This window comes from Methyloversatilis sp. (assembly GCF_051861465.1).
In the GTDB taxonomy this organism is placed as follows: Bacteria; Pseudomonadota; Gammaproteobacteria; order Burkholderiales; family Rhodocyclaceae; genus Methyloversatilis.
This window is the reverse complement of the sequence record NZ_JBHYCQ010000008.1, coordinates 115,344-206,457: the sequence shown is the minus strand read 5'-3', so window position 1 is coordinate 206,457 and position 91,114 is coordinate 115,344. Positions and strand designations below refer to the sequence as shown.

The 91,114-nt window shown below is 66.0% G+C and carries 85 protein-coding genes (1 of these 85 running past the window's edge); 34 read left to right on the top strand and 51 right to left on the bottom strand.

The annotated features are described in order from the left end of the window. The first annotated feature begins 296 nt into the window (after positions 1 to 296). The gene (locus tag ACTIFF_RS13435; RefSeq protein ID WP_439537284.1) at positions 297 to 1,061 is read left to right on the top strand and encodes a TIGR01458 family HAD-type hydrolase; all 765 of its coding nucleotides are present in this window, start codon (positions 297 to 299) and stop codon (positions 1,059 to 1,061) included. Positions 1,062 to 1,092: 31 nt separating this feature from the next. Here the strand turns inward: ACTIFF_RS13435 and ACTIFF_RS13430 are convergent, their stop codons facing one another. The 4 genes from ACTIFF_RS13430 to ACTIFF_RS13415 form a co-directional block, all read right to left on the bottom strand. Then, positions 1,093 to 2,457 (bottom strand): replication-associated recombination protein A, encoded by a 1,365-nt coding sequence (locus ACTIFF_RS13430; protein ID WP_439537283.1) that lies wholly within the window; start codon positions 2,455 to 2,457, stop codon positions 1,093 to 1,095. Positions 2,458 to 2,481: 24 nt separating this feature from the next. Then, positions 2,482 to 3,120, bottom strand: coding sequence for an outer membrane lipoprotein chaperone LolA (gene lolA / locus ACTIFF_RS13425; RefSeq protein ID WP_439537282.1), 639 nt, complete (start codon positions 3,118 to 3,120; stop codon positions 2,482 to 2,484). Between the two features lie 2 nt (positions 3,121 to 3,122). Next, positions 3,123 to 5,351 (bottom strand): DNA translocase FtsK, encoded by a 2,229-nt coding sequence (locus ACTIFF_RS13420; RefSeq protein WP_439537281.1) that lies wholly within the window; start codon positions 5,349 to 5,351, stop codon positions 3,123 to 3,125. 143 nt (positions 5,352 to 5,494) lie between these two features. Beyond that, entirely contained in the window at positions 5,495 to 6,166 is a 672-nt protein-coding gene (locus tag ACTIFF_RS13415; RefSeq protein ID WP_439537280.1) for a Crp/Fnr family transcriptional regulator, read from the bottom strand. Positions 6,167 to 6,534: 368 nt separating this feature from the next. On the opposite strand from ACTIFF_RS13415, the gene trxB reads away from it, so the two are divergent. Together trxB and ACTIFF_RS13405 are read left to right on the top strand one after the other, a co-directional pair. Further along, positions 6,535 to 7,491, top strand: coding sequence for a thioredoxin-disulfide reductase (gene trxB / locus ACTIFF_RS13410; RefSeq protein ID WP_439537279.1), 957 nt, complete (start codon positions 6,535 to 6,537; stop codon positions 7,489 to 7,491). Positions 7,492 to 7,513: 22 nt separating this feature from the next. Beyond that, a complete protein-coding gene (locus ACTIFF_RS13405) occupies positions 7,514 to 8,092 on the top strand; it encodes a Smr/MutS family protein (protein WP_439537278.1) in 579 nt (192 codons plus the stop codon). A gap of 31 nt (positions 8,093 to 8,123) precedes the next feature. On the opposite strand, the gene ACTIFF_RS13400 is transcribed toward ACTIFF_RS13405, so the two are convergent. After that, a complete protein-coding gene (locus ACTIFF_RS13400; RefSeq protein WP_069039828.1) occupies positions 8,124 to 8,462 on the bottom strand; it encodes a P-II family nitrogen regulator in 339 nt (112 codons plus the stop codon). A 99-nt stretch (positions 8,463 to 8,561) separates the two neighbouring features. Between ACTIFF_RS13400 and ACTIFF_RS13395 the strand changes: the two genes are divergently transcribed. The 5 genes from ACTIFF_RS13395 (at position 8,562) to ACTIFF_RS13375 (ending at position 12,534) form a co-directional block, all read left to right on the top strand. Next, positions 8,562 to 9,110, top strand: coding sequence for a heme NO-binding domain-containing protein (locus tag ACTIFF_RS13395; protein ID WP_439537277.1), 549 nt, complete (start codon positions 8,562 to 8,564; stop codon positions 9,108 to 9,110). Further along, positions 9,107 to 10,444, top strand: a complete 1,338-nt coding sequence (locus tag ACTIFF_RS13390) for a response regulator (protein ID WP_439537276.1) — start codon at positions 9,107 to 9,109, stop codon at positions 10,442 to 10,444. The genes ACTIFF_RS13395 and ACTIFF_RS13390 overlap by 4 nt, the downstream gene beginning before the upstream one ends. Before the next feature lie 121 nt (positions 10,445 to 10,565). Then, positions 10,566 to 11,399 (top strand): hypothetical protein, encoded by an 834-nt coding sequence (locus ACTIFF_RS13385; RefSeq protein WP_439537275.1) that lies wholly within the window; start codon positions 10,566 to 10,568, stop codon positions 11,397 to 11,399. Further along, positions 11,396 to 11,944: an exosortase/archaeosortase family protein gene (locus ACTIFF_RS13380; RefSeq protein WP_439537274.1), complete on the top strand. Its 549-nt coding sequence runs from the start codon at positions 11,396 to 11,398 to the stop codon at positions 11,942 to 11,944. Before ACTIFF_RS13385 ends, ACTIFF_RS13380 begins: the two co-directional genes overlap by 4 nt. Further along, the gene (locus ACTIFF_RS13375) at positions 11,941 to 12,534 is read left to right on the top strand and encodes a hypothetical protein (protein WP_439537273.1); all 594 of its coding nucleotides are present in this window, start codon (positions 11,941 to 11,943) and stop codon (positions 12,532 to 12,534) included. The genes ACTIFF_RS13380 and ACTIFF_RS13375 overlap by 4 nt, the downstream gene beginning before the upstream one ends. A gap of 419 nt (positions 12,535 to 12,953) precedes the next feature. On the opposite strand, the gene ACTIFF_RS13370 is transcribed toward ACTIFF_RS13375, so the two are convergent. Together ACTIFF_RS13370 and orn are read right to left on the bottom strand one after the other, a co-directional pair. Beyond that, the gene (locus ACTIFF_RS13370; RefSeq protein WP_439537272.1) at positions 12,954 to 14,570 is read right to left on the bottom strand and encodes an NAD+ synthase; all 1,617 of its coding nucleotides are present in this window, start codon (positions 14,568 to 14,570) and stop codon (positions 12,954 to 12,956) included. A 4-nt stretch (positions 14,571 to 14,574) separates the two neighbouring features. Beyond that, a complete protein-coding gene (gene orn / locus ACTIFF_RS13365) occupies positions 14,575 to 15,123 on the bottom strand; it encodes an oligoribonuclease (RefSeq protein ID WP_439537271.1) in 549 nt (182 codons plus the stop codon). A 136-nt stretch (positions 15,124 to 15,259) separates the two neighbouring features. Between orn and ACTIFF_RS13360 the strand changes: the two genes are divergently transcribed. From ACTIFF_RS13360 to ACTIFF_RS13345, 4 genes are all read left to right on the top strand, one after another. Continuing rightward, entirely contained in the window at positions 15,260 to 16,492 is a 1,233-nt protein-coding gene (locus ACTIFF_RS13360; RefSeq protein ID WP_439537270.1) for a M48 family metallopeptidase, read from the top strand. A gap of 18 nt (positions 16,493 to 16,510) precedes the next feature. Continuing rightward, positions 16,511 to 16,846 carry a 4a-hydroxytetrahydrobiopterin dehydratase gene (locus ACTIFF_RS13355; RefSeq protein WP_439537269.1) on the top strand — a complete coding sequence of 112 codons (336 nt, stop codon included), beginning with the start codon at positions 16,511 to 16,513 and terminating at the stop codon, positions 16,844 to 16,846. A gap of 44 nt (positions 16,847 to 16,890) precedes the next feature. After that, on the top strand, positions 16,891 to 17,706 hold the full coding sequence (gene rsgA, locus ACTIFF_RS13350) for a ribosome small subunit-dependent GTPase A (RefSeq protein ID WP_439537310.1): 816 nt from the start codon (positions 16,891 to 16,893) through the stop codon (positions 17,704 to 17,706). 161 nt (positions 17,707 to 17,867) lie between these two features. Then, on the top strand, positions 17,868 to 18,779 hold the full coding sequence (locus tag ACTIFF_RS13345; protein WP_439537268.1) for a transglutaminase-like domain-containing protein: 912 nt from the start codon (positions 17,868 to 17,870) through the stop codon (positions 18,777 to 18,779). Positions 18,780 to 18,839: 60 nt separating this feature from the next. Here the strand turns inward: ACTIFF_RS13345 and pelG are convergent, their stop codons facing one another. From pelG to ACTIFF_RS13270, 15 genes are all read right to left on the bottom strand, one after another. Then, positions 18,840 to 20,210, bottom strand: a complete 1,371-nt coding sequence (gene pelG, locus ACTIFF_RS13340) for an exopolysaccharide Pel transporter PelG (RefSeq protein ID WP_439537267.1) — start codon at positions 20,208 to 20,210, stop codon at positions 18,840 to 18,842. Continuing rightward, positions 20,210 to 21,775 carry a GT4 family glycosyltransferase PelF gene (gene pelF, locus ACTIFF_RS13335; RefSeq protein ID WP_439537266.1) on the bottom strand — a complete coding sequence of 522 codons (1,566 nt, stop codon included), beginning with the start codon at positions 21,773 to 21,775 and terminating at the stop codon, positions 20,210 to 20,212. Before pelF ends, pelG begins: the two co-directional genes overlap by 1 nt. Next, positions 21,772 to 22,773: a hypothetical protein gene (locus ACTIFF_RS13330; protein WP_439537265.1), complete on the bottom strand. Its 1,002-nt coding sequence runs from the start codon at positions 22,771 to 22,773 to the stop codon at positions 21,772 to 21,774. Before ACTIFF_RS13330 ends, pelF begins: the two co-directional genes overlap by 4 nt. Continuing rightward, positions 22,763 to 24,154: a PelD GGDEF domain-containing protein gene (locus ACTIFF_RS13325; protein ID WP_439537264.1), complete on the bottom strand. Its 1,392-nt coding sequence runs from the start codon at positions 24,152 to 24,154 to the stop codon at positions 22,763 to 22,765. Before ACTIFF_RS13325 ends, ACTIFF_RS13330 begins: the two co-directional genes overlap by 11 nt. Continuing rightward, positions 24,155 to 24,682 (bottom strand): penicillin-binding protein activator LpoB, encoded by a 528-nt coding sequence (locus tag ACTIFF_RS13320; protein WP_439537263.1) that lies wholly within the window; start codon positions 24,680 to 24,682, stop codon positions 24,155 to 24,157. Positions 24,683 to 24,713: 31 nt separating this feature from the next. Beyond that, entirely contained in the window at positions 24,714 to 28,427 is a 3,714-nt protein-coding gene (locus tag ACTIFF_RS13315) for a tetratricopeptide repeat protein (RefSeq protein ID WP_439537262.1), read from the bottom strand. After that, a complete protein-coding gene (locus ACTIFF_RS13310; protein WP_439537261.1) occupies positions 28,390 to 31,131 on the bottom strand; it encodes a bifunctional glycoside hydrolase 114/ polysaccharide deacetylase family protein in 2,742 nt (913 codons plus the stop codon). The genes ACTIFF_RS13315 and ACTIFF_RS13310 overlap by 38 nt, the downstream gene beginning before the upstream one ends. A 285-nt stretch (positions 31,132 to 31,416) precedes the next feature. Then, on the bottom strand, positions 31,417 to 32,148 hold the full coding sequence (locus ACTIFF_RS13305) for a peptidase (protein WP_439537260.1): 732 nt from the start codon (positions 32,146 to 32,148) through the stop codon (positions 31,417 to 31,419). Between the two features lie 99 nt (positions 32,149 to 32,247). Beyond that, positions 32,248 to 33,060 carry a transglutaminase family protein gene (locus ACTIFF_RS13300; protein ID WP_257095544.1) on the bottom strand — a complete coding sequence of 271 codons (813 nt, stop codon included), beginning with the start codon at positions 33,058 to 33,060 and terminating at the stop codon, positions 32,248 to 32,250. Positions 33,061 to 33,166: 106 nt separating this feature from the next. After that, a complete protein-coding gene (locus ACTIFF_RS13295; protein ID WP_257095546.1) occupies positions 33,167 to 34,117 on the bottom strand; it encodes an alpha-E domain-containing protein in 951 nt (316 codons plus the stop codon). Between the two features lies 1 nt (position 34,118). Further along, on the bottom strand, positions 34,119 to 35,540 hold the full coding sequence (locus ACTIFF_RS13290) for a circularly permuted type 2 ATP-grasp protein (protein WP_439537309.1): 1,422 nt from the start codon (positions 35,538 to 35,540) through the stop codon (positions 34,119 to 34,121). Between the two features lie 222 nt (positions 35,541 to 35,762). After that, a complete protein-coding gene (gene bktB / locus ACTIFF_RS13285; protein ID WP_439537259.1) occupies positions 35,763 to 36,950 on the bottom strand; it encodes a beta-ketothiolase BktB in 1,188 nt (395 codons plus the stop codon). A 43-nt stretch (positions 36,951 to 36,993) separates the two neighbouring features. Next, positions 36,994 to 37,920: a CobD/CbiB family protein gene (locus ACTIFF_RS13280; RefSeq protein ID WP_439537258.1), complete on the bottom strand. Its 927-nt coding sequence runs from the start codon at positions 37,918 to 37,920 to the stop codon at positions 36,994 to 36,996. Between the two features lie 99 nt (positions 37,921 to 38,019). After that, on the bottom strand, positions 38,020 to 38,634 hold the full coding sequence (locus ACTIFF_RS13275) for a CoA pyrophosphatase (RefSeq protein ID WP_439537257.1): 615 nt from the start codon (positions 38,632 to 38,634) through the stop codon (positions 38,020 to 38,022). Further along, positions 38,634 to 39,251 carry a retropepsin-like aspartic protease family protein gene (locus ACTIFF_RS13270; RefSeq protein ID WP_439537256.1) on the bottom strand — a complete coding sequence of 206 codons (618 nt, stop codon included), beginning with the start codon at positions 39,249 to 39,251 and terminating at the stop codon, positions 38,634 to 38,636. Before ACTIFF_RS13270 ends, ACTIFF_RS13275 begins: the two co-directional genes overlap by 1 nt. 28 nt (positions 39,252 to 39,279) lie before the next feature. Between ACTIFF_RS13270 and ACTIFF_RS13265 the strand changes: the two genes are divergently transcribed. After that, the gene (locus ACTIFF_RS13265; protein WP_439537255.1) at positions 39,280 to 39,984 is read left to right on the top strand and encodes a type 1 glutamine amidotransferase; all 705 of its coding nucleotides are present in this window, start codon (positions 39,280 to 39,282) and stop codon (positions 39,982 to 39,984) included. A 36-nt stretch (positions 39,985 to 40,020) separates the two neighbouring features. Here the strand turns inward: ACTIFF_RS13265 and ACTIFF_RS13260 are convergent, their stop codons facing one another. The 6 genes from ACTIFF_RS13260 to ACTIFF_RS13235 all read right to left on the bottom strand — a co-directional run bounded on the left by ACTIFF_RS13260 (position 40,021) and on the right by ACTIFF_RS13235 (position 44,754). Beyond that, positions 40,021 to 40,506, bottom strand: coding sequence for a YajQ family cyclic di-GMP-binding protein (locus tag ACTIFF_RS13260; RefSeq protein WP_069039796.1), 486 nt, complete (start codon positions 40,504 to 40,506; stop codon positions 40,021 to 40,023). A 24-nt stretch (positions 40,507 to 40,530) separates the two neighbouring features. Beyond that, positions 40,531 to 40,845, bottom strand: a complete 315-nt coding sequence (locus tag ACTIFF_RS13255) for a pyrimidine/purine nucleoside phosphorylase (protein WP_257079962.1) — start codon at positions 40,843 to 40,845, stop codon at positions 40,531 to 40,533. A 36-nt stretch (positions 40,846 to 40,881) separates the two neighbouring features. Beyond that, on the bottom strand, positions 40,882 to 42,120 hold the full coding sequence (locus tag ACTIFF_RS13250; RefSeq protein ID WP_439537254.1) for an argininosuccinate synthase: 1,239 nt from the start codon (positions 42,118 to 42,120) through the stop codon (positions 40,882 to 40,884). A 48-nt stretch (positions 42,121 to 42,168) separates the two neighbouring features. Beyond that, positions 42,169 to 43,092: an ornithine carbamoyltransferase gene (gene argF / locus ACTIFF_RS13245; RefSeq protein WP_439537253.1), complete on the bottom strand. Its 924-nt coding sequence runs from the start codon at positions 43,090 to 43,092 to the stop codon at positions 42,169 to 42,171. Between the two features lie 2 nt (positions 43,093 to 43,094). Beyond that, positions 43,095 to 44,282: an aspartate aminotransferase family protein gene (locus tag ACTIFF_RS13240; protein WP_439537252.1), complete on the bottom strand. Its 1,188-nt coding sequence runs from the start codon at positions 44,280 to 44,282 to the stop codon at positions 43,095 to 43,097. 277 nt (positions 44,283 to 44,559) lie between these two features. Continuing rightward, positions 44,560 to 44,754, bottom strand: a complete 195-nt coding sequence (locus tag ACTIFF_RS13235; protein WP_439537251.1) for a hypothetical protein — start codon at positions 44,752 to 44,754, stop codon at positions 44,560 to 44,562. A 183-nt stretch (positions 44,755 to 44,937) separates the two neighbouring features. On the opposite strand from ACTIFF_RS13235, the gene ACTIFF_RS13230 reads away from it, so the two are divergent. After that, complete coding sequence (locus tag ACTIFF_RS13230; protein WP_439537250.1) at positions 44,938 to 45,333, top strand: DUF3579 domain-containing protein; 396 nt, start codon at positions 44,938 to 44,940, stop codon at positions 45,331 to 45,333. Positions 45,334 to 45,526: 193 nt separating this feature from the next. Here the strand turns inward: ACTIFF_RS13230 and rpsT are convergent, their stop codons facing one another. Next, positions 45,527 to 45,799 (bottom strand): 30S ribosomal protein S20, encoded by a 273-nt coding sequence (rpsT, locus tag ACTIFF_RS13225; RefSeq protein ID WP_257080127.1) that lies wholly within the window; start codon positions 45,797 to 45,799, stop codon positions 45,527 to 45,529. 141 nt (positions 45,800 to 45,940) lie between these two features. Here rpsT and murJ point away from each other — a divergent pair, with 141 nt between their 5' ends. Together murJ and ACTIFF_RS13215 are read left to right on the top strand one after the other, a co-directional pair. Further along, positions 45,941 to 47,479: a murein biosynthesis integral membrane protein MurJ gene (murJ, locus tag ACTIFF_RS13220; RefSeq protein WP_439537249.1), complete on the top strand. Its 1,539-nt coding sequence runs from the start codon at positions 45,941 to 45,943 to the stop codon at positions 47,477 to 47,479. A gap of 13 nt (positions 47,480 to 47,492) precedes the next feature. After that, positions 47,493 to 48,119 (top strand): YbhB/YbcL family Raf kinase inhibitor-like protein, encoded by a 627-nt coding sequence (locus ACTIFF_RS13215; RefSeq protein ID WP_439537248.1) that lies wholly within the window; start codon positions 47,493 to 47,495, stop codon positions 48,117 to 48,119. A 7-nt stretch (positions 48,120 to 48,126) separates the two neighbouring features. Here the strand turns inward: ACTIFF_RS13215 and aroC are convergent, their stop codons facing one another. Beyond that, positions 48,127 to 49,296: a chorismate synthase gene (aroC, locus tag ACTIFF_RS13210; protein WP_439537247.1), complete on the bottom strand. Its 1,170-nt coding sequence runs from the start codon at positions 49,294 to 49,296 to the stop codon at positions 48,127 to 48,129. Positions 49,297 to 49,390: 94 nt separating this feature from the next. Between aroC and ACTIFF_RS13205 the strand changes: the two genes are divergently transcribed. Further along, complete coding sequence (locus ACTIFF_RS13205) at positions 49,391 to 50,050, top strand: hypothetical protein (protein WP_439537246.1); 660 nt, start codon at positions 49,391 to 49,393, stop codon at positions 50,048 to 50,050. Between the two features lie 18 nt (positions 50,051 to 50,068). Here ACTIFF_RS13205 and ACTIFF_RS13200 read toward each other — a convergent pair whose 3' ends face one another. The 8 genes from ACTIFF_RS13200 to ACTIFF_RS13165 all read right to left on the bottom strand — a co-directional run bounded on the left by ACTIFF_RS13200 (position 50,069) and on the right by ACTIFF_RS13165 (position 57,091). Beyond that, on the bottom strand, positions 50,069 to 50,848 hold the full coding sequence (locus tag ACTIFF_RS13200; protein ID WP_439537245.1) for an SDR family NAD(P)-dependent oxidoreductase: 780 nt from the start codon (positions 50,846 to 50,848) through the stop codon (positions 50,069 to 50,071). Continuing rightward, on the bottom strand, positions 50,848 to 51,390 hold the full coding sequence (locus tag ACTIFF_RS13195) for a DUF3833 domain-containing protein (RefSeq protein ID WP_439537308.1): 543 nt from the start codon (positions 51,388 to 51,390) through the stop codon (positions 50,848 to 50,850). The genes ACTIFF_RS13200 and ACTIFF_RS13195 overlap by 1 nt, the downstream gene beginning before the upstream one ends. Before the next feature lie 5 nt (positions 51,391 to 51,395). Beyond that, positions 51,396 to 52,712, bottom strand: coding sequence for an MFS transporter (locus ACTIFF_RS13190; protein WP_439537244.1), 1,317 nt, complete (start codon positions 52,710 to 52,712; stop codon positions 51,396 to 51,398). Next, the gene (locus tag ACTIFF_RS13185; protein WP_439537243.1) at positions 52,709 to 53,233 is read right to left on the bottom strand and encodes a chalcone isomerase family protein; all 525 of its coding nucleotides are present in this window, start codon (positions 53,231 to 53,233) and stop codon (positions 52,709 to 52,711) included. The genes ACTIFF_RS13190 and ACTIFF_RS13185 overlap by 4 nt, the downstream gene beginning before the upstream one ends. Continuing rightward, positions 53,233 to 54,447: a class I SAM-dependent methyltransferase gene (locus ACTIFF_RS13180; protein WP_439537242.1), complete on the bottom strand. Its 1,215-nt coding sequence runs from the start codon at positions 54,445 to 54,447 to the stop codon at positions 53,233 to 53,235. The genes ACTIFF_RS13185 and ACTIFF_RS13180 overlap by 1 nt, the downstream gene beginning before the upstream one ends. Further along, on the bottom strand, positions 54,444 to 55,211 hold the full coding sequence (locus tag ACTIFF_RS13175; protein WP_439537241.1) for a DUF1365 domain-containing protein: 768 nt from the start codon (positions 55,209 to 55,211) through the stop codon (positions 54,444 to 54,446). Before ACTIFF_RS13175 ends, ACTIFF_RS13180 begins: the two co-directional genes overlap by 4 nt. Next, on the bottom strand, positions 55,211 to 56,479 hold the full coding sequence (locus tag ACTIFF_RS13170; RefSeq protein ID WP_439537240.1) for an NAD(P)/FAD-dependent oxidoreductase: 1,269 nt from the start codon (positions 56,477 to 56,479) through the stop codon (positions 55,211 to 55,213). The genes ACTIFF_RS13175 and ACTIFF_RS13170 overlap by 1 nt, the downstream gene beginning before the upstream one ends. Positions 56,480 to 56,599: 120 nt before the next feature. Beyond that, entirely contained in the window at positions 56,600 to 57,091 is a 492-nt protein-coding gene (locus ACTIFF_RS13165; protein WP_439537239.1) for a glutathione peroxidase, read from the bottom strand. Here ACTIFF_RS13165 and ACTIFF_RS13160 point away from each other — a divergent pair. The 6 genes from ACTIFF_RS13160 (at position 57,090) to ACTIFF_RS13135 (ending at position 62,120) form a co-directional block, all read left to right on the top strand. Next, the gene (locus ACTIFF_RS13160) at positions 57,090 to 57,413 is read left to right on the top strand and encodes a hypothetical protein (protein ID WP_439537238.1); all 324 of its coding nucleotides are present in this window, start codon (positions 57,090 to 57,092) and stop codon (positions 57,411 to 57,413) included. The genes ACTIFF_RS13165 and ACTIFF_RS13160 overlap by 2 nt on opposite strands. Positions 57,414 to 57,530: 117 nt before the next feature. Then, positions 57,531 to 58,451 (top strand): MerR family transcriptional regulator, encoded by a 921-nt coding sequence (locus ACTIFF_RS13155; RefSeq protein WP_439537237.1) that lies wholly within the window; start codon positions 57,531 to 57,533, stop codon positions 58,449 to 58,451. 216 nt (positions 58,452 to 58,667) lie between these two features. Continuing rightward, the gene (locus tag ACTIFF_RS13150; protein WP_439537236.1) at positions 58,668 to 59,498 is read left to right on the top strand and encodes a ferritin-like domain-containing protein; all 831 of its coding nucleotides are present in this window, start codon (positions 58,668 to 58,670) and stop codon (positions 59,496 to 59,498) included. After that, the gene (locus tag ACTIFF_RS13145; protein ID WP_439537235.1) at positions 59,498 to 59,986 is read left to right on the top strand and encodes an adenylyltransferase/cytidyltransferase family protein; all 489 of its coding nucleotides are present in this window, start codon (positions 59,498 to 59,500) and stop codon (positions 59,984 to 59,986) included. The genes ACTIFF_RS13150 and ACTIFF_RS13145 overlap by 1 nt, the downstream gene beginning before the upstream one ends. 104 nt (positions 59,987 to 60,090) lie before the next feature. Continuing rightward, positions 60,091 to 60,840, top strand: coding sequence for a c-type cytochrome (locus tag ACTIFF_RS13140; protein WP_439537234.1), 750 nt, complete (start codon positions 60,091 to 60,093; stop codon positions 60,838 to 60,840). Next, positions 60,837 to 62,120, top strand: coding sequence for a c-type cytochrome (locus ACTIFF_RS13135; protein WP_439537233.1), 1,284 nt, complete (start codon positions 60,837 to 60,839; stop codon positions 62,118 to 62,120). Before ACTIFF_RS13140 ends, ACTIFF_RS13135 begins: the two co-directional genes overlap by 4 nt. Positions 62,121 to 62,357: 237 nt before the next feature. On the opposite strand, the gene ACTIFF_RS13130 is transcribed toward ACTIFF_RS13135, so the two are convergent. From ACTIFF_RS13130 to ACTIFF_RS13115, 4 genes are all read right to left on the bottom strand, one after another. Next, on the bottom strand, positions 62,358 to 63,392 hold the full coding sequence (locus ACTIFF_RS13130) for an isocitrate/isopropylmalate dehydrogenase family protein (RefSeq protein WP_439537232.1): 1,035 nt from the start codon (positions 63,390 to 63,392) through the stop codon (positions 62,358 to 62,360). Between the two features lie 134 nt (positions 63,393 to 63,526). Then, positions 63,527 to 64,246 carry a DNA polymerase III subunit epsilon gene (dnaQ, locus tag ACTIFF_RS13125; protein WP_439537231.1) on the bottom strand — a complete coding sequence of 240 codons (720 nt, stop codon included), beginning with the start codon at positions 64,244 to 64,246 and terminating at the stop codon, positions 63,527 to 63,529. Positions 64,247 to 64,310: 64 nt separating this feature from the next. Then, the gene (gene rnhA / locus ACTIFF_RS13120; protein WP_257079984.1) at positions 64,311 to 64,748 is read right to left on the bottom strand and encodes a ribonuclease HI; all 438 of its coding nucleotides are present in this window, start codon (positions 64,746 to 64,748) and stop codon (positions 64,311 to 64,313) included. A 14-nt stretch (positions 64,749 to 64,762) separates the two neighbouring features. Further along, positions 64,763 to 65,509 carry a class I SAM-dependent methyltransferase gene (locus tag ACTIFF_RS13115; protein WP_439537230.1) on the bottom strand — a complete coding sequence of 249 codons (747 nt, stop codon included), beginning with the start codon at positions 65,507 to 65,509 and terminating at the stop codon, positions 64,763 to 64,765. A gap of 77 nt (positions 65,510 to 65,586) precedes the next feature. On the opposite strand from ACTIFF_RS13115, the gene gloB reads away from it, so the two are divergent. Then, positions 65,587 to 66,348 (top strand): hydroxyacylglutathione hydrolase, encoded by a 762-nt coding sequence (gene gloB, locus ACTIFF_RS13110; RefSeq protein WP_439537229.1) that lies wholly within the window; start codon positions 65,587 to 65,589, stop codon positions 66,346 to 66,348. A 158-nt stretch (positions 66,349 to 66,506) separates the two neighbouring features. Here gloB and ACTIFF_RS13105 read toward each other — a convergent pair whose 3' ends face one another. Together ACTIFF_RS13105 and ACTIFF_RS13100 are read right to left on the bottom strand one after the other, a co-directional pair. Beyond that, positions 66,507 to 68,378, bottom strand: coding sequence for a hypothetical protein (locus ACTIFF_RS13105; protein ID WP_439537228.1), 1,872 nt, complete (start codon positions 68,376 to 68,378; stop codon positions 66,507 to 66,509). Between the two features lie 272 nt (positions 68,379 to 68,650). Further along, the gene (locus ACTIFF_RS13100; protein WP_439537227.1) at positions 68,651 to 69,607 is read right to left on the bottom strand and encodes a GGDEF domain-containing response regulator; all 957 of its coding nucleotides are present in this window, start codon (positions 69,605 to 69,607) and stop codon (positions 68,651 to 68,653) included. A gap of 197 nt (positions 69,608 to 69,804) precedes the next feature. Between ACTIFF_RS13100 and ACTIFF_RS13095 the strand changes: the two genes are divergently transcribed. After that, a complete protein-coding gene (locus ACTIFF_RS13095) occupies positions 69,805 to 71,307 on the top strand; it encodes a transglycosylase SLT domain-containing protein (protein WP_439537226.1) in 1,503 nt (500 codons plus the stop codon). Positions 71,308 to 71,547: 240 nt separating this feature from the next. Here the strand turns inward: ACTIFF_RS13095 and ACTIFF_RS13090 are convergent, their stop codons facing one another. From ACTIFF_RS13090 to ACTIFF_RS13075, 4 genes are all read right to left on the bottom strand, one after another. After that, entirely contained in the window at positions 71,548 to 73,608 is a 2,061-nt protein-coding gene (locus tag ACTIFF_RS13090) for an ABC transporter ATP-binding protein (RefSeq protein WP_439537225.1), read from the bottom strand. Beyond that, positions 73,569 to 75,017 (bottom strand): ABC transporter permease, encoded by a 1,449-nt coding sequence (locus tag ACTIFF_RS13085; RefSeq protein ID WP_439537224.1) that lies wholly within the window; start codon positions 75,015 to 75,017, stop codon positions 73,569 to 73,571. The genes ACTIFF_RS13090 and ACTIFF_RS13085 overlap by 40 nt, the downstream gene beginning before the upstream one ends. Before the next feature lie 48 nt (positions 75,018 to 75,065). After that, complete coding sequence (locus ACTIFF_RS13080) at positions 75,066 to 76,043, bottom strand: ABC transporter permease (RefSeq protein ID WP_439537223.1); 978 nt, start codon at positions 76,041 to 76,043, stop codon at positions 75,066 to 75,068. Positions 76,044 to 76,500: 457 nt separating this feature from the next. Then, positions 76,501 to 78,681, bottom strand: coding sequence for an ABC transporter substrate-binding protein (locus ACTIFF_RS13075; RefSeq protein WP_439537222.1), 2,181 nt, complete (start codon positions 78,679 to 78,681; stop codon positions 76,501 to 76,503). A gap of 157 nt (positions 78,682 to 78,838) precedes the next feature. Here ACTIFF_RS13075 and ACTIFF_RS13070 point away from each other — a divergent pair, with 157 nt between their 5' ends. The 4 genes from ACTIFF_RS13070 (at position 78,839) to ACTIFF_RS13055 (ending at position 82,885) form a co-directional block, all read left to right on the top strand. Continuing rightward, on the top strand, positions 78,839 to 79,741 hold the full coding sequence (locus ACTIFF_RS13070; protein WP_439537221.1) for a DUF6279 family lipoprotein: 903 nt from the start codon (positions 78,839 to 78,841) through the stop codon (positions 79,739 to 79,741). Continuing rightward, positions 79,738 to 80,364, top strand: a complete 627-nt coding sequence (locus ACTIFF_RS13065; RefSeq protein WP_439537220.1) for an LON peptidase substrate-binding domain-containing protein — start codon at positions 79,738 to 79,740, stop codon at positions 80,362 to 80,364. The genes ACTIFF_RS13070 and ACTIFF_RS13065 overlap by 4 nt, the downstream gene beginning before the upstream one ends. 177 nt (positions 80,365 to 80,541) lie before the next feature. Continuing rightward, on the top strand, positions 80,542 to 81,681 hold the full coding sequence (locus tag ACTIFF_RS13060; protein WP_439537219.1) for a rhomboid family intramembrane serine protease: 1,140 nt from the start codon (positions 80,542 to 80,544) through the stop codon (positions 81,679 to 81,681). A gap of 10 nt (positions 81,682 to 81,691) precedes the next feature. Then, positions 81,692 to 82,885, top strand: a complete 1,194-nt coding sequence (locus tag ACTIFF_RS13055; protein ID WP_439537218.1) for a Y-family DNA polymerase — start codon at positions 81,692 to 81,694, stop codon at positions 82,883 to 82,885. 169 nt (positions 82,886 to 83,054) lie between these two features. Here ACTIFF_RS13055 and ACTIFF_RS13050 read toward each other — a convergent pair whose 3' ends face one another. Next, positions 83,055 to 83,669 carry a PEP-CTERM sorting domain-containing protein gene (locus tag ACTIFF_RS13050; RefSeq protein ID WP_439537217.1) on the bottom strand — a complete coding sequence of 205 codons (615 nt, stop codon included), beginning with the start codon at positions 83,667 to 83,669 and terminating at the stop codon, positions 83,055 to 83,057. 266 nt (positions 83,670 to 83,935) lie between these two features. Between ACTIFF_RS13050 and ACTIFF_RS13045 the strand changes: the two genes are divergently transcribed. Both ACTIFF_RS13045 and katG read left to right on the top strand, forming a co-directional pair. Next, positions 83,936 to 84,271, top strand: a complete 336-nt coding sequence (locus ACTIFF_RS13045; protein WP_439537216.1) for an HNH endonuclease — start codon at positions 83,936 to 83,938, stop codon at positions 84,269 to 84,271. 542 nt (positions 84,272 to 84,813) lie between these two features. Beyond that, entirely contained in the window at positions 84,814 to 86,985 is a 2,172-nt protein-coding gene (katG, locus tag ACTIFF_RS13040; protein WP_439537215.1) for a catalase/peroxidase HPI, read from the top strand. A 351-nt stretch (positions 86,986 to 87,336) separates the two neighbouring features. On the opposite strand, the gene ACTIFF_RS13035 is transcribed toward katG, so the two are convergent. Continuing rightward, positions 87,337 to 88,218 carry a LysR family transcriptional regulator gene (locus ACTIFF_RS13035; RefSeq protein ID WP_439537214.1) on the bottom strand — a complete coding sequence of 294 codons (882 nt, stop codon included), beginning with the start codon at positions 88,216 to 88,218 and terminating at the stop codon, positions 87,337 to 87,339. Positions 88,219 to 88,306: 88 nt separating this feature from the next. Here ACTIFF_RS13035 and ACTIFF_RS13030 point away from each other — a divergent pair, with 88 nt between their 5' ends. Next, positions 88,307 to 89,317, top strand: a complete 1,011-nt coding sequence (locus ACTIFF_RS13030; protein ID WP_439537213.1) for a sodium-dependent bicarbonate transport family permease — start codon at positions 88,307 to 88,309, stop codon at positions 89,315 to 89,317. Here the strand turns inward: ACTIFF_RS13030 and ACTIFF_RS13025 are convergent. After that, positions 89,314 to 89,766: a ribonuclease HI family protein gene (locus tag ACTIFF_RS13025; protein WP_439537212.1), complete on the bottom strand. Its 453-nt coding sequence runs from the start codon at positions 89,764 to 89,766 to the stop codon at positions 89,314 to 89,316. The two genes, ACTIFF_RS13030 and ACTIFF_RS13025, sit on opposite strands and share 4 nt — an antisense overlap. 152 nt (positions 89,767 to 89,918) lie before the next feature. Between ACTIFF_RS13025 and fabI the strand changes: the two genes are divergently transcribed. Then, entirely contained in the window at positions 89,919 to 90,704 is a 786-nt protein-coding gene (gene fabI, locus ACTIFF_RS13020; RefSeq protein WP_439537307.1) for an enoyl-ACP reductase FabI, read from the top strand. 234 nt (positions 90,705 to 90,938) lie between these two features. Next, positions 90,939 to 91,114, top strand: partial view of a LemA family protein gene (locus ACTIFF_RS13015; RefSeq protein ID WP_439537211.1) — the start only. It continues 448 nt past the right edge of the window; 176 of the gene's 624 nt are visible here — the first part of the coding sequence; it begins with the start codon at positions 90,939 to 90,941; the stop codon falls past the right edge of the window.

The window sequence follows — 91,114 nt, the reverse complement described above, 5'->3', positions numbered from 1 at the left end:
GCTGTCCCTGTGGGAGCTGTCCCTGTGGGAGCTGTCCCTGTGGGAGCTGTCCCTGTGGGAGCTGTCCCTGTGGGAGCTGTCCCTGTGGGAGCGGCGCCCTCGCCGCGATACGCACTCTGCACAACAATGGTCGCAGCACTGATCGCGGCGAGGCCGCCGCTCCCACAGGCCGTTGTTCCCACAGTCCGCCGCTCCAACAGTGGGGGGCGCTCCTTCAGGAGCCACTCCTTTGGCAGGCCGCAGCCCGGGGCTGTTCGCCTGTGCCCGCCATCACCGACTCATCCGGGAGACCTGCCATGCCACTGCCCGCCCATCCCAAGGCCCTGTTGATCGATCTGGCGGGCGTGCTGCATGTCGGCGACCAGATCATCCCCGGTTCGGTCGAAGCGCTGGCGCGGCTGCGCGCCGCCGGTCTGCCGCTGCTGTTCCTGACCAACACGACGCGCACGCCGCTGCGCACGCTGGTCGCGAAGATGAATGCGCTCGGTTTGGCCATGCAGGAGGACGAACTGGTGACCGCGCCGGGCGCGACCATGAATCTGGTGCGTTCGCGCGGGCTGCATCCGCACTGGGTCGTGCACCCCGACCTGCGCAGCGAGGTCGGGCCCGATGCCGCCGAGCCCGATGCGGTCGTGCTGGGCGATGCCGGCCCCTGCTTCGACTATGCAACCCTGAACATCGCCTTCCGCCTGATCCAGCGCGGACTGCCCTTCATCGCGATGGCACGCAACCGGACTTTCAAGGAGGAAGACGGCCTGTCGCTCGACATGGGCGCCTTCGTCGCTGCACTCGAGTACAGCACCGGCGTCACGGCGGAGATCGCCGGCAAACCTGCGGCGCCCTTTTTCCAGGCCGCGCTCGACCGCCTCGGCGTGGCGGCCGCCGACGCCCTCATGGTCGGCGACGACCTGCGCGACGACATCGGCGGTGCGCAGGCGCTGGGTATTGCCGGCGTGCTGGTGCGCACCGGCAAGTACTCACCCGCTGACGAAAATCACCCGGACATTCGCCCGGACGCCCTCCACGACGATTTCGCCCGCTTCGTCGCCTACCTTTCGTAGGCACGAACCCAAACCGCGATGCGTGCGTCGATCAGTCGCCGCGCGCCTTGCGGTCCCGCTCGCGCAGTGCGGCCAGTTTTTCAGCGATCTTCGCCTCCATGCCGCGATCGGTCGGCTGGTACCACTGCGGCTCAGGCATGCCGTCGGGCAGGTAGCGCTCGCCGGCCGCATAGCCGTCCTGCTCGCTGTGCGCATAGCGGTACTCGGCGCCGAAGCCCATGTTCTTCATCATCTTTGTCGGCGCGTTGCGCAGATGCATCGGCACCGGGCGCGAACCATCTTCGGCCACGAAGCGGCGGGCCGCGTTGTAGGCCATGTAGACCGCGTTCGACTTGGCGGCGCAGGCGAGAAAGATGACCGCCTGGGCGAGTGCGAGCTCGCCCTCGGGCGAACCGAGCCGCTCGTAGGTCTGACAGGCCTGCAGCGACAGTTCCAGCCCGCGCGGGTCGGCCAGACCGATGTCCTCGACCGCCATGCGCACGATGCGCCGGCCCAGGTAGAGCGGATCGGCACCGCCGTCGAGCATGCGCACGAACCAGTACAGCGCGGCATCGGGATTGGAGCCGCGCACCGACTTGTGCAGCGCTGAAATCTGGTCGTAGAAGGCGTCTCCACCCTTGTCGAAGCGGCGCAGATTGCGCGACAGCGTGCTGTCGACAAAGGCGGCGGTGACCGGATCGACTTTGGCGGTGCGCGCAGCGGTATCGAGCTGTTCCAGCAGATTCAGCAACTTGCGTGCGTCACCATCCGCGAAACCGATCAGTCGTGCCCGGGCGTCATCATCGAATGCGAGGCCCTTCAGGGCACCGGTGCGGGCGCGCTCGAACAGCGCCTGCAATTCGTCTTCGTTCAGGCTCTGCAATATGTATACCGCGGCGCGCGACAGCAGCGCGGAATTGACCTCGAAACTCGGGTTCTCGGTCGTCGCCCCGATGAAGGTGACGGTGCCCGATTCGACATACGGCAGGAAGGCGTCCTGCTGAGCCTTGTTGAAGCGATGCACCTCATCGACGAACAGGATGGTGCGACGACCGGTGCTGGCCGCGACCGCTTCGGCGCGCTGCATGGCTTCGCGGATGTCCTTCACGCCGGCAAACACCGCCGACAGCGCGGTGAACTCGGCGTCGAAGGCCGTCGCCATCAGGCGCGCCAGCGTGGTCTTGCCGACCCCCGGCGGGCCCCACAGGATCATCGAGTGCGGAATGCCGGATTCGAAGGCGAGGCGCAGCGGCTTGCCCGGCCCGAGCAGATGCTGCTGGCCGATGACCTCGTCCGGCGTGCCCGGGCGCAGCAGCTCGGCCAGCGGGGCATGGGCCGGACTTTTCGCTTCGCCCGGCGCAGCCGCTGCGCGCGCGGGCGGCACCGGCTCATCCGGCATACCGAAAAGATCAGCCATGCGCTCGGGTCACGACGGCAGGACTCACTTCTTCGCGTCGTCGCCGATCACATCGGCGCCGGCAGGTGGCGTGAAGCGGAACTGCGCGTCGTCGAGCTTCGGATTGCGTTCGAAGCTGTTGAAACGCAGCAAGGTGGTCTGACCGAAGCTGTCGCGCAGCACCATGCCGCGCAGCATGCCGTCGGCGAAGCCGATGCGTACCGATTCGAAACCGCCTTCGGCGGCATGGGGTTTGGCGTCCACCCAGGTCAGCCCGTCCTCGACGCCGCCTTCGCGCAGTTCGAAATTGCGTTCGAGTTCGTTGCGACCGGCCAGCAGTGCGGCGGGCGTCGACGCCAGGGCGTCGCCGAGTGTCTTCACGGTGACCTGATTGAGGTCGCGGTCATGCACCCACAGCTTGTCGCCGTCGCCCACCAGCAACTGGTAGTACGGCTTGTCATAGGTCCAGCGGAACTTGCCGGGGCGCGCAAACGCCATCGTGCCGCTCGCCTCCTGCGGCTTGCGACCGGACTTGGCGGTCACCCGCTGTTCGAAGCTCGCACGGCCCGACTGGGTCGCTTCGATGAACGACCGCAATTGCTCGATGCCGCTGGCGGCCGAAGCCGGCAACGACGCCAGCAGGCACAACGCGCCGACGACGGATGCCCTCCATGGATGCACCATGATCATTCCTCCCGCACCGGCGCCAGCACTTCGCGACCGCCGGTGGCATTCATGGGTGACACGAGCCCGGATTTCTCCATCTGCTCGATCAGGCGCGCGGCGCGGTTGTAGCCGATGCGCAGGTGACGCTGCACCAGCGAAATCGACGGCCGGCGCGTCTTGACGACCACTTCGACCGCCTGATCGTACAAAGGGTCCGCTTCGCCGCCGGCACCGCCACCCGCACCTTCGAGCTGCAGTTCGCCGCCGTCGTCGTCGGTCGCGCCGGTCAGCAGGCCTTCGATGTAATCGGGCGCGCCGGTGCTCTTCAGGTGGTCGACCACCTTGTGCACCTCGCCGTCGGCGACAAAGGCGCCGTGGACCCGCGTCGGCAGGCCGGTACCGGGCGCGAGGTAGAGCATGTCACCCTGGCCGAGCAGCGCCTCGGCGCCCATCTGGTCGAGGATGGTGCGCGAATCGATCTTGCTCGACACCTGGAAGGCGATGCGGGTCGGAATGTTCGCCTTGATCAGGCCGGTGATCACGTCGACGCTCGGCCGCTGCGTCGCGAGTATCAGGTGAATGCCGGCTGCGCGCGCCTTCTGCGCCAGCCGGGCGATCAGCTCTTCGATCTTCTTGCCGGCCACCATCATCAGGTCAGCCAGTTCGTCGATGACGACGACGATCATCGGCATCGTCTGCAGCGGTTCGGGCGTGTCCGGTGTGATCGAGAACGGATTGCTCAGCGGCACGCCGGCCTTCTCGGCTTCCAGCACGCGGGCGTTGAAGCCGGCCAGATTGCGCACGCCGAGCGTCGACATCAGCTTGTAGCGGCGGTCCATCTCGCCGACGCACCAGTTGAGCGCGTTTGCAGCATGGCGCATGTCGGTCACCACCGGCGCCAGCAGATGCGGAATGCCTTCGTAAACAGACAGTTCCAGCATTTTCGGGTCGATCATGATGAGCCGGATGCGGCTTGGGTCGGCCTTGTACAGCAGCGACAGGATCATCGCATTGATCGCCACCGACTTGCCCGAACCGGTCGTGCCGGCGACCAGCACGTGCGGCATGCGCGCCAGATCGGCCACCACAGGCAGGCCGCCGATGTCCTTGCCGAGCGCCATCGTCAGCGGGCTCGCCATGTCGTGATAGGCGACCGAACCGAGGATTTCCGACAGTCGCACGATCTGCCGGCGTGCGTTCGGAATTTCCAGCCCCATGCAGCTCTTGCCCGGAATGGTTTCGACCACGCGGATGCTGGTGACCGACAGCGCGCGCGCCAGATCCTTCACCAGACCGACGATCTGGCTGCCCTTGACGCCGGTCGCCGGCTCGATTTCGTAACGCGTGACGACCGGGCCCGGATAGGCCGCCAGCACCTTCACCTCGACATTGAAATCGGCCAGCTTGCGTTCGATCTGGCGCGAAATGAGTTCCAGCGTTTCCGGGCTGGGCGGTTCGATGTCCGGCTTCGCTTCGTCGAGCAGGGCCAGCGGCGGCAGCGAGCCGGGCAGGTTGGCGAACAGCGTCTGCTGGCGCTCCTGATTGACCCGTTCCGACTGCTGCACCTCGACTTCCGGCACTTCGATGCGGATCGGTTCGCGCCGGCGCGACGGCTTGCGCCGCTCGGCTTCGACCACCGCCTCGCGCTGTTCCGCCACCTGCTGGCCGACCCGGCGGTCGCGCCAGGTGGTGAAGGCGCGCACGCTGCCGAACCACACAAGTTCCAACGCCCTGCCGACCGCTTCGGCGGCACCGAGCCAGGTGACGCCGGTCATGCCGCTCAGACCGACGCCGAGCGACACCAGCAGCAGCAGCGTGCCGCCGGTGAAGCCGAAGCCGCTGCTCAGCAGTTGCCCGAGTTCGTTGCCCAGCATGCCGCCCGGCCCGACCGGCAGATCGGCGGACAGGCTGTGAAAGCGCACCGCTTCGAGCGCGCTGCTCGACAGCAGCACCAACAGGAAACCGCCGAGCGCGACGTAGAGCGGGCGGCGATCGAGCCGGCGCTCGCTCGCGCGCGACAGCCAGACGCAGCCGCCGATCAGCAGGGCCACCCACCACCAGGCCGACAGCCCGAACAGGAACAGCGCCAGATCGGCCAGCCAGGCACCGAAACGACCGGCCGGGTTGGCCAGGCCTTCGGACGCGGCGGCGTGTGACCAGCCCGGATCGGCGCGGTCGTAACCGCCCAGTGCCATGACGAGATAGAGCGCCAGCGCGGCAAGGACCAGCCAGCGGGCCTCGTGCAGCACGGCAGCGATGCGTTCGGGAAGGGGAAGTTGCTGAGCGTCTTTCGCCACAGGGGAGATGGCGCGGGGCCGGGGTTGAAACAGGCCCGATTATAAGACGCGGGCCGCATCAGCGGCCCGTGTCGGAAAGCGGCGACCTGGAAGCGTCAAACCGTTTCGAGGCGCTCGCGCAGGTGGATCTTGCCGTTGGCTTCTTCGATCAGGCCCTGCAGGTGCAGGTCCTTCATGACGCGCGACACCATCTCGCGCGACGCGCCGATCATCTTGGCGATGTCCTGCTTGGAAATCTTGCGGTTCACGACCTTCTGGCCATCCACCTCGTCGGCCATTTCGAGCAGCAGGCGCGCCACGCGGCCATAGACGTCCATCAGCGCGAGGCTTTCGATCTTGCGGTCGTCGGTACGCAGGCGCGCCACCAGATTGCGCATGATGAACATCGACACGTCGAAGTTCTCCTGCAGCACGCGCTTGAAGTCGCTCTTGGCGATGACGATCAGGTCACTCGGCACCACCGATACCACGGTGGCCGAACGCGGGTTGTCGTCCAGCACGCCCATCTCGCCGAACAACTCGCCCGGGCCGAGCATCGACAGGATGACTTCGCGGCCCTCCTCGTCGCTCACCAGCACCTTCAGGCTGCCCGACAGGATGAGGTAGACGAAGTCAGTCTTGTCACCGGCGCGGACAACAATGGAACCGCGCGGCACGCGCCGCATGTTGGACACCTTGGCGACCGGATCGAGCGAACTGTCGGGCAGCCCGCTGAACATCGAAAACGTGCGCAAAGCCGTAACTGAAACGGGGTGAGCCGTTACCATTTCAAGACCTCCTGATGCGAGCATGCCTGACAGGAACAGGCTGCGCCGCTTTGAATGGATCGTCGCGCCTGTGGTCATTCTCCGGGCCACTGCGTCGTCGCCGGAGGTGGGGTTGAGCCACAAACACTGATGCGGCCCTGATTATAGGGACTTTTCCACACTGGAAACAAATTGCCCCAATATCTGTCTTGTTTATCGGGCGGATGACACAAGAACTTGAGAGCGATTGTGTTCAGGCGCGATCGCTATAATCCGTCGCTTCCGCGTTCCGTCCATTCGGCAGCGCCCGGCCATTCCGGGCGCCAACGGTTGCCGGGCGCAGTCAGTTTTCAAGCTTCGTCGATCGTCCACCTCACCGGAATCAAGTCATGGCTTCACGGCACTCGCGTCTTCTCATTCTGGGCTCCGGCCCCGCCGGCTACACCGCTGCGGTGTATGCCGCGCGCGCCAATCTCAAACCCGTGCTGATCACCGGCATGGCCCAGGGCGGCCAGCTGATGACCACGACCGATGTCGACAACTGGCCGGCCGATGCCGAAGGCGTGCAGGGCCCGGACCTGATGGCGCGTTTCCAGCGCCACGCCGAACGCTTCGAAACCGAATTGCTGTTCGACCACATCCACACCGCCCACCTGACCGAAAAGCCGATCCGGCTGGTCGGCGACAACGGTGAGTACACCTGCGACGCGCTGATCATCGCGACCGGTGCGAGCGCCAAGTACCTCGGTCTGCCGTCAGAAGAGAAATTCGCCGGCAAGGGCGTGTCGGCCTGCGCGACCTGCGACGGCTTCTTCTACCGCAACCAGGATGTCGCGGTCATCGGCGGCGGCAACACCGCGGTCGAAGAGGCGCTGTACCTGTCCAACATCGCGCGCCACGTGACCGTGGTGCACCGTCGCGACAAGTTCAAGTCCGAGAAAATCCTGCAGGACAAGCTGTTCGACAAGCAGAAGCAGGGCAAGGTGACGATCCGCTGGCACAGTACGCTGGACGAGGTGCTGGGCGACAAGACCGGCGTGACCGGCATGCGCGTCAAATCGACGCTCGACGGCGCGACCGAAGACGTCCAGCTGTCCGGTGTATTCATCGCGATCGGCCACCAGCCGAACACCTCGCTGTTCGAAGGCCAGCTCGACATGGAAGGTGGCTACATCGTCACCAAGGCCGGCCGTCAGGGCGATTTCACGGCTACCAGCATCCCCGGCGTATTCGCCGCCGGCGACGTGCAGGACCACATCTACCGTCAGGCGGTCACCAGCGCCGGCACCGGCTGCATGGCTGCGCTCGATGCCGAGCGCTACCTCGACAGTCTCGGTCTGGCCTGATTCCGGTTGGACATGACGCGCGATGTCTTCGAACAAGAGGCGGCGCCACCCGGCGCCGGCGCTGCCCGACGCTGAAGACATCGCACTGTTCCGGCAGGCGGTGGAAGGCGTGCATCGTCTGCACACCGACCGCATCCTGCTCGAAACCCCGCCGCCGCGCGCCTGGCCGGTGCAGCGTGAAGCGGACGACCGGTCGGTGCTGGCCGAATCGATCCGCGGGCCGCTGTCGACCGACCTGCGGCTGGAGGGCGGCGAGGAGCCGTCTTTCCTGCGCGCCGGCCTGGGCAAGCAGGTGCTGCGCGACCTGAGACGCGGCCGCTGGGTGTCGCAGGGACAGATCGACCTGCACGGCGCCACGCGCGATGCCGCTCACGATCTGGTGGTCGGTTTCATGCACGACGCGCACCGGCGCGGCTTGCGCTGCGTGCGGGTGATCCACGGCAAGGGGCTGGGTTCGCCGGGGCGGGAACCGGTGCTGAAAGGATTGGTGCTGGGCTGGCTGATGCACCGCCAGGAGGTGTTGGCCTTTTGTCAGGCCCGGCCGCACGAAGGCGGCGCGGGGGCCCTGATGGTGTTGCTCAAGCCGATGTCCGGCCAGTAGGTCCGGAGTGCCCCGGACACCGGGCGCGCCATCAGATGGCTTCTTCGCCCGACTCGCCGGTCCGGATGCGGATGACCTGCTCGACCGACATGACGAAAATCTTGCCGTCACCGATCTTGCCCGTGCGGGCGGCCTTGATGATGGCCTCGACCGCGCGGTCGACGGTCTCGTCGGCCACGATGACTTCGATCTTGATCTTGGGCAGGAAATCGACGACGTACTCGGCGCCCCGGTACAGCTCGGTATGGCCCTTCTGCCGGCCGAAACCCTTCACTTCCGTCACCGTCAGACCGGTCACGCCCACTTCGGACAACCCTTCACGGACCTCGTCGAGCTTGAAGGGCTTGATGACGGCTTCGATTTTTTTCATGATGCGTTCTCCTCGCTAAGGCCGCGAAGTATAAAGGCTTCAGGCCTCACTGACAGCGCCGTTAACCGGGCATCGTCAGCGGTTGCGGGGAGATTCGACATGAAGGGCATGGTGTTCACCGAATTCATCGACATGGTCGAGGCGCGTTACTCGCCCGAACTGATGGATGAAGTCATCCAGGCGGCTGCGCCGCCGAATGGGGGCGCCTACACCGCCGTGGGTCAGTACGACCACCATGAGCTGGTGAAGATGGTGGCCGAACTGTCGGCACGCACCGGCAAGACCGTGCCCGAACTCGTGCGCACGTTCGGCGAATACCTGTTCGGCCGCTTCCACAAGGGCTATGGCCACCTGTTTTCCGGCATGGACGATGCATTCCACATGCTGTCGAGCATCGAATCCATCATTCACCCCGAAGTGCGCAAGCTCTATCCGGACGCGCGGCCACCGCGCTTCGACATCAGTGGCGACGGCATCAATACGCTGGAAATGACCTACCGCTCGGACCGCCATTTCGGCGACCTCGCCGAAGGCTTGATCACCGCCTGCATCGCGCACTTCAACGAGAACATCGGCATCCGCCGCGAAGACATTTCGGATGCGCCCGGCAGCGTCATCCGCTTCACGCTGACCCGCGGCACGGCATGAGCGAGCCGGGCAGCACCGCGCCGGACGACGGGCAGATCGCACTGTACGAGCGCCGGCTGGCGCGCGAGCGCGCAGCCCGGCACGCGGCGGAAAGGCTGCTCGAGGACAAGGCGCGCGAGCTGTTCGACAGCAACGAGGCGTTGCGCGCCCTCGCCGCCTCGCTTGAGTCACAGGTCGCGGAACGCACTGCACGCCTGTCCGACACGCTGGCACGGGCCGAACAGGCCGACCGCGCGAAGTCCGATTTCCTCGCCACCATGAGCCACGAAATCCGCACACCGATGAATGGCGTGATCGGCATGGCCCAGCTGCTGGCGGCATCTGACCTGGATGCGGAGCAGACGCAGTACGTCGACACCCTTCTCGAATGCGGTGATTCGCTGCTCGGCCTGATCAGCGACATCCTCGATTTCAGCAAGATCGAAGCGGGCAGTCTGGAGCTGGATATTCATGCCAGCACGCTGTCCGACCTGCACGACAGCGCGCTGTCGATCACCCGGCCGCAGGCGCGGGCGAAGTCGCTCTCACTCGAACTGGATTCTACGGTCGCACCGGACACCCACGCCATGATCGACGCGGGCCGGCTGCGTCAGGTGCTGGTCAATCTGGTCGGCAATGCCATCAAGTTCACCGCCGCCGGATCGGTCGTGCTGCGCGTGCGGCCGGCACCGATGGCGGACGGCACACCGGGTATCGAATGGGCCGTCATCGACACCGGCGTCGGCATCGCGGACGACAAGCGCACCCGACTGTTCCGCCCGTTCTCTCAGGTCGACACCTCCACCACCCGCCACTTCGGCGGCACCGGTCTGGGGCTGGCGATCAGCCAGCGGCTTGTGCAGGCCATGGGTGGCCTGATTGTCGTCGACAGCGCGCCCGGCGTCGGCAGTACCTTCAGCTTCGTGCTGCCCTTGACCGAAGCCGGCGCCAGCAGCCCCCCGGCCGCCGTGACGGCCGACGCCGCGCCACGCCTGCCCGCCGATCTGCGCGTGCTGGTGGCCGACGACAACCTGGTCAACCGCATACTGGTACAGCGCCTGCTGCAGCGTCTGGGAGTCGAACCCGATCTCGCACACGACGGCGCGGAGGCGCTCAGCCTGTGGTCGGAACGTGGCCACGACGTGATCCTCATGGACATGAGCATGCCGGTGATGGACGGCCTCGAAGCCACCCGCGCCATCCGCGCGCGCGCCGGCACGCAGCCGCGCATCATCGCGCTGACCGCCAACGCCTTCGACACCGACCGCCGCAAGTGCATCGACGCCGGCATGGACGACTTCCTCGCCAAGCCGATCAACTTTGCGCAGTTGATGGAAAAGCTGAAGGCATTCTGACCGAGCGCACGGCGCAGCGCTCCTTGATCTCGAGCACCGCGCGGCACAGGCGCACCCACGCATCACGAAATCATCACGTTTCGTACCTAGACTCCGTTGCATACCTTTGCGGAGCCGTCGCATGAGTGCCATGTCGCGATTTGTGGTGGTTCCCCATGTGCGCCCGTGGTGTCTTTCGCTCGTGCTGATCGCTTTCGCCGGTGCGGCGCAAGGTGTCGAAATGCAGCGCGCGCCGGCGGCTGATGCAACCCTGTTCGGCGACGAGCCGGGTCTGGCCAACGGTTCCGGTTCCCATCTGTTTATCGGCGCAACGGCGGCCGGTTTTCCACGACGCGCCCTGGTGCGCTTCGACCTCTCCGAGGTTCCGCCCGGATCGATCGTCCGGTCTGCTTCACTGCGTGTGGTGATCGACCGCATCGCCAATGGCGCGCCCGCCGACAGTGTTGCGAGCCTGCACCGGGTGCTCGCCTCGTGGGGTGAGGGCGCTTCGGGTTCAGGCGGCGGCGGCAACGGCGGCGGCGAGGTTGCGGTACCGGGCGACGTCACCTGGACGCAGCGCTACCATGCGGCTGCCCCGCCCCAGAGCTGGAGCACCCCGGGTGGCGACTTTGCGGTGGAAAGCGCATCGATCCCGATGGTTTCGACCGGCGCCTTCGTGTGGGCAGGCACGCCGGAAATGCTGGCCGACATTCAGGGATGGGTGAATGATCCTGCTTCGAACCACGGCTGGTTGATCCGCGGTTCCGAAGCGACGACGCGCTCCGCCAAGCGCCTGGTCAGTCGGGAAGGCGGGGTGAATGTGCCGCTGCTGACCCTCGAATACGATCCGCCGACCGCCGCGTCGGGTGATGTGCCTCTTCCCGCCTGGGCCCTGGGCGCGCTGGCTGCCTCACTGCTTGGCGCAGCGGTCCGGCCACGACTGCGCAAACGAGAATCGGAAACTTCGAAACCGTGACCGAGGGCAAGCCCGAAAATGACTCGGTCGGCACCATGGCGTTCTGGCGCGTCGGCCTATTCGCGCTGATTTTCGCCGCGCTGCAGTGGGGCTGGTCGGTGCAGCAGGACAGCGCGCTGTTCCGGCTGTGGGTCGAAGACCTCAATGTGCGCGCCGCCGTCGTGCTGATCGCCGCCGTTCAGCCGGACAGCGGCGCCGCGGCGGCCGGACCGCGCGTGCAGGCACCGGGTGGCGGCATCAATGTGCTGCAGGGGTGCGACGGTGCAGAGTTGCTGTGGCTGATGACAGCCGCCTTCGCCGTGGCGCCGCTCGCCTGGCGCTGGCGACTCGGTGGCTGGCTGGCCGGACTGCTGCTCGTGTGGCTGCTCAACGTCACACGCATCACGGCGCTGTTCTTCGCCTGGCGCAGTGATCCGCGCTGGTTCGACTGGCTGCACAACTATATCGGGCCTATCGTGCTGGTGGCGCTGCTGGCGCTGTATTTCCAGTGGATCATGCACCGCGCGCCCGTTGCCGAACCTGAACCGGACATCGGCTACCGATGAATCCGGGCCGTGTCGCGCTGCGCTTCATTGCAGCGCTGTGCCTCATCGGCGCGTTCGTGCTGTGGCAGGGCGAGGCGCTGATGCAGCGTCTGCTGCCCGCGATCGCGCTGACGATGGACCTGATCGATCGTCATCACAGCGTGCTGTCTCTCGGCATCACGCAAACCGGCGCCGACACGGTGATCCGCCTCGAAGCCGGCATCCGTCAGCTGATCCTGACCGGCACGCATGTGACCTATGCCGACCCGCGCGCCCGCGCCGTCATCACCACGCCGCTGGCGACCTTCTGGCTCGCACCCACGTTGTTCATTGCGCTGCTCGCCGCCTGGCCGGCACAGCGCTCCGCCGAATGGCCACTGCGCGCACTGGGCACACTGCCCGCGCTGGCCCTGCTGCTCGCGCTCGATGCACCCTTCGTGCTCGACGCATTGTTGTGGGGCCTGCATCGCGACGCGCACGACCCGGGTGGCAGCTCGCCGATACTGGTCTGGTCAGCCTTCCTCAAGTCCGGCGGACGATTCGTGCTGGCGGGACTTTTCGCAGGGGTGATCGTCGGACTGGCGGGGCGAGTGGCTTCCCGACGCGCATAGTCTTGCTGTATTCGAGATCTGCTTGTTGCGACTCGACCTTGAAGTCTCAAAAAAGAGTCGAGATGTCCCTTCGGAACGACTCCTAGACACGCATGTGAGCCGTATCGGCTCGACCTTGGGTCATGCTGACCGGGCTGAGCCCCTCAAACACGACTGCATGAGAGTCGTTACCCGTTTGCGCGCGAGAGCTTTGGGCCGATGGCAGCTCACATTACCCAAAAGTGGGGGCGTTCGAAACGTCAGCGCAGGCACGGCTTGATGACCACGCGCCCTGTTCGGATAAGGCGATGCCGGGCGAGGTACGCAATCGCGTTTTGACCAACGCGGCGCAAAAAGACGGTCTGCCCGAAGAGGGTCACGGCGTTTTTCTGCTATCTGGAAGCTCTCTTGCTCGAACCCGCCATCTGAGCGAGCAAACGTCAGACCTCGTCCCGATACCCACTCGTAATCGGATACCGCCAATCCTTCCCGAACCCCCGTTCCGTCACCCTCACCCCCGGCGGTGCCTGGCGCCGCTTGTATTCATTGCGCTTCAGCAACCCGATCACCCGCTTCACATCCGCCTCGGCAAAACCCTGCGCAATGATTTCGCGCGGTGACTCGTCGCGCTCCATGTAGGCCTGGATGATGGCGTCGAGCACCTCGTAGGGCGGCAGGCTGTCCTGGTCGGTCTGGCCGGGGCGCAGTTCGGCGGACGGGGCGCGGGTCAGGATGTTGTCGGGGATGTCATGGCGCTGGCTGTTGCGCCAGGCACACAGGCGATAGACGAAGGTTTTGTAGATGTCCTTGATCACCGCGAAGCCGCCGGCCAGGTCGCCGTACAGCGTCGAATAGCCGACGGCCATTTCGCTCTTGTTGCCGGTGGTGAGCACGATGGCGCCGGTCTTGTTCGACAGGGCCATCAGCATGATCATGCGGGCGCGCGCCTGTACGTTCTCTTCGGTGGTGTCGGCCCTGGCGTCGCCGAACAACGGCTTGAGCATCCGGTCGAAGGTCTCCATCGCGGGGGCGATCGACACTTCGTCGTAGCGCACGCCGAGATTGCGCACCAGCTCGCGCGAGTCGTCCAGGCTCATCTGCGCGGTGTAGGGCGAGGGCATCATGACGGCACGGACGTTCGCCGCGCCGATGGCATCGACGGCGATGCACAGCGTCAGTGCGGAATCGACGCCACCGGACAGGCCGATCAGCGCCTGCTTGAAGCCGTTCTTGCCGAGGTAGTCGCGCACACCCAGCACCAGCGTTTCGTAACAGTCCTGCTCGACCGGCGTGACCGGCGGCAGCGGCTGGGCGACGATGTCGCCGTCGCTGAACTCGACCGTGGCGAAGTGTTCGCGGCAATGCGGCGCGCACCAGGCGAGGCGGCCGAGCCGGTCGAGCGCGAACGAGGCGCCGTCGAACACCAGTTCGTCCTGACCACCGACCAGATTGCAATACACCGCGGGCATGCCCGTCGCGAGCACACGTTCGGCCAGCACCTGTTCGCGCGTGACCGGCTTGTCGACGTGGTAAGGCGAGGCGTTGAGCACGGCCAGCAGCTGGGCACCCGCTGCCGCAGCGGCTTCCGGCGCGCCAGCTTCCCATACGTCGGCGCAGATGTTCACGCCGACCTTCACGCCGGCGACATCGACCACCAGCGGGGCCGTGCCTTCGTCGAAATAGCGTTCTTCGTCGAACACTTCGTAATTGGGCAGGCGCTGCTTGAAATAGGTCGCTTCGACGCGGCCGCCTCGCACGACACTGGCGGCGTTGAACAGCTGCCCGCCCGCGGCATGCGGATGACCGACCAGCAGCGCAAGGCCGGCCGGCGCGTCGGCCGCCAGACGCGCCAGCGCGGCGGCACAGCCACGGATGAAGTCCGGCCGCAGCAGCAGGTCTTCAGGCGGATAACCGCACAGGGCCAGTTCGGGTGTCAGCAGCAGCTGGGCGCCCTGCTCGACCGCGCGCTGCGCCGCGTCGAGGATGAGTGCGGCGTTGTGGTCGAGGTCGCCGACCACGCAGTTGATCTGCGCAACCGCGATGCGGAGGGTGCTCATGACCTCACTCCATGCGCAGGAAGTGTTCGCGGTAGAACTTGAGCTCGTCGATCGATTCGTAGATGTCGGCCAGCGCTTCGTGCCGCTGCGCCTTCCTGAACTGCGCCGCCAGTTCGGGCCGCCAGCGCTTGCACAGCTCCTTCAGCGCCGACACATCGAGATTGCGGTAGTGGAACCAGGCTTCGAGCTGCGGCATGTGGCGGGCGAGGAAGCGGCGGTCCTGGCAGATCGAATTGCCGCAGATCGGGCTGGTGCGCTCGGGCAGGTACTGGCTCAGAAACGCGATCATTTCGGTTTCGGCAACCGCTTCGGTGACGGTCGAGGCGCGCACGCGCTCGGTCAGGCCGGACTTGCCGTGCGTGCTGGTATTCCATTTGTCCATGCCGGCGAGCACGTCGTCGGACTGGTGCACGACGATCACCGGCCCTTCGGCGACCACTTCCAGATGCGCGTCGGTGACCACGCAGGCCAGCTCGATGACGCGATCGCTGTCCGGATAGAGACCGGTCATTTCCATGTCCAGCCAGACGAGGTAGGTGGGGTCCTGTGCCATAATCGAGAAAATTTCCAAGCGGGATTAATGCGTTCGTCCGAACGCGGATCGGCCTGATTTTGTCACACTCAGGTGACCTGGACTCCGTCTAAATCGGAGTTCCGACAGGAACCGCATCCACCCGAGGCTCTCCATCATGCTGACCGAAATATTCGTCCTTGCACTCGTGCTGACCACCGGCGTGCGCCTGTGGCTCGCGACCCGCCACCGCGCGCACATCGCGGCGCATCGCGCCGAAGTGCCGCAGGCCTTCCGCGACAGCATTCCGCTGGACGCCCACCAAAAAGCGGCCGACTACACGATGGCGCGCGTGAGCCTTGCCCGCGCGGACGTGGTGGTGAGCGCACTGTGGCTGCTGGTGCTGACGCTGGGCGGCGGCCTGCAGTGGTTCTACGACCTCGCATCGAGTGTCGCCGGCGACGGCCTGCTGCGCGACCTGGTGTTCGTCGGCGTGCTGACCCTGGCATCCGGCGTGATCGATCTGCCCTTCACGCTGTACCGCACCTTCGTCGTCGAAGCCCGCTTCGGCTTCAACAAGATGACGCCCGCCATGTTCTTCGGCGACCTGATCAAGCACGGGCTGGTGGCGGCTGCCATCGGCGCGCCGGTGCTGGCCGCGGTGCTGTGGATCATGGACAGCCTGGGTAGCGCCTGGTGGGTGTACGCCTGGGCGTTCTGGCTGGCGTTCAGCCTGGCCGCCATGCTGCTGTACCCGACGCTGATCGCGCCGCTGTTCAACAAGTTCGAGCCGATGCCCGACGGCGAGCTGCGCAGCCGCATCGAAGGACTGCTCGAGCGCTGCGGCTTCCGCGCAGACGGCCTGTTCGTCATGGACGGCTCGCGCCGCTCGGCGCACGGCAACGCCTACTTCACCGGCTTCGGCAAGGGCAAGCGCATCGTGTTCTTCGACACCCTGCTCAACCGGCTCGGCGGCGACGAGATCGAAGCCGTGCTGGCGCACGAACTGGGCCACTACAAGCATCACCACATCTGGAAGCGCGTGGCGCTGATCGGCGGCGGCAGCCTGGCCTTCTTCGCCCTGCTCGGCTGGCTGATCGACCAGCCGTGGTTCTACGCGCAACTGGGGGTGACCAGCGAGGGCAATGTGATCGCGCTGATGCTGTTCGCGCTGGTGATGCCGGTGTTCTCCTTCCCGCTGTCGCCCATCATGTCGCTGATGTCGCGCAAGCATGAATTCGAAGCCGACGCCTACGCCGCGGCGCAGACCCGTTCCGGCTGGCTGGTGTCGGCGCTGGTCAAGCTGTACCGCGACAACGCCTCGACGCTGACGCCCGATCCGCTGTATTCCAGCTTCTATGATTCGCACCCGCCCGCCGCATTGCGCGTGGCGAAACTGCAGACGCTCTGACCGCCACGACCTTCATTCATGAACGCACACGAACTTGCCCAGCAGCACTGCACGCCGCAGAAAGGCGCGCACAAGAGACTGACCGGCGACACCCTGGCCACCCACCTGCACAGCGTGCCGGGCTGGATCGAGGCGGACAACCACATTTCCAAGGACTTCCAGTTCGCCGATTACGCGCAGGTGGTTGCGTTCGTGAACCAGGTGGCGGCACTGGCGGCAGCCGAAGATCATCACCCGGACATCATGTTCGGCTTCAACCGGGTGCGCGTGGTGTTCACGACGCACAGCGTGCGCGGCGTCTCGATCAATGACCTGATCTGCGCCGCCCGCATTGAAGCGATGCGCGACCTTTGAACACGCTGAGCGGTCGCGTCGTGTCCGCCCATGGCCGGCACTACATGGTCAGGTTGGACGACGGACAGGTGCTGCAGGCCTTTCCGCGCGGCAAACGTTCCGAAGTCGCCTGCGGTGACCGGGTCGAGCTGTCGCTGCAGGCGGATCAGGCGCGCATCGAAAGCATTCACGAACGGCGCAGCCTGCTCTACCGCAAGGACGCCTTCAAGCAGAAGACGGTCGCCGCCAACGTTGACCAGGTGGTGATCGTCACCGCGACCGAGCCCGGCTTCAACGCCGACCTGGTGGCGCGCATCCTGATCGCGATCGGGGCGCAGGACGTCGACGGGCTGATCGTGCTCAACAAGTGCGACCTCGCCGAAGGTCTTGCGGGCGCCCGCGCGCAACTCGCCGGCTTCGCCGCCATGGGCTACACGGTGCTCGAGCTGTCGGCGAAGCAGGACGTGTCGCTGCTCGCCAGCCACCTCAAGGGCCGGCTGAACGTGTTCATCGGCCAGTCGGGCATGGGCAAGTCGACACTCGTCAACGCGCTGATCCCCGGTGCCGCGGCGGCAACGCGCGAGATATCGGCTGCGCTCGATTCCGGCAAGCACACCACGACCTACGCCCGGCTGTACGAACTGCCGGGCGGCGGCGAACTGATCGACAGCCCGGGCCTGCAGGAATTCGGCCTGTCGCACCTCGACCTGCCGGCGCTGGAACACGCCTTCGTCGACTTCCGTCCCTGGCTCGGCAAGTGCCGCTTCCGCGACTGCGCGCACGACCGCGAGCCCGACTGCGCGCTGCGCGACCACGTCGCCCCCGGACGCATGTCGCTCTACCGCATCCTGCGGAACGAACTGCAGCGGCCGATGTATTGATCCATTCGGGATCCGTTTCCGACCTGAGCGCTGGCCCCTGTTCGGGAAATTTACCGCACCGGTGGCCGCCCGCAAACAGGTAGTCCCCGTCCTACAGCCTTGGGCACCCTGCACGTCTAGCATCCGGCCGGTCGCATCTATTCGATACCGGAGCCGCACCCATGCCCAGGATGAACGTCACTGTTTCATTGCGTTACGACGTCGGCACCGCGGGCAGTCTGGCGCTGCGCATCCTGCCCGCCGCAACACCCCAGCAAAAGGTGAGCGGCGAGTCGCTGGTGTCGTCGCTCGGCGCCCGCAGCCGCATCGTCAACGGCCGCCTCGGACAGCGCGTACTGCACGTGCAGGCGCCGCCCGGGCCGCTCGAAATCGACTATTCGGCGCGCGTGCTGACCACGCATCACATGGCTGACCCGGCCGCGCTGGCGGAGATCGGTGTCGCCGAACTGCCGTTCGATGTACTGCCCTTCCTGCACGAAAGCCCGTTCTGCCCGACGGAGCCGCTGACTCGTCTGGCCTTCCGCACCTTCGGCCGCATGAAGCCCGGCTATGCACGCGTCGCCACGCTGTGCGAGTGCGTGCGCGACCGTACCTGCTTCGACCCGGCACAGGCCGGCGCCGACAAGTCGGTCATGGACACCCTGCTCGACAAGAGCGGCGCAAGCGAACACTTCGCCCATCTCGCCATTTCGCTGTGCCGCGCACTCTATATTCCGGCCCGGCTGGTCAGCGTGACCGGGCCGGGCAGCAGTTCGGGGCAGGGGCTGTCCGGTCTGCACTGCTGCATCGAGGTATTCCTGGGTGATCGCTGGTATCTGTTCGACCCGACCGGCACGGCGCAGATAAGCCGTCTGATCCGCATCGGTACTGGGCGTGACGCCAGCGATCTGCCGGCCATCAGCCTGCAGGGCGAGGCGCAGCAGACCGGTGGCCGACTGCAGATCACGACGCTGTGCGACGCCAGCGACCTGCGGTCCGAAGCGGCGGACGCGCAGCAGGCGATCTCGACCGCCGCGCCCGATCTGACGCGCGGCGGATCGCAGGCCGAACAGGACGGACGGCGTCAGGCCTGATTTTCAGCCCCGTTGTTCAACCCGACGCCTCGGGTCTGACCCCACGTCCCGTGCCGGCGATCACTGCAGCATGAAGGTTTCGTATTCCAGCCGACCCAGCTTGCGGTCGAGCGCATACAGGCCGAACAGCAGCGTCAGCAGCACCGACAACGCATAGCCGTAGCCGTAGAAGCTGGCGCCCAGCTTGAAGAACAGCGCGGTGAACACGATGTTCGACACGCAGAAGAAGGCGCACAGGCCGAGGATGAGCCGGCGCTGGTCCAGGTAGAAGAACACGTTCAGCAGCGCCAGCAGGCCCACCTGCAGACTGGCCGCCAGTGTCTGGATGTACAGCAGCGGCAGGTAGAGTTCGGAAATCTCCAGCACGGCGAACACGGCTGGGCCCGCCACAATGGCCGCGAGCATGGCCAGCGTCTGGATCTTGCCGATCTCGGCCAGGCCCTGACGGATCGAATAGACCATTTCGTCGCGCATGTCCTCGATGTATTCGAGCGATCCGCCGGCGCGCACCGCATCGAAGAAGCGATCGTAGTACTCGACGAAATCGGTTTCAATGCGCACCAGGAACACTGCCATGCCGGGAATGATCGACAGGTAGGCCATGAACACCGGCAGATCGTAGATGACCGAGGCGCGCAGCGGCCCGATGATGGCGTCGGACGTTTCCGGCCAGCTCCAGAACATGAACTTGTCGGCCCACACGCCGAGGTTGTACAGCAGGCCGATCGCCATCAGCGTCGGATAGCGCGTGCTGCGGTCGGCGAATTCGTACGAGATGGTGACCGCCGAGCGGTAGTGCCACGACGTCATGATCCACATGCCGACCAGCAGCACGAAGTGACCGAGCACGAAGCCGCCGAGCAGGCCTTCCAGCCCCCACGGCCGGGCCAGCAACGCAGCCGTGACGGTGATCGCGTAACCCAGCGCGTACAGCAGCAGGATGGCGCGGTACATCTTCAGGCCGGACAGGAAGATCGTGGCCACCCAGATGCCGCACAGCAGCACGAAGCCCGACAGCATCAGCAGCCGGTAGGCGACCGACAGGCCGGAAAACAGCGTGACCGCCAGCGCCAGGCCGATGAGGCCGGACAGCGCGATCACCCACAGCAGCAAACCGTTGAAGTTCGACATGATGATGTCGTCGCGCTTCTCGAACAGGCGGTCCGACACGAAACGGGTGAACGCCAGCTGCACGAGGCCGGTCAGGATGAGCGAGGTGGCGATGAGATAGGTCACCGACACCTGGAACTGCGTGACCAGGAACTCGGGCACCACGACGGCGCGCGACAGCAGACCGACCATCAGGATGCCGACGATGGACAGCACCCACGGCCCGGAGCCGATCACGCCGGCGTAGCTGTAGGCCTGCGCCAGCCCGAGCAGGCTGTCCTTCTTCAGCAGTTTGCGCAGTTCGAAACCGATGCCGGCCATCAGCGCGCTCCGTGCCCGAACGGGCAACCACCGGCGTTGCGACCTTCGCGCGCCAGCGCCTGCGTGTAGACCTCGCGGTAGCGGTCGAACATCTGCGTGTCGCTGTAGTAGCGTTCGACACGCGCGATGCCGGCCTGCTGAGCGGACACCCAGGCGACCGGATCACCGAGCAACTCGAGCGCCGCGTCGGCCAGTGCCTGCGGGTCGGCAATGCCGACCACGCGACCGGCCGCTCCGAGCGCCTCGTCTTCCTCACCCAACCCGTACATCAGTTGCCGGCACGAACCCACATCGGTCGACACCGCCGGTACGCCCGCCGCAAAGCCTTCCAGCAGCACCAGCGGCAGCGCCTCGGAAATCGACGACAGCACGACCAGCCCGATCTTCGGCATCAATTCGTCGATCTTCTGCATGCCGAGAAAGCGCACGTTGTCGTTCAGGCCCAGACTGTCGACCAGGTTGCGGCACTCTTCGGCATAAGCCGGATCTTCTTCGGCCGGGCCGGCGATCCAGCCCTGCGCCTCGGGCATTCGATTCACGACGCGACGCATCGCCCGGATGAAGGTCTTGATGTCCTTGATCGGCACCACGCGGCCGATCAGGCACAGCACCGGCGGCACGCTTTCGGGCCGCTGCGCGCGCAGCGGCGCCAGCTTGTGGATCGCCACGCCATTCGGAATGTTGCGCGTGCGCGCGGCGTCGGCCCCGTCGGCGACCTGGCGCAGACGGTTGATTTCATACAGCGCGATAATGGGGTCGGCCGCGCCATAGGTCAGCCGGCCCAGCCATTCGAAAAAGCGTATCCACAGCTGGCGGAAGTAGCTCAGTTCGGACGCGTCCTTCTGGAACACGTTGCGGTTGTCCCGTATCCACTCGTTCTGGTACAGGTCGATCTTGCGTTCCTTGGTGTAGATGCCGTGCTCCGACAGCACCAGCGCCCGGCCGGTCGATTGCGCCAGCATGGCACCGAGGAAGCCGGCATATCCGGTCGATACGCTGTGATAGACCTTCGCCGGAATCAGCCCGTGCGCGACGCGCGCGAGCTGCCACAGCGGCTGGTGCATGATGCGCACGGTCCAGAAATAGTCCACGAAGCTGGGATCGCTGCAGTACTTGCGGTAACGGTCGGTCACGATGTCCCACGAGGCTTCGCTGCGCAGGAAGTCATCGAGGCTGACCCGGCCGCCCGGACTGATTTCGCGGCACGCCGCGCCGAACAGGTCGAGCGCGTCACCGCCACTGCGGAAGGTGTCGTGCAGGGCCGCCATGCGGGCGAAGCCTTCGGTGTCGCCCGCCATGCCGGTCTTGCGGTCGTGTGCGCTGGCGCTGCCCAGGTCGTCATGCAGGTAGTGGGTTTCGATGTGCTTCACGTTGTCCGGCAGCGTGTAGCGCATGTCGCCGTAATCGCTGCGCCGGCTGCCGATGAACACCACGGCGAACGTGAGGTCGGGGAAGGCGCGGATGATCTGGTTCACCCAGCTCGACACGCCACCCGACACGTACGGAAACGTGCCTTCGAGCAGCAGCGCCACATCGACGCCCGCCGGTTTGATCGGGTCTGTCATGCGTGCCCCCAGAAACGCAGTACCGGCTGCAGGCGCGAAAGGCCCTCCCAGTCCTGCATGCTCGCCAGCAGGGTTTTCACCCGCGCGTAGTCGCGCCGGGCGAACGCCAGCTCGGCCAGATAGGGCACCACGCGCGACGCCGGCAGACCCAGTTCGCGCGCGCGCCGGTAGGCGGTGTCGGCTTCGTCGAAGCGTTGCAGCTGCTGCAGCAGGCGACCGTGCTGGAGGTGCAGCGCCGGGTCATCGGTCAGCCCCTGCAGCGCGGTTTCGGTGTGGCGCAGCGCTTCACCGACCGCGTAGTCCAGCAGGTCGCCCTGCACCAGTCCCTGATAGATGAGTTCCCAGTACAGCGCGGCGAGCTGATGCGCCACCGTGCTGCGTTCCGCGACATCGCGGCTGGCCGCGAGGCGCTGGCGCGCATCGTGGATGGAGGCGTTGAGCTGCTTCTCGCGTCCGTCGAGCAGGCCATAGGCGAGCAGGCGCAGATCGTCTTCGGCATCGCCCAGCAGTTCGCGCAGCACCGGCGAGCCGATGCGCGACGGCGCGTGCGACAGCGCCACCATCGCTCGCAGGCGCTGCGGCACCGGCGCACGCTCGTTCTTCAGGAACTGGCGCACGCCGGCCTGTCGGAATCCGGCGGACGACTTTTCGCTGCTTTCGTGCGTGTCGAGATCGGGCAGGCGCACCGCGGTGAAGCGCTGCGGCGCGCGCAACCTGGGCAACAGGTGGCGCAGCAGCGCGCCGATGACCACACCGACGAAGCCGAGCAGCGGCACGAAGAAGATGCAGCTGAACAGCAGCGCCAGCACGCTGGCGCGTGGCTTCGACTGCCGCGCCGGGATCAGGGTGTAGACCGCCAGCGCAAGCAGGCCGCTGGCCGGCGCATGAATCGCCAGGTAGGCCAGCAATGCCTGATCGGCATGCTCGACCACAAGCAGGGCCTGCAGGGCGCCGAGCTCGGTCAGCAGGGCCATCAGGCCGAATTTGCTAGCGCCCATGGCGACCTTTCAGCAGCCGTTCGAGCAGCGTCAGCGGTTCCACGGTATCGATCAGGTGGATGCGGCTGCCCACGCCGCTCGCATCCAGTCCGCCGCTGCGGTGCTGCGCCAGCCAGGCATCGATGCGCGCCAGATAGCCTTCGACCGCCGCGCTGCCGGCAAGCGGCATCAGCGTGATCAATTGCGAACCGGTGTCGCTGCGCACCAGCCAGACCACGTCGAGCGAGCGCTGGATGCGGCTGACCTGCAGCGCCAGATCGTCTTCCGGCGCAGCAGCCGGAAAATCGAGCGTGACCAGCGCGCTGGCCACCCCGGATTCGACCCGCACGCGCCACATGCGCGCCAGTTCGAAGGCGAAGTCGGGCGGGCAGTCCGGGTGTACCGCGCGGATCGGTGCCGCCAGTTCGCTCGCCGACAGGCCGTCAGCGTAGTAGCCGAGCAGCAGGTTGAGCATCTGCAGCGTTTCGTCGTGCAGCGCGAAGAACGGCATGCCGTCGACCACCAGCAGCGCGCGCATGTCGCCGCTCATGTCGGTCAGCGGCGCCACGACCAGGTAGCGCGAGCCGCTCAGCGCGCGTTCGCCGTCGAGCGCGATGTGGGCAAGGCGGCGCCGTTCGCAGGCATAGCCGACCAGCGGATCCGCCATGTCGATGTCGAACGGCGCACCCAGATGAACCGGCGCAGCACCGACCGCATGGCCGTCCTGATCAATCTGCAGCAGCGCGGCGCGTTCGATCTGGCAATACTGGGACACCAGCCGCAGCAGTTCGGCCGCACCGGGCAGCGAAGTCCCCGCGGCCGCCGGCGCCGACGCCAGACCGCGCAGACTGACCAGCGCATCGCGCATCGACACCGGGCGCGAAATGAGGTCCTGCTCCAGCCGGTCATGCGACAGGCGCAGCAGATAGTGCTGGTGCGTCAGGTATTCGAGCCGCTGTTCGAGATACGCCTGCACGCTTTCGGCGCGTCGCACGCGGCCGCGCCACAGCGACGAAAACTCGCCGCAGATCATCACCGTGATCAGCCAGCCGAGGAAATATAGTTTGGGCAGTTCGCCCAGCGCCACGCCCAGCTCGCCGAATACGAACCAGGCGCCGAACACGATGGCGCTGCCGACCAGACCCGGGAGCGGTCCGTAGCGCAGCGCCACCAGCACCGGACCCAGCCACACCCAGGCGAACTGCGAGCGCAGGAAGAAGGGGTCGAGCGGATTCAGCCAGAACGCCAGTGCGACTGCCAGCACCGGCAGCACCAGGGTTTCGGTCAGCGCCGATGCGCCGGCCCCGGAACCGGTCGGCGTGAAGCGGTCGATGATGCGCCGGAGCAGCGGCTCATCGACGCGGCGGATGACCGGCTTCTCGCCGGGCGCGCGCGGATTCATTTACTTCAGGGCCGGCACGAGCAGCGACTTGATCAGTTCCTGCGCCACGCCGGACAGCGATTCGCGGCTCCAGCCGCTCTTGCCGCCGACGCCGCTCCACACCACCTTGCCGCCGTCGATCTCGACGATCTGCAGCGCCACGCCCACCGCCGGCTCGCCATCGACGCCGACCTTGTAGCGCCACTCGTCGACGGTGCCGGTGACCGCATAGCGCGCGCCCTGCTCCTTCGCCCAGTCCATCGCCTTGTCGGCGTCCTTCGGCTTGCCCGATTCGAACAGGTTGTCGTTCTGCAGGCTGGCCGGGTAGCGCTTCAGGTTGGCCACGCCGAGCGAACGCAGCAGGCCTTCGGTGACGCTTTCGGCGCGCTGGCCGGCGAACGGCGTTTCGGTCGCGTTGGCGAACGGCAGCACCACCCAGGCGGCGCTCTTGTCGGCGCCGGACGGCGGCGAGTGGTCGATGACGGCGCAGCCGCCGAGCAGCGTGACGACGGCCAGCAGGCCCAGAGTGCGGTGGATCAGGCGGGTCATGGTGTATCTCCCTGTTCTAGAAAGGCGGCCGTCAGAAGAACAGCCGGTAGTGAAGCGCAAATTCGGTGGTACGCGCGAACAGCCCGCCACCGCCCTTGTTCTGTCGCCAGGACAGCGAAAAATGATCGGTGCCGAGCACGCTGCCGGCCAGCCCGAGGGCCACGTCGTAACCGGCCCCCGACACGCTGTTGTTGAGCACGCCGACCGAGCCGAAAGGGCGCAGCGCCTTCGTGTAGTCGCGCGCCAGCCGCACGTTGTGGGTCAGTCGCACGCCGTGCAGGTTGAAACTTTGTGGCCGCAGCGCGGTGGCGTCGGACGCACTGGCGAAGAACAGCCGGTTCTTGATGTCTACGGCACGCGCATCGGCAAGATCAATGTCGGACGGATTGAAGCGGTAACCCGCCACATAGGCGCTGACTTCAAGATCGGGCAGTTCGGTACGGATCGAGTGCACATATTCCGCCTGCCACAGCCGGCCGCGGCCGATGTCGAGATCGTTCTGCGCCTGATAGCGGTAGCGCGACAGCTGCAGGCCGACGCGGTCGTAGCGCGACACGCGATAGGTGCCGCGCAGTTCGACCTGATCGCGCATGCCGGCGACGCGCAGACCCAGGTTTTCGGTGGCCGGCATGTTCAGGCCGATGCCCAGCGACCCGGACAGGCGACGGTCGATGCGCTGTTCGCGCTCGATGGCGAACGGATGAATCGTTTCGAAGCCGTCGCGCTGGCCGACGGTGATGCGGGTCACGCCATCGTCGTGCGCCCAGGCCAGCCGGCCGAGCAGGTATTCGCGTTCGTCGGGTACTGCCGAGTAGTCGACGTTGTCGCCGCGGCCGCGCGTGATCGAGCCGAATTCGACGCTGAACCGCAGGTCTGGCGCGACACCGATGTCGAGTGTGGCCGACTGCTGGCGTTCGTCGATGCCGGCCAGTTCGCGCTGGGCGATGTCGAGGTCGAAGCGGTCGGCGTAGTCGAGCAGGGCGTCGCTCAGCTGCAGGTGCAGCGGCGCGTCATCGCGCTGCGCGTCCATCGTTTCGAAGGCGGCCGTCTGGGCACGCCGCACATCACCGACCAGACGCGCGCTGTTGACGCGGTCGTAGCGCGGCAGGCGTTCGTCCCACTGCTCGAGCAGCGCGCCCACCGCCGCGACGTCGCCCTGACCGAGCGCGGCGGTGATGTCGGCCCACAGCGGACGGTTCAGCGCGCGACCGTACTGGTGCCACAGAAAGCCGCGCACCGCCTCGTACTCGCCGTGATCGATGAACCATGAAAGCGCCAGTTCCTTCGCCGCCGGCAGCCATTCGCCGTCGGGCGCGCGGTCGAGCCGCAGCACTTCGCGCAGCAGCGCATGCGACGCGTCGCCCGGTTGCTGGGCACGCGCGAGCCGCACACGCGCCAGCCGCTGCAGCTGTGCGATGTCGTCGGCGGCGAGCACCCGCAGCTTCGGCCGCTCGGCGCGCCACAGCTGCTCGCGCAGCCGCCAGGCGCGCTCGGTTTCCTGATTCTGTTCCAGCGCATCGGCGACATTCATCATCCACAGGAAGTCGCCGCGCTGCGCGCCGATGCGCGGCAGCAGATAGCGTTCGAGCGCAGTCTGCGGGCGCGACAGCGCCTGCCAGGACGCCGCCAGCGCGTCATGCAGCAAGGGCTCGCGCGCCCACGCCTGTTCGTGGCGCGCCAGCAGTTCGCGCAGCGCCAGCGTGTCGTTGCCGTCGATGAACAGCCACAGCAGCGCGGAGCGCACCTCGACCGAGCCCGGGTCGATCGCCAGCGCGGCGCTGAAGTCATCCAGCGCCTGTGCCTTGCGGCCGGCCGCCTGATGCCAGCGCGCGCGGATCTGCAGGAACAGCGGAAGCTGTTCGGCATCGCGCCGCTGGGTGTCCGACAGCTCGCCGATGATGCGGCCGATGTCCTGCGGCCGACCGGTGAATACATACAGATCCAGCGTGCGCATCAGCCACACGCGATCGCCATGGAGGCGCCAGCCGCGCTCGGCTTCGCGCGCCGCCTGCAGCGGTGCGACATCCAGCAGCAGTTCGACCAGATCCTGCAGCTCCGACACCTCGGCATCGTCGAAGCGCGTGATGCGGGCCAGCGCGTCGCGCGCCCGGTCATCGTCCTGCAGCAGCTGGGCCAGCGACCCATAGAGCCGCCAGTAATCGCGATCAGCTTCGGTGGCTGCCGGGCGAACCGCTTCGAGCGCCGCCATCGCTTCATCGAAGCGGTTGCGCGAAATCAGCAGCGCCGCCCGGCGCGACGTGCGGCGCACCTCCGGCGCGGCGGTGGCATCGATGCGCGCCAGCGTGGCCAGTGCGAGATCGATGTCGGCTGCGCGCTCCGCCAGATCGGCCAGCGCAACCAGCACCGGCTGCGGTGGGTTTGCCCCGCCCACACCCTGCAGGAATTCGATGCCCTCGCGCGGTTTGCCGAGCCGTTCATAGGTGGCGATGATGGCGCTCAGCAGGCGGCTGTCGCCGGGTTGTCGTGCGATGCGGTGACGCAGGCCGGCCAGCAGGGCTTCGTCGTCCAGCAGGCCGGGCGCGAGCCTCAGTACGGCGTCCCACGCGTCTTCGCGGCCGGTGCGCCGGGCGATGACCAGCCACTGATCCAGTCCCTCCTGTGGCTTGCCGGCCCACTCCGACGACGTGGCCAGACGCTCGCGCCAGACCAGGCTGTCGGGCGCCTGGCGCACCGCCGATGCGGCGACGCGTTGCGCGTCATCGAGCTGGCGGTTGCCGAGAAAGGCCTCGAAACCGAGCGTGTAGATGCGGTCATCGAACGGCAGATCGGGTACGCCATTCGTCGCCACCCGCCAGGGCCGCGCATCGAAGCCTGACTGCGCCAGCAGCGTGCGGCGCCATTGCTGCTGCAGCGACAGCTTCAACATGGCGCGCGCAAAGCGCGCTGCCGCGTCAGGACGGTTGGCGGCGCGCGCCAGCGTGACCAGGTAGTACAGCACTTCGGTGTCGCCCGACAGTTCGCCCAGTTCGCGTTCGGCCGTCTCGAGCGCGAGCGCCAGCAGATTGCCCGACTGCAGGATGCGGATGGCCTGCAGATAGAGCTGGCGGCGCGTTGCGGCGTCCGGTTCGGCGGCACGCAGCAGCAGCAGGATTTTCGCGGCGCTCCGGTACTCGCCGTGGCCGAGCAGTTCCTTCGCCGCCTCGCGATAGATGCGCGGGTCGGGCCGCACACCTTCGCGCGTGAAACCCGACAGCAGTTCCAGCGCCAGCACCGCCTGCCCCCAGGACAGCGCGCGTTCGACCAGCGCCATGCGGTTCTGGTCGGTCAGGCCATCGATCAGCACGGTGCGGCGCAATTTTTCGGGCAGGGCCGCCTCGAGTTCGGCGCGCCGCGCAGAACCCGGCAGGCTGGCCAGCAGCTCGCTTTCGAACACCGTCCATTCGACCCAGCGCGCCTCGGTGCCAGCGGCGCCGGCTGGCGTGCCGGACAGCAGCGGCGCCAGCGCAAGGCGCGCACCGTCGTAGTCGCGCCGCGCCAGCGCCTGTCGCACCAGCGCCAGGCGCAGTTCGGGATTGTCGGGATCGGTGCGCAGCAGATTGCGCAGATAGGCGATGGTCAGCGTGTCGCCACGGGTCGCGTTCAGCGTGTATTGCACCAGTTCGCGATACGGATAGAGCACGACCAGCAGCAGCGCCACCAGCAGCGCAATGCCCAGCAGCACATGCGGCGCGACCAGCCGCGGCCGCTCAAGCGAGGCGGCAGCGTAACTCGATCGTCGCAGCATGCGCGGTCAGTTTGAAGTGTGAAAGTGCTGCCTCACGACGGTAGGGCGTGAGCGCCTTGCCATCCGCGCTGGCGGTGCAGTGGTCGATGTTCGCGAGCACGAATTCAAGAGGAACGTGAGCCCGCAGGTCCAGCACCAGCCGGTCTGCATCGCGCGTCATGGCGGCGATGCGGCCGTTGCTGCTCGACAGTGCGGGGGCCACCGGCGCCGTCGGCTGCAGACCGAAGCTCGCCTGATCGGCGGCCAGATGCAGATAGCGGCCTTCCGGTCCGGCGTTGAAGCCCGCCACGCCGGACGCTGCGGCGAGATCCGGATAACCCAGTTCGGCCGGCAGGCGCAGCGTGCGCAGATGCGGCGCATTGCGCACCAGGTAGCGCTGCCCGTCCAGCGAGCGCGCCAGCACCAGGTCGTTGAAGTTCATCGCGATGCGCACGTACTCGCTCGGAAAGACCGGGTGGATCTGCTGCGCCAGCGCATGGCGATACACCTTGTGCAGCGCGTCGAGCGCCGCCCGCTTGCTGGCAGAGTACGTGTGGTAGTAGATGTTGATCGGCTTCAGGCGGCGCGGCGCGCCGGTGTAGTCGAAAGTTTCGATGACGCGCTCGAAGCCGTAGAACGGGCCGGTCCACAAGTTCGTGTAGACGTTCTCGTTCATGATCGGCGCATGCACGTGGAAGCGCCGCCCCTGCCAGGAGCCCAGCGCGGACACCGCAGCCAGACTGGCGTAGTTGCGGGTGGCCACCGTGTAGCCGCCATTCATCTGCACCATGCCGGCGGCGTCGACGATATCCAGCGCAGCTTCGGTCGGTGACGCATCGCCGGTCCACAACATCAACCCGACCGGTTTGCCAGGCGGTGCCAGACGGCTGCGGATGTATTCGCTCGAGCCCAGAATCTCGCGCTGCAGGCTCGGCACATAGCCCTTGGGCGCCAGTGAATAGCCCTGCAGCGACTCGCGCACTTCACCGCGCTCGACGCTGTCCCAGAAGAACGGGTGCGTGTAGCTGTGCGACGCGATTTCGACGTGCGGCAGCGCGAACATGCGACGCGCCACGTCTTCCATCAGCGGCGACTCTTTCGGGTACGCACCCTGCGGGCTGGTTTCGACCTCGATGACCGACATCGCATGCGGCACCGCATAGCGCTTGAGCACGTCGTCGAGCAGCACTTCCGCGGCCAGACGGCGGCCCGGCATTTCGGCGCGTGAAGGAAAGCCGTCGCCATCGATGTGGGCGAAGAACATGCGGCGGCCGGCGGCCGTCGTGGTGTCGGCAACCGGCAGCGCAGGCAGCGCCAGCGCCTGACGGATGAAGGCAAAGGGTTCGACGATCCAGCGCGACTGTTCGTCCTCGCCCGGGAGCACGCGCACGACAAAAGGATTCATTACATAGCCACCCCACGCGGTGAAGGCAGCCGCGTCGTAGTGCGTGCCGTTCGCATCCGACAGGCGCAGCAGCGTCCGTGCGCCGGGCGCCGACACCCGTATCGGCTCAACGCCCCGTCGCTCCGGAAGCGCCGGCGACTCGTAGCCGATCAGCGCATCGGCGGTGACGACCTTCAGCGCGCCTTTCGCTGGGGCCGCGTCGTCGAGCCCTGCTGCGCGAACGAAGCTGCCTGCCGGCTGGAACCCGAAACTGCCGAATACCGCAACCCGCGTGCCGTCGGCGATGCGCGCAGCCAGCCAGTTCGACAGCGCGCCGGTGCGATCCGGCGGAACATAGCCGTCGAACCAGGCGACGACGCCGGCGTAGTCGCCGGCGGAGACCCCCTCCGGCAGACTGCCGTTGACGTCGACATACTCCGCCACGTAACCCATGTGATTGACCGGCATTTCGGCGTAGCGGTGTGCATTCGACGCATTGATGCGGGTCGATTCACGGGCGTTGTAGAGAAACATCACCTTGCGCGGCAGCACTTCGATCAGGCCGACGCCGGTGGTTTCGAGCGCGGCATCGGTGACGTAGGGCACGATGCCGTGCGACAGGATGCGTTGGGCCGTCGCGCGCGCCAGCGCGCGGTCGGTCGGCGCCACGTAGTCGATCGCCAGCACCGTGGCGCCGTACTGGTCACGCGCCGCGGCCAACTGGCCCAGCAACCAGTCGCGATCCGCCTGCGACACCTCGACATAGCGCTTCTTCTTCGCGTCCCAGCCGCGATAGAGGGATTCGGCCGCCACGGCAAACACCTCGCCCCGCAGCGCGGGCAGCAGTTCGAAGCCGCGGTTCATGATGAGGCGGATGCCCGGAAAGCGCGTGCGCATCAGGCGGATCACCGCCACCAGACCGGCCTGCTGCGCCGCCACGTCAGCGTTCTTCACCAGGTGGTAGGAATCCAGCGTGTCCAGAAAGAAGCCGCGGTAGCCGCGCGCCCACAGGGGTGCAATGACCTGTTCGGCGAAAAAGGCCGGCCAGTCCGGCTGCGCCTGATCGATCACGATGGACTGCCAGTCGGTATTGCTGCCGATGCGCCATGGCGCCGGGATGCGCGAGGCGTAGCCGCGCGACGGATGCACTTCGCCAACGCTGACATAGGCGAACAGTTCGCTGCCGGCCCCTTCAGCCTTGCCGGCACGGTAGGCGACCGGGTCGAAACCGTGGTCAGGCTCGACCACCGCAATGTCGAACGCCTTCAGCGAAGCCAGAGGCGCCTGCTTGCCGTAGTGCAACGCGATGGAAGGGAGGTCAGCCGCGCGCGCTGCCGTCACGCATGCGAAGCCTGAAGCGATCAGACACAGCAGGACGTACAGAACACCTCGCAACCCCCGGGGCACCAGGGTGCGCGGCGTGACGCACACATCGGCTGCGCGTGCGCAATGCCAGTCGGCTCGAGCGAACATGCTCCGGACAGGTTCGTGGTTGGAATCCGGATTAACGACGGCCTTGCGGGAACCTTTAGCTTTGCGGGCGGACCGGCGAAAATGCCCGAAAGGACAACGGACCTGTACGGCGCAACGCGCGCCGCCACGCAGCGCACCGGGCCCCGAGCGCTATCAGCCCGGTATCCAGTCCGGCGAGGGCAGCGCGTGGAAGGCCTCGCGCAGGCTTTCGCCCCAGCGGCTGCGGATCATTTCGAAGTAGGCGTTGTCGGCGTCGATGCGCAGGCTGGAGCACACCTTGAGCCCGTCGCGCCGCAGCACCAGCAGGTCGAGCGGCAGTCCGACCGACAGGTTGGACCGTATGGTCGAATCCATCGAGATCAGCGCGCACTTGGCCGCATCGTCGAGCAAGGTTTCCGGGCGGATGACGCGATCGATGATGGGCTTTCCGTACTTGGCCTCGCCGATCTGGAAGTAAGGCGTGTCGCGTGTCGCCTCGATGAAATTGCCTGCAGAATAGATCTGGAACAGCCGCGGCACCTCACCCAGTATCTGACCGCCGAGGATGAAGGACGCGTTGAATTCGATGCCGAATTCCTGCAGGGCATCGGCGTCGCGGGCATATACCTCGCGCAGGCAGTCGCCGACATGGCGGGCCGCTTCGAACAGGTTCGCCACGGTGTGCAGGTTCGGGCCGTCGGTGGTCAGGCGCTCGCGCAACAGGCTCACCAGCGTCTGCGTGACCGCGAGATTGCCGGCGCTCATCAGCACGAGCACGCGTTCGCCCGCGCGCTCGAATACATTCATCTTGCGGAAGGTATTGATGTGATCGACCCCCGCATTGGTACGGGAATCGGACAGGCAGACCAGCCCGGCGTCGAGCAGCATGCCCACGCAGTAAGTCATGGCAGAAGTTCCGGCAGGTGTGGGAGAGGCATGTTATCCGTGTCGGCGGGCCTGTGCGCAGTGCGGCCCGAAAAGCCACAGCCGGGCGAACCTGCCCGCTCAGTGGCGGTGTACGGACACCCGCGTCACCGTCATCACGGCATGGTCAGCGGTGTCGCTCAGACGCACCGGGCAGGCGTCCAGATGATCGCGACCGACCGCCAGCCGGCAGTAGCCCTGCCCGGCCAGCGACCGTTCGAGCACATCGACACTGACCCAGCCGGCCTCGCCACCGGCAGCCGGGCCACTGGCCAGCCAGACATCGACCCAGGTGTGCGGCGCAGCCCATTCCCCGGCGGCATCGACCAGATAGCCGCTGACGAACCGCGCCGGCAGGCCGGCGGCACGACAGCAGGCGATGAAGGCATGCGCGATGTCGGCGCCGCAGCCGCGCCCGGCTTCGAATGCACTGGCGGCACCGGCCGGCGGCACGCATTCAGGTTGGTGGCGCACCGCCCCGCATACCGCGCCGCTCAGATCGAGCAGTTCGCCCACGGTGTCGCGTCGCGCGCGAAGATGGGTGGCCGCCATCGCATGCGCCTGCTCGTCGCTTTCGGTCAGTCGGCTGGTCGCCAGATAGGACAGGGGCGACAGCGTGCCCGCATCGCGCGGCATCCACGCCGCATCGTCGGTCATGCGAACCGTCCCGCTGACCAGAATGGACAACTCGCTGTGCGGGCGGTCCAGTGTCAGCAGGTGGCCGACATTGCCATGCGCATCGATCGAGCGGCGTGCGCTGCCCGGCGCCTGAACCTTCCAGGCCAGCGCCCGCTGGGTCGAATCCTCGCGCGGCGTCAGTCGCAGTTGCTGGATGCTGTACTGCACCGGCCGCGTGTAGCGCAGCGTGGTTTCGTGGCGGATGTCGAGCAGCATGGTTATCTCCTCTGATTTCAGCAGACAGGTCGTCGCCGGCCCGCCCCGGGACGACTTGGCCCCCTCGGAGGGCGGGACGGACGCAGGCCCGCCCCCCGAGAGGTGATCAACTTGACGACATCGGCACCAGGAAGTCTTCGGACACCCGGTTGCCCAGATCGATGACACGTACGATGAACTGCGTCAGGTATTCGTGCAGGCCACGCGCGAACACATCCTCGATGCGGCCGAACTTCAGGCTGGCCTGCAATTCGCCGGCACGTCTTTCGGTTTCGCTCGAACGGTAGTTCGACAGCGCATTCAGGTTTTCGAACACCTCGACCATGCTGGTGCGCAGCGAGCGCGGCATCTGGTCATTCAGGATCAGCAGTTCGGCGACCTTGACCGGCGTGATCAGATCGCGGTAGACCTTGCGATACACCTCGAATGCCGACACCGAGCGCAGCAGCGCGCTCCACTGGTAGTAATCGGCGGCGGTATCGGGCGGCGCCGCGCCGTCGACCAGCATGTGGTACTTCACGTCGATGAAGCGCGCGGTCGCGTCGGCCCGTTCGAGGAAGGTGCCAAGGCGGATGAAGTGAAACGCCTCGTCGCGCAGCATGGTGCCCAAGGTGACGCCGCGCGACAGGTGCGAGCGGAACTTGACCCACTCGAAGAATTCGCCGATTTCGCTGCCGGCGAGTTTCCAGCGCGGGTAGTCACGCATCTTGAGCCAGGTGTCGTTGGTGGTTTCCCACATTTCCGACGTGATGGTGCCGCGCACCGCGTGGGCGTTCTCGCGCGCCATGCGCAGGCAGCTCATGATCGACGACGAATTGGTGCCGTCGAACACCATGAATTCGAGCACCGATTCCATCGTGGCCGCACTGTGCTTGGCGCGGAAGGCGTCTTCCAGACCGGTGATCGACAGGGTCGCCCCCCAGCCGGCGTCGATGCCGCCTTCGGCCTGCGGCACCATGGACATGCGGTAATTCACGTCCAGCATGCGGGCGACGTTTTCGGCGCGCTCGATGTAGCGCGCCATCCAGTAGAGGTGATCTGCGGTACGGCTCAGCATGTCAGATTTCCAGTATCCAGGTGTCCTTGGTGCCGCCGCCCTGCGAGGAATTCACCACCAGCGATCCTTCGCGCAGTGCCACGCGGGTCAGGCCGCCCGGAACCATGTTGATGTCCTTGCCCGACAGCACGAACGGACGCAGGTCGATGTGGCGCGGCGCGATGCCGGCATCGACGAAGGTCGGGCACGCGGACAGCGCGAGCGTGGGCTGGGCGATGTAGCGATCCGGCGTGTCGATGATGAGCTGCCGGAAGCGTTCGATCTCCTCCTTCGTGGCACGCGGGCCGATCAGCATGCCGTAGCCGCCTGCGCCGTGCGTCTCCTTGACGACCAGTTCGTCCAGGTGGGACAGCACGTAAGCCAGATCGTCCGGCTTGCGGCACATGAAGGTCGGCACATTGTTCAGCAGCGGTTGTTCGCCAAGATAGAAGCGGATCATGTCCGGCACATAGGGATAGATCGACTTGTCGTCGGCCACGCCGGTACCGATCGCATTGGCCAGCGTGACATGTCCGTCGCGATAGACCTGAAGCAGCCCCGGCACGCCAAGCATGGAATCGGGCCGGAAGGCGAGCGGATCGAGGAAGTCGTCGTCGATGCGGCGATAGATCACATCCACCCGCTGCGGTCCCTGCGTGGTGCGCATGTACAGGTGCTCGTCACGCACGAACAGGTCCTGCCCCTCGACCAGTTCGACGCCCATCTGCTGGGCGAGGAAGGCGTGCTCGAAGTAGGCCGAATTGTAGGCGCCCGGTGTGAGCACGACGACCGTCGGATCGATGACCCCGGCCGGCGCGACCGCGCGCAGATTGGTCAGCAGCATGTCCGGATAGTGTTCGACCGGCGCCACGCGGTAGCGCGAGAACAGCTCCGGGAACAGCCGCATCATCATGCGCCGGTCTTCCAGCATGTAGGACACGCCGGAGGGCACGCGCAGATTGTCTTCCAGCACGTAGAACTCGCCTGCACCGGCACGCACCACGTCGACCCCGGCGATGTGGGCATAGATGCCGCCGGGCACATCGACGCCCTGCATTTCAGGGCGGTACTGACTGTTCGACAGGATCTGTTCGGCCGGCACGTGACCGGCCTTGATGATTTCCTGGTCGTGGTAGACGTCATTCAGGAACATGTTCAGCGCCTTGACCCGCTGGCGCAGGCCGGCCGCGAGCTGCTTCCACTCCTGCGCCGGAATGATGCGCGGCACGATGTCGAACGGGATCAGGCGTTCCTTGCCGGACTCTTCGCCATAGACGGCGAAGGTGATGCCGACGCGGTGAAAGACGAGGTCGGCTTCGGCACGCTTCTGGGCAATGCGCTCGGGGGGCGTTTCCGCAAGCCACTTCTTGTATCCGGCGTAGTGACTGCGCACCGTGCCGTCGGCACTGTTCATTTCGTCATAGATCGACGACGGATTTGCCATGATCATGTTGTCTCGGTGGTGATGTGGCGCTTGTGCTGACTTCATCCGGAGCACAGCGAGAAATGTGCCATGCCCCAAAGCCGCGTCGATACTTGAAAACCCCTGCCTCGAATGGGTTTTTGCACCACATCGGTGCGGCAACCGGATTCATCTGGTGCAGAGCTGCAAAACAAAACGCCCCGCAAGGTGCGGGGCGTTCCGGAGTGTTGAAGCCGCACGTGCTCAGATGCGTTCGATGATGCCGGCAATGCCCTGCCCGCCGCCGATGCACATCGTGATCAGGCCATAGCGACCGCCCGTGCGCTGCAGTTCGTACAGGCACTTGACGGTCAGGACGGCGCCGGTGGCACCGACCGGATGACCGAGACCCACTGCGCCGCCATTGACATTCACCTTGGCCGGATCGAGACCGAGTTCGCGCGTCACGCACATTGCCTGCACCGCAAAGGCCTCGTTCGATTCGATCACGTCGAGATCGGACGCCTTCAGGCCGGCGCGCGCGAGCGCCAGCTTGACTGCAGGAATCGGGCCTGTGCCCATGATGCTGGGCGCAACGCCGGCGACCGCATAGGACACCAGGCGGGCCAGCGGCCTGGCACCGGCGCGCGCCGCGGCACCCGCTTCCATCATGACGATGGCGGCCGCGCCGTCGTTGATGCCCGAGGCGTTGCCGGCCGTCACCGAGCCGTCCTTCTTGAACACCGGGCGCAGCTTGGCCATGCCTTCGATCGTGGCGTCACGACGGAAATGTTCGTCGGTGTCGATGACCGTCGTACCCTTCTTGGTCTGCACTTCAAGCGGCGCAATCTGCGACTTGAAATGGCCGGCATCAGTTGCGGCCGCCGCGCGGCGGTGCGATTCGACGGCGAACGCGTCCTGATCTTCGCGACCGAAACCGAACTGGCTGGCGATGTTCTCGGCCGTGATGCCCATGTGCGTCGTCTCGAAGGGATCGGTCAGTGCGCCGACCATCATGTCGATCATCTTGGTGTCGTTCATGCGGGCGCCCCAGCGCGCAGCCGGCATCAGGTAGCCGCCGCGGCTCATGGTTTCGACGCCACCGCCGACCGCACATTCGGCGTCGCCGAGCTGGATGGCATTGGCGGCCGACACGATGGCCTGGAAGCCGGAACCGCACAGGCGGTTGACGCCCATTGCGCAGGATTCCTGGGCCATGCCGGCATTGAGTGCGACGACGCGCGACACGTACATGTCACGCGCTTCGGTGTGGATCACGTTGCCGAACACCAGATGCTGCGCTTCCTTGGCATCGACACCGGCGCGCGCGAAGGCGGCCTTGACGACATGCGCGCCCAGATCACATGCCGTGAAATCCTTCAGCGAACCGCCGTAGGCACCGATCGGCGTACGCGCTGCACCCACGATCACCACTTCTCTCTTGTCAGCCATCGCCACAACCTCCCATGAAATCAGTTTCCGAACACGTTTCGAATCAGTTTCCGATATAGCCGGCCAGCGTCAGCAAGCCAAGCAGGATCAGACAGAACACCAGTGTGCGCCAGACGAGGCCAATCGCGCTTTGCATCAGATCAACATCGGCGTCGTTGCCCATGCCCAGTTCGGGCCGGTCAGCCACCTCGCCCAGCTCGAACAGCGGCGCACCGAGCTTGACGCCCAGTGCGCCTGCACCACTGGCCAGCAGGATGCCGGCCGCCTGTTCAGGCCACTTTGCCGCCTGCGTACGCCAGCAATGCACCGCATCCTCAAAATCGCCGACGATGGCGAACGTGGCGGCGGTCATGCGCACAGGTACCCAGTCCAGCCATTCGTACATGCGGCGCGCGAAGCGGCCGAACGCACCGAATTCGATGTTTTCCCGCCGCGCCCACGACCACGACAGGCGTTCGGTCAGGCGATACAGCAGCGGCCCGGTCGGCCCGGGCAGCAGGGCGAACAGCGCAAGCGGCGCCAGCACGTGCCGGTGCGCCGCGAGGATGCCCTGCTCGATGGACAGACGGGCGATTTCCTCGGTCTTCAGCCGGTCGGTATTGCGCTGCAGCCAGTCCGACAGCTCGCGCCGCGCAGTGTCCGGATCGTCGGCGCGCAGGGCGTCGGCAATCGCCTCGAAATGATGACTGAACTGGCGGAAACCCATGGTGGCGTAAAGCACCAGTACATTGAGTGCCCAACCGAGCAAGGGGTTGATCCACACCAGCACGAGGTACAGACACCACACCGCAAACACCGGCAGGCCGACTGCGAGCACCCAGGCGATCACGCCATGCCGCGCTTCACCGGCATTGAGCCGCTGTTCGAACCAGAAGGCGTAGCGGGCAAGCGGCCCCGCCACTACGCGTTCGTAGGACAGCGGTTTGTATTGCTCGATCAGGAGTGCGACGAAGAGGGACAGCCAAGTCATGAAGAAGCGTCAGTTACCGTGCCAGCCTGCGGACGATAGCACACCGCGGAATCCGGCGCCGGGCGGGCGTCCGCGGCCAGATGTCAACACAGCCCGTTGTCACCGTTGCAGTGGATGGTCGGCGAGCAGGTGCTCGGCGAAACTGATGATCATGCCGGCGGTCGCCCCCCAGATGTCGTAGCCCTGCCACGGCATGGCCCAGTATTCACGCATCACGCCTTCGTGCTCGATGCGGCCGCGCTTGCGGTTGGACGGATCGATCAGGAAGGACAGCGGCGTTTCGAAGGCTTCGGCGACCTCGAACGGATCGAGTCGCAGCGCAAGCGGCGCATGCAGAAGGCCGACCACCGGCGTCACCCGGAATCCGCTCGCCGTGATGAAGTAGTCGGGCAGGCGGCCGAGCAGCTCGACCTGTCCGGCTGCCAGACCGATTTCTTCCTGCGCTTCGCGCAGCGCGGTGGCTTCGGGCGACACATCACCCGGGTCGACCCGGCCACCCGGGAAGGCGATCTGGCCCGGGTGATCATAAAGATGGGCGCTGCGCCGGGTCAGCAGCAACGTCGGCTCGGCACCACCGATGACCACCGGCACCAGCACCGCGGCGGGCGTAAAGCCGGCGAAGCGCTCGTCGATCGGGCACGGCTGCAGCGCGCGCAGGCGACTGCGCAAACCATGCGGATCGAAACCGGCTGAAGAAAGCACGGGCGTATCCATCAGAAGCGCTGCCTCAGCGTCATGATCTGGCCCGTGCGCTGCATGTCCATCCGGTTCAGAAAGCTCATGCCCAGCAGCACGTGCGGCATGTCGGCTTCCATCACTGCCGCGTCGATATTGCTCAGCGTCACGCCACCCAGTTTGACGCTGGCCAGCTTGACCCGCCAGGCGCGCACCACGCCATTGGCGGTCTGCACCGTCATGACCGGGGCGGACGCGGTGCGGATGTTGGCGCGCAGCGCATCGCTGCGCCCGAGCGCGATGACCGTGGCGCCCGTATCCAGCAGGAAGCGCACAGGCGTGCCGTTGATCGCGCCATCGGACAGGAAGTGGCCCTGTGAATCGGCGTTCAGATGAATGGCGGCCGCGCCGGCATCGCTGCTGCGCGAGGAGGCGACATTTTCGCCGATGCGCAGCTGCACGCGCCGGCCCTCGACTTCAACCCATGCGCTGTCGCGGTCGACCGACAACAACCGGATGCCTTCCGGCGACCGCGCACCGACGGCCAGCGTACGCGGCGCGCCGCCATCGACCACCAGCACCGCCTTGCCGCCGAACACGCCGGCCAGCGACAGGTCGACCGCCTGCGCGGAACAGACCGCCAGCGACAGAAGCATCGCTAGAATGTACGCAGGAGGTCTATTGATGAAGCCCATTGCAGTTTTCCGTCACAGCCTGACCGAGGGGCCAGGACATATCGCAACATACATGAAAGGCATAGGCCGCGACATCAAGGTGATCGCCATCGACCGCGGAGATGTCGTTCCGCACGATCCGACCGCATTTGCCGGCCTGTGTTTCATGGGTGGCCCGATGAGTGTTAACGACCCGTTGCCCTGGATACCTGAGGTGCTGGCGCTGATCCGCCGCGCAATGGACGCCGACATCCCGGTCATCGGTCACTGTCTGGGCGGGCAGCTGATGTCGAAGGCGCTGGGTGGCACGGTGGGCGCCAATCCGGTCAAGGAGATCGGCTGGCGCGACGTGACGCTCAAAGGTACGGCTGCGCGCGAGTGGTTCGGCGACCGGGAGGGATTCCTGTCGTTTCACTGGCACGGTGAAACCTTTTCGCTGCCGGACGGTGCCACCCATCTGCTGGCGTCGGATGCCTGCACCCATCAGGCCTGGGCGATCGGCAAGCATCTGGCGATGCAGTGCCACATCGAAATGACCGAAGCGATGATCCGCGAGTGGTGTGTCGGCGGGCAGAAGGAAATCCGCGAAGCGTCGGCTCAGCCGACAGTGCAGTCGGCCGAAGGCATGCAACAGGACATCGAGGCGCGCGTGACGGCGCTGCACGCAGTGGCCGACTGCGCCTACGCCAAGTGGAGTGAAGGTCTGAAGGACTGAGCCGCGCCGCTGGCTGAGGGCGCGGGCGCGCGCCGCTCAGTCGCGGAAATTGCCGAACTGCAGCGGGATGTCGGTCACCTGCTTGCGCAGCAGTGCGATCGCGTCCTGCAGCACATCACGCTTGGCGCCGGTGACGCGCACTTCCTCGCCCTGGATGCTGCCCTGCACCTTGAGCTTGCTGTCCTTGAGGATGCGCACGATCTTCTTGGCCGATTCGCTCTCGATGCCGACCTTCAGCTTGAGCTCCTGCTTCGACTTGTTGCCGCTGATCTTCTGCGCGTCGCCACGCTCGATCGAACGTACGTCGATGTTGCGCTTGGCGAACTTGGTCAGCAGCACGTCGTAGACCTGGTCGAGCTTGAAGTCGTCGTCGGCGAACAGGGTCAGCAGCTTGTCACCCTGCTCGACGCGCGCATCCGACCCCTTGAAGTCGAAGCGGTTGGCAATTTCCTTGTTCGCCTGATCGACCGCATTGCGCAGTTCGACCATGTCGATTTCGGAACTGATGTCGAAGGAAGGCATGCGTCGGTTCCCGGAAGTGTCCGCTCAGCCGAAGTGGCAGACGTAGTGATAGGGCTCGCCGGTGACCTCGATGTCGAATGACGAGTTGCCCGGCACATCATAGGACTCGCCTGCGCCGTAGGTCTTCCACGCCGTCTCACCCTTCAGGCGCACACGGCAGCTGCCTGCCACGCCTTCCATGATCTCCGGTGCGCCGGTGTTGAAGGTGAGCGTGGCCGGCAGGATGACGCCGACCGACTTCTTCGTGCCGTCGGCGAACTGGATGCTGTGGCTGACGCACTTGCCGTCGAAATAGACGTTGGCCTTCTTGACGACATTCACGTTGTCGAACTGGGACATGCTTCCGTTCCTGTAAGTGGGTAGGCGACTGGAGACTTACTTGCCGCGCCTGATCGCCGCGTTGGCGGCAATGCGCATGCGCAGCGCGTTCAGCTTGATGAAACCGGCCGCGTCCTTCTGGTCGTACGCACCGGCGTCGTCCTCGAAGGTGGCGATGGTCGGATCGAACAGCGAATCGGTCTTCGAATCGCGCGCGACGACGACGACATTGCCCTTGTACAGCTTCAGCCGCACCCAGCCATTGACCGATTGCTGCGTGTGGTCGATCAGCGCCTGCAGCGCGCGGCGCTCCGGGCTCCACCAGTAGCCGGTGTAGATGATGCTGGCGTAGCGCGGCATCAGGTCGTCCTTCAGATGGGCGACTTCGCGGTCCAGCGTGATCGACTCGATGGCGCGGTGGGCGCGCAGCAGGATGGTGCCGCCCGGCGTTTCGTAGCAGCCGCGCGATTTCATGCCGACGTAGCGGTTCTCGACCAGGTCGAGGCGGCCGATGCCGTGCTTGCCACCGATCTGGTTCAGCGAAGCCAGAAGCTCGTGCGCCTTCATGCGCGTGCCGTTGATGCTGACCAGGTCGCCGCGCTCGAATTCGAGGTCGAGGTATTCGGCCGCGTCCGGTGCCGCTTCCGGCGACACCGTCCAGCGCCACATCGACTCTTCGGCCTCGGCGGACGGATCTTCCAGATGACGGCCTTCGTAGCTGATGTGCAGCAGATTGGCGTCCATCGAATACGGCGAGCCACCCTGCTTGTGCTTCATTTCGATCGGTATGCCGTGCGTTTCGGCGTAGGCGAGCAGCTTTTCGCGCGACAGCAGATCCCACTCGCGCCACGGTGCGATCACCTTCACGTTCGGCATCAAGGCGTAGGCACCCAGCTCGAAACGCACCTGGTCGTTGCCCTTGCCGGTCGCGCCGTGCGAAATGGCGGTGGCGCCCGTTTCGCGGGCGATGTCGATCAGGCGCTTGGCGATCAGCGGGCGCGCGATCGAGGTGCCAAGCAGGTATTCGCCCTCGTAGATCGTGTTGGCACGGAACATCGGAAACACGAAGTCGCGCACGAACTCCTCGCGCAGGTCGTCGATGTAGATGTTCTCCGGCTTGATGCCCAGCTTGATCGCCTTGGCGCGCGCCGGTTCGAGCTCTTCACCCTGGCCGAGATCGGCGGTGAAGGTCACGATTTCGCACTGGTACACATCCTGCAGCCACTTCAGGATGACCGAGGTGTCCAGGCCGCCCGAATAGGCCAGGACCACTTTCTTGATGTCGCCGCTACTCATCGTGCCACTCATCGTATTTCGTCTTTCGCTTTCAGTTGATTCGTCGATTCAGCTGCCGGACACGCGGCCCAGCAGCAGGAATTCCATCAGCGCCTTCTGCGCGTGCAGGCGGTTTTCGGCTTCTTCCCACACCACCGAATGCGGGCCGTCGATCACGTCTGCGCTGACCTCTTCGCCGCGATGTGCCGGCAGGCAGTGCATGAACAGCGAATCCGGCTTCGCGGCCTTCATCATGTCGGCGTCGACCTGCCAGTCGGCGAACGCCGCGGCGCGCGCCTCGTTCTCCGCTTCCCAGCCCATCGAGGTCCATACGTCGGTGGTGACCAGATCAGCGCCGCGCGCGGCGTCCATCGGGTCGGCGAAACATTCGTGATGATCGGTACCCACGCCGGCGCGCTCCGGTTCCACCTCGTAGCCGGGCGGCGTCGAAACATTGAGCTTGAAGTCGAACAGCTCGGCCGCCTGCATCCACGTGTGGCACATATTGTTCGAGTCACCGATCCAGGCCACCGTGCGGCCGGAAATCTCGCCGCGGTGCTCGATCCAGGTGTAGATGTCGGCCAGCACCTGACACGGGTGGTATTCGTTGGTCAGACCATTGATGACCGGCACCCGCGAGTTGGCGGCGAAACGCTCGATGATGGTCTGTTCGAAGGTACGGATCATGACCACGTCGCACATGCGCGAAATGACCTGCGCCGCGTCTTCCACCGGCTCACCGCGTCCAAGCTGCGAATCACGCGTGTTCAGGTAGATGGCGCTGCCCCCCATCTGGTGCATGCCGGCTTCGAACGACAGCCGCGTGCGCGTGCTCTGCTTTTCGAAAATCATCACCAGCGTGCGGTCCTGCAGCGGCCAGTACTGTTCGTAGCGCTTGAACTTGTCCTTGATCCAGCGCGTGCGGGCAAAGACATGGTCGAGTTCTTCGCGCGACAGGTCGGTCAGCTGAAGAAAGTGTCTGGGTCGGGTCATCGTCAGGCGGCGAGCTGGGCGCCCGCGAGAAAGTTGCGGATGAGGGGCGCCAGGCGCTGCACCAGTTCCTGGCTGTCGGCATCGGAATAGATCAGCGGCGGCACCAGACGGATCGTGCTCTCCGACGTGACGTTGATCAGCACGCCCGCTTCGAGCGCCTGCGCGACCAGCGCACCGCACGGCCGGTCGAGTTCGACACCGATCATCATGCCGACGCCACGAATGTCCTTCACGCCGGCGGTGTCAGCCAGTGCCGTGCTGAAGGCGGCGCGGATGGCATCGCCCTGACGTACGGCGTTTTCCCTCAAGCCATCGCGCTCGACCACATGCAGCGTGGTCAGCGCCGCGGCGCAGGCCAAGGGGTTGCCACCGAAGGTCGAGCCGTGCGTGCCGGGCTTGAACACACCGGCTGCCGGACCGCGCGCGAGGCAGGCGCCGATCGGCACACCCGAGCCAAGGCCCTTTGCCAGCGTCATCACGTCGGGCTCGATGCCTGCATGCTGAAAGGCGAACCAGCTGCCAGTCCGGCCAACGCCGCTCTGCACCTCGTCGACCATCATCAGCCATTGATGCTGGGTGCACAGTTCGCGCAGCTCGCGCACGTAGGCCAGATCGGCGGGATGAATGCCGCCCTCGCCCTGAACCGGCTCGAAAAGCACGGCCACCACATTGCGGTTGTGTTCGGCGATGGCCTTCACGGCGGCGATGTCACTGAACGGCACCCGGTAGAACCCCGGCGTCAGCGGCTCAAACCCGGCCTGCACCTTGCGGTTGCCGGTGGCCGACAATGTGGCCAGCGTGCGTCCGTGGAAGGCGTGTTCCATGACGATGATGCCCGGCAGTTCGACACCGCGCTGATGACCGTACAGGCGTGCCAGCTTGATGGCGGCCTCGTTGGCTTCGCAACCGGAATTGCAGAAGAACACCTCGTCCATGCCCGACAGCGCGGCCAGACGATCCGACAGGTCCTCCTGCGCGGTCACCCGGTAGAGGTTCGAACAATGGATCATTTGGGCCGCCTGGCGGGAAATCGCCTGCACCAGATCGGGGTGGCCATGGCCCAGCGTGTTGACCGCCACGCCCGCCATCGCGTCCAGATACTCGCGCCCGGCGTCGTCATACAGGCGCGCGCCCTTGCCGTGCGTGAAGGCGACCGGCTGCCGGCCGTAGGTATTCATCAGATGCGTCATCGAAAGCTCCGCGACCGCGTGGCGAGTGTGCCGTCAGGCGCACTACGGAAAACGAAAAAAGCACGGCGGCTCGCGCCGCCGTGCTTGATCAAGCCAAGATTTTAGTGCAAAGCCGTCACGCTGTGTAGCGCCAGACCTTCATGTGCGGCGCACATCGTCACTGCAGCGCAGCAACGAGCGCAGGCGACACACCGCTTCACGACCCGCCTGAAATGGACGACAGCATCGCTAGCGCCTTGATCCGAAACGGATCACCGGCAGATGTGACGCGCCGACCTCAGTCTGGCACAAAGCGTGCTAACACCGAGCAGCCCATGTAGATCTGTTTCAGCTTGCGCTCGGCATCGTCTGCCGACGTACCCGGAATGCTCAGGTTCTCCATCAACACGCCACTGCGTGTGCGAATGCTGAATCCGAACCGTGCTACTTGAGACCGCACCGTCGAAGGCTTCGTTGCCTTGTGAGCGCGCATGGGTGAATTAAGCATAAATCGCAATCTCGTCATGGAGATAGCGCGAGTATAGAAACTAGTTGGTAACTTTACAATTCGTTCCGATTGTTTTTTAAGGGATTTCTGGTTTGACTCGCTTTGCCTGCCGGCACACGCATCCGCGACCCGGGTCAAGAATTCCATTGCACAGGCCGTAAATCCGATATGAGCGCCGTACCGCATCTCGAAGCCGCAGCTTTATCGATTGCCGATTCACCGGCAAACGAAGTCCTGTCGACACGCCATGGCGATGACGCGTTGCGCGACGGGGGCCGCGCTCCGCGCAGTTTCACCATCATCGGCGCCACCGCGAATGGCAGGGCGTTCCGACCCAGCGACTGGTGCGACCGTCTGTGCGGCGTGATGTCGTCGTTCGGAAGCCAGCGCAAGATGCGCTACTCGCCATTTGTGCGGCCGGGGTGCTGGATCACCGGGGAAAAGTGTGTTTTCGTCGATGCGCGGCTGTATGAGCTCGAACCGCTGGCTTACAACTTCCTGATGCACTTCGCGCGCGACAACGGCTTGCGCGTCGACTACCAGGTCAGCGACACGCTGCCCTGACGGGCATGGCCGCAAGGGGCCTGCGTCGTCCGGAATGCGGACGGAGCGTGACCGCGGGAATCCACGACACGTATGAATTCCGGATTGATCATCCGGAGGACCCGCCCGACGCCTCAAACGGTTGCGCCGGAAATGCTGCCGGAGAAAACAAAAAAGCCGACCCGAAGGTCGGCTTTTTCATTCGTATCGAGTCTCAGGCGGCTGCGGCCATCGACTTGATCGCACCGGACAGGCGGCTCTTGTGGCGAGCGGCCTTGTTCTTGTGAATGATGTTCTTGTCGGCGATGCTGTCGATCGTCGTCTGAGCCTTCAGGAAGATCGCCTGCGCGGCCTGCTTGTCGCCGGCGAGAATCGCCTTGCGGACATTCTTGATCGCCGTGCGCAGTTCAGAGCGCTGGCTCGTGTTGTGGTCGCGACGAACGTTTGCCTGACGGGCGCGCTTGCGTGCTTGTGCTGAATTGGCCATGTTGCGAACTCGTGTTCGGGAAAACACGCGAATATACATAAGCACACAGTGCGGCGCAAGCCCCCGTTCGTGCTCCCGGCAGGCACGTTCGCGCTGCGCGCTCTGGTAAGGTGCGCGCTGACCCGGCATCGCCTTCTTTCGATGAATCTGCTCCGCGCACTCGCAACCGTCAGCAGCATGACACTGCTGTCGCGCATCCTCGGCTTCGTACGCGACTTCTTCATCGCACGTGCTTTCGGTGCGGGTGCCGCGACCGACGCCTTCTTCGTCGCCTTCCGTCTGCCCAACCTGTTGCGCCGCATGTTCGCCGAAGGTGCGTTTTCGCAGGCCTTCGTGCCCATTCTCGGCGAGTACCGCAACCGGCGCGGCACCGACGATACACGGGCGCTGATCGATCGGGTGGCGACCCTGCTGGCGCTGATCGTCACCGGCGTGACGCTGCTCGGCATCCTCGGCGCGCCGTGGCTGATCTACATATCCGCCCCGGGTTTCGCCGCCGACGCCGAGAAATTCGACCTGACGGTCATGCTGACCCGCATCACCTTTCCCTACATCCTTTTCATGTCGCTGGTGGCCATGGCCGGCGGCGTGCTGAACACCTTCAGCCGCTTCGCGATACCGGCATTCACACCGGTACTGCTGAATCTGAGCTTCATCGGCATGAGCCTGTTCGCGGCACCCTTCTTCGATCCGCCTGTGCTGGCGCTCGCCTGGGCGGTATTCATCGGTGGCGTATTGCAGCTGGCGCTGCAGGTGCCAGCACTGATGCGCATCGGCATGCTGCCGCGCATCAGGCTCGATCTGCAGGACCCCGGCGTGCGGCGTGTTTTCAAGTTGATGCTGCCGGCCATCCTCGGCGTGTCGGTGTCGCAGATTTCACTGCTGATCAACACCATCTTCGCGTCCTTCCTCGAAAGCGGATCGGTGTCGTGGCTGTATTACGCCGATCGCCTGATGGAATTTCCGGCCGGTCTGCTCGGCGTGGCGCTGGGTACCATCCTGCTGCCTTCGCTGTCGCGCAGCCATGCAGACGGCAATGCCGGCGAATTTTCAGGCCTGCTCGACTGGGGCCTGCGGCTGACCCTGATGCTCACGCTGCCGGCTGCACTGGCGCTCGCCCTGCTCGCCACGCCGCTGGTGGCCACGCTGTTCCACCACGGCCAGTTCACGGCGCACGATGTGCTGCAGACGCGCAACGCACTGGTCGCCTACAGTGTCGGCCTGACGGGGCTGATCCTCGTGAAAGTGCTCGCGCCAGGCTTCTATTCACGCCAGGATATCCGCACGCCTGTAAAAATCGCGCTCGGCGTGCTGGTGCTGACGCAACTGATGAACCTCGCCTTCATCAAACCGCTGGCGCACGCCGGGCTGGCGCTGTCGATCGGTCTCGCTTCGCTGGTCAACGCCGCACTGCTGTATCGCGGCCTGCGGCGCATCGGCGCCTACCTGCCGGCACCCGGATGGACCGCTTTCTGGCTGAAAATCCTGGTCGCGCTGGCCGTCATGGGCGGCGTGTTGTACGTCAGCGCCGATCTTGCCGGCGACTGGCTGCGCGCAGGTACGATGACGCGCATCCTGAACCTGACGTGGATCGTTCTGGCGGGCGCAGGTGCCTACTTCGCCACGCTGTTTGCACTGGGTTTCCGGCTGCGCGACTTTTCGCGGCGCGCAACATCCTGACTGGAGGGCAAGCATGAAACTGACGAGCAACAACTTCGCAGACAACAGCCGCATTCCGGGCGAAAACGCCTTCTGTATTCCGGCCGCCACCGGCCACGTCTGCCTGGGCGCGAACCGCAACCCGCATCTCGCCTGGTCCGGCCTGCCGACCGGCACCCGGTCGCTGGTACTGATCTGCAACGATCCGGACGTACCGACCCGGCCGGACGATGTGAATCAGGAAGGACGCACCGTGCCGGCCAGTCTGCCGCGCACCGATTTTTCGCACTGGGTGCTGGTGGATCTCGCCCCGTCAGGGGAAATCGCCGAAGGCGAGTTCTCGTCCGACGTGACGCCGTGCGGCAAGCCGGGACCGACCGGACCGCGCGGCACGCGCCAGGGCATCAATGACTACACGGCCTGGTTCGCCGGCGACGAGCAGATGAAGGGCGACTACTACGGCTACGACGGTCCCTGCCCGCCGTGGAATGACGAAATCCTGCATCACTACGTGTTCACGCTGTACGCGCTGGACATCGAGCGGCTGCCGGTCGACGGGCGTTTCACCGCCGCCGATGCACTCAAGGCCATGGCTGGCCGGGTACTCGGAGAAGCGAAGCTGACCGGGGTTTACTCGCTGAACCCGGCAGTCGCCGGCTGACGCACCCTCAGGCCTCGTCCGGCTCCGGATCATCGACCGCCGCGTCGCGCTGCGCGCGGATGCCGGCGATCACGTCGGCCGGCGCCGCAGCGGCGATGCGTGGCGTCGCGCATTCGACGTCGCCGCACTGCGCGCGGTGGCGCAGCGCATGGTCGATCAGCACCAGCGCCAGCATGGCTTCGGCTACCGGCGTCGCGCGGATGCCGACACACGGATCGTGACGGCCGTGCGTGTTGACGATGACCGGGTTGCCCGCCTTGTCGATCGAATGGCGGTCAAGCCGGATGCTCGAAGTCGGCTTGATGGCGATCGATACGCGCACATCCTGTCCGGTTGAAATGCCACCGAGCACACCGCCGGCATTGTTCGACAGATAGCCCTGCGGCGACATTTCGTCCGAATGTTCGGTACCGCGCTGCTCGACACTCGCAAAACCGGCGCCGATTTCGACACCCTTGACTGCATTGATGCCCATCATGGCGTGCGCGATATCGGCATCCAGCCGGTCGTACACCGGCTCGCCCCAGCCAACCGGCACACCGGATGCCATGACATCGATGCGCGCGCCGCAGGAATCTCCGGACTTGCGCAGCGTGTCCATGAAGGCCTCGAGTTCGGGCACGATGGCCGCGTCGGGGGCGAAGAAGGGGTTGTCCGCGATGGCGGCACGGTCACGGTAGCTGATGCGCAGCGGACCGAGCTGACTCATCCAGCCGTGGATGTCGATGCCGTGGCGCTCCTTCAGCCACTTGCGTGCGATCGCGCCGGCCGCCACGCGCACCGCGGTTTCGCGCGCCGACGAACGGCCGCCACCACGGTGGTCGCGGATGCCGTACTTCTGCCAGTAGGCGTAGTCGGCATGCCCCGGGCGGAAGGTTTCGGCTATGTTGCCGTAGTCCTTCGAACGCTGGTCCTGGTTGCGGATGAGCAGTGCGATCGGCGTGCCGGTCGTCACACCGTCGAACACCCCTGACAGGATTTCCACTTCGTCCGGCTCGCGCCGCTGCGTCACGTGACGCGATGTGCCGGGCTTGCGCCGATCAAGTTCATGCTGGATGTCGGCAGCGGTCAGCGCCAGCCCCGGCGGGCAGCCATCGACCACGCAGCCGATCGCCGGGCCGTGCGATTCACCGAAGGATGTGACACAGAACAGCGTGCCCAAAGTGTTGCCGGACATGGGAAAACCCGCGATTTTTCAAGGCCCGGAGTTTACCATGCGCCCCGGTCGCGCCTTTCCGCCGCACACCACCCGTGATTGCACCCGCCTCGCCATGACACAACGCTTCGCCCTCATCATCGTGCTCACCATCGTCGCTGGCCTGTGGCTCGACGGGCAGGCCTACGCCTGGGCACAGCCGGTGGTGTCCATCTGGACCTGGATGCTGTTCGGCCTGCTGTGCTGGCGCGCCGATACCGACCATCGCCGGCTGTGGCTGGTCTGCCTGGCGTGGGCGACCTTCGGCGAAATCGTGCTCGCGCTGGTCTGGGGGCTGTACGAATACCGGCTCGGCAATCTGCCGCTGTTCGTGCCGCCCGGCCATGTGCTGCTGTTCGCGCTCGGCATGTGGCTCACCGAGCGGCTGCCCGCTTCACTGCCGGACGCCGTTCCGGCACTGGGCGCCGGTCTGGTCCTGTCCTTCGCGTGGCTGGAGGCCGACACCATCAGCCTGCTGCTGTTCGCCTTCTTCCTGCTGTGCATCCGGTACGGTCCGTCACCCCGGCTGTACGGCACCATGTTCGCGCTTGCACTGCTGATGGAACTGTACGGCACGGCGATGGGCAACTGGACCTGGGCGCTGCTCGTTCCGGGGCTGCCGTTTACCGCCGCCAATCCGCCGATCGCGGCCGGTGCGTTCTACTGCGCGCTGGACTGGCTGGCGGGGCTCGCGATGCGTCGGGGCGACACCGCCGCGACGGTCGAGGTGCGCTGAGCCACGCGTCGTTGGGCGTCAAAGCCCGGTCATCCGCCGCACGGCGGCGAAATACATCCGGTAGGGCAGCAGTCGCAGCAGCAGCAGCCAGCGCGTGAAGCGGTGCGGAAAGTGGATGTGGAACTCGCCGCGGGCGAGGCCGTTCAGGATGTGCCCTGCCGCCTCGTCGGAGGAAATGAGGGCGGGCATCTTGAAGTCGTTCTGAGCGGTGAGCGGCGTTTCGACGAAGCCGGGGCAGACCAGATGCACGCCCAGCCCGCGCGGCCGCACGTCCATGAAGAGTGTTTCGGCGAAGTTGATCAGCGCAGCCTTGGTCGCACCGTAGATGATGGCCTTCGGCAGGCCGCGATAACCCGCCACGCTGGACAGGATGACCAGCGCACCCGACTGCGCGGCCAGCATGCCGGGCAGCACTGCGGCACAGCCCTTCATGACGGCGGCGACATTGGTGTTCAGCGTGGCGTCGATGTCCGCCGGATCCAGTTCCCAGGCACGCACGGCCTGATAGCGTGCGGCGACGAACAGCACGGCATCGATGCCGCCCCAGCGCGCGGTCAGCGTGGCGGCCGCACGCGTCAGTGCGTCGGGTTCGGCCACGTCGAGCGGCAGCACCACGGCCTGGGGAGACAGCGAACCCAGCTGCGCGAGCTTGTCCGCACTGCGCGCCGACAACGCCACCCGGGCGCCGTCGGCCATCAGCCGGCGCGCCAGCGCTTCGCCGATGCCGGACGATGCGCCGATGAGCCAGACGCGTTTGCCCGACCAGTCGGCCAGCGGCGGATTCAGCGGCGCGAACATCAGGGCGCGCCGCGGGTGAACGACAGCGTCACCTCGCCGAGGTGGATGCCGAATTTGCTCATTGCAGAGCGGTTGAGCATCACCTTGTCGTCGATCATGTACATCCAGTCGTCGAAGTCGACGTTGTAGACGCTGCCATCGACCGGCAGCGCCAGCACGTAACGCCAGCGCAGCGCACTGCCGCTTGCCTCACCGGTCGCTTCGCCGATGACGTCGTCGGCACGGCCGGTGTAGCGCCCGTTGCCCAGATCCCGGATGGTCCAGACGCGGCGGCTGGTCGTGCCGTCGCTCCATGAAAAGTGTTCATCCAGCGTGCCGGTGTCGCCTTCCCAGCGCGCCTCGATGCGCACCGTGAAGCGCTTGATCACCTCGCCGCCACGGTCCTGGAACATGCCCCAGCCATTGATCGTGCCGTTGAAGTAGGTGCGCAGGTCCATGGCGGGCTTCTGCCCTGCATAACGATCGACCGCCACGCCACCACACCCGGCCACCAGCACGGCGGCGCACAGCGCGCCGATGAAGTTCCGCATCCGCCACAACATCGATCTCACGATTTCAGTCCTCCGTATTCCGATTCGGTTGCCATGTCCGTTCCTGCTTCATTGTTCAATTCGGGTTCCACTTCCGGTTCCAGCCAGTCCGCATGACGCCACAGCAGCACGCAGGCGGCCGCCTTGAGCGCCAGCGGCACCAGCCCATAGACCGCGGCCAGTGCCAGTCGTGCATCGGCGTCGGTGGCGCCGGGCTGATAGCCGAGCACGCCCAGCAGCGGCAGCGCCAGACCGGCCGCCAGCGCCAGATTCATCTTGGTGACGAAGTTCCACACGCCGAAGCTGCCACCAGCCGACAGCGGCTCATCGCGCCGGCCGACCAGGCCGGCCACCAGCGCCGCCGGCAACGCGAGGTCAGCGCCGAGCGCAATGCCCGATGCTGCGCAGATCAGCATGAAGGCCACGTCATCGCCGGGGCCGAGCGTGAACGCCCAAGCGAAGACCGATATCGCGAGCACCATCGACGCAGCCCAGCTGCGCGCGCGACCGTAGCGGTCGGACAGGCGCGTCCACAATGGCAGTGCCAGCACGCCGGCGACGAAGTACAGCGCGAGAAACAGCCCTTCCCGCTCTGCCGCGCCCAGCACGTCGGCGATGAAAAACAGCACCAGGGTGGCCGGAATCGCCGACGCGATCCCGTTGAGCGCAAACACCGCGAGCAGGCGACGGAAGCGCCGGTTCCGCAGCACCTCGCCGAGCACGGCACGCAGCGGCTCGTGCCGCATCGGCTGCTCGCGGCTCGCCTCCGGCACGGCAAACAGCGTGATGATGGCACTCACCGCCAGCAACGGCAGCCAGTACAGCACCGCCTGCCACAGACCCTGTGCGGCATCCGGCGACAGCAAGCCGGGCGCGATGGATGCCGCGACGACACCGACCAGTGCACAGCCTTCGCGCACCGCGACCAGCCGGGTCCCCAGCGCAGGCTTCGCCGACAGTTCGGCGCCCCAGGCGTAATAGTTGATGCTGCTGATGCTGTAGCCGGCATAGACCAGCGCCAGCGCACCGATCAGCCAGAAGACCGGGTCGGTGCCTTCAGGCGGGCGCACCAGTGCGAGCAACCCGAGCGCCAGTGGCAGCAGACCCATCCACACCAGTCGGCGGCGACCCCGTGCGCGGTCACTGGCAGCACCGATCAGCGGGTCGACCAGCGCGTCGAGCAGGCGCGCCGCGAACAGTACGATGCCCAGTACCGTCAGCGACACACCGAAGCTGTCGGCGTACAGCTTCGGTATATGTACGTAGATGGGCAGTGCCGCGGCGGCAAGCGGCGCGCCGAGCACGCCATAGGCAAACAGTCGCGCCGGTCTCAACTGGACGGAGGCGACTCGGCAAGCAGGCGCGTGCGCAGCCTGGGCTCGCGCGTGCGGGCGTCAAGCCAGATGGCGAAGAAGGCATCGGACAGCGCCTTGTCTTCGATGGCCGGCAGTTCGACGCCCTGATGGAAGAAGCGCGCGCTGCCGTCCGGCATCTTCACGCCAGTCAGCACATCGCCTTCCTTCACGTCGGGAAACACGCCCGTCAGGATGTCCTTCCAGCGCGCCAGCCGCTTCTTGTCGCGTTCGCCCAGCCGCTTGATCTCGTCGATGCTGGCTTCGGCCAGCTTGTAGCCTTCGAACGAACGGGCATAGCGGATGCTCAGCGCAAAACCGCCGTCCGGCGAATAAGTGCCGCCACTGGCCCACAGCGAGGCGTCATACAGCTTGAAGCCGAACCAGCGCATTTCACCCTTGCCGAGCGGCTTCAGGTCGGGCAGAACGTCGCCAGCCCCCGCCAGAGGCTGGGCGGAAGCGATGCCGGCGACCATCAACAACAAGGCAAGAATTCGGCGCATCAGGTTTTCTCCAGATGAAATTGATGAACGTCGATCGAACCGGCACGGAAACCGGCTTCGCAATACGCCAGATAGAAGCGCCACAGCCGTTGGAAGCGACGATCGAAACCCAGCGCGCGCAAGGCGTCGGTGCGCGCTTCGAACGTGGCGCGCCAGCGTGCCAGCGTCAGGGCGTAATCAAGCCCGAAGCGGAAATCGTCGCGCACCTGCAAGCCGACTTTTTCCGCCTGCTGCACGAACACGCTGGGCGAGGGCAGCATGCCGCCCGGGAAAATATACTGCTGGATGAAGTCAGTTCCTTTACGGTAACGCGCAAACAGGTCATCAGCGATGCTGATCGTCTGGATCACCGCCTGCCCGCCGGACGCCAGCAGGCTGTCGAGCTTGGAGAAATAGGTCGGCCACCAGCGCTCGCCGACGGCTTCAAGCATTTCGATCGATACGATGTGCGACGCCTTGCCGCGCAGATCCCGATAATCACGCAATTCGCAGGTCGCGCGGTCGGCGTAGCCACCGCGCTCGGCGCGCTGTCGTGCCCACGCAAGCTGTGCGGGAGACAGGGTCACACCGTGCACGCGCGCCCCGGCACGCTGCGCCGCGACCTCGGCAAAACCACCCCAGCCGCAACCGATCTCGATCACGCTGTCGTCGGCCGACAAATCCATCACCCGCGCAATGCGCTGATACTTGGCGAGCTGCGCCGTTTCCAGGTCGCGCCGGGTATCGCCCTCATACAGCGCGCTCGAGTAGGTCATGCTGCCATCCAGCCACAGACCGTAGAACTCGTTGCCCAGATCGTAGTGAGCGACGATGTTCCGGCGGCTGCCTCGTCGTGTGTTCGCACGGCCAAGATGACGCATGCGCGCAAACACCAGTGCCAGCAGGTTGCCGTGCACCGCGCGCTGCAGGGCGTCGCGGTTCTGCGCGAACAGCGTCAATACGCGGCCGAGTTCGTCGGTGTCCCACAGGCCGTCGAACCAGGCTTCGCCGAGACCGATGTCGCCACGTGCGATCACGCGGTCGAACACGCCCCAGTCGAGAACGCGCATTTCGACCGGCTCGCCGCGGCCGCCGAAAGACACCATCTCTCCATCCGGCAGCGACATCATCAGCCAGCCGTGCTCGATACGCTCAAGCAGTTTGAATATATGGCGCGCGGCCGATGGAAGCTTTCCGTGTCGCGCGAGCGCGACCATGGCATCCGGTTGGTTCATCGGGTCAATTCCTGTACTGGAGGAGCCGGTTTTCTGAAAAAGGGCACATTCGCCCGCCACAGGTGAAAAGCCTGGATGTGTATGCGCGCAATCACACCCAGCGTCATCAGCGGGAAAGCCGCCAGCGCACGCCACGCGACAGCACGACTCATCGGCACCGCGCGCCCTGAGACACGGGTGCGCAGCTGCCGTTCCGCGCCTTCGAAATAATCGATCGCCACCGCATGTTGGGTACCGCGCTGGTCGAAACGGAAGCGGTAGCGACCGCTGACCGGAAAGAAGGGCGACACGTGAAACACCTTGCGTGTCTCCAGCCATTCGCCATTCAGGATGGGCCGGCGGTCGTCATGCGACACCAGGTAGGCATGGCGTTCGCCGAAGGTGTTGCTCACCTCGCACAGCACGGCGCGCAAGGCACCACCCGCGTCGTGACAGAACCAGAAGCTGACCGGGTTGAACACATAACCGAACAGCCGCGGCATGGTTTGCAGGACCACGTCCCCATCAACGCCGGCCAACCCCTCCTGCGCCAGCAATGCGCGTATCCACGGCAGCGGATGCGATCCGTCGCGGGCGCCGTGGTCACGGTAGTGCAACGACAACGGCGCCCATCGGTTCAGCGCCAGCATCGGAATTTTCGATGCGCCCAGCGTATCGAGACGAAAGCGCATGAAGAACAACTGATACGCGAAGCGGTGACGGACCCGTGCGGTCCGCTCATGCATCACCGCGCCGCGGCACAGGCTGACATCGCTGGCAGCCATCATGCAGCCAGCACCGGCTCGCTGCGTTGCCAGGGCACGTCGGCACCGAGTTGCCGCGCCACGCGCACCGCGGATGACAAGCCGTCCTCGTGAAAGCCGTAGCCCGTCCAGGCGCCGCAGTACCAGATGCGATCACGGCCCTGGATCTCCGGCAGCCGTTGCTGGGCATCGATCGCCGGGCCGTCGAACAGCGGGTGCGCGTATTCGATGCGCGCAATCACGCTGGCCGGATCGGGTTCGATGAACGGGTTCAGCGTCACCACGACCGGCTGACTGAAGGGCAGCGGCTGCAGTCGATTCATCAGGTAGGACACGCTGACCGGGCGCTCGTCGGGTGCGCCTTCGCCCGCGAGGTAATTCCATGCCGACCAGACGCGCCGGTTGCGCGGCAACAACCGTTGGTCGGTGTGCAGCACCGCCTGATTGGGCTGGTAGCGTATGGCGCCCAGCAGCCGCTGCTCGGCCGACGTCGCAGCGTCCCCCAGAAGGGCCAGCGACTCATCCGAGTGGCTGGCCATGACGACCTGATCGAAGCAGTGGGATGCACCTTCGGCATCGATCCAGACGCCGTCTTCCGCCCGGCGCACACGGGTGACGGCCGAACCGCGTCGCACGTCCGACAACAGCGCGGCGAGTTTCTTCACATACTCGCGCGAGCCGCCACGCACGGTGAGCCACTGCGGCCGGTCATTCACGCGCAGCAATCCGTGGTTATGGCAGAAGCGGGCGAACGTGGCGAGCGGGTAAGCCATCATCGTACGCGTCGGGCAGGACCAGATCGCCGCCGCCATCGGCAGCAGATACCAGTCCCGGAAGGCCTCGCTGTAGCGATGCTTCACCAGAAACTCTCCAAGCGACAGGTGCTCCGCGCTGCCATTGGCCGCCCGCTCGGTCACTTCGCTGTTGAAGCGCATGATGTCCTGCAGCATCCGCCAGAACCTCGGCCGGGCCAGATTCGCCGGCTGGGCGAACACCGTGGCCAGGCTGCTGCCGCTCCACTCGATGCCGGAGTCCTGCAGGCTGACGCCGAAACTCATTTCGCTGTCCGCAATATCGACGCCGAGATGTGCGAACAAACCGCACAGGTGCGGGTAGGTCGCCCGGTTGAACACGATGAAACCGGTGTCCACCGGGTGGCGTACGCCGTCCAGTTCGACATCCAGCGTGTTCGAGTGGCCGCCAAGACGATCGTGCTGTTCGAACAGCGTGACCTGGTGTTCGCGCGACAGCAGCCATGCGGCTGCGAGTCCGGAGATTCCGGAACCCACGACTGCAATCCTCATAATTCTCCTGGAAACCGCATCGGATGATGTGCGGCCGGACCATCCCGCCGCATCAAGCGTAACTTTACCTTGACACCACCCACGAACGGTAAATTGACACCTGAATCAACGCGCCAGCGCAGCTTCTATGGCGGCGATCATTTCGGGCGATTCCGGCGCCACGTTGCTCGGAAAAGAGGTGATCGTGCTGCCATCTCTCGCGATCAGGTACTTGTGGAAATTCCATCCAGGTTCGACGCCCGTCAGGCGCGTGAGGTCTGCGTAAAACGGATGACGCTGCGCCCCTTTCACGGCCGTTTTCGAGAACATCGGGAACTTGACGCCGTAGGTCATGCTGCAGAACTCCGCGATGTCCTTGTCGCTGCCCGGCTCCTGATTGCCGAAATCGTTCGACGGGAAACCGAGCACGGTGAGGCCGCGCGCACCGAAGCGTGACTGCAGTTTCTCCAGCCCATCGTACTGCCGGGTGAAACCACAACGGCTCGCGGTATTGACGACAAGCAGCACCCTGCCGCTGAATTCGCACAGCGATTTCGGCTTGCCGTCGAGCAGGCCGGGCAGCGAACGGTCAAGCAGGGTCGGGCAGGATTCGGCCATGGCAGCTCCGGTCGTCAATGTGAAGACGGCGGCGAACAGCCAGTCAGCGCGACGCACGGCTGGGCTCGCAACAGCGCACCGTCGTTTCGGAAAACGCCGGCGGCAGGAAATGAATGCCGGTCACCGCGCGATGCAGATGGATGAGCGTTTCATTGGGCGTCAGTTTGTGCGCGGCACCTGCCGGCACTGCCAGCGCAACCTGCGCAGGCTTTGCCGTGGCCGACGGCTCGTCTGCACCCGGCATGCGCGCCAGGCACGCACTGCTGAAGGCACCCATTCCGGCGAAAAACAGACCCGCGACAGCAGCGTGCTTCATGACTGACTCCCCAATTTTGTCCTGGACAAAACCCTCTATCGCTCTTAATCTAGGGCTCATTGAACGCCGTGTCAATGGTTTGTCCAGGACAATATGAAACATGACGCCAACAGTTTCGGTCGAATGACGATCAGCGCCGTCGAACGCGAAACAGGCCTTCCCAAAGACACGTTGCGCGTGTGGGAAAGGCGTTATGGATTTCCTCTGCCGGTCCGCGACGAATCGGGCGAGCGTCTGTATACGCCGGAAGACGTCAATCGGTTGCGCCTGATCCGCAGATTGATCGACCAGGGCTGGCGGCCGGGCAAGCTGCTGGCCGCCAGCGAGGCGGAGCTGCAGCGGATCGTCGAGGCGGAACGCGGCGCAGGCGCGCCGGTGACGCCGGATGGCGGCGTGCCGACCGATGAGGTACTTGCGGCGATACGGCGCCACGACGTGCCCGCACTGCGCGACCTGTTCCAGCGCAGTCTGCTCGAACGGGGACTGCAGGCCCTGGTGTCCGATCTGGTCGCGCCGCTCAACGTGGTCATCGGCGAAGCCTGGATACGCGGCGAACTGGGCGTTCCGGAAGAGCACTTCTATACCGAGCAGGTGCAAAGCTTCCTGCGCGGCACCCTCGCCAGTTACACCCGGCCGGCCGCGCCGCCGCGCGTCCTGCTCACCACCCTGCCGGAGGAGGAACATGGCCTCGGTTTGCTGATGGTGGAGGTGATGCTGGCGTCAGAAGGCGCGCAGTGCTGTTCGCTCGGGCCCCGCATGCCACTGACCGACATCCGCACATCGGCATTGACCTCGGCAGCCGACATCGTGGCACTCTCCTTCAGCGCCGCTTACCCGCTGCGCCAGGCACTCGCCGGCGTTCGTACCCTGCGCGAATCATTGCCGGACACGGTGGACATCTGGGTCGGCGGCGCGGGTGCGCACGAACGACTGGCCGGCATCCCGGGCGTATCCGTCATCGGTGCCATCCGCACCGTCCCCGACGCATTGGCCGAGTGGCGTGCGGCGCGGCTGCCGACTGCGTCGGTCGCCGCCCTCAACTGACGCGCGGACTCACCCGGCGGATGCCAACCGGCCGGGACTTTCTCCTGAAATATGCACCGGGCACGCCGCTCAGGCTCGATAGCGCCCCTTTCATCCGTCTATTTCATTTACCGGCAGCGGGCTGAACGTGGTTTGATCTGCCCGGTCGTACACGTACAGCATTCATCATGCTGACTTGTGCTCGCGTAAAATGGCGTTTTCCCGAGGAGCCCGCCCATGCTCTACCCCGAACTGTTCAAGTCACTCGAATCCGCCCGCTGGGACATGGACAAAGACGTGCCTTGGGACGGTTTCGATGCGTCGCTGCTGTCGGACGAACAGGCGCTGACCATCAAGATGAATGCCATCACCGAGTGGTCGGCGCTGCCGGCGACCGAAATGTTCCTGCGCGACAACCGCGACGACTCCGACTTCTGCGCCTTCATGTCGGTGTGGTTCTACGAGGAACAGAAGCATTCGCTGGTGCTGCTCGAATACCTGCGTCGCTTCCGGCCCGACCTGGCACCGACCGAGCAGGAACTGCACGAAGTGCGCTTCGAATTCGATCCCGCACCGGCACTGGAAACGCTGATGCTGCACTTCTGCGGCGAAGTGCGGCTGACCCAGTGGTACCGCCGTGCGTCTGAATGGCACACCGAGCCGGTCATCAAGCACATCTATGGCCTGCTGTCGCGCGATGAGGCGCGGCATGGCGGGGCCTATCTGAAGTACATGAAGCGTGCGATCGAGCGCACCGGCGACACCGCGCGTGCAGCGTTTTCCAAGATTGGCATGCTGATGGCGGCCAGCGGACGCGCCGGCAAGCCGCTGCATCCAACCAATCTGCACGTCAGCAAGTCACTGTATCCGCGCGATACCATCCAGTCCCGCCTGCCCGACCCTGACTGGCTGGAACACTGGCTCGACCAGCAGATCCGTTTCGACAAGGACTGCGAGGCGCGCGTCATCGGCGGCATTCTGCGCAATCTCAGTTCGCTGTTCGGCGAAAGTTTCAAGACCATCAGCGACCTGAACCGCTTCCGCAAGCAGTTCGCCACGGCCGCCTGATGCGGGGCGGCATCCCGGCTTTCGAGGCCAAACTGTGCGCGCCGGCCGACCTCCCGGCGCGTGCCGCCGATCTTCCCGGGCCGCGGGTATTCACCAATGGCTGCTTTGATATCCTCCATCGCGGTCACGTGACCTGCCTGGCACAGGCGCGCGCGCTTGGCAGCTCGCTGATCGTGGCATTGAACGCCGATGCCTCGGTACGCCGGCTCGGCAAGGGCGATGATCGTCCGGTCAATCCGCTGGAAGACCGCGCCGCCGTGATCGCGGCACTGGAATCGGTCAGTCTGGTCACCTGGTTCGACGCCGATACCCCGCTCGACCTCATTCTTGCCTGTCGTCCCGAAGTGCTGGCAAAGGGCGGCGACTGGCCGATCGACCGCATCGTCGGTGCGCGCGAAGTGCTGGCGTGGGGGGGCCGGGTCGAGTCCATCGCCTTCGAGCACGAGCGCTCGACCACCGGGGTGCTGCACAAGATCCGCCGCCTCTGATCGCGCCGACGGGCACACGGCATCGCACCATAACCGTGCATATCGGGGCGCGCCGCTTATCATCCGGCCTGACCGTCTCCCGTCTGCCCGCCCCGTCCGTTCCGATGAAACAACTGTTTGAACCCCGTCCTGTCCGTCTGCCGATACGGCGCCTGCTGCTCACCTGCTGCGCCGTGATGTCCTTTTCGGCACTTGCCGCGCCGGTCGTCGAAGACACGATGGCGCAGCGCGTACTCGCCTGTACCGGCTGTCACGGCGCCGAAGGTCGCGCCGGCCCGGACGGCTACTACCCGCGCATTGCCGGCAAGCCGGCCGGCTATCTGCACAACCAGCTGCTGAATTTCCGCGACGGTCGCCGTCAGTACCCCCTGATGTCCGAACTGCTGCAGACGCTGGGTGACGACTACCTGCGCGACATGGCCGATCACTTCGCCGCACTCGACCTGCCCTACCCGGCCGTGCGCGCGACCGGCCCCAGTACCGCACTCGGGCGCGGCGAAAAACTGGTGCGCGAAGGCGACGCCGCGCGTGACCTGCCGGCCTGCGCCAGCTGCCATGGCGACGCCCTGATGGGTGCCGCGCCCGCGATTCCGGGGCTGATCGGCCTGCCGCGCGACTATCTGGCCGCCCAGTTGAGCGCCTGGAAAAGCGGCATCCGACAGGCGCATGCACCGGACTGCATGGCACAGATCGTCAAGCAACTGAGCGCGGACGACATCGGCGCGGTATCGCAATGGCTGGCTGCGCAAACCGTGCCGGCCGGCGCCAAACCTGCTGCCATGCCGACGCGCGAGCTGCCGCTGCGCTGCGGTGGCGTGCCAGCCTCGCAGACGGCCGGGGGCGCCGCGCGATGAAGCGCGCCGCCCTGATCCTTCCGCTGCTCGCGCTGCTGGCGGCACTGGTCTGGTGGTCGACCGGTCACGACACCGGCGCCGACGCGCTGCCGGTCGCCGACGCCTCCCGCTCCGCCACTCCGCCGGCCGAACTCGTCGCACGCGGCGAGTATCTGGCGCGCGCCGGCAACTGCATGGCCTGCCACAGCGCGCGCGGCGGCACGCCATGGGCCGGCGGGCGCGCCATCGACACCGCGTTCGGCACCTTCTACACCAGCAATCTCACCCCCGACCCCGACACCGGCCTGGGCCGCTGGACGGCCGAGGATTTCTGGCGGGCGCTGCACGAAGGTCGCTCGCGCGACGGTCGGCTGCTCTATCCGGCCTTTCCCTACACGAGCTACACCCATGTCACGCGCGAAGATTCCGATGCGCTGTGGGCCTATCTGCGGACGCTGCCCGCGACCCGGCAAGCCAGCCGGCCGCACGTGCTGCGTTTCCCGTACGACTCGCAGGCCGCACTGGCCGCCTGGCGCACGCTGTATTTCAAGCCGGCCGTATTCCAGGCCGACGCGTCGCAGTCTGCGGCCTGGAACCGCGGGGCCTATCTGGTTCAGGGGCTCGGCCACTGCAGCGCGTGCCACGCGCCGCGCAACGCGCTGGGCGCCAGCGAGGACGCGGACAAGCTGGCCGGCGGGCTGATGGCCGGCCAGAACTGGTATGCGCCGTCGCTGGGCTCACCGCACGAGGCGGGCGTGCAGGACTGGAAACGCGACGAGGTCATCGCGCTGCTGCGCGACGGCATCTCGCGCAACGCGTCGGTCGCCGGACCGATGGCCGAGGTGGTATTCGGCAGCACGCAATATCTGTCCGCCAACGATCTGGACGCGATGGCGACCTATCTGCAGACGTTGCCTGCGACACCTCCGGTGGCAGTCGCCGGCAGGGTCGTCGCGCTCGACGACGCGCAGCGCGCCCGCGCTGCGCAGTTGTACGTTGACCACTGCGCGGGCTGCCATGGTGAAAATGGTAAAGGATCCGGCAACATCTACCCGGCGCTCGACGGCAACCGGGCGGTGACGCTGGACCCGCCGGCCAATCCGCTGCGCATCGTGCTGGGCGGCGGCTTTGCCCCGGCCACGAAAGGCAACCCGCGCCCCTTCGGCATGCCGCCATTCGCCGCCAGTCTCAGCGACGAGGACATTGCGCTGGTCGTGTCACACATCCGCGGTAGCTGGGGTAACGCCGCAAGCCCGGTCAGCGTGATCGACGTGCAGCGCTACCGCGGCAATCTGCGCTGAGCGCACCGACTCACGAAGCGTGAAGACGCACCCTGCCGGAGCGTTCGCCCCGTCTTCGGGATCCGCGCGGCGGTGTCGGGACAGAAGCTCGTGGGAGCTGTCCCTGTGGGAGCGGCGGCCTCGCCGCGATACGCACTCTGCACAACGATGATCTCAGCACTGCTTGCCGCCCGTTAAGCCGGCTGGCCATGCGAGGCCAGCCGTGGAGAGCCGCCGCGGCGACAGCCCCGGCAGCGATCAGCTGTTGCGGATGCGCGCGACCAGGGCGTCGGTGTACTGCTTCGTCGACGCCTTGCCACCCAGATCGCCGGTGCGCACATTATCGATGTTGAGCGTATCCGACACCGCCTTGCGGATGATGTCGCCCTTGTCCTGCAGCTTGACATGGTCGAGCATCAGCGCAGACGCCAGCACCAGGGCGGTCGGATTGGCGATGCCCTTGCCGGCGATGTCCGGCGCCGAGCCATGCACTGCTTCGAAGATCGCTGCGTCGGCGCCGATGTTGGAGCCCGGCGCCATGCCCAGGCCGCCGACCAGACCGGCGGTCAGGTCGGACAGGATGTCGCCGAACAGGTTGGTGGTGACCAGCACGTCGAACTGCCAGGGGTTCATCACCAGCTTCATGCAGCAGGCGTCGACGATGACCTGTTCGAACTGGATGCGGCCCTTGTAGCGCTCTTCGTACATCTGTTCGGCGGTCTCCAGGAAGATGCCGGTCAGCGCCTTCATGATGTTGGCCTTGTGCACCACGGTCACCTTCTTGCGGCCGAGGGCGATCGCGTGTTCGAACGCGTATTCGAGGATGTGGCGCGCGCCCTGGCGGGTGTTCACGCCGGTCGACATGGCCACCGCGTGCGGGTCGCCCTCGATCGGGATGAAGTGCTCGTAGCCCATGTACAGGCCTTCGAGATTTTCTCGGCAGACGATGAGGTCGATGTTGTCGTAGCGGCCGCCAGGGATCAGCGTGCGCGCCGGACGGATGTTGGCGTACAGCTTGAACGCCTCGCGCAGGCGTACGTTGATCGAGCGGAAGCCGCCGCCGACCGGCGTCTCCAGCGGGCCCTTCAGGCCGAGCCGGGTGCGGCGGATGCTTTCCAGCGTCGCCTCCGGCAACGGATCGCCATGCGTCTTGAGCGCGCCCATGCCGGCCGGCTGGGTATCCCATTCGAACGGCGCACCCACGGCGTCCAGCGCAGCCAGCGCGGCATCCATGATTTCGGGGCCGATACCGTCGCCGGGTATCAGGGTGGCGGGAATTTTCTGCGCACTCATTCGGGGTCTCCTGTCATGGTTATGCATCGCCGTACGTCAGCGCCGGGTTGGCGCAGCGTCCGGAAATGTGGGAAGGCCGAAGCAAGAAACCTGCCCCGGCAGGGTCTGGCGGCACGTACCGGCAGACCCCATGTTCATGCCGGCGTGACCGGCTCGATGGCGCGCCATACCGTGGCGCCGCCGCTCGCCTTGTCGATCTCCGCCAGCACGCGCTCGTGTTCCGAACGCTCGGCGTCACTCGCCTGCACGCGGCGCAATGCACCGGAAACGCGCGTCGGCGCGGCACTGCGCACCGCTGCGGCATCCGGCTCGAGATCGATGATCAGGCTTTCCTGACCACGCGTCATCGCCAGATAGACTTCCACCAGCAGTTCGGCATCGCGCAGCGCGCCATGGAATTCACGGTGCGTGTTGTCGATGCCGAAGCGCTCGCACAGTGCGTCGAGGTTGGCCCGCTTGCCGGGGAACATGTCGCGCGCCATGCGCACGGTATCGATCGGCGGGCCGAGGGTGATGTCACGCAGCGGCGACAGGCCGAGCATGTTGAGCTCGTTGTCGATGAAACCGACGTCGAAGGCGGCGTTGTGGATGACCAGTTCGGCATCGCGCACGAAATCGACAAACTCCGCCACCACATCGCGGAATTTCGGCTTGTCGGCCAGAAACTCGGTCGTGATGCCGTGGATCGCGACGGCGCCTTCGGGCACCTCGCGCTCCGGATTGACGAAGCGATGCAGCTGCCGGCCGGTGCGCTTGCGACCGACCATTTCGACGCAGCCGATTTCGATCAACCGGTCGCCGTTCTGCCATTCCAGTCCGGTCGTTTCGGTGTCGAGGATGATCTGGCGTTTCATGGAGGGGAAAGTCCGGGAACAGGTCGGGCCACTGCGCGGCGCATTCTACAGCCAGCCGTCGCGCTCACGCACCGCGCACGGGAATCGCGTCGCGCGCCAGACGGTCGACGCGCTCGTTTTCCGGGTGGCCGGCATGGCCCTTGACCCACTTCCACTCGACTTCATGCACCCGTGCCGCCGCATCAAGCGCCTGCCACAGGTCGACATTCTTGACCGGGTCGCCACCCGCCGTTTTCCAGCCCTTGCGCTTCCAGCCGTGTATCCACTCGCTGATGCCCTTCTGCACATACTGCGAATCGGTATAGACCACGGCGCGCACCGGCTTCTTCAATGCGTTGAGCGCCTCGATCACCGCCATCAGTTCCATGCGGTTGTTCGTGGTCGCGCGCTCACCGCCCGACAGTTCGCGTTCGACGGCGCCGCACTTGAGCAGCGCGCCCCAGCCGCCCGGGCCCGGGTTGCCGCTGCAGGCACCATCGGTATAGATGATCACGTCGTCCAAGACTTGCTCCAGGTTCAGGTGCCGAACTTACGGTCCGGCACGGTATTGCGATTCGCGCTGCCGACGCTGGCCACGGCCCGCGCGGCAGCGCGGCGATCGCTCCATTTCGGCGTGATGAGGCGCATGCCATGCACCCGCTTGACACCCTGCAGCACGTAGGTGCCGCCCAGGAAGGGCCACCAGCGGTCACCGGCGGATTCGATGAAACTCCAGCGCGCCAGCCATTTTTCGCTGCATACCGGCGGGCGGTAGCAACCGAAGCAGCCCGCCTGCGTGTCCAGGCTGAGCAGCTTGAACCAGTCGCGCAGGCGCGGCACCGACAGCCAGTCGCCATTCCACGGAAAGGGCTCGCGCTCCTGCAGGCGCCGCCGTGCGCCCCACAGGCTGAACGGGTTGAAGCCGGTCACGAGCACCTGACCTTCCGGTACCAGCACGCGCTCCACCTCGCGCAGAACGGCGTGCGGGTCGGCGGCAAATTCGAGCACATGCGGCAGCACCACCAGATCGACGCTGGTAGCCGGAAACGGCAGATGTACCGGATCGCACACCAGCGCCGGCATCGGCCCCGGTCGCGCATCGTCGCTGTACAGCTTGAACGGCATCCGGTTGGCGCGCAGATAGTCGTGCTGCAGCAGGCCGATCTGTACCGCGTTGTAACCGAACACGTCGGCCACCATCTGGTCCACCTGTGCGTGTTCCCACCGCTGGACGTAGTGTCCCTGGGGGGTATCGAGCCATTCGTGCAAACCGGGAATCGACATGTTTTACGGGGCGGTGGATCGTCACGCGTGAGACGGACGCATTGTCATTGCTTCAGCCTCACGCCAGAATCGGGCGGATGAAGATATATCCGATACCCGCGTTTGGCGACAATTATCTTTGGCTGGTCGCAAACGGAACACGCGCGCTGGCGGTCGACCCGGGTGACGCCACACCGGTACTCGCGGCACTCGAGCGGCACCGCCTGACGCTCGACACCATCCTGATCACGCACCATCACGGCGACCACATCGGCGGCGTCGCCGAACTGGTGCGTCGGACCGGCGCACGCGTCTACGGGCCCGCGGACGAGCGCATCGCCGAAGTGACCGATCCGGTGGCGGAGGGCCGGCGCATCGACCTGCCCTGGCTGGGCGTCGCCCTGACCGTGCTCGAAGTACCCGGCCACACGCGCAGCCACATCGCCTGGTACGGCAACGATGCACTTTTTTGCGGCGACACGCTGTTTGCCGCTGGCTGCGGCCGGCTGTTCGAAGGCACGGCGGAACAGATGTGGCACTCGCTGTCGCGCATTGCCTCGCTGCCGCTGCACACGCGCATCTACTGTGCGCACGAGTACACGGAATCCAATCTGCGCTTCGCACAGGCGGTCGAGCCGGACAACCAGGCACTGATCGCACGCGCCCGGGGCGTCGCGAAGCTCCGTGCCGCTGATCAGCCCAGCGTGCCGTTCGCGCTCGCCGAAGAACTCGCGACGAACCCCTTCCTGCGCGTGCGCGAGGCAGCCATCATCGGCGCCGCCGAAGCACACGCCGGTCGCAAACTGAAAAGCCCGGTCGAGGTGTTCACAGTCCTGCGGGAGTGGAAAAACGTCTTCTAGCAGCGTGCGGCATGGCCAAACCTGGCCAGATGGTCCAGCCGATGGCGCTGCGTCAGGGTGCAGACCAAATGGTCGCCAGCCAAATCACTGTCCTCGACGCAAAAAACCGCTTGTCTGAACCGATCAATTCGGATTAAGGCGGCGGATTCAGGCGGAAATCACCGGCTCCGCCGGGCGAACCCGGCGACCATCAGAAGCCCTGCTCCGTAAAGCCAGGCGGCAGGCGGCAGCGGTACCGGGGTCACTGCGTTGACATAGAACCTGCGACCGTCGGTTTCGCCTTCGATCACGGCCAGGTCGCTGAAGACATGGACCGTCAGCGGTGCAAGACCGACGAATGGCGGGTCGGCGACCAGCCATTCGAACACGTCGCCCTGATCGGGAACGAAGCCATCGATGAAGCGCAGGTTCACGATGCTGTCCAGCAGATTCGCCTGACCCAGCACGACCAGTTGGTCATACTCGATGCCCGCGAGGCGTCCGCCGATTTCAATGTCGAAAATCGTGCCGTTCGCATCGAGGTTGCCATCGATGGTGAGGATGCCGGGCGAGTTGCCCGGCCCGATCGTGACGGCACCCGTCGAAATCTGGCCGTTGAAACCGCCGGAGCCATAGCCAATCGTGCCGGTACCGCTGAGCGTACCGCCGAGGAATTCGATCTGATCCCCGGTCAGCCTGCCATTGACCACCGTATCACCCTCGAGCTGGCTGAAAGTTCCGACGCGAAGCTCACCATCCGCGTCGATCACCAGTTCAGGGGTATTGAAAAGCGTGGCGACGCCCTGCCGATTCTGGGTAAAGGTGTCGGCATCCACCACCGTCGCAAGCCCGGTGAGCGGGTCGACAATCCCGGGTACGCGCACGCGGCCGGCGTTCTCGAAGACGCCGATGGCGTTGTAATCGGAGGCGTTATCAGGAAAAAGCGGATCGTCTTCCGGCACCGGAAGAAAGGTCATTTCGCCCCCCCGCGCGTTGCGGACGTCGATCACGCAGGTGTCGCCGAATCGATCGTTCGAACAGGGGCCGGACTCGCGGCTGCCCAGCAGCACGCCCGTAAAAAAGCCTTCGTTGACCAGTTGGCCGCGGCCCGGATTGAGGAGCGGCGACGTCCCTGCACCCACCGCCACCAACGCACCACCACCCGCCGTCAACAGTGTTCCGGTGTTGTGCAGCGTCGCGTCGGGCCCGATCTCGATGCGGCTCTGAAACCCGTCGACGAGAAAAACTGCGCGCTGCCGCCACTCTGCGAAATCAAAGTTCCCGCCTCGCACCAGAGCGATGCGGCTGCGCTGGTTCAACAGCAGACCACCGGTCTCCGTCGTGGTGATACCGGTAAACACATGAGAGCCCGCGAAGGAAACACCGTACGTGCTCGTGTTGGAACCAAGCCCGTCGGCATAGAAGGTGGCGGTGTCGTGGTATCCACCGGCGGCCAGGTGAAGCGTGCCCGACCATGTCTCGAATTTGCCGCCATCGTGTTGCACCGGCAGCGCGAATACGCTCGTTCCCGTGCCGGACGCCTTGATGACCGACCCGCTCCGATTCACGAAGGACGACCGCGCAAGATCCGAAGAGCGCTCCATGCCCAGATCGTTCTGGATCCAGTAAGTCGAAAAAACATCATTGACGAAACGCGCACCGCCACCCAGGATCAGTTGCCCGTTACCCGTCTGAAAAAACTGTCCCTTGTTGATCGCATCGAGCGGAAACAGGTTTTCCGCGTCGCTGGCCGCGATGTGCATGCCGTCGGTCGGAAACGAGACGCCATAGCTTGCACCCGGGACGGCGGTGTCTCCTCGAAATTCGACCCGGGCCGAGTAACCCGCAGCGGCAATCCAGCCATTGGCAAGCACAGCGTTTGTTGCGGTTGAGGGTCCGAAAAAGCCGTCCCGAAAAATGATCGTGCCGCCCTCCATCGACAGCACGCCCAGATCGACCGCCCCGTACTTATCGACCTGCTGACCACTGGGCACGGTCGTCTGCGCCGTCGCCGACGCCCACGCCGCAGCGCCGCACACAAGCAGGGTCAAGGCTGCAGAACGTCCTGACCGCGGAGTGTGGTGACGGCGCTGTGACCGAACGGCTCGGTTCGAAAAGCAGGCATCCATGATTACCACTCCATGATCAAGTCACCCTCTGAACCGTAGCAGCCGCTGCGAACCGCAACCACCTCGCCCGCAGCACCCGCCGAGAAATATGTCATGGTGCCCCTGTGGATGAAGTTGCCCGTGCGTCGGCGACGGTTCAGCTTGACCTGCAATAGCGATGGTGCGGTGCCCCGAGACGGGCGCAACGTCCCCAATCACTCCACCGCGACTTCCGGCACCTTGAAGCCGACGCGGTCACGGCCGCCGGACTTGGCGGAATAGAGCGCAAAGTCGGCTTCTGCGAGCAGGCTTTGCGGACCGCCACCTTCCTGCCCGGGGGTCGTGCTGGCGACGCCGACACTGATGGTCAGCGTGCCGCCCGGTACCGCGCGATGTTCGATGCCGAGCGCGCGGATCGAGTCGCACAGCCCTTCGGCGACCCGGCGTGCGCCGCCCAGATCGGTTTCCGGCAGCACCAGCGCGAATTCCTCGCCGCCATAGCGCGCCACCAGATCGCTGGGTCGGCGCGACACCGCGAGCAAAGCATTGGCGACGTTTTTCAGGCATTCGTCGCCGGCGATGTGACCGTAGGTGTCGTTGTACTGCTTGAAATTGTCCACATCGACCAGCGCCAGCGCGATCGGCCGCTTGTAGCGTGCCGCGCGACGCCATTCGCGCATGATGGTTTCGTCGAGCTGGCGGCGGTTGGCCAGCCCGGTCAGTCCGTCGAGCGAACTCAGCCGCGTCAGTTCCTGGTTGGCGGCGTCGAGCTTGCGCGTCAGCACCACCAGCGAATAGCGCATCTGCAGGATGCGTTGCATGGCACGGACCTTGGCTGCCAGCACGACTTCACTGACCGGTTTGAACAGGTAGTCGTCACCGCCCGCGGTGATGCCCTGAACCAGGTCGGTATCCGCGGTACGGGCGGTCAGAAAGAGGATGGGTGTCCATTCGCCGGACTGTTCGATCGCGCGGATGCGCCGCGCGACCTCGTAGCCGTCGATGCCCGGCAGTACCACGTCGAGCAGCACGATGTCCGGATTGTGAGCACGGAAAGCGGCAATGCCGGATTCGCCGTCGGTAGCGGCAATGGGCAGTATGCCCATCCGTTCGAGATGCTGACTGATGACGGCGAGCCCCGTCTGGGAATCTTCAATGATCAGCGCTTTCATGGACATACCCTTTTTTCCGCATCATAAGCCACGTGCGCACCGCGCGTGCGGGTGTCTGAAGAAACGAAACTATGTGCGCCCCATGCGGTCCGTCCGGGGTCTCTTCATCGGTTCTTCAACGCCGGCAGCGTCCGCAATCAGGTTTGACGCTGCATGCTCCGGGTGGCTAGCATTCGGGGTTTGGCTCTTTCGCAGCAATGCCGCTTCTGATCGATTCCCTCCTGCGCCGCGCCGCACTCCTGCTGTCGGGCCTGCTGCTCGCCGGCTGCGCGGCCACCGGTGTGGTCAGCGAGAATGCCGGCGACGCGCCCGCTGCACGGTCATCCGTGAGCACGCCGGAACGCAGCCGTGCGACGAAAAAACCGGGCGACACCAGCCGCACACCGGGCATCAAACCGGGCAAGGCCGAACCGATCCCCTTTCCGGAACCGACCGAGATCGTCCGGGCACCGGAAGACGAAATCAAGCCGGTCGACCTCACCCTGCCGCCGGACGACCTCTGGGAACGCATCCGCAAGGGATTCGGCATGGCCGACCTCGACCATCCGCTGGTCGCCGAGCACCAGGCCTGGTATCTGAATCGACCCGACTACTTCCGCCGCATGTCCGAACGGGGCCGGCGCTACATGTTCCACATCGTCGAGGAGATCGAAAAGCGCGGGCTGCCGACAGAACTGGCGCTGTTGCCCATGGTGGAAAGCGCCTACAACCCCGAGGCACTGTCGGTCGCCAAGGCGTCCGGTCTGTGGCAGTTCATTCCGTCCACCGGCAAGCTGTACGGACTCGAACAGAACGCGCAGCGCGATGACCGGCGTGACATCGTCGCCTCAACCCAGGCCGCGCTCGAATACCTGCAGAAGATCTACGAAATGCATGGCGACTGGCATCTGGCGCTGGCCTCGTACAACTGGGGCGAAGGCGCGGTCGGGCGCGCCGTGCTGCGCAACCAGGCGGCCGGCCTGCCGACCGACTATGCCTCGCTGAACATGCCGGCCGAAACGCGCCACTACGTACCCAAGCTGCAGGCGCTGAAGAACATCATCGCGCAACCCGAACTGTTCGGCATCGAACTCGAATCGGTCGAAAACAAGCCCTACTTCGCCCAAGTGGCCGAAGCGCCGTCGATGGACCTGGCCACTGCCGCCCGGCTGGCCGACGTGCCATTGGCCGAAATCAAGGCACTCAACCCGCAGCACAAGCGGCCGGTGATCCGCACCGGCAAGGGCGGCGCGCAGCTGGTGTTGCCGGCGCACGCGGTCGATACCTTCATGGCCAATCTGGACAACCGCAACCCGTCCGCCGCGCCGACCGCCGGCGCGGCCTGGCGCACCTATACGCTGGGCCCGAAGGAAACGCTGGCCACGGTGATCCGCCGCTTCGGCGTCAGCGAATGGCGGCTACGCCGTTTCAACGGCCTGTCACCGACCGTGCGCATCGGCCCGGGCAGCACTTTGCTGGTGCCGGACGAGAACAGCAGCCTGTCGCTGGACGGAGGCAGCGCCGAAGAAGCGCCGCGCCTGGGCGTCGACAAGCCCAAGTACAAGCGCGTGAAGCGCAACGGTCGCTGGGTGAATGTGCCGGTCAGGCCGGCCTCCGGCAGCAAGGCCGTGAAGCCGGGTGTAGAGAAGAAGAAGGTCAGCGCGCCGCCGGCGCGGAAGAAGACGGTGATTCCGGCCGGAAAGTCAGCGACGGGAAAGTAGCGGTCGGGCGTGCGGCCTGTGTGGGCTGTCCCTGTGGGAGCGGCGGCCCCGCCGCGATCAGTGCCACGATGGTCGCATTGCAGCGTGCGGATCGCGGCGAGGGCGGAGCGGGGGTTCCGGCGAGCACCGCTCGGCGCCCGCAAAGCCGGCTGGCCATGCAGGGCCAGCAGTGGATCGCCGCTCCCACAAAACCTTCGCTCCGCTCCCCATAGCATCGCCGTGCAGTTCGCCGCACCGGGTTCAGTCCGCGAACCAGCACGCCACGGCCTGACGTCCGTCACGACTTTCGAGCACCGGCGCATCGGTCCGACAGCGCGCCTGCGCGCGCGGGCAGCGCGGGTGGAAATGGCAGCCTGACGGCGGATCGGCCGGCGACGGCAGATCGCCGGTGAGCTTCTGCGGCAGGGTTGCGGCGTCGAGGTCGGCACGCGGCACCGCCGACAGCAGCGCCTTCGTGTAGGGATGACGCGGCGCACCGAGCACCTGGTCAACGCTGCCGATCTCGACGATGCGCCCGAGGTACATCACCGCCACATCGTGGGCGAGGTGTTCGACCACCGCGATGTTGTGCGTGATGAACAGGTAGGCCAGCCCCATGTCGCGCTGCAGTCGGCCCAGCAGGTTCAGGATCTGCGCCTGCACCGACACGTCGAGCGCGGAAGTGGGCTCGTCGCACACGATCAGCGCGGGCTGTACCGCCAGCGAGCGCGCGATGGCGATGCGCTGACGCTGGCCGCCGGAAAACTCGTGCGGGTAGCGATCGGCCATGTCGGCGCGCAGGCCGACCTGTTCGAGCAGGCGCGCCACCGCCACGCCGTCACCGCCCTGTTGCAGCGCGCCCATGCCCTCGCCGATGATTTCTCCGACCCGCATGCGCGGGTTCAGTGAGCCGTACGGGTCCTGGAACACCATCTGCATGCGCGCGCGCAGGCTGCGCAGCGCGCTTCTCGACAGGCTGCCGACATCCTGGCCATCGAGGCTCACGGTGCCGCCGGTCGGTTCGATCAGGCGCAGGATGGCCTTGCCCACCGTGGTCTTGCCGCAGCCGGATTCGCCGACCAGCGCGAGCGTGCGACCCGGGCGGATGTCGAGCGACACGCCATCGACCGCCCGCACATGACCGACCACCCGCTGCAGCACACCGCGACGGATCGGGAAATGCACTTTCAGTTCGTGTACCGACAGCAAGGGCGCCTGCGCTGTGTCGATGCTGCCATCGGCCACGACTGGCGACGGCGCCGTCGCCAGCGGCGCAGCGCGCGCCGCCTCCGCCGGGTCGTACAGATGGCAGCGCACACGCTGCGCCTCGCCCGCCTCATGCCAGGCCGGTGCTTCGTCTTTGCAGCGCGACCAGGCCTGCGGACAGCGGTCGGCGAAGCGGCAGCCGATGAAGGCGGTGGTCAGCGGCGGCACCGAACCGGGGATGGTCGCCAGTTCGCCGCGGCCGTGGCGCGCGGCATCCGGCAGCGCATCGAACAGCAGCTTCGAATACGGATGCGCCGGCCGCGTGAAGAAGGCGGCACGCGGCGCCTGCTCGATGAGCTGGCCGGCGTACATGACACCGATCTGGTGCGCCATGCGCGCCACCACGCCGAGATCGTGCGTGATCAGCAGCACCGCCATGCCGCGCTCGCGCTGCAGCCGCGCCAGCAGGTCGAGCACCTGCGCCTGTATGGTCACGTCGAGCGCGGTGGTCGGCTCGTCGGCAATCAACAGGCGCGGCTCGCCGGCCAGCGCCATGGCGATCATCACGCGCTGCTTCATGCCGCCGGAAAACTGGAACGGGTATTCGTCGAGCCGCCGCGCCGCATCCGGAATGCCGACCGCGTTCAGCAGCTCGAGCGCCCGGGCGCGCGCCGGTGCGCCGCGCAGGCCGCGATGGGTGGCCAACACCTCGCCGATCTGCTGCAGCACGGTGAGCACCGGGTTCAGGCTGGTCGCCGGCTCCTGGAAGATCATCGCCATGTCGCTGCCGCGGCTTTCGCGCATCTGCGCTTCGGTCAGCGTGGTCAGTTCGCGCCCGGCCAGCTTCACCGAACCGCCGGCGATGTAGCCGACGTCGGGCAGCAGGCGCATCAGCGCACCGGCCGTCATCGACTTGCCGCAGCCGGATTCGCCGAGCAGCGCCATGGTTTCGCCGGCACGGACCTCGAAGTCGAGGCCGTCGACCGCGCGCGCGATGCCGGCCGGCGTATCCAGCTCGGCAATCAGGCCGCGCACGTCGAGCAGTGGCTCTACGGCGTGTCTCACGTCGGGTCCGCTCATGCTGCCACCTTCTTCAGGATGCGCCGCGCGCGCCACTGGAAGCGCGGATCGAAGGCGTCGCGAACCGCGTCGGCGAACAGGTTGGCCGCCAGCACCAGCGCCAGCATCAGCACGAAGGCGGCGGCCAGCGACCACCACACGACCGGTTCGCGCGACAGCTCGAGACGTGCTGCATTGATCATCGTGCCGAAGCTGTTCATCGAACTGTCGACGCCGATGCCGATGTAGGACAGCACGGCTTCGGACAGCACCAGGCCGGAGAAATCCATCACCAGCGCGATCAGCACGATGTGCATCAGATTGGGCAGGATGTGGCGCGCCATGATGCGCGCGTCGCCGACGCCGAAGGCGCGTGCCGCCTGAACGTAATCGAGTTCGCGCAGCTTCAGCGTCTCGGCGCGCAACAGCCGGCACAGGCCGGTCCATGAGGTGAGGCCGAGGATGAAGCACAGCGCCAGCAGCCGGGCGTCGGCGCGTTCGGCGGCGGTTTCGAACCATTCGGGGTGGGTGTCGATGATGACCTGCATCATCAGCACCATGGCGGCAATCAGCAGCACGCCGGGGATGGAGTTGAGCACGGTGTAGAGGTACTGGATCGCGTCGTCCCACCAGCCGCCGCGGAAACCGGCGATCAGGCCGAGCGCGACCGCCAGCGGCAGCGTTACCAGCGTGGTCAGCGTGCCGATCAGCAGCGCGGTGCGCACCGACTTGAGTGACAGATAGAGCACGTCCTGCCCGACCTTGTCGGTACCGAACACGTGGTAACCCGCGGACCAGGCTGCGGTGACGCCGCCGATCACGCACAGCACGGCCAGCGTCACGAACACCGCGCGCCAGGCGATCGGCCGGGTCGCCGCGGTGTCCGGCCGCCACACGGTGCGGCAAGTGGCGCCATAGGGGGCACCGCGCGCGAGCGCCATCCATCCGACCGCCACACCGACCACCACCGCCCACAGCAGCAGGCCGTATAGCGCACCGCTCGCGGCGCGGCGCGCGAGATCGCTGTCGCGTCCGGCCACATCTTCAAGGTGCGCGCCGCCCCACTTCAGCCGCGGGTAGTCGCGCGTCTGCACGCCGTCGCGCTCCATCGTTTCCTTCGCGAAGGCGTGCGTGGCCAGCGGCGCGGAGTAGGTCTTTTCCTTGTTCAGCCGCAGGTCGGCCACCAGCGCGTCGAGCGCCGACAGTACCTCGGGCGCGTACTGCACTTCGCTGCTGCCTTCCTGCGCCGGCAGCCGTGGCTGGTAGTGCAGGGAATCGAGCAGGCCGACACTGACGAAGGCCGCCAGTATCGTCGCCGACGCCATCGCCACGCCCGACTCACCGACCCGCCGCCAGGCGCGGCGCAGGTAATCCTGCCGACGACAATAGATGGCGAGCGCAATGCAGCCGGCCACCATCGCCCACAGCAGGATGTCGGACCACAGAAGGAGCGGTTTGAAATCCATGTCAGCCGTTCCTCGCAGCGGGCAACGAGTGCAGTGAACAGTAGGACATCAGTTCAGCCTCACCCGCGGATCGACCAGCGTGTAGGAAATGTCGGTCAGCAGCAGACCGACGATGTAGAGCACCGAGCCGATGAACACCATGGAGCGCACCACGGCGAAATCCTGCGAGCCGATGGCGTCGATGGTGTAGCTGCCCAGCCCCGGGATGCCGAAGAAACTTTCGAGCAGCAGCGAACCCATGAACAGCAGCGGAATGACCACCACCACGCCGGTCAGGATGGGAATCATCGCGTTCTTCAGCACATGCCGGAACAGCACGCGCAGTTCCGACAGGCCCTTGGCGCGCGCCGTGCGCACGTAGTCCTTGTTGATCTCTTCGAGGAACAACGTGCGGTACCAGCGTGCCGACGCGCCGATGCCGCCGACCACGCTGATCAGCACCGGCAGGATGAGGAACTTGCCGGCGTCGAGCCCGCCGCTGTAGCCGGAGATGGGCACCAGATTCCACACCTTGCTGACCAGATACTGTCCGCCGATGATGTAGAACAGCCCGGAAATGGACATCGCCGCCACGCACAGCACGACGCCGCCGACATCCAGCGCGGTGTTGCGGAAGAACACCAGCAGCAGCGCGAAGCTGACGGTGACGAAAAGGCCGAGGATGAAGGTCGGAATCGCGATGGCAAGGCTGGGCCCCATGCGGCTCCGGATTTCCAGCGCGATGTCGCGGCCGTCGTCGGCGCGGCCGAAGTCCAGCGCGAACATGCGTACCGACTTGTCGAACAGGATGGTGTCGGTCGCCTTCGCCACACCCGGCGCGGCGGCATTCCACACCAGCGGCTTGTCGTAGCCGCGCTCGGCCTTCCACTTTTCGATCGCCTCCGGCGTCACCCTCTTCGCACCGAGCTGCATGCGTGCGATGTCGTCGGGCGAATTGACGACGAAGAACAGCAGGAAGGTGATCAGGTTCACCCCGATCAGGATGGGAATGGCATAGAGCAGCCTGCGGATGATGTAGGCGATCATCGTGCGGCGCCTTCGAACGCGCGCCGGAAGCGCGCCTGATCAGCGACGTGCCTGAGGGACCGGTGATGGTGGGAGCTGTCCCTGTGGGAGCGGCGTCCTGTGGGAGCGGCACTGTGGGAGCGGCAGCCTGTGGGAGCGGCAGCCTCGCTGCGATACTCACTTCGCACAGCGACCATCAAGGCACTGATCGCGGCGGGGCCGCCGCTCCCACAACGCCGCGCCCACAGGGTCGGTGCCGATCGCGGCGAGGGCGGAGCGGGGGTTTCGGCGAGCACTGCTCGCCGCCCGCGAAGCCGGCTGGCCATGTAGGGCCAGCCGTGGAACGGAGCAAGTGTTTCGGCGAGCACTGCTCGCCGCCCGCAGAGCCGGCTGGCCATGCAGCGCCAGCCGTGGAGCGCCGCTCCCACAGGGGGCCATGCCACAGCCAGAACGAGGCAAGCCAGCGACCGCAGCACGTTCATGCCGCCGCCCCCACTGCGCGCGCCTGTTCTGAGCGCTTCCAGTGGCGCCAGGCGGGCCACACCAGTGCGAGCAGCAGCAGGGCGCCGGCGACCAGCGGCCAGCGGGCCGGACGGTTCCATTCGGCGCGCTTTGCTTCGCGCAGCGCTGGGTCGATGCGGGTGTATTTCATCGTGTTGTTGGCCACGGTCGATGGTTTGCGGTTGAACACCCAGCGGTGTTCCAGGCCGTAGCTCTTCGGGTGGAAGCCCCACACCCAGGGTGCGTCGTGCTGCAGGATGGCCAGCATGCGGTCGAGGATGGCCTGCCGCTCCGGGCTGTTGTCCATCGCCTTCATCTTCTCGAACAGACGGTCGAATTCGGCGTTTTCGTAGTTCGCCGCGTTCTCGCCCTGCACCTTCACCTTGGACTGCGGGCCGTAGAGCAGGAACAGGAAGTTTTCCGGGTCCGGATAGTCGGCGTTCCAGCCCCAGAAGAAAAGCTGCGCGGCGCCCTTGCGCACCTTTTCTTGGAAGCGGTTGTAATCGGTGCTGCGCACCACCAGTTGCACGCCGAGCTGATCGAACTGTTTGGTGAGCCAGTCGATGCGCGCCTTGCTGCCCAGACCGGTGCCCGTAGTGTCGAGATTGACCACCAGCGCCTCGCCGGTCTTCGCGTCACGACCGTTAGGCCAGCCCGCTTCGGCCAGCAGCCGCTTCGCATCGTCGATCGGCCGGCGCCGTGGCTCGTTGCCCACCCAGGTGTACATCTGCGGATTCATGCCTTCGCGACCGTCGCGGTAACCGAAGATGCCCGGCGGCAGCGGCGACTGGGCCGGCAGACCGCGGCCGTTCTGGAAGATGGAAATGAATTCCTCCTGGTCGAGCGCGATGCCGATGGCCTGACGCAGCTTGCGGCCGCGCTCCGCCATGCCGCCGACCACCGGGTCGAGCATGTTGAAGCCCATGTACATGGTGGACGTCGATACCGAGGTCTGCAGCCGGATGCCCTGCGCCTGCATGCCGTCGCTCAGGCTGACCTCGCCGGTCTGGCCGAACTGCACCGCCTGGTCGAAGGAATCGGAACTGATGCCGGACGCGTCGTAGTAGCCCTGCAGAAACTTGTTCCAGTAAGGGATCTGTTCCTTCTCGCGCGTGAATACGATCTGTTCGACCAGTGGCAGACGCTTGCCGCAGTCGGCCAGCAGACCGGCTGCACGATCGCCCTCCTCGCCTTCGCACGGGTAGGTTTCTTCGCGGAAGTTCGGGTTGCGCGTCAGCACCATGCGCGCGTTCGGATTGTTTTCGCTGAGCATGTACGGGCCGGTGCCGATCGGGTACCAGTCCAGCGTGAGGTTGCGCTCCGCCATGCCGGGCTGGGCGTGGAACAGATCGGCTTCCCACGGCACCGGCGCGAAGAAGGGCATGGCGAGCCAATACAGGAACTGCGGATACTTGCCCTTCAGGCGGATGCGATAGGTGTGGCGGTCGATCACCTCGACGCCCGGCAGCGCATGCTGGCGCAGGTCCAGCCAGGCGCCGGGCGGCAATGTCTTCGCGGCGTCCTTCAGCGTGTCGCCGAATTCCTTCAGGCCGACGATGTAGTCGCTCATCAGGCCGAAGATCGGCGAATGCAGACCCGGATGGGCCAGCCGCTTGATCTGGTAGGCGTAGTCGGCGGCTTCGAGCTCGCGCGAGCCGGTCTGTTCGAAGTCGTACAGCGTCAGGCGCGCGCCCGGGCCACCCGAGTGGTAGCGGTAATGGCCGGCTTCGTCGCGCGCCAGCGCCGGATGCGGCTGATAGCGGATGCCCGGCTTGATGCGGATGTCGTACACCGACTCGGCGATGTCGGCCGCCGGCGCATCGGCGGACAGCTCGCGGCCGTCGCGGTCGTAGAAGCGCGGCTGAGGCATCGCCTCGGCCGTGGCGGTGGTCAGTTCGAACGGTCGTTTGAGGTAGTGGTACTGCAGCGGCGCCTCGTAGATCTGCGCCGTGAAGGTGATTTCGTTTTCGCTGTACGACTGCACCGGATCGAGGTGCTTGGGCCGGTCGGTGAAGGCCGTGTAGAGAATGTTGCGACCGCTTTCCGCCGCCGGATACGGATTGTTCCAGACCTCGCCGCAGCCGCTGAGCAGCACGGAAGCCAGGGATGCGGCCAGCAGTCGGCACAGGGAGCGGTGCAGCGGTCGCAGTCGGATCATGGGCGGATTGTAGGCGGCGAGGTCCGCTCTGTGAGCGGGCAGGCGGAAAAAGGTTTCCCGTGATGCCCCGGCTGACAGGCCTGGCGATCCACTCGGCGAACCGACGGTGCGACGATCGGTCTAGGATGCAGATGATGTGTCCCCTTCCCGCCCGCCGATGAACCTGGTCCGTCCCCCTATCCGCTCCCTGAAGGCGCTGCTGCCCGCGCTCGCCGTCGCGCTCGCGCTCGCCGGCTGCAGCTTCGTGCAGATGGGCTACAACCAGCTCGACCGCCTGATCGCCTGGCGGCTCGACGACTACCTGCCGATGTATTCGGCGCAGCGTGCAGTGGTCGAGCCGGCGGTCTCGCGGCTCGTCGACTGGCACTGTGCGACCCAGCTTCCTGCATACTCGGCCTGGCTGCGCACGGTCGATGCCGACATGCGCAGCGGTCTGACCGTGGCGCGTGCGAATGCGCACATCGACCAGGCCATGGGGTTCGGCCACGACATCGCCCGCCGCGCGGCGCGTGAAGTCGGGCCGCTCATGGTGGGCGCCACGCCGGCGCAGATCGAGGCATTCAACAAGCGGATGAAGAAGAGCAACCGTGACTATGTTGAAGATTGGGTCGAACCACCGCGCGACGAACGGGTGCGCGAACGCGCCAAGCGCATGAAGAAGCGCAGCGAAGCCTGGCTGGGCAAACTCACGCCGACGCAGCTGACGCTGATCGACGACTGGGCACGCGACGTGCGCAGCAATGGCGAGGATGGCATGGAAAGCCGCCGCCGCTGGCAGGCGGCACTGGCCGACGTGCTGGCGCGCCGCAATGCCGAACGCGACGCCGTGATCAGCGACCTCGAAACCCTGTTCGTGTCGCCCGGCGCCCTCTTCACACCGGGCTACGCCGCTGCCTTTGACGCCAACCGCGCCCGCGCGGCCGAAGCACTGTCGGCGCTGTCGGCGTCGCTCACGCCAGCGCAGCGCAAGCACCTGCAGAACGAAGCCGCCTCGCTCATCGCCGATATCGAACAGATCGCCTGCCGCCGCAGCGAATCCAGCCTACAGGCCCGCTCATGACGACCTCACTCTCTCCCGACGCCATCCCCCTGTTTCCGCTCGGCGTCGTGCTGTTTCCGGACGGCATGCTGCCGTTGCGCATCTTCGAGGTGCGTTATCTGACGATGATCAAGCAGTGCCACAAGACCGGAAAGCCGTTCGGTGTGGTGGCCCTGACCCAGGGCCAGGACGTGCAGCGCCCCGGCCCGACGCCGGGCGAGCGCTTTCACGCCATCGGCACGCTGGCCGAAATCATCGACTATCAAACACCGCAGCCCGGGCTGATCGAAATCGTCACCCGCGGCACCTCGCGCTTCAAGGTGACGGCCAGCGAACAGACGCCGCATGGTCTGTGGATGGCCGACATCGACGTGCTGCCGGACGACCCGCATGTCAAGGTGCCGTCGGATCTGGCCTATGTCGCAGCCAATCTGGTGCGCATGCTCGAAGTGTTCGAATCGGCCGAGGTGTCGCCCATCCTCGAACCGCGCCGCTTCGACGCCGCCGGCTGGGTGGCCAACCGCTGGTGCGAACTGCTGCCGGTCCCGGCCGAGGATCGCCAGCGCATGATGGAAATGACCGATCCGCTGCTCCGCCTTGAACTGATCAGCGACCTGCTGGACATGACCGAATTCGGTCGCTGACCCGGCAGCCCGGCCAACCGGCTTCAGCGGTCGACGCACGCGCCCTGGTCGACAGCATGGCTGCGTTCCTCCGCGACTTCCGCCCCGGACGGGTCGCAAATGGATACACGATGGTGATCATCGCCGCCGGACTGGAGTGCTACGCTCGGCCCAATTCCGCATGACGCACTGCCGCACTTGACCCCCGCACCCCTGCCCCTGCTCGACCAGCTGATCCGGCGCCGCCGGCGCATTCCGGTGACGCTGACGCTGGTCGCGCTCAATGTCGGCGTGTTCGCGCTGATGCTGCTGTATGGCGCCGGCTTGTGGCATTCGTCGAGCGACGTGCAGTTCGCCTGGGGCGCCAATTTCGGTCCGGCGACCAAGGACGGCGAATGGTGGCGGCTGGGCAGCGCGCTGTTCCTGCACTTCGGGCTGTTCCATCTGGGCATGAACATGCTGTCGCTGTGGGACGGCGGCCGCCTGGTCGAACGCATGTTCGGCCCGGCGCGCTTCATCGCGATCTATCTGGCGAGCGGTCTGGCCGGCAATCTGCTGTCACTGATTTCGCAGGGCGACCGGGCGGTGTCGGGTGGCGCATCGGGCGCCATCTTCGGTGTCTATGGCGCGTTGCTGAGCTTTCTGTGGCAGCAGCGCGATACGCTGGACCGACGCGAATTCACCCGTCTGTTCTGGGGTGCCAGCCTGTTCGCGGCCATCACAATCTTCCTCGGCTTCCAGATACCCGGCATCGACAACGGTGCACACATCGGCGGCTTCATCGCAGGCCTGCTGGCCGGTGCGGCACTCGCGCAACCGCTGGGCGACAGCGCAAAGCCGCTGCTTGGCCGCTATCGCACACATACCGCCTCGGCCGGGCAATGGCTGGCAGGCTTCACGCTGGTCACCGCGCTGGTGCTGATGATCATCGGCATTCCGTCGCCGCGCTACCGCTGGAGCGAAGAAGTGATGGCGCGCGGCGAAATCCGCGAATTCATCGGCGAGGACAAACGCATCGCCGACCGCTGGACGCAGCTGCTCGGCGATGCGCAATCGTCCGGCGCGTCGTTCGACGAACTGGCCGGGCGCATCGAATCCGAAGTGGCCGACGCCTACCAGCAAAGTTTCGACGAACTGACCGGCCTGCGCCTCAGCCCTGAAGCACCGTCGGCGCCCACGCTGGAAAGCCTGCGTCGCTATGCCGAACGGCGGCTCGACGCCTCGCGCGCGCTGGTCGATGGCCTGCGCGCGCATGACATCGAGCGCGTGCGCGAGGCGCTGGAACAGGCCAGCCAGCCACCACCGCAGGTTGCGCCGCGAAGCGGCAAGCCGAATTGATCCGGCCGCCATGACCCGCCGCTGGATCGCCCATCTCGACATGGACGCCTTCTTCGCCTCGGTCGAACTGCTGCGCTACCCCGAGCTGCGCGGCCTGCCGATGGTGGTGGGCGGCGGTGCCCGCCATCAGCCCGAACGGCTGCCCGACGGCACGCGCCGCTTCGCCCGTCTGCGCGACTACGCCGGCCGCGGCGTCGCCACAACCGCCACCTACGAGGCGCGCGCCTTCGGCGTGCATTCCGGCATCGGCCTGATGAAAGCCGCCGCGCTGGCGCCGGATACCGTGCTGCTGCCGGTCGATTTCGAAGCCTACCGACACAATTCGCGGCTTTTCAAGGCAGCCGTAGCCGAGCATGCCCCGCTGATCGAGGACCGCGGCATCGACGAGATCTACATGGACATGACCGACCTGCCGGGCGCGCAGGACGCCATTGGCGACGACATGCACGGCGGTGTGCGCGCCATCGCGCTGCGCATCCAGCAGGCCGTGCACGCGGCGACCGGGCTCAGCTGCTCGCTCGGCATCACGCCGAACAAGCTGCTGTCCAAGCTGGCATCCGATCTGCACAAGCCGTGCGGCATCACGCTTCTGACCGAAGCCGATGTGCCATCCGTCATCTGGCCGCTGCCGGCCAGACGCATCAACGGCATCGGCCCGAAAGCCAGTGGGAAGCTCGAAGCGCTGGGCATCCGCAGCATCGGCGAACTGGCGGCCGCCGAACCGCACTGGCTGATCGAACAGTTCGGCCAGAGCTACGGCCGCTGGCTGACCGCCGCTGCGCACGGCCGCGACGACCGGCCGCTGGTGACCGAGCGCGAGGCGAAGTCGCTCAGCCGCGAAACCACCTTCGAGCGTGATCTGCATGCGCGCCATGACCGTGCCGAACTGGGCGAGATCTTCACCGGTCTGTGCGAGCGCCTGGCGGAAGACCTTCAGCGCAAGGGCTATGTCGCGAAATCCATCGGAGCGAAGATGCGGCTCGATGACTTCAGCATCCTGACACGCGAACTGACGCTGCCTGTATACATATGCGATGCGCCTGCGATCCGTCATCACGCAGGACTTTGCGTCAAGCGCATGCCACTCGACCGGCGCTTCCGCCTGCTCGGGGTGCGGGCCGGCCACCTGATGCGTGCCGACGCACTGCCCCCGCCAGGTGCTGCGCCCGACAAGGAGGAAGGGCAGCTCGCGCTGCCCTTCTGAACGTAAGGTGCGGGAAGACGAGACGGCGACGTGTTCCTGAGGGAGCAGCGGCCTGTGGGAGCGGCGGCCTCGCGGCGATCAATTCCGCGATGGCCATTGATCAGAGTGCGTATCGCGGCGAGGCCGCCGCTCCCACAAGAACTTCACTGCTCGCCGTCCGCGCGCGCGATCAACCCTTCTGCGTACGCCGGCGCGCGGCCAGCGTGATCAGGCCCAGGCCGGCCAGCAGCATGGCGTAGGTTTCGGGCTCGGGCACGGCGGCGACCGGGCTGGTCAGTGCGAAGCCAACCTGGGCACCTCCGAGGTCGGGGATGCCCAGAAAGGCCGCCAGCGCGTCGCCGGCCGGGTCGGTCACCACCAGGTTCAGGCCGGACAGCGAAAACAGCGGCGCAAGCGGGATGAAGGTTGCACCTGACGTGACGCTGCCGAAAATGGTATCAACCGCAAGCGTGGTGTCGATCAGGAAGTTCTGCAGATCGACATCGACGCCGCCGCGCGACAGGCGCAAGCCGCTGCCGACATGTTCCACGGTGGCGTTCGAAAGATCGGGGTCGAGCAGCCCCCCGGTGATCGGAAACAGACCGACCAGATTGCCCGACGCATCGCTTGTCAGCGAAGCCAGGCCGAGAGCACTCACCGACACACCTGCACCGACCAGCGTGGGGGTGGCGGTAAATACGGTTACCGTGGGTCCGATGGGTTCGATCGGCAACGCCGCGCTGACCGTCATCGGGGAAGCGGCCAGGGCCGCGAGTGCTGCAGTTGCTGCAATCTTTCTGATCATCATGGGTACGCTCCTGAATGGATAGAAGGGTCATGGGCCGGTGGGCCGGCCGCGTGTCGATGTTGTGTCGATCCTGCGTCTATCCTCCCTGCGCACGCGGACCGGATGCGTTGCATCACGCGCACGGCTCCGTCCAGGGACGAAGCAGCGGGTAGAAGCTTCGTGTGCTATGAAGTTCCCCATGTCACGCGAACATCACGCAATCGTCACGCCGGTGCCGCGGGCGCCCGGAACCGCATGGGGTCACGCCCGGTCACTGGATCGCCATGTCACGCAACCCGGACTCGACCCCACAGGACGGCGGCCGCACGCGCCTGCGTGAAGACACGCCCTGCCCGCTGTGCGGGCGACCGATGCGCGCCGGATCCGTGGTGGATCAGCACCATCTGGTGCCGAAGTCGAAGGGCGGGCGTGTCACGGTTCTGATGCATCGCATCTGCCACCGCAAGCTGCACACCGTACTGAGCGAGGACGAACTGGCGCATGACTTCGCCACGCCGGAGCGATTGCGCGAACACCCCGACATCGCCGCCTTCATCCGCTGGATACGCCGCCGACCGCCGGAATTCGATGACCGACACCGGCGGCCGCGACGCGCGTGATCGAAGGGTGAATCGCGGCCGGCGAGCGATGCCTGAATCAAGGGTGCCCTCCGGACGGGCGACACGCGCGAGGGCGCCAGCACACCCAACCAGACCTGCCGATACATCGCAGGCCGAACGTCAGCACCGTCACGCGGAGGCGCCGGCGGCGTCCGGCCCTTGCCGGCCGCGGTTCCTGTTGCATCTGTTGGCGCAGTTTCGCGAACCCGAGGCCTGATTGAAGCGCATCACCCATGAAATCTGATTGACGGAATCGACGCCCGGCAACTCGCATTGATTATTGAAGCGGTTCTAAAGAAAATAACGACGGTCACCCGCGGGGCATCGACGAAACTCGGCCGACAGCGCATCGTTGGCAAGCGGGAACGGGTTGCGCCATGAGGAAATCAACCGACCGGGGCAGGCCGTACCGAACTTTCAGGTGCAGTTGTTGATCTGTTTCGATTCATCCATTTCAAGAAGCGCCCGACACGTCGATTCGGGCTGTTTGCATGACCTCTACCGGAGCGAACGTACCGGGGTCACTACCCAAGGAGAGCACGATGAATGCAAGAGACGAGCGCGCCGGAAAGTGTCCGGTCATGCATGGCGGCGCCACGACCCGCGACATATCGGTGACCGAGTGGTGGCCCAAGTCGCTGAACCTCGACATCCTGCACCAGCACGACCGCAAGACGAATCCGATGGGCGAATCGTTCAACTATCGGGAAGCGGTGAAGACGCTCGATTTTGCAGCGCTCAAGAAGGACGTCACCGCGCTGATGACAGACAGCCAGGACTGGTGGCCGGCCGACTGGGGTCATTACGGCGGCCTGATGATCCGCATGGCCTGGCACGCAGCCGGCACCTACCGCACGGCTGACGGCCGCGGCGGCGGCGGCACCGGCAACCAGCGCTTCGCCCCGCTCAACTCCTGGCCGGACAACGGCAACCTGGACAAGGCGCGCCGCCTGCTGTGGCCGATCAAGAAGAAATACGGCAGCAAGCTGTCATGGGCCGACCTCATGCTGTACGCCGGCACGGTGGCTTACGAATCCATGGGGCTCAAGATCTTCGGCTTCGGCTTCGGCCGCGCCGACATCTGGCACCCGGAAAAGGACATCTACTGGGGTTCGGAAAAGGAATGGCTGGCCCCGACCGACAATCCGAACAGCCGCTACTCGGGCCAGCGCGAACTGGACAACCCGCTCGCCGCCGTCACGATGGGGCTGATCTACGTGAATCCGGAAGGCGTAGACGGTCAGCCCGATCCATTGAAGACCGCGCATGACGTGCGCATCACCTTCGCCCGCATGGCGATGGACGACGAGGAAACCTGCGCGCTGACCGCCGGCGGCCACACCGTCGGCAAGGCGCATGGCAATGGCGACGCAGCGCTGCTCGGCCCGAGCCCGGAAGGCGCACCGATCGAGGAACAGGGCTTCGGCTGGATGAACCACACGTCGCGCAGCGTCGGCAGCAACGCCGTCACCAGTGGTCTGGAAGGCGCATGGACCACGCACCCGACGAAGTGGGACAACGGCTATTTCAAGCTGCTGCTCGGCTACGACTGGGAACTCAGGCGGAGCCCGGCCGGCGCCTGGCAGTGGGAACCCGTCGACATCCGCGAAGAGGACATGCCGGTCGACTCGGAAAACCCGGCCATCCGCCGCAACCCCATCATGACCGACGCCGACATGGCGATGAAGATGGACCCGGCCTACCGCAAGATTTCCGAACGCTTCCATGCCGACCCGGCCTATTTCTCGGAAGTGTTTGCACGTGCCTGGTTCAAGCTGACCCACCGCGACATGGGTGCGAAGGCCCGCTACATCGGCCCGGAAGTGCCGCAGGAAGACCTGATCTGGCAAGACCCCGTGCCCGCCGGACGCAAGGACTACGACGTGGCTGCGGTCAAGGCGAAGATCGCGGCCAGCGGCCTGCCGATCGGCGACATGGTGGCCACCGCGTGGGACAGTGCCCGCACCTTCCGCGGCTCGGACCTGCGCGGCGGCGCCAACGGCGCGCGCATCCGCCTCGCGCCGCAGAAGGACTGGGAGGGCAACGAGCCGGCGCGCCTTGCCCGCGTGCTCGGCGTGCTCGAACCCATCGCGTCGGCCGCTGGCGCCAGCCTGGCCGACGTGATCGTGCTGGCCGGCAATGTCGCCATCGAACAGGCCATCAAGGCGGCCGGCTTCGGCATCCCGGTGCCGTTCGCGCCGGGTCGCGGCGACGCCACCCAGGCGCAGACCGACGTCGAATCCTTCGAAGTGATGGAACCGGTGGCCGACGGTTACCGCAACTGGCAGAAGCGCGACTATGACGTCACGCCGGAGGAACTGCTGCTCGACCGCACCCAGCTCATGGGGCTCACCGCACCGGAAATGACCGTGCTGATCGGCGGCATGCGGGTGCTCGGCACCAACCACGGCGGCACCCTGCACGGCGTATTCACCGACCGTGTCGGCGCGCTGACGAACGACTTCTTCGTCAATCTCACCGACATGGCGTACATGTGGAAACCGGCCGGCAGCAACCTGTACGAAATCCGTGACCGCAAGACCGGCCAGGTGAAATGGACCGCCACCCGGGTTGATCTGGTGTTCGGCTCCAACTCCATCCTGCGCGCCTGCGCTGAGGTCTATGCGCAGGACGACAGCAAGGAAAAGTTCGTGCGCGACTTCGTCGCCGCCTGGACCAAGGTGATGAACGCCGACCGCTTCGATCTGCCCTGAAACAAGCCGCCGCGACCGCAAGGGTTTGCGCGGTCGCGGCGGCCGCCCCGGTCACGGGCCAGACCCGTTGATCGGAGCGGCGTTCTCTGTGTGGGAGCTTGTCCCTGTGGGAGCGGCGGCCCCGCCGCGATACGCACTCTGCACGACGATGGTCGCGGCACAATCGCGGCGGGGGCGGCGCGGCGGTTTCGGCGAGCACAGCTCGAAGCCCGCAGAGCCGGCTGGCCATGCAGGGCCAGCAGTGGATCGCCGCTCCCACAGTCCGTCACTCCCACAGGGGACGCCGCGCCTGCAATCGCCGATCGCGGGCAGTTCTCCCGCACAGCGTATCCAGCCACTTGAGCCGCCGGCTCAAGTGGCCAGCAGATGCGCCTTGAACGCGCGCGCCAGCGGCGACAGTTTCTTGCCGCCCGGATGCACGATGTGCCAGTTCGACAGCACCGGAAATCCGTCGACGTCGATCACGCTCACGCCGTGCTCGCCATCCAGACCGTGCAGCGCATGGCGCGACAGCACGGCGATGCCGAGACCGCCGGCGACGGCTTCCTTGATCGCCTCGTTGCTGCCCAGTTCGAGCCGGATGTCGGGCCGGAAGCGGTGGCTGCGGAAATGCTGGTCGGCCGCCATGCGGGTGCCGGAGCCGCGCTCGCGCAGGATGAAGCGGTGGCTGCGCAGCGCGTCCAGCGGTACCGATGACCGGCTGGCGAGCGCATCGTCGGCCGATCCCACGACGACGATGGGATTGGTCATGAAGATGTCGTCGCTCAGGTCCATGTCGGCCGGCGGCATCGACATGATGTAGAGGTCGTCCATGTTTTCGCGCAGGCGCTGCACGACGCCGTCGCGGTTGAGCACTTCGAGCGACACGTCGATTGCCGGATGCAGCGCGCAGAAACTGCCGAGCAGGCGCGGCATGAAGTACTGCGCGGTGCTGACGACCGCCACCCTGAGCTTGCCTCGCGTGAGCCCGCGGGCACCGTCGGCCTCCTGCTCGAAGGCGTCCCAGGACTGCGCGATGGCCCGCGCGGTCTTGGCCAGTTCCTGACCGATATCGGTCAGATACACCTTCTTCGCCACCACTTCGTAGAGCGGCAGCCCCACGGCTTCGCTCATGTCCTTCAGCTGCATGGATGCGGTGGGCTGCGTCACGTGCACCGCCCGCGCCGCGCCGCTCACGCTGCCGGTTTCGGCCAGTGCCAAAAAGAGTCGCAACTGCCTGAAGGTGATGTTCATAGGGTTTTACCTATGTTGCGAGACACAAAAATCGATTTTACCCGATGAACCGAACACCCTAGCATCCAGGGCGAAAGGAGATACCCCCATGCATACACTGCTCGATCCCGCGATCCTGTTCTTCGTGTTCGGCGTTCTGGCCGGCGCACTGCGCTCTAATCTCGACATTCCGGAGCCGATCAAGAAATTCCTTTCGCTCTATCTGCTGATGGCGCTCGGATTGAAGGGTGGCTTCGCCCTGGCGCAATCCGGCATGAATCCCGGCGTGGCAGCCGGCCTGGCTGCCGCTGTCTTCATGGCCTTTCTGGTGCCATCGATCGGCTATCTGCTGCTGCGCCGGGTGGCGTCGCGCTTCGACGCAGCGGCCGTGGCCGCATCCTACGGCTCGGTCAGCGCAGTCACCTTCGTCACCGCCACGCAATATCTGGACAATGCCGGTACCGACTTCGGCGGCCACATGACCGCAGCCATGGTGCTGATGGAATCACCCGCCATCATCATGGCCGTGCTGCTGGCGAATGCGGCGCGTCAGGCCGTGAGCGCACCCGCCGTGGTGGCCTCCGGCGGCGGCGCGGCGGTGATGACGGCAGGCGCTGGCGCATCGGGGACACCGATCGGCCGCATCCTGCACGAGTCCTTCACCGACGGCGCGCAGCTGCTGCTGATCGGCGCGATGTTCATCGGCTACTTCAGCGGAGAAGCCGGCAAGGCCGTGATGCAGCCCTTCGCGGGCGACCTGTTCAAGGGCATGTTGGCCTTCTTCCTGCTCGACATGGGTCTGATGGTGGCGCGCAATTTCGACCTGGCGCGCAAGGCCTCACGCTGGCTGCTGGTCTATGCCACCGTGGCGCCGGTCGTGCATGCATCCATTGCCTTGGCGCTCGCTGCCGCGCTGGGCATGGGCGCAGGCGACGCCACCCTGCTCATGGTGCTGTCGGCCAGCGCGTCCTACATCGTGGTGCCTGCGGTGCTGCGTACCGCGATACCGGAAGCCAACCCGGCCCTCTATTTCGGACTCAGCCTGGGCGTCACCTTCCCGCTCAACCTGCTGATAGGCATACCCGTGTATGCCGCGGCGGCGGCGCGAGTCCTGGGCTAGCGCCTGCGTGGCCGCCGCCGCCCGGGCACGGGCGCCGGTTTGTCCGGCAGGCCGAGCGCGGCGCGCGACAGGCGATCGGCGTCGCGGTTGCGGTGGCGCGGTACCCATTCCAGGCTGACCGATTCGAAGCGGGCGAGCAGCGCTTCGGTGCGCATGACCAGTTCGAGCAGCGGCGCGATGGCGGTGCGCTGTTCGCCGCGCAGGTGACGGACGACGAAATCGCTGTCGCCGCGTATATATATATGGCGGGCGCCGAGACCACCGGCATGTTCGAGTGCGGCGCACAGTGCAATCAGCTCGGCCTCGTTGCTGCAGCCGCTGCGCCCGGCCGGGCTGGACAGCTCGATGCGGTTGCCCCGGGGCGACACCAGCAGCGCGCCCAGACCGATGCGGCCCGGGTTGGGCAGCGCGCAGCCATCGAACCAGATCTGCCAGATCGATGACGGCACGGGGCCAACCGGACGTTCCGGCGAAAGTTCGGGCGAGAGAGCGGCGGAGGTCGGCACCGGCAGATGGTGCCATGCGGCACTTGCGTGCGCGCGCCATCCCCTATAATCCGCCCTCCCCCAACCGGCGCGACGCCGGATCTCTGGAGACGCACATGGGCTTTCTCGCCGGCAAGAAAATATTGATCACCGGACTGTTGTCCAACCGCTCGATCGCCTACGGCATCGCCCAGGCCTGTCACCGCGAAGGCGCGGAGCTGGCGTTCACCTATCAGAACGAGCGCTTCACCGATCGCGTCACCAAGATGGCGGGGGATTTCGGCTCGTCGCTGGTGTTTGCCTGCGACGTGGCGGACGACGCGCAGATCGCCGCACTGTTCGAACAACTGGGCTCGGCATGGGACGGACTGGACGGCCTGGTGCATTCGATCGCCTTCGCCCCCGGCGAGGCGCTCGATGGCGACTTTCTCGACGGCCTGTCGCGCGAAGCCTTCCGCACGGCGCATGAAGTCAGCGCCTACAGCTTCCCGGCGCTGTGCAAGGCGGCGCGCCCGATGATGCAGGGGCGCAATGGCTCCGTGCTGACGCTGTCCTACCTTGGCGCCGTGCGTGCACTGCCCAATTACAACGTGATGGGGCTGGCCAAAGCCAGCCTGGAAGCATCCGTGCGCTACCTCGCTGCCAGCCTCGGCCCACAGGGCATCCGCGCGAACGCCGTGTCGGCCGGTCCGATCAAGACGCTGGCGGCCTCGGGCATCGGCAATTTCGGCAAGCTGCTGGCCTACAACGAAAGGAACGCACCGCTGCGCCGCAACGTGACGATCCAGGAAGTGGGCAATGTCGCCGCCTTCCTGCTGTCGGATCTCGCCAGCGGCGTGACCGGCGAGATCACTTATGTAGACGGCGGTTTCAGCCAGACCGCGCTGAGCGCCGTCGACTGAGTCCCCGCCCCCGTGCCGGTTCGCCGACCCGCCGCCCGTGCGTGATCAACGCGCGCATCGCGGGCAGGGCCCGCTCCGACGAAGGGCAAACACCGTCGCGGTTTTCGTAGGAGCGGACCCTGTCCGCGATCACCCTCTCGACCGAGCCACCGTCACATCCAGGCTGTATCCTGCTTGCATCCGGGGCATTCGCCCCCAACTACCGTGATATTCAATCGATTCCGGAGGCAGGCTATGCGCAAGTTGTGGATGTCATTGTTGGCTCTTGTCACCGTCACGCTGCTGTCGGGCTGCGGCTACAACACCCTGCAGTCGGGCGACGAGCAGGTGAAGGCGGCGTGGTCGGAGGTGCTGAACCAGTATCAGCGCCGCGCCGATCTCATCCCGAATCTGGTCAATACGGTCAAGGG

What these genes read in the sequence shown, in the direction of transcription:
- ACTIFF_RS13260 (WP_069039796.1), bottom strand. Translation starts at nt 40,506, where the DNA reads ATGCCTTCCTTCGACATCAGTTCCGAAATCGACATGGTCGAACTGCGC.
- ACTIFF_RS13160 (WP_439537238.1), top strand. Translation starts at nt 57,090, where the DNA reads ATGGCAGCTCCGGTCGTCAATGTGAAGACGGCGGCGAACAGCCAGTCA.
- murJ (WP_439537249.1), top strand. Translation starts at nt 45,941, where the DNA reads ATGAATCTGCTCCGCGCACTCGCAACCGTCAGCAGCATGACACTGCTG.
- ACTIFF_RS13415 (WP_439537280.1), bottom strand. Translation starts at nt 6,166, where the DNA reads ATGGTAACGGCTCACCCCGTTTCAGTTACGGCTTTGCGCACGTTTTCG.
- ACTIFF_RS13055 (WP_439537218.1), top strand. Translation starts at nt 81,692, where the DNA reads ATGACCCGCCGCTGGATCGCCCATCTCGACATGGACGCCTTCTTCGCC.
- ACTIFF_RS13405 (WP_439537278.1), top strand. Translation starts at nt 7,514, where the DNA reads ATGTCTTCGAACAAGAGGCGGCGCCACCCGGCGCCGGCGCTGCCCGAC.
- lolA (WP_439537282.1), bottom strand. Translation starts at nt 3,120, where the DNA reads ATGGTGCATCCATGGAGGGCATCCGTCGTCGGCGCGTTGTGCCTGCTG.
- ACTIFF_RS13395 (WP_439537277.1), top strand. Translation starts at nt 8,562, where the DNA reads ATGAAGGGCATGGTGTTCACCGAATTCATCGACATGGTCGAGGCGCGT.
- ACTIFF_RS13390 (WP_439537276.1), top strand. Translation starts at nt 9,107, where the DNA reads ATGAGCGAGCCGGGCAGCACCGCGCCGGACGACGGGCAGATCGCACTG.
- ACTIFF_RS13085 (WP_439537224.1), bottom strand. Translation starts at nt 75,017, where the DNA reads ATGGATTTCAAACCGCTCCTTCTGTGGTCCGACATCCTGCTGTGGGCG.
- ACTIFF_RS13200 (WP_439537245.1), bottom strand. Translation starts at nt 50,848, where the DNA reads ATGTTCGCGCCGCTGAATCCGCCGCTGGCCGACTGGTCGGGCAAACGC.
- ACTIFF_RS13155 (WP_439537237.1), top strand. Translation starts at nt 57,531, where the DNA reads ATGACGATCAGCGCCGTCGAACGCGAAACAGGCCTTCCCAAAGACACG.
- ACTIFF_RS13300 (WP_257095544.1), bottom strand. Translation starts at nt 33,060, where the DNA reads ATGCTGCTCGACATCCGCCACGAAACCACGCTGCGCTACACGCGGCCG.
- ACTIFF_RS13035 (WP_439537214.1), bottom strand. Translation starts at nt 88,218, where the DNA reads ATGAACATCACCTTCAGGCAGTTGCGACTCTTTTTGGCACTGGCCGAA.
- ACTIFF_RS13290 (WP_439537309.1), bottom strand. Translation starts at nt 35,540, where the DNA reads ATGGCAAATCCGTCGTCGATCTATGACGAAATGAACAGTGCCGACGGC.
- ACTIFF_RS13045 (WP_439537216.1), top strand. Translation starts at nt 83,936, where the DNA reads ATGTCACGCAACCCGGACTCGACCCCACAGGACGGCGGCCGCACGCGC.
- ACTIFF_RS13435 (WP_439537284.1), top strand. Translation starts at nt 297, where the DNA reads ATGCCACTGCCCGCCCATCCCAAGGCCCTGTTGATCGATCTGGCGGGC.
- ACTIFF_RS13130 (WP_439537232.1), bottom strand. Translation starts at nt 63,392, where the DNA reads ATGAGTGCGCAGAAAATTCCCGCCACCCTGATACCCGGCGACGGTATC.
- ACTIFF_RS13265 (WP_439537255.1), top strand. Translation starts at nt 39,280, where the DNA reads ATGAAGCCCATTGCAGTTTTCCGTCACAGCCTGACCGAGGGGCCAGGA.
- ACTIFF_RS13305 (WP_439537260.1), bottom strand. Translation starts at nt 32,148, where the DNA reads ATGACTTACTGCGTGGGCATGCTGCTCGACGCCGGGCTGGTCTGCCTG.
- ACTIFF_RS13180 (WP_439537242.1), bottom strand. Translation starts at nt 54,447, where the DNA reads ATGAACCAACCGGATGCCATGGTCGCGCTCGCGCGACACGGAAAGCTT.
- rpsT (WP_257080127.1), bottom strand. Translation starts at nt 45,799, where the DNA reads ATGGCCAATTCAGCACAAGCACGCAAGCGCGCCCGTCAGGCAAACGTT.
- ACTIFF_RS13385 (WP_439537275.1), top strand. Translation starts at nt 10,566, where the DNA reads ATGAGTGCCATGTCGCGATTTGTGGTGGTTCCCCATGTGCGCCCGTGG.
- ACTIFF_RS13205 (WP_439537246.1), top strand. Translation starts at nt 49,391, where the DNA reads ATGACACAACGCTTCGCCCTCATCATCGTGCTCACCATCGTCGCTGGC.
- ACTIFF_RS13075 (WP_439537222.1), bottom strand. Translation starts at nt 78,681, where the DNA reads ATGATCCGACTGCGACCGCTGCACCGCTCCCTGTGCCGACTGCTGGCC.
- argF (WP_439537253.1), bottom strand. Translation starts at nt 43,092, where the DNA reads ATGACCCGACCCAGACACTTTCTTCAGCTGACCGACCTGTCGCGCGAA.
- ACTIFF_RS13400 (WP_069039828.1), bottom strand. Translation starts at nt 8,462, where the DNA reads ATGAAAAAAATCGAAGCCGTCATCAAGCCCTTCAAGCTCGACGAGGTC.
- ACTIFF_RS13050 (WP_439537217.1), bottom strand. Translation starts at nt 83,669, where the DNA reads ATGATCAGAAAGATTGCAGCAACTGCAGCACTCGCGGCCCTGGCCGCT.
- ACTIFF_RS13215 (WP_439537248.1), top strand. Translation starts at nt 47,493, where the DNA reads ATGAAACTGACGAGCAACAACTTCGCAGACAACAGCCGCATTCCGGGC.
- ACTIFF_RS13230 (WP_439537250.1), top strand. Translation starts at nt 44,938, where the DNA reads ATGAGCGCCGTACCGCATCTCGAAGCCGCAGCTTTATCGATTGCCGAT.
- ACTIFF_RS13270 (WP_439537256.1), bottom strand. Translation starts at nt 39,251, where the DNA reads ATGCTTCTGTCGCTGGCGGTCTGTTCCGCGCAGGCGGTCGACCTGTCG.
- ACTIFF_RS13185 (WP_439537243.1), bottom strand. Translation starts at nt 53,233, where the DNA reads ATGCGCCGAATTCTTGCCTTGTTGTTGATGGTCGCCGGCATCGCTTCC.
- ACTIFF_RS13375 (WP_439537273.1), top strand. Translation starts at nt 11,941, where the DNA reads ATGAATCCGGGCCGTGTCGCGCTGCGCTTCATTGCAGCGCTGTGCCTC.
- ACTIFF_RS13240 (WP_439537252.1), bottom strand. Translation starts at nt 44,282, where the DNA reads ATGACGCATCTGATGAATACCTACGGCCGGCAGCCGGTCGCCTTCACG.
- ACTIFF_RS13115 (WP_439537230.1), bottom strand. Translation starts at nt 65,509, where the DNA reads ATGTCGATTCCCGGTTTGCACGAATGGCTCGATACCCCCCAGGGACAC.
- ACTIFF_RS13165 (WP_439537239.1), bottom strand. Translation starts at nt 57,091, where the DNA reads ATGGCCGAATCCTGCCCGACCCTGCTTGACCGTTCGCTGCCCGGCCTG.
- trxB (WP_439537279.1), top strand. Translation starts at nt 6,535, where the DNA reads ATGGCTTCACGGCACTCGCGTCTTCTCATTCTGGGCTCCGGCCCCGCC.
- ACTIFF_RS13030 (WP_439537213.1), top strand. Translation starts at nt 88,307, where the DNA reads ATGCATACACTGCTCGATCCCGCGATCCTGTTCTTCGTGTTCGGCGTT.
- gloB (WP_439537229.1), top strand. Translation starts at nt 65,587, where the DNA reads ATGAAGATATATCCGATACCCGCGTTTGGCGACAATTATCTTTGGCTG.
- ACTIFF_RS13065 (WP_439537220.1), top strand. Translation starts at nt 79,738, where the DNA reads ATGACGACCTCACTCTCTCCCGACGCCATCCCCCTGTTTCCGCTCGGC.
- ACTIFF_RS13320 (WP_439537263.1), bottom strand. Translation starts at nt 24,682, where the DNA reads ATGACCCGCCTGATCCACCGCACTCTGGGCCTGCTGGCCGTCGTCACG.
- rsgA (WP_439537310.1), top strand. Translation starts at nt 16,891, where the DNA reads ATGGTCAGGTTGGACGACGGACAGGTGCTGCAGGCCTTTCCGCGCGGC.
- pelG (WP_439537267.1), bottom strand. Translation starts at nt 20,210, where the DNA reads ATGGCCGGCATCGGTTTCGAACTGCGCAAACTGCTGAAGAAGGACAGC.
- ACTIFF_RS13140 (WP_439537234.1), top strand. Translation starts at nt 60,091, where the DNA reads ATGAAACAACTGTTTGAACCCCGTCCTGTCCGTCTGCCGATACGGCGC.
- ACTIFF_RS13325 (WP_439537264.1), bottom strand. Translation starts at nt 24,154, where the DNA reads ATGAATCCGCGCGCGCCCGGCGAGAAGCCGGTCATCCGCCGCGTCGAT.
- ACTIFF_RS13275 (WP_439537257.1), bottom strand. Translation starts at nt 38,634, where the DNA reads ATGGATACGCCCGTGCTTTCTTCAGCCGGTTTCGATCCGCATGGTTTG.
- pelF (WP_439537266.1), bottom strand. Translation starts at nt 21,775, where the DNA reads ATGACAGACCCGATCAAACCGGCGGGCGTCGATGTGGCGCTGCTGCTC.
- fabI (WP_439537307.1), top strand. Translation starts at nt 89,919, where the DNA reads ATGGGCTTTCTCGCCGGCAAGAAAATATTGATCACCGGACTGTTGTCC.
- dnaQ (WP_439537231.1), bottom strand. Translation starts at nt 64,246, where the DNA reads ATGAAACGCCAGATCATCCTCGACACCGAAACGACCGGACTGGAATGG.
- ACTIFF_RS13430 (WP_439537283.1), bottom strand. Translation starts at nt 2,457, where the DNA reads ATGGCTGATCTTTTCGGTATGCCGGATGAGCCGGTGCCGCCCGCGCGC.
- aroC (WP_439537247.1), bottom strand. Translation starts at nt 49,296, where the DNA reads ATGTCCGGCAACACTTTGGGCACGCTGTTCTGTGTCACATCCTTCGGT.
- ACTIFF_RS13145 (WP_439537235.1), top strand. Translation starts at nt 59,498, where the DNA reads ATGCGGGGCGGCATCCCGGCTTTCGAGGCCAAACTGTGCGCGCCGGCC.
- ACTIFF_RS13175 (WP_439537241.1), bottom strand. Translation starts at nt 55,211, where the DNA reads ATGGCTGCCAGCGATGTCAGCCTGTGCCGCGGCGCGGTGATGCATGAG.
- ACTIFF_RS13345 (WP_439537268.1), top strand. Translation starts at nt 17,868, where the DNA reads ATGCCCAGGATGAACGTCACTGTTTCATTGCGTTACGACGTCGGCACC.
- ACTIFF_RS13135 (WP_439537233.1), top strand. Translation starts at nt 60,837, where the DNA reads ATGAAGCGCGCCGCCCTGATCCTTCCGCTGCTCGCGCTGCTGGCGGCA.
- ACTIFF_RS13280 (WP_439537258.1), bottom strand. Translation starts at nt 37,920, where the DNA reads ATGACTTGGCTGTCCCTCTTCGTCGCACTCCTGATCGAGCAATACAAA.
- ACTIFF_RS13330 (WP_439537265.1), bottom strand. Translation starts at nt 22,773, where the DNA reads ATGGGCGCTAGCAAATTCGGCCTGATGGCCCTGCTGACCGAGCTCGGC.
- katG (WP_439537215.1), top strand. Translation starts at nt 84,814, where the DNA reads ATGAATGCAAGAGACGAGCGCGCCGGAAAGTGTCCGGTCATGCATGGC.
- ACTIFF_RS13070 (WP_439537221.1), top strand. Translation starts at nt 78,839, where the DNA reads ATGAACCTGGTCCGTCCCCCTATCCGCTCCCTGAAGGCGCTGCTGCCC.
- ACTIFF_RS13080 (WP_439537223.1), bottom strand. Translation starts at nt 76,043, where the DNA reads ATGATCGCCTACATCATCCGCAGGCTGCTCTATGCCATTCCCATCCTG.
- ACTIFF_RS13255 (WP_257079962.1), bottom strand. Translation starts at nt 40,845, where the DNA reads ATGTCCCAGTTCGACAACGTGAATGTCGTCAAGAAGGCCAACGTCTAT.
- ACTIFF_RS13295 (WP_257095546.1), bottom strand. Translation starts at nt 34,117, where the DNA reads ATGCTGAGCCGTACCGCAGATCACCTCTACTGGATGGCGCGCTACATC.
- orn (WP_439537271.1), bottom strand. Translation starts at nt 15,123, where the DNA reads ATGGCACAGGACCCCACCTACCTCGTCTGGCTGGACATGGAAATGACC.
- bktB (WP_439537259.1), bottom strand. Translation starts at nt 36,950, where the DNA reads ATGGCTGACAAGAGAGAAGTGGTGATCGTGGGTGCAGCGCGTACGCCG.
- ACTIFF_RS13195 (WP_439537308.1), bottom strand. Translation starts at nt 51,390, where the DNA reads ATGTTGTGGCGGATGCGGAACTTCATCGGCGCGCTGTGCGCCGCCGTG.
- ACTIFF_RS13315 (WP_439537262.1), bottom strand. Translation starts at nt 28,427, where the DNA reads ATGCTGCGACGATCGAGTTACGCTGCCGCCTCGCTTGAGCGGCCGCGG.
- ACTIFF_RS13360 (WP_439537270.1), top strand. Translation starts at nt 15,260, where the DNA reads ATGCTGACCGAAATATTCGTCCTTGCACTCGTGCTGACCACCGGCGTG.
- ACTIFF_RS13235 (WP_439537251.1), bottom strand. Translation starts at nt 44,754, where the DNA reads ATGCGCGCTCACAAGGCAACGAAGCCTTCGACGGTGCGGTCTCAAGTA.
- ACTIFF_RS13370 (WP_439537272.1), bottom strand. Translation starts at nt 14,570, where the DNA reads ATGAGCACCCTCCGCATCGCGGTTGCGCAGATCAACTGCGTGGTCGGC.
- ACTIFF_RS13150 (WP_439537236.1), top strand. Translation starts at nt 58,668, where the DNA reads ATGCTCTACCCCGAACTGTTCAAGTCACTCGAATCCGCCCGCTGGGAC.
- ACTIFF_RS13355 (WP_439537269.1), top strand. Translation starts at nt 16,511, where the DNA reads ATGAACGCACACGAACTTGCCCAGCAGCACTGCACGCCGCAGAAAGGC.
- ACTIFF_RS13100 (WP_439537227.1), bottom strand. Translation starts at nt 69,607, where the DNA reads ATGAAAGCGCTGATCATTGAAGATTCCCAGACGGGGCTCGCCGTCATC.
- ACTIFF_RS13095 (WP_439537226.1), top strand. Translation starts at nt 69,805, where the DNA reads ATGCCGCTTCTGATCGATTCCCTCCTGCGCCGCGCCGCACTCCTGCTG.
- ACTIFF_RS13250 (WP_439537254.1), bottom strand. Translation starts at nt 42,120, where the DNA reads ATGAGTAGCGGCGACATCAAGAAAGTGGTCCTGGCCTATTCGGGCGGC.